Annotated in this window: 93 protein-coding genes, 3 tRNA genes and 1 other RNA gene; 32 read left to right on the forward strand and 65 right to left on the reverse strand. The window is 55.5% G+C overall.

Translation table 11 applies throughout. From position 1 onward, the window contains the following. On the reverse strand, positions 1-685 hold a 685-nt coding region (locus KUC_RS19915), incomplete at its 3' end, for an aminotransferase class I/II-fold pyridoxal phosphate-dependent enzyme (RefSeq protein ID WP_244264734.1). A gap of 216 nt (positions 686-901) precedes the next feature. Between KUC_RS19915 and dksA the strand changes: the two genes are divergently transcribed. From dksA to KUC_RS04015, 11 genes are all read left to right on the forward strand, one after another. Next, positions 902-1339 carry an RNA polymerase-binding protein DksA gene (gene dksA, locus KUC_RS03965; RefSeq protein WP_007111809.1) on the forward strand — a complete coding sequence of 146 codons (438 nt, stop codon included), beginning with the start codon at positions 902-904 and terminating at the stop codon, positions 1337-1339. Between the two features lie 140 nt (positions 1340-1479). Continuing rightward, positions 1480-2391, forward strand: coding sequence for a tRNA glutamyl-Q(34) synthetase GluQRS (gene gluQRS / locus KUC_RS03970; RefSeq protein ID WP_007111810.1), 912 nt, complete (start codon positions 1480-1482; stop codon positions 2389-2391). A 1-nt stretch (position 2392) separates the two neighbouring features. Then, a complete protein-coding gene (locus tag KUC_RS19680) occupies positions 2393-2569 on the forward strand; it encodes a hypothetical protein (RefSeq protein WP_007111811.1) in 177 nt (58 codons plus the stop codon). A 1-nt stretch (position 2570) separates the two neighbouring features. Beyond that, entirely contained in the window at positions 2571-5519 is a 2949-nt protein-coding gene (locus KUC_RS03980; RefSeq protein WP_040480242.1) for an ATP-binding protein, read from the forward strand. After that, entirely contained in the window at positions 5497-6885 is a 1389-nt protein-coding gene (locus KUC_RS03985; RefSeq protein ID WP_007111813.1) for a sigma-54-dependent transcriptional regulator, read from the forward strand. Before KUC_RS03980 ends, KUC_RS03985 begins: the two co-directional genes overlap by 23 nt. Positions 6886-7779: 894 nt before the next feature. Further along, on the forward strand, positions 7780-9162 hold the full coding sequence (pcnB, locus tag KUC_RS03990; protein ID WP_007111815.1) for a polynucleotide adenylyltransferase PcnB: 1383 nt from the start codon (positions 7780-7782) through the stop codon (positions 9160-9162). Beyond that, a complete protein-coding gene (folK, locus tag KUC_RS03995; RefSeq protein ID WP_007111816.1) occupies positions 9162-9656 on the forward strand; it encodes a 2-amino-4-hydroxy-6-hydroxymethyldihydropteridine diphosphokinase in 495 nt (164 codons plus the stop codon). Before pcnB ends, folK begins: the two co-directional genes overlap by 1 nt. 158 nt (positions 9657-9814) lie before the next feature. Beyond that, positions 9815-10606, forward strand: a complete 792-nt coding sequence (gene panB, locus KUC_RS04000; RefSeq protein ID WP_007111817.1) for a 3-methyl-2-oxobutanoate hydroxymethyltransferase — start codon at positions 9815-9817, stop codon at positions 10604-10606. 31 nt (positions 10607-10637) lie between these two features. Then, entirely contained in the window at positions 10638-11510 is an 873-nt protein-coding gene (gene panC / locus KUC_RS04005) for a pantoate--beta-alanine ligase (protein WP_007111818.1), read from the forward strand. A 28-nt stretch (positions 11511-11538) separates the two neighbouring features. Continuing rightward, complete coding sequence (panD, locus tag KUC_RS04010) at positions 11539-11919, forward strand: aspartate 1-decarboxylase (protein ID WP_007111819.1); 381 nt, start codon at positions 11539-11541, stop codon at positions 11917-11919. A gap of 262 nt (positions 11920-12181) precedes the next feature. Continuing rightward, positions 12182-13360 carry an acetyl-CoA C-acetyltransferase gene (locus KUC_RS04015; RefSeq protein ID WP_007111820.1) on the forward strand — a complete coding sequence of 393 codons (1179 nt, stop codon included), beginning with the start codon at positions 12182-12184 and terminating at the stop codon, positions 13358-13360. A gap of 71 nt (positions 13361-13431) precedes the next feature. Here KUC_RS04015 and KUC_RS04020 read toward each other — a convergent pair whose 3' ends face one another. The 16 genes from KUC_RS04020 to rlmE form a co-directional block, all read right to left on the reverse strand. Beyond that, positions 13432-14601: an MFS transporter gene (locus KUC_RS04020; protein WP_007111821.1), complete on the reverse strand. Its 1170-nt coding sequence runs from the start codon at positions 14599-14601 to the stop codon at positions 13432-13434. Between the two features lie 107 nt (positions 14602-14708). After that, a complete protein-coding gene (gene pnp / locus KUC_RS04025; RefSeq protein ID WP_007111822.1) occupies positions 14709-16877 on the reverse strand; it encodes a polyribonucleotide nucleotidyltransferase in 2169 nt (722 codons plus the stop codon). A 178-nt stretch (positions 16878-17055) separates the two neighbouring features. After that, on the reverse strand, positions 17056-17325 hold the full coding sequence (gene rpsO / locus KUC_RS04030; protein WP_007111823.1) for a 30S ribosomal protein S15: 270 nt from the start codon (positions 17323-17325) through the stop codon (positions 17056-17058). Positions 17326-17465: 140 nt separating this feature from the next. Beyond that, a complete protein-coding gene (gene truB, locus KUC_RS04035) occupies positions 17466-18386 on the reverse strand; it encodes a tRNA pseudouridine(55) synthase TruB (RefSeq protein ID WP_007111824.1) in 921 nt (306 codons plus the stop codon). Next, complete coding sequence (rbfA, locus tag KUC_RS04040; protein ID WP_007111825.1) at positions 18386-18850, reverse strand: 30S ribosome-binding factor RbfA; 465 nt, start codon at positions 18848-18850, stop codon at positions 18386-18388. Before rbfA ends, truB begins: the two co-directional genes overlap by 1 nt. 18 nt (positions 18851-18868) lie before the next feature. Then, the gene (gene infB, locus KUC_RS04045; protein WP_040479455.1) at positions 18869-21460 is read right to left on the reverse strand and encodes a translation initiation factor IF-2; all 2592 of its coding nucleotides are present in this window, start codon (positions 21458-21460) and stop codon (positions 18869-18871) included. Between the two features lie 27 nt (positions 21461-21487). Continuing rightward, positions 21488-23002, reverse strand: coding sequence for a transcription termination factor NusA (gene nusA, locus KUC_RS04050; RefSeq protein WP_007111827.1), 1515 nt, complete (start codon positions 23000-23002; stop codon positions 21488-21490). 72 nt (positions 23003-23074) lie between these two features. Then, positions 23075-23536: a ribosome maturation factor RimP gene (gene rimP, locus KUC_RS04055; RefSeq protein WP_007111828.1), complete on the reverse strand. Its 462-nt coding sequence runs from the start codon at positions 23534-23536 to the stop codon at positions 23075-23077. A 337-nt stretch (positions 23537-23873) separates the two neighbouring features. Next, a tRNA-Met gene (locus KUC_RS04060) sits at positions 23874-23950 on the reverse strand. 179 nt (positions 23951-24129) lie between these two features. Beyond that, positions 24130-24216: transfer RNA gene (locus KUC_RS04065), tRNA-Leu, on the reverse strand. A gap of 66 nt (positions 24217-24282) precedes the next feature. Next, the gene (gene secG / locus KUC_RS04070) at positions 24283-24642 is read right to left on the reverse strand and encodes a preprotein translocase subunit SecG (RefSeq protein WP_040479460.1); all 360 of its coding nucleotides are present in this window, start codon (positions 24640-24642) and stop codon (positions 24283-24285) included. 4 nt (positions 24643-24646) lie between these two features. Beyond that, positions 24647-25396, reverse strand: coding sequence for a triose-phosphate isomerase (gene tpiA / locus KUC_RS04075; RefSeq protein WP_007111830.1), 750 nt, complete (start codon positions 25394-25396; stop codon positions 24647-24649). Positions 25397-25543: 147 nt separating this feature from the next. Continuing rightward, on the reverse strand, positions 25544-26893 hold the full coding sequence (gene glmM / locus KUC_RS04080; RefSeq protein WP_040479463.1) for a phosphoglucosamine mutase: 1350 nt from the start codon (positions 26891-26893) through the stop codon (positions 25544-25546). Continuing rightward, positions 26890-27804, reverse strand: a complete 915-nt coding sequence (gene folP, locus KUC_RS04085) for a dihydropteroate synthase (RefSeq protein ID WP_040479466.1) — start codon at positions 27802-27804, stop codon at positions 26890-26892. The genes glmM and folP overlap by 4 nt, the downstream gene beginning before the upstream one ends. 106 nt (positions 27805-27910) lie before the next feature. After that, on the reverse strand, positions 27911-29911 hold the full coding sequence (gene ftsH / locus KUC_RS04090) for an ATP-dependent zinc metalloprotease FtsH (RefSeq protein ID WP_007111833.1): 2001 nt from the start codon (positions 29909-29911) through the stop codon (positions 27911-27913). Between the two features lie 241 nt (positions 29912-30152). Continuing rightward, the gene (gene rlmE, locus KUC_RS04095; protein ID WP_035582941.1) at positions 30153-30800 is read right to left on the reverse strand and encodes a 23S rRNA (uridine(2552)-2'-O)-methyltransferase RlmE; all 648 of its coding nucleotides are present in this window, start codon (positions 30798-30800) and stop codon (positions 30153-30155) included. A 114-nt stretch (positions 30801-30914) separates the two neighbouring features. Here rlmE and yhbY point away from each other — a divergent pair, with 114 nt between their 5' ends. After that, positions 30915-31241, forward strand: a complete 327-nt coding sequence (yhbY, locus tag KUC_RS04100; protein ID WP_007111835.1) for a ribosome assembly RNA-binding protein YhbY — start codon at positions 30915-30917, stop codon at positions 31239-31241. A gap of 95 nt (positions 31242-31336) precedes the next feature. Here the strand turns inward: yhbY and greA are convergent, their stop codons facing one another. The 5 genes from greA to KUC_RS04125 all read right to left on the reverse strand — a co-directional run bounded on the left by greA (position 31337) and on the right by KUC_RS04125 (position 37892). Next, positions 31337-31813, reverse strand: a complete 477-nt coding sequence (gene greA / locus KUC_RS04105) for a transcription elongation factor GreA (protein ID WP_040479471.1) — start codon at positions 31811-31813, stop codon at positions 31337-31339. Then, entirely contained in the window at positions 31810-35040 is a 3231-nt protein-coding gene (gene carB, locus KUC_RS04110) for a carbamoyl-phosphate synthase large subunit (protein WP_007111837.1), read from the reverse strand. Before carB ends, greA begins: the two co-directional genes overlap by 4 nt. A gap of 69 nt (positions 35041-35109) precedes the next feature. Further along, positions 35110-36255 carry a glutamine-hydrolyzing carbamoyl-phosphate synthase small subunit gene (carA, locus tag KUC_RS04115; RefSeq protein ID WP_176459023.1) on the reverse strand — a complete coding sequence of 382 codons (1146 nt, stop codon included), beginning with the start codon at positions 36253-36255 and terminating at the stop codon, positions 35110-35112. Between the two features lie 399 nt (positions 36256-36654). Then, the gene (gene dapB / locus KUC_RS04120) at positions 36655-37461 is read right to left on the reverse strand and encodes a 4-hydroxy-tetrahydrodipicolinate reductase (RefSeq protein ID WP_007111840.1); all 807 of its coding nucleotides are present in this window, start codon (positions 37459-37461) and stop codon (positions 36655-36657) included. 149 nt (positions 37462-37610) lie between these two features. After that, on the reverse strand, positions 37611-37892 hold the full coding sequence (locus tag KUC_RS04125) for a DUF2218 domain-containing protein (RefSeq protein WP_007111841.1): 282 nt from the start codon (positions 37890-37892) through the stop codon (positions 37611-37613). Positions 37893-38156: 264 nt separating this feature from the next. Between KUC_RS04125 and KUC_RS04130 the strand changes: the two genes are divergently transcribed. From KUC_RS04130 to KUC_RS04140, 3 genes are read left to right on the forward strand one after another with little or no spacing between them, the layout of a single operon-like run. Continuing rightward, a complete protein-coding gene (locus tag KUC_RS04130) occupies positions 38157-39290 on the forward strand; it encodes an ABC transporter substrate-binding protein (protein ID WP_040479472.1) in 1134 nt (377 codons plus the stop codon). Then, complete coding sequence (locus KUC_RS04135; protein WP_040479475.1) at positions 39280-40380, forward strand: FecCD family ABC transporter permease; 1101 nt, start codon at positions 39280-39282, stop codon at positions 40378-40380. The genes KUC_RS04130 and KUC_RS04135 overlap by 11 nt, the downstream gene beginning before the upstream one ends. Then, positions 40374-41123, forward strand: a complete 750-nt coding sequence (locus KUC_RS04140) for an ABC transporter ATP-binding protein (protein ID WP_007111844.1) — start codon at positions 40374-40376, stop codon at positions 41121-41123. Before KUC_RS04135 ends, KUC_RS04140 begins: the two co-directional genes overlap by 7 nt. On the opposite strand, the gene KUC_RS04145 is transcribed toward KUC_RS04140, so the two are convergent. From KUC_RS04145 to grpE, 4 genes are all read right to left on the reverse strand, one after another. Then, entirely contained in the window at positions 41101-42012 is a 912-nt protein-coding gene (locus KUC_RS04145) for a DMT family transporter (RefSeq protein WP_040479478.1), read from the reverse strand. The genes KUC_RS04140 and KUC_RS04145 overlap by 23 nt on opposite strands. Before the next feature lie 89 nt (positions 42013-42101). Further along, positions 42102-43247 carry a molecular chaperone DnaJ gene (gene dnaJ / locus KUC_RS04150; RefSeq protein WP_007111846.1) on the reverse strand — a complete coding sequence of 382 codons (1146 nt, stop codon included), beginning with the start codon at positions 43245-43247 and terminating at the stop codon, positions 42102-42104. A gap of 176 nt (positions 43248-43423) precedes the next feature. Next, positions 43424-45358 (reverse strand): molecular chaperone DnaK, encoded by a 1935-nt coding sequence (dnaK, locus tag KUC_RS04155; protein WP_007111847.1) that lies wholly within the window; start codon positions 45356-45358, stop codon positions 43424-43426. A gap of 185 nt (positions 45359-45543) precedes the next feature. Further along, positions 45544-46185 (reverse strand): nucleotide exchange factor GrpE, encoded by a 642-nt coding sequence (gene grpE / locus KUC_RS04160; RefSeq protein WP_007111848.1) that lies wholly within the window; start codon positions 46183-46185, stop codon positions 45544-45546. Between the two features lie 211 nt (positions 46186-46396). Between grpE and recN the strand changes: the two genes are divergently transcribed. After that, a complete protein-coding gene (recN, locus tag KUC_RS04165; protein WP_007111849.1) occupies positions 46397-48070 on the forward strand; it encodes a DNA repair protein RecN in 1674 nt (557 codons plus the stop codon). Positions 48071-48220: 150 nt separating this feature from the next. Here the strand turns inward: recN and fur are convergent, their stop codons facing one another. Next, a complete protein-coding gene (gene fur, locus KUC_RS04170; RefSeq protein WP_007111850.1) occupies positions 48221-48673 on the reverse strand; it encodes a ferric iron uptake transcriptional regulator in 453 nt (150 codons plus the stop codon). Positions 48674-48745: 72 nt separating this feature from the next. Between fur and bamE the strand changes: the two genes are divergently transcribed. Next, entirely contained in the window at positions 48746-49204 is a 459-nt protein-coding gene (bamE, locus tag KUC_RS04175; RefSeq protein WP_007111851.1) for an outer membrane protein assembly factor BamE, read from the forward strand. A 6-nt stretch (positions 49205-49210) separates the two neighbouring features. Here the strand turns inward: bamE and KUC_RS04180 are convergent, their stop codons facing one another. Together KUC_RS04180 and KUC_RS04185 are read right to left on the reverse strand one after the other, a co-directional pair. Further along, a complete protein-coding gene (locus tag KUC_RS04180) occupies positions 49211-49528 on the reverse strand; it encodes an RnfH family protein (protein ID WP_007111852.1) in 318 nt (105 codons plus the stop codon). Continuing rightward, positions 49518-49952, reverse strand: coding sequence for a type II toxin-antitoxin system RatA family toxin (locus tag KUC_RS04185; RefSeq protein WP_040479482.1), 435 nt, complete (start codon positions 49950-49952; stop codon positions 49518-49520). Before KUC_RS04185 ends, KUC_RS04180 begins: the two co-directional genes overlap by 11 nt. A 125-nt stretch (positions 49953-50077) precedes the next feature. Here KUC_RS04185 and smpB point away from each other — a divergent pair, with 125 nt between their 5' ends. Then, positions 50078-50569 (forward strand): SsrA-binding protein SmpB, encoded by a 492-nt coding sequence (gene smpB, locus KUC_RS04190; protein WP_007111854.1) that lies wholly within the window; start codon positions 50078-50080, stop codon positions 50567-50569. 45 nt (positions 50570-50614) lie between these two features. Beyond that, positions 50615-50995: a transfer-messenger RNA gene (gene ssrA / locus KUC_RS19240) on the forward strand. 78 nt (positions 50996-51073) lie between these two features. On the opposite strand, the gene KUC_RS04195 is transcribed toward ssrA, so the two are convergent. The 3 genes from KUC_RS04195 to KUC_RS04205 all read right to left on the reverse strand — a co-directional run bounded on the left by KUC_RS04195 (position 51074) and on the right by KUC_RS04205 (position 52797). Next, a complete protein-coding gene (locus tag KUC_RS04195) occupies positions 51074-51472 on the reverse strand; it encodes a lysozyme inhibitor LprI family protein (protein ID WP_050804807.1) in 399 nt (132 codons plus the stop codon). Between the two features lie 170 nt (positions 51473-51642). Next, complete coding sequence (locus tag KUC_RS04200; protein ID WP_007111856.1) at positions 51643-52326, reverse strand: metal-binding protein ZinT; 684 nt, start codon at positions 52324-52326, stop codon at positions 51643-51645. Positions 52327-52590: 264 nt separating this feature from the next. Then, positions 52591-52797 (reverse strand): cold-shock protein, encoded by a 207-nt coding sequence (locus KUC_RS04205; RefSeq protein ID WP_007111857.1) that lies wholly within the window; start codon positions 52795-52797, stop codon positions 52591-52593. Positions 52798-53166: 369 nt separating this feature from the next. On the opposite strand from KUC_RS04205, the gene KUC_RS04210 reads away from it, so the two are divergent. Together KUC_RS04210 and KUC_RS04215 are read left to right on the forward strand one after the other, a co-directional pair. Further along, positions 53167-54123: a calcium/sodium antiporter gene (locus KUC_RS04210; RefSeq protein WP_007111858.1), complete on the forward strand. Its 957-nt coding sequence runs from the start codon at positions 53167-53169 to the stop codon at positions 54121-54123. Positions 54124-54210: 87 nt separating this feature from the next. Next, positions 54211-54768, forward strand: coding sequence for a transporter substrate-binding domain-containing protein (locus KUC_RS04215; protein WP_040479485.1), 558 nt, complete (start codon positions 54211-54213; stop codon positions 54766-54768). Between the two features lie 9 nt (positions 54769-54777). Here the strand turns inward: KUC_RS04215 and KUC_RS04220 are convergent, their stop codons facing one another. Together KUC_RS04220 and KUC_RS04225 are read right to left on the reverse strand one after the other, a co-directional pair. After that, positions 54778-56577, reverse strand: coding sequence for a TRAP transporter permease (locus KUC_RS04220; RefSeq protein WP_007111860.1), 1800 nt, complete (start codon positions 56575-56577; stop codon positions 54778-54780). Positions 56578-56673: 96 nt separating this feature from the next. Further along, positions 56674-57651 carry a TAXI family TRAP transporter solute-binding subunit gene (locus tag KUC_RS04225; protein ID WP_007111861.1) on the reverse strand — a complete coding sequence of 326 codons (978 nt, stop codon included), beginning with the start codon at positions 57649-57651 and terminating at the stop codon, positions 56674-56676. Between the two features lie 460 nt (positions 57652-58111). Here KUC_RS04225 and nhaD point away from each other — a divergent pair, with 460 nt between their 5' ends. Beyond that, positions 58112-59590, forward strand: a complete 1479-nt coding sequence (gene nhaD, locus KUC_RS04230; RefSeq protein WP_040479488.1) for a sodium:proton antiporter NhaD — start codon at positions 58112-58114, stop codon at positions 59588-59590. A gap of 56 nt (positions 59591-59646) precedes the next feature. Here nhaD and KUC_RS04235 read toward each other — a convergent pair whose 3' ends face one another. The 5 genes from KUC_RS04235 to KUC_RS04255 all read right to left on the reverse strand — a co-directional run bounded on the left by KUC_RS04235 (position 59647) and on the right by KUC_RS04255 (position 63697). Beyond that, entirely contained in the window at positions 59647-61485 is a 1839-nt protein-coding gene (locus KUC_RS04235) for a putative bifunctional diguanylate cyclase/phosphodiesterase (protein ID WP_007111863.1), read from the reverse strand. A gap of 9 nt (positions 61486-61494) precedes the next feature. After that, positions 61495-62166, reverse strand: coding sequence for a glutathione S-transferase (locus KUC_RS04240; RefSeq protein WP_007111864.1), 672 nt, complete (start codon positions 62164-62166; stop codon positions 61495-61497). A 185-nt stretch (positions 62167-62351) separates the two neighbouring features. Beyond that, positions 62352-62927, reverse strand: a complete 576-nt coding sequence (locus KUC_RS04245) for an antibiotic biosynthesis monooxygenase (protein WP_007111865.1) — start codon at positions 62925-62927, stop codon at positions 62352-62354. Between the two features lie 127 nt (positions 62928-63054). After that, positions 63055-63462 (reverse strand): hypothetical protein, encoded by a 408-nt coding sequence (locus tag KUC_RS04250; protein ID WP_007111866.1) that lies wholly within the window; start codon positions 63460-63462, stop codon positions 63055-63057. Between the two features lie 7 nt (positions 63463-63469). Continuing rightward, positions 63470-63697, reverse strand: a complete 228-nt coding sequence (locus tag KUC_RS04255) for a DUF2835 family protein (protein ID WP_007111867.1) — start codon at positions 63695-63697, stop codon at positions 63470-63472. Positions 63698-63795: 98 nt separating this feature from the next. Between KUC_RS04255 and KUC_RS04260 the strand changes: the two genes are divergently transcribed. Then, positions 63796-64437 (forward strand): putative metalloprotease CJM1_0395 family protein, encoded by a 642-nt coding sequence (locus KUC_RS04260; protein ID WP_007111868.1) that lies wholly within the window; start codon positions 63796-63798, stop codon positions 64435-64437. Here the strand turns inward: KUC_RS04260 and KUC_RS04265 are convergent. The 13 genes from KUC_RS04265 to KUC_RS04325 form a co-directional block, all read right to left on the reverse strand. Further along, on the reverse strand, positions 64434-66239 hold the full coding sequence (locus KUC_RS04265; protein ID WP_083825743.1) for a putative bifunctional diguanylate cyclase/phosphodiesterase: 1806 nt from the start codon (positions 66237-66239) through the stop codon (positions 64434-64436). The two genes, KUC_RS04260 and KUC_RS04265, sit on opposite strands and share 4 nt — an antisense overlap. Before the next feature lie 198 nt (positions 66240-66437). Then, positions 66438-68390, reverse strand: coding sequence for a methyl-accepting chemotaxis protein (locus KUC_RS04270; protein WP_007111870.1), 1953 nt, complete (start codon positions 68388-68390; stop codon positions 66438-66440). Positions 68391-68633: 243 nt separating this feature from the next. Then, on the reverse strand, positions 68634-69146 hold the full coding sequence (locus KUC_RS04275; protein WP_007111871.1) for a C40 family peptidase: 513 nt from the start codon (positions 69144-69146) through the stop codon (positions 68634-68636). Between the two features lie 68 nt (positions 69147-69214). Continuing rightward, complete coding sequence (locus tag KUC_RS04280; protein ID WP_007111872.1) at positions 69215-69844, reverse strand: histidine phosphatase family protein; 630 nt, start codon at positions 69842-69844, stop codon at positions 69215-69217. 49 nt (positions 69845-69893) lie between these two features. After that, entirely contained in the window at positions 69894-70709 is an 816-nt protein-coding gene (gene phnE / locus KUC_RS04285; protein WP_040479492.1) for a phosphonate ABC transporter, permease protein PhnE, read from the reverse strand. 16 nt (positions 70710-70725) lie between these two features. After that, positions 70726-71559, reverse strand: coding sequence for a phosphonate ABC transporter, permease protein PhnE (gene phnE, locus KUC_RS04290; protein ID WP_007111874.1), 834 nt, complete (start codon positions 71557-71559; stop codon positions 70726-70728). Then, positions 71556-72404, reverse strand: a complete 849-nt coding sequence (gene phnC / locus KUC_RS04295) for a phosphonate ABC transporter ATP-binding protein (RefSeq protein WP_007111875.1) — start codon at positions 72402-72404, stop codon at positions 71556-71558. The genes phnE (KUC_RS04290) and phnC overlap by 4 nt, the downstream gene beginning before the upstream one ends. 76 nt (positions 72405-72480) lie before the next feature. Further along, on the reverse strand, positions 72481-73446 hold the full coding sequence (gene phnD / locus KUC_RS04300) for a phosphate/phosphite/phosphonate ABC transporter substrate-binding protein (RefSeq protein ID WP_007111876.1): 966 nt from the start codon (positions 73444-73446) through the stop codon (positions 72481-72483). 104 nt (positions 73447-73550) lie between these two features. After that, complete coding sequence (locus KUC_RS04305) at positions 73551-75293, reverse strand: bifunctional diguanylate cyclase/phosphodiesterase (RefSeq protein WP_040479495.1); 1743 nt, start codon at positions 75291-75293, stop codon at positions 73551-73553. Between the two features lie 158 nt (positions 75294-75451). Next, on the reverse strand, positions 75452-77371 hold the full coding sequence (locus KUC_RS04310) for an alkaline phosphatase D family protein (protein WP_007111878.1): 1920 nt from the start codon (positions 77369-77371) through the stop codon (positions 75452-75454). Positions 77372-77403: 32 nt separating this feature from the next. Next, on the reverse strand, positions 77404-78780 hold the full coding sequence (locus KUC_RS04315) for a sensor histidine kinase (protein ID WP_007111879.1): 1377 nt from the start codon (positions 78778-78780) through the stop codon (positions 77404-77406). Continuing rightward, positions 78777-79451: a winged helix-turn-helix domain-containing protein gene (locus tag KUC_RS04320; protein ID WP_007111880.1), complete on the reverse strand. Its 675-nt coding sequence runs from the start codon at positions 79449-79451 to the stop codon at positions 78777-78779. The genes KUC_RS04315 and KUC_RS04320 overlap by 4 nt, the downstream gene beginning before the upstream one ends. A gap of 44 nt (positions 79452-79495) precedes the next feature. Then, a complete protein-coding gene (locus KUC_RS04325; RefSeq protein ID WP_007111881.1) occupies positions 79496-79864 on the reverse strand; it encodes a PepSY domain-containing protein in 369 nt (122 codons plus the stop codon). A gap of 188 nt (positions 79865-80052) precedes the next feature. Here KUC_RS04325 and KUC_RS04330 point away from each other — a divergent pair, with 188 nt between their 5' ends. Both KUC_RS04330 and KUC_RS04335 read left to right on the forward strand, forming a co-directional pair. Beyond that, on the forward strand, positions 80053-80529 hold the full coding sequence (locus KUC_RS04330; protein WP_007111882.1) for a hypothetical protein: 477 nt from the start codon (positions 80053-80055) through the stop codon (positions 80527-80529). 150 nt (positions 80530-80679) lie between these two features. Then, a complete protein-coding gene (locus tag KUC_RS04335; protein ID WP_007111883.1) occupies positions 80680-81711 on the forward strand; it encodes a DUF1853 family protein in 1032 nt (343 codons plus the stop codon). A gap of 38 nt (positions 81712-81749) precedes the next feature. Here the strand turns inward: KUC_RS04335 and proB are convergent, their stop codons facing one another. From proB to rplU, 4 genes are all read right to left on the reverse strand, one after another. Then, on the reverse strand, positions 81750-82889 hold the full coding sequence (gene proB / locus KUC_RS04340) for a glutamate 5-kinase (protein ID WP_007111884.1): 1140 nt from the start codon (positions 82887-82889) through the stop codon (positions 81750-81752). A 104-nt stretch (positions 82890-82993) separates the two neighbouring features. Beyond that, complete coding sequence (gene cgtA, locus KUC_RS04345; RefSeq protein WP_007111885.1) at positions 82994-84181, reverse strand: Obg family GTPase CgtA; 1188 nt, start codon at positions 84179-84181, stop codon at positions 82994-82996. 235 nt (positions 84182-84416) lie between these two features. Next, complete coding sequence (rpmA, locus tag KUC_RS04350; protein ID WP_008957069.1) at positions 84417-84674, reverse strand: 50S ribosomal protein L27; 258 nt, start codon at positions 84672-84674, stop codon at positions 84417-84419. 29 nt (positions 84675-84703) lie between these two features. After that, the gene (gene rplU, locus KUC_RS04355; RefSeq protein WP_007111888.1) at positions 84704-85015 is read right to left on the reverse strand and encodes a 50S ribosomal protein L21; all 312 of its coding nucleotides are present in this window, start codon (positions 85013-85015) and stop codon (positions 84704-84706) included. A 369-nt stretch (positions 85016-85384) separates the two neighbouring features. On the opposite strand from rplU, the gene ispB reads away from it, so the two are divergent. After that, complete coding sequence (gene ispB / locus KUC_RS04360) at positions 85385-86389, forward strand: octaprenyl diphosphate synthase (RefSeq protein WP_007111889.1); 1005 nt, start codon at positions 85385-85387, stop codon at positions 86387-86389. A gap of 100 nt (positions 86390-86489) precedes the next feature. Beyond that, a tRNA-Pro gene (locus KUC_RS04365) sits at positions 86490-86566 on the forward strand. A 903-nt stretch (positions 86567-87469) separates the two neighbouring features. On the opposite strand, the gene KUC_RS04370 is transcribed toward KUC_RS04365, so the two are convergent. The 9 genes from KUC_RS04370 to KUC_RS04410 form a co-directional block, all read right to left on the reverse strand. Continuing rightward, the gene (locus tag KUC_RS04370) at positions 87470-88126 is read right to left on the reverse strand and encodes a hypothetical protein (RefSeq protein ID WP_208854480.1); all 657 of its coding nucleotides are present in this window, start codon (positions 88124-88126) and stop codon (positions 87470-87472) included. A 185-nt stretch (positions 88127-88311) separates the two neighbouring features. Next, the gene (locus KUC_RS04375; RefSeq protein ID WP_007111891.1) at positions 88312-90996 is read right to left on the reverse strand and encodes an autotransporter family protein; all 2685 of its coding nucleotides are present in this window, start codon (positions 90994-90996) and stop codon (positions 88312-88314) included. Positions 90997-91921: 925 nt separating this feature from the next. After that, entirely contained in the window at positions 91922-92704 is a 783-nt protein-coding gene (locus KUC_RS04380; RefSeq protein WP_007111893.1) for a sulfite exporter TauE/SafE family protein, read from the reverse strand. 21 nt (positions 92705-92725) lie between these two features. Next, the gene (locus KUC_RS04385; protein WP_007111894.1) at positions 92726-95050 is read right to left on the reverse strand and encodes an ATP-dependent DNA helicase; all 2325 of its coding nucleotides are present in this window, start codon (positions 95048-95050) and stop codon (positions 92726-92728) included. Then, entirely contained in the window at positions 95047-96738 is a 1692-nt protein-coding gene (locus KUC_RS04390) for a VRR-NUC domain-containing protein (RefSeq protein ID WP_007111895.1), read from the reverse strand. Before KUC_RS04390 ends, KUC_RS04385 begins: the two co-directional genes overlap by 4 nt. Positions 96739-96785: 47 nt before the next feature. Beyond that, complete coding sequence (locus tag KUC_RS04395) at positions 96786-98561, reverse strand: M14 family metallopeptidase (protein ID WP_083825745.1); 1776 nt, start codon at positions 98559-98561, stop codon at positions 96786-96788. Then, complete coding sequence (locus KUC_RS20285) at positions 98491-99252, reverse strand: ATP-binding cassette domain-containing protein (protein WP_244264735.1); 762 nt, start codon at positions 99250-99252, stop codon at positions 98491-98493. Before KUC_RS20285 ends, KUC_RS04395 begins: the two co-directional genes overlap by 71 nt. Before the next feature lie 272 nt (positions 99253-99524). Continuing rightward, positions 99525-99875 carry a hypothetical protein gene (locus tag KUC_RS04405; RefSeq protein ID WP_040479499.1) on the reverse strand — a complete coding sequence of 117 codons (351 nt, stop codon included), beginning with the start codon at positions 99873-99875 and terminating at the stop codon, positions 99525-99527. A 178-nt stretch (positions 99876-100053) separates the two neighbouring features. Further along, positions 100054-100959, reverse strand: coding sequence for a LysR family transcriptional regulator (locus KUC_RS04410; protein ID WP_007111899.1), 906 nt, complete (start codon positions 100957-100959; stop codon positions 100054-100056). A gap of 110 nt (positions 100960-101069) precedes the next feature. Between KUC_RS04410 and KUC_RS04415 the strand changes: the two genes are divergently transcribed. The 5 genes from KUC_RS04415 to KUC_RS19925 all read left to right on the forward strand — a co-directional run. Next, positions 101070-102434 carry an aminotransferase family protein gene (locus KUC_RS04415; protein WP_040479502.1) on the forward strand — a complete coding sequence of 455 codons (1365 nt, stop codon included), beginning with the start codon at positions 101070-101072 and terminating at the stop codon, positions 102432-102434. A 5-nt stretch (positions 102435-102439) separates the two neighbouring features. Beyond that, positions 102440-103141, forward strand: coding sequence for a CoA transferase subunit A (locus KUC_RS04420; protein WP_007111901.1), 702 nt, complete (start codon positions 102440-102442; stop codon positions 103139-103141). Further along, positions 103131-103784: a 3-oxoacid CoA-transferase subunit B gene (locus KUC_RS04425; RefSeq protein WP_007111902.1), complete on the forward strand. Its 654-nt coding sequence runs from the start codon at positions 103131-103133 to the stop codon at positions 103782-103784. The genes KUC_RS04420 and KUC_RS04425 overlap by 11 nt, the downstream gene beginning before the upstream one ends. Then, entirely contained in the window at positions 103784-105067 is a 1284-nt protein-coding gene (locus tag KUC_RS04430; RefSeq protein WP_007111903.1) for an ArgE/DapE family deacylase, read from the forward strand. The genes KUC_RS04425 and KUC_RS04430 overlap by 1 nt, the downstream gene beginning before the upstream one ends. Continuing rightward, a partial coding sequence (locus tag KUC_RS19925; RefSeq protein WP_503660757.1) for a thiolase family protein occupies positions 105064-105595 on the forward strand: 532 nt, incomplete at its 3' end. The genes KUC_RS04430 and KUC_RS19925, both read left to right, overlap by 4 nt.

Genomic DNA, 105595 nt, shown 5'->3' on the forward strand with positions numbered 1-105595 from the left:
TGTTGACCACAAAGGCGTTGGCCGAGAGCGACATCGCCGAAAGCGGTGCATCGTCGTAGTTGAGGCCCTGATAAATTTCATCGACGATGACCTCACCTTCGCGCTCTGCGACCGCAGTCAGAACCGCAGAAAGCTGTCGGGCGCTCAACGTGTGGCCGGTGGGGTTAGAGGGCGACGCCAGCATCGCCAGGCTCGTATCCTCACGCCAATGCTGCGCTACCAGGGCAGCGTCCAACTGCCAACCGCTATCACGCCCCACGGATACCGCATCAATCTCAGCGCCAGCCAGGGCCATAAAGTGACGATTGCAAGGGTAGTTCGGGTCAGCCATCAGCACCCGCGAGCCGCTTTCGACTAATAGCTGGCTCGCCAGCAGCAGTGCCCCCGACGCCCCTGGCGTTACTAAAATACGCGCCGGATTCACCGTGGCGTTAAAGTGCTCGGCATAGTGCCCAGCGATTGCCTCGCGCAGCGCGGGTAGCCCTGCCGCCGGTGTGTATCGGGTATGGCCATTGGCCAGCGCTTGCTGCCCGGCCGCGATAACCGGCGCCGGGGTGGCAAAATCCGGCTCGCCCACTTCTAGATGAATCACATCATGGCCGGCGGCTTCCCGCGCCTGGGCCATTTCCAGCAAATGCATGACCCGAAAAGGGGCAACGTGAGCGACACGCGAATTCCAGGCCATAACGGCTCCTTCGTCTAATCATTTTTTGAAACGGGGCGAATATTGAAAAACTAACTAAAACATGGCGCTAGTCATATTCAAGATCAGACTATCGTCAAAAGCTCACCATTATGCTTGCAACGCCGTCATTTTTCAGCTAAACAAGCATCCCTTTGGCGTGAGATCGTGACAGTTGCTCATGGTCGATCAGTAGTCACATATGTAAGGGGCAGTCCCATGCCAGTAGCAGAAAAGAAACCGGAAGCGTCCAAGTCCTTCACCCCGTATGAGCCAGCGCCGGGTGAAGAGTATATGAACGAGCAGCAGCTAGCGCACTTCCGTCAGCTGCTGCTGGATTGGAAACAGGATCTCATGGAAGAGGTGGATCGTACCGTACGCCACCTGCAGGAAGATGCGAACAACTACGCCGACCCCGCCGACCGTGCTACCCAGGAAGAAGGCTTTAGCTTGGAACTGCGCACCCGGGATCGCGAGCGTAAGCTGCTCAAGAAAATTAACGAGACGCTAGATAACATTGACGATGACGATTACGGCTTCTGCGAGGCCTGCGGCGTTGAAATCGGCATTCGTCGTTTAGAAGCTCGCCCCACCGCCACCCTCTGCGTGGATTGCAAAACCTTGGCGGAACTCAAAGAGAAACAGCTAGGCGGCTGAGCGCTAAAACAACGTTCTACTTGGACGCGGGCACCTTAGGGTGCCCGTTTTTGTTAACGTCTTCTTTTAAATAACTTTTTTGCATGGCTTACTTGAACAACTAATTTCAAAAACCAGGCCCTTTCAGCAACGACACTACTATGAATGAACCTGCTCGCTACCGTGGTCGCTTTGCCCCTACACCCTCAGGCCCGCTGCACTTTGGCTCATTGGTCGCCGCACTCGGTAGCTATTTAGATGCCCGCGCGGCCGATGGGCAGTGGCTGGTGCGCATTGAAGATATCGACCCACCCCGCTGCCCTGAAGGGGCGGCGAGCACGATTTTGCGCCAACTAGAAACCTTCGGCCTGGAGTGGGACGCAGCGGTAATGTGGCAACACACCCGCAATGATGCTTACCAACACGCCTTAGACCAGCTCATCCAGCTCGGCCTTGCCTACCCCTGTAGCTGTTCGCGTAAGCAGTGGCAGGCGTTTGATACCTACCCCGGCTGGTGCCGCGATGGCGTCTGTGATCCTACTAAGCCGGTGGCCTGGCGGCTGCGCAGCGACCGCGGCGAGCGCCCTATTCGCTGGCAAGACCGGCTATTCGGCGAACAGCAGTTTGACCCGGCGGAACAGGGCGATGTGGTATTAAAGCGCAAGGATGGCCTGTGGGCGTATCAGCTCGCCGTTGTCGTCGACGACGCCGAGCAGCAGATTAGCGATGTAGTGCGTGGGCTTGATCTACTCGATAACACTCCTTGGCAGCGCCAGCTACAGAGCGCGCTTGGGCTACCACAGCCGCGCTATCTACACTTGCCGCTCATCGTCACCGCTGAAGGCCAGAAACTTTCAAAGCAGAACCTCGCCCCCGCCCTGGCGGAAGATGACCACGGTGCACGCCAGCAGCTCTTTCAGGCGCTCGAAGCGCTTGATCAAGCGCCGCCCCAAGACCTCGCAGCAGAGCCCCCGTCGACTCAGCTACACTGGGCAGTAGCGAACTGGTCACTGGCACGACTAAGCCCAACACCACACCGACTAATGCCCCTCTTACATCCATCAGGAGATTGATATGTACGTCTATCGCATCATGCTGTTTTTGGTGTTTGGCGGTTACCTGCTCTCTCCGCTGTTGATGAACGGCTGGAGCGACCCAGAGGCTGCCTGGTATCGGCCGTTTGCGATATGGGGCGGCTTGATTGCGCTAACCCTGTGGCTAGAGCAGAAGAGGAAGCTTGATGAGCGTTGAGATGCCCGTTGAGATAGTCAGCGTCCTACTGCTGGGGCTAGGCTACTTGGCGCTACTGTTTGGCTGTGGTTTTGCGGTAGAGCGCGGCTGGGTGTCGGCGCGCATTACCCGCCACCCGATTGTTTACATCCTTGCCCTGGGTGTTTACGCCAGTGCCTGGGCAATTTACGGCAGCATGGAAATGGCCGCCCACGCTGGGTTTGGCTACCTGGCTTACTACCTGGGCGCAGCGGGGGCATTCTTGCTCGCCCCGGTGCTGCTGGTGCCGATCCAGCGCATTACCCGCACCTATCAGTTAACCTCGCTGGCGGATCTATTTGCCTTTCGCTTTCGCTCCCGCTGGGCGGGTACGCTAGTCACCCTGGTTAGTCTACTGGCGGTGCTGCCACTGCTCGGCATTCAAGTCCAAACCCTCAGCGAAGCCATCGACATACTCACCAACAGCCAAGCGGGAGGGAGCGTTGCACTGCTCTTTTGTGCCGTTATTGCCACCTTTGCTGTGATTTTCGGCGCCCGCCACAGTCAGTCTCATGGCCGCCACGACACCCTGCTTAGTGCTATCGCATTTGAATCCATCGTTAAGCTGCTGGCCATGCTGGGGCTGGGTGCGGTGGCACTATGGATGGTGTTTGACGGCCCAGGCGATCTACAGCTGTGGCTGGAAGGCCCCGGCGCTATCCTCCAGCAGCAGACACCCAAGCTTGACCCGGCTCAGTGGCGAACCCTGCTGCTACTGTTTTTTGCTGCGGCCTTTATGATGCCGCACCTCTTCCATATCAGCTTTGCCGAGAGCCTGTCACGGCATACCCTGCTACAAGCCAGTTGGGCACTGCCGCTGTTTCTACTGTTAATGGCGCTGCCCGTGCCGCTGATCTGGTGGGCCGCTCAATCGGTTAATGCCGACATACCCATCGCCGCCTATGCCGCCTATCTGATGACCGAACACTGGTGGGTAGGGGCACTGGCGTTTATCGGCGGACTAGCCGCCGCCAGCGGCACCATGATTATGATTGCTCTGGCGCTTTCCGGCATGGTGCTTAACCATATTGTGCTGGTAGCGAGGCCCCCCGAGGCGCGCAGTGATCTCTACGGCTGGCTGCTGTGGCTGCGCCGTGGTTTAGTGGTCGCTGTGATTATCGGCGGCTGGGTGTTTTACCATTGGGTAGGGCGCCATCATGGTCTCATCGGCTTGGGGTTAGCCGCTTTTGTAGGTATGGCTCAGTGCCTGCCTGGCATGCTGGCGCTGCTTTACTGGCCGGGTGCTAACCGTAAAGGCATGATTATTGGCCTGATCGTAGGCGTCAGCGTGTGGCTATGGGGTCTATGGTTGCCACTCATGTTCTCGCTACCCGTACCGACGCTACCCTTTACACCGTTTACCGATACTGGTGCGCCGGTTTGGTACAACGTCACGCTGCTGTCGTTAGCGGTCAATATCCTGCTGCTGATTGTGATATCGCTGTTTACGCGCATCTCCGAAGGGGAGCAGTCCGCCGCGGAAGCGTGCTCGGTGGATGCGGTGATCCGCTCCAAGCGTTTTCCGCTGGAAGCCGCCACAGCGAGTGATTTTTCTAATCACTTAGCTCAAGCGCTGGGGGACGAAGCCGCCCAGCGCGAAGTCGCCCGTGCCTTGAAGGCGCTCAATTTAACGCCCCAGGAACGGCGCCCCTACGCACTGCGCCGCCTGCGCGACCGTATTCAAGCCAATCTCTCGGGTTTAATGGGGCCTTCGGTAGCGCGGGATATCGTGGATCGCTACCTGCCCTACCGCCACGACGACGCCCCTGAAACCGACGATATTCACTTCGTTGAAAGCCGCTTGGAAGCCTACCGCTCACGGCTAACGGGGTTAGCCCGTGAACTAGATGGTTTACGCCGCCACCACCGCCAAACCCTTGCATATTTACCGGTCGGGCTGTGCGTACTGGGCGATGATGATGAGCTGCTAATGTGGAATCAGGCGCTCTCACAACTTTCGGGAATTAGCGGTGAAAGCGTGATTGGCTCACGCCGTGATAGCCTACCCGCCCCCTGGCCCAGCCTACTGGGCAGCGTGTTAGAGACCACGTCAACACCGCTCTATAAACAGGCGGTCACGCTGCACGGTAAAGATTATTTTTTGACCCTGCACATAGCTATTCTCAGCGGTAATGACAGCCGGGGCGGCAGCGTTATTCTGATTGAAGATCATACCGAAATGAAGTGGCTGGAAGATGAGTTGGTGCATGCTGCGCGCCTCGCCTCTATCGGCCAGTTAGCCGCCGGGGTCGCCCATGAAATTGGCAATCCGATTACCGGCATCTCGTCGCTGGCGCAAAATCTACGCTACGACACCAACGACCCCGCCTTGCTGGAGACCGCCGATCAAATCCAGCAGCTAACCCAACGGGTAACCAAAATCGTTAACTCATTGGTAGGCTTTGCCCATGGCGGGCGCCAATCGTTGCCGCTCCCCGCTTTGCCGGTGGCGCTCGCATCGATTAGCGAAGATGCACTGCACTTGATCCACCTCGCTCGCTCGGGAGAGGATGTCACATTAACCAATGAGACGCCCGACGACTTGGTGGTCCGCGGCGATGCCCAGCGGTTAACTCAAGTGATGGTCAACCTGCTGAGCAATGCCCGAGATGCCTGCGACCAGGGGGGAGAAGTTCACATGACCGCAGGGCGCCACGAACAGCTTGCCTGGTGGCGAATAACCGATAACGGTCAAGGCATTGACCCACGGGTGCGCGGCCACTTATTTGAGCCCTTTACCACCACCAAGCCAGCAGGCGAAGGCACCGGTCTGGGCCTTTCACTGGCTTATCAGATTATCAATGAACACCAGGGTAAGATAGAAGTGGCCTCGCCACCGCCCGGACAGCCTCGCGGCACTGCCATTACGCTATGGCTGCCGCTTTACCAACAGGATGATCAGCCAGCTCATGCCCAGGATTCTGATTGTTGAAGATGAAGCGATAATTCGCAGCGCGTTAAAGCGCCTACTGGAACGCCACCACTATACGGTCAGCGAAGCAGGCAGTGCTGAGGAGGCCTGCCAGCTTGAGCTCAAAGGATTCGATCTCATCATCAGCGACCTGCGCCTGCCGGGCGAGCCGGGCACCACGCTGATTGCGGCGTCAAGCCCCGTGCCGGTGCTGATCATGACCAGCTACGCCAGCATGCGCTCTGCCGTGGAGTCGCTCAAACAGGGCGCCGTAGACTACGTTGCCAAACCCTTCGACCACGCCGAGCTATTGGAAACCGTTGAGCGGATCCTGCACAAGCAGTCGATGCAGCAGAGCCCGCCGCCGGATATCACCAATGCCGGCGGCGGCCGCCAGACCATGATCGGCAACTGCGTTGCCATGCAGCAGGTCTACACCCGTATTAGTAAAACCGCCCCCGCCGATGTCACCGTGCTGGTTCTGGGCGAGTCGGGCACCGGTAAGGAGCTGGTGGCACGCGCGATTCACCAGCAGAGCAAGCGCGCCAAAGCGCCGCTGATCTGCGTCAACTGCGCGGCGATTCCTGAAACGCTGATCGAGTCCGAGCTATTTGGCCATGAGAAAGGCGCTTTTACCGGCGCCAGCGCTGCGCGCACCGGGTTAGTTGAAGCTGCCGACGGCGGTACGCTGTTTTTGGATGAAATTGGCGAACTGCCGCTGGATGCCCAAGCACGGCTGTTACGTGTGCTCCAAGAAGGCGAAATCCGTAAAATTGGCTCGGTGGAAACCCGCCACGTTAACGTCCGGCTGATTGCGGCCACCCATCGCGACCTGCGGGCGCTGTCAAAAACTGGCGAATTCCGTCTTGATCTTTACTACCGCCTGAACGTCATGCAGATCGAGCTGCCGCCACTGCGCGAGCGAGAGGATGACGTGCTCGAGATCGCCGACATTCTGCTCGACAAAGCATGTAAGCGTCATGAACGGCCCGGTCTGCGTTTATCACGTGCTGCCCGCCAGGACTTGCGCGACTACCCCTGGCCAGGCAACGTGCGCGAGCTGGAGAATGCCCTTGAGCGTGGCGTCATTCTTGCCGAGGGGCATCTGATCCACCCGGATGATTTAGGTTTAGCGCCCATTACCGCTCGCCCTCATGCTCCGTCAACGACCACTCCCGGCACCTCTGGCAGTGCAGATAATACCGCCGGAGAAAATGAAGACGACCTCTCGTTAGAGGATTACTTCCAGCATTTTGTGCTTGAGCACCAAGATCAAATGAGTGAAACCGAACTGGCACAAAAACTGGGTATTAGCCGTAAAAATCTTTGGGAACGCCGCCAACGGCTTGGCATACCGCGCAAAAAAACGGCCCGCCGCCCAGGCTAAGCGCCAGGGCGCGCCCAGCTGTCCTGGCCTCAAGGCGATCTCTACGACCATTGTCTAATATACTGATTTAAATAAGAAATATCCCACTCTTTGCCACCCTGACACTGTTACCTTCCCACACAAAACCGCGCACAAACGGACGCAGAAGGGGTAACACTTTTCGCGTCGCTAAGTTCCTCAGCGTTCAAAAAAACGCCAAGCTTCTGAAATTTATAATGTATTAAATAGGTGGCACAGCGTCTGCAGTATTACTAGGTAAGAAAAACAAACTGGGCATAGCGGTAGGTCACCAACAAAAACAACATGACCTCACCCCCACCTGAGCCACAACAAAAACAACAGGGCCAGGTAGAGATAAAGGCACTAATAAGAACAACAGGCTTGAGTCTCATAACTTGCTTGCGCAGGCATCACAGGCGCAGCGAACAACAATAAAAGAAGCAAGTGGCCCGAAAGGACGCGACGTACAACGTGACTTGGCATCCTAACAACAATAATAGCTGTCAGTGTGTACACCCCGGCGCCAATAATAATTCCCCGGGGGGAGAAAAGTTCGCGGTTGGATTATTGTTTTGAATACGAGGCGGTCGGAATGATTGAGATCCTAACGCCTACCGACTGCGGTGCGTATTCAGGGCGATGTGCCATCATGAAGAAAAACAGCAGCAGGGACGCTGATTAATCGCTTAATAGGGGAGGCTCTCTTAGCCTCCCTTTTCCGTGTCTGGCCACTTGAGTTTACTCAAACCGGCGTCAAATGCTTTGCAAGCCTTGGGGGGTCGGATACACTCGGACATTAACGTCTATGTTAGATACGCATTTGACGTGCTTTTTACATAGCCATGTTACGCAATACTTGACTTTTTTATGTACCCTGCGAGTTGAAATCGTCGCATGTTTAAAGGATTTACCCGTTTCCTACACAGCCCGGGGGAGCAATTGAAAACCTTGCTTGATCCCCAAGAGAGCACTACCAGCGCCCTTACTCCGCGCAACATCCCTCGGTCCGAGCACCCTGTTTCTCGCCAGCATATTAGCGATGCCGCGTTAAAAGTGCTCTATCGCCTTAGCGGTGCAGGGTTCGATGCCTATTTAGTCGGCGGCTGCATCCGTGATGCGCTACTTGGCAAGATGCCCAAGGATTTTGATGTGGCCACCAACGCCACTCCCGAGCAGGTGCGCGATCTATTTCGTAACTCGCGCCTGATTGGTCGGCGTTTTCGGATTGTCCATGTACGCTTTGGCCGTGAGGTCATTGAGGTCACCACCTTCCGTGGCAAACCCCAAGACGAGCATGGCGATCACATTGCCCACCAGTCCGATGAAGGATTACTGCTACGCGACAATGTGTGGGGCAATATTGAAGAGGACGCACTACGGCGCGACTTCACCGTTAATGCGCTCTACTACAATATCGCCGACTTCAGCATCACTGATTTTGCCAATGGTGCCGAGGACATTAAAACCCGTACCCTGCGCCTGATTGGCGACCCAGCGACGCGCTACCGCGAAGACCCGGTACGAATGCTGCGGGCGGTGCGCTTTGCGGCTAAGCTCGACTTCACGCTGGACCCCGCCACCGAAGCGCCGATGTACGATCAGGCGCCGCTGCTGCTGCAGATTCCTGCCGCGCGCCTGTTCGATGAAGTGCTCAAGCTATTTATGTCGGGCCACGGCTTGGTCACCTTCCGGCTACTCAGCCACTACGGCCTGTTCGGCATGCTGTTCCCCGAGGCCGAAGAAGCCATGGCCGATGCCGCCTGGGCCGAAGAGTTGATTGAGCAGGCGTTGACCAACACCGACAAACGTATTGCCGAAGAGCGCCCGGTCACCCCGGCCTTCCTGCTGGCAGCGTTTTTATGGGCCCCGGTCAAGCATCGCCAGGAAGCGCTGGAGCAAGAGGGCATGCCGCCCATTCCCGCGCTTCAAGCGGCGGCTCAACAGGTGGTATCCCGGCAGTTAGAGTTCACTTCTATTCCCAAGCGCTTTGGTATCCCCATGCGGGAGATTTGGGAGTTACAGCAGCGCCTACCCCAGCGGCGAGGTAAAAAAGCCTTTCAAACCCGCGAACATTCACGCTTCCGGGCGGGCTATGACCTGCTCCTGCTACGCGAGCAGGCGGGTGAAATACCCAGTGGCTTAGGCGAGTGGTGGACTGCGTTTCAGCGCGGCGATGAGCACGAACAGCGTCGCTTGCTGCAAAAAGTCGGCGGCGACCCTGCCAGCCAGGGTGATCGCCGTCGTAAGCGGCGCCGTAAGCCGAGCGCGCCAGAGTAGTGGGCGCGCCTCCCCAGCTCGCCTATATCGGTTTGGGTAGCAATCTTGAGTCGCCTATTGAGCAGGTTCGCGAGGCCCTCAATGAGCTGGTCATGCTGCCACTAAGTCGACGGGTGGCAGCGTCTTCGCTTTACGCCAGCCGCCCGGTGGGGCCGCAGGATCAGCCAGACTTTATTAACGCCGTGGCAGCGCTGGAGACACACCTCTCACCGCTGGCACTGCTTGACCAGCTTCAGGCGTTAGAGCAGCAGCATCGCCGCCGCCGCCAGCGCCACTGGGGGCCACGCACGCTCGATCTTGACCTGCTGCTCTACGCTAACGACCACATCGATTCGCCGCGTTTACGCGTACCGCACCCGCAAATAACTGCCCGGGCCTTTGTACTGCTTCCCCTCGCAGAGATCGCTCCCTCTCTCGATCTTCTCCAACAGCCGCTATCCGCATGGCTTGAACGTGTTCAGAACCAAGGTCTGGAACGCTTACCTAACGCCTAGTGCGCGGCTAACGCTACCATTTGACACAAATCTCGACACCGACACCCCATTCAGGTAACAATTGCCGGTTACGCCACTTCGCGCATGCAGGGATGCAGCATCAATAATGGTCGGCTGCCTATGTCGCAACGGCCTCACGTAAAACATGAGAGCACGCCATGAAAACCGTCACCCTAAGCACGCTGCAGGCCTATAAGCAGGCTGGCGAGACGTTCAGTTGCCTAACCGCTTATGACGCCTCCTTTGCCCATGCGGCAAGCCAAGCAGGCATTGATGTCCTGCTCGTCGGTGATTCCCTGGGCATGGTGCTACAGGGCCATAACAGCACCCTACCCGTCACTATTGACGACATCGTTTACCACACCCGCTGCGCGGCGCGTGGTAAAGGCCATAGCCTGCTGATGGTCGATCTACCCTTTATGAGCAACGCCACCACCGAGCGCCTGCTGGAAGATGCCGGTGCCGTGATGCGCGCGGGGGCAGAGCTGGTCAAGCTGGAAGGCGAAGCGTGGATGGCCGATGGCATTCGCGAACTCACCCGCCGCGGCGTACCGGTGTGTGCCCACCTGGGCTTAACCCCGCAAACCGTGCATCAGTTAGGTGGCTATAAAGTTCAAGGGCGCGACGCCGCTCAAGCGGAACGCATCATTAATGACGCAAAAGTGCTTGTCGAAGCGGGCGCCTCAGTGATTCTGCTTGAGTGCGTTCCCGCCAGCCTGGGCAAAGCGGTCACCGAAGCGCTGGATGTACCGGTGATCGGCATTGGCGCAGGACCGGATACCGATGGTCAAATTCTGGTGATGCACGATGTGCTCGGCATCACCCATGGCCGCACACCCCGCTTTGTAAAAAACTTTATGGTCGACGCTGATAGTATTCAAGCTGCTTTTCAGCACTACCACGAAGCCGTCAAAACCCGCGCCTTCCCGGCTCAAGAGCACTGTTTTTAAACCCCATTTTTGTTATTGACACGAAACGACTATGCGCACTTTGCGAGATATTGATCAGCTACGCAGCACGCTGCGAGATTACCGCCAACGCGGCCAGCGTATTGCCCTGGTGCCCACCATGGGCAACCTACATGCCGGCCACTTAGCGCTGGTCGCCTGCGCGAGGCAACACGCCGATATCGTGGTCTCAAGCCTGTTTGTCAATCCAATGCAGTTTGGCCCAGGCGAAGATCTCGACGGCTATCCGCGTACCTTTGATTCCGATCAAGCGAAGCTCGTTGAGGCTGGCTGCGACGTGCTGTTTTCCCCGGCAGTGAGCTCGCTCTACCCCAACGGCTTGGACGCTCAGACCCGCGTGCATGTGCCCGTGGTGGGCGAAGGACTCTGCGGTGGCTCGCGCCCCGGTCATTTCGACGGTGTCTCCACCGTTGTTAGCATGCTGTTTAATTTGGTGCAGCCAGATGTCGCCTGCTTTGGGGAGAAGGACTACCAGCAGTTGGCGGTGATTCGCAAGCTAGTGCACGACCTGCATATGCCCATCGACATTATCGGCGTGCCGATAGTGCGCGCAGAAGATGGCCTGGCACTGTCATCACGCAATGGCTATTTAAGTAGCGAGGAGCGTGCAAACGCCCCTGTGCTTTATCGCACGCTGTGTACACTTCGCGATGCGCTAGAGCGCGGTGAACCTATTGAAAAGGTACTACACCAGGGTAACACCGCGCTGTATGATGCGGGATTTACACTGGACTACCTGGAACTGCGCGATGCCACGCTAGGCCCCGTCAACCTAGCTACCCGCCATGCGGTACTGCTGGCCGCCGCCAAGCTGGGCCCGGCGCGATTAATCGACAACCTTACTGTTCAACTTCCGGCCAGCGCTGACACTACGGTCAGAGAATAAACAAACAACGGGTAATATAGGAACTCACATGCATACCATTATGCTCAAAGCCAAGCTGCACATGGCTCGTGTCACTCACGCGGTACTCAACTACGAAGGCTCCTGCGCCATCGACGGAGACCTGCTGGATATGGCGGGCATTCGTGAAAATGAGCAAATCCAGATTTACAACGTCGAGAATGGCGAACGCTTCACCACTTACGCTATCCGCGGCGAGGAAGGCTCCAAGCTTATCTCAATCAACGGCGCAGCGGCACACCTCGCCGCACCTGGCCATCGCATCATTATCTGCAGCTACGCCCACTACTCTGAAGCCGAACTAGAAAACCATCAGCCTGCGCTGGTGTATCTCCAAGAAGGTAACCACGTTAGTCATACCAGTAATATTATTCCGGTGCAGCTAGCCTAATCAAAATTTTCCTAATCATGGCGCCACTACTACTTTCTTCTGACGGGCCATAGGTTGGCCCGCTTCTATTTGCCCATAAAGGTTTATTGCCGCAACACATCACCTTCCCCTATGCTGAAGAGACAGCTGACAGAGCACGACAAAAAGAGCACAGCTGACAGAGTACGGCTGACAGAGTACGGCTGACAGAGTACGGCTGACAGAGCACGCCTGTCGGGCATCTGGTATCAGACTGTCTGTTAATCACTTCAGGAGTCATTTTATGCAAGAAGTAGTCATTGTTGCGGCACGCCGCACCGCTGTAGGCGCTTTCGGCGGTTCGCTCGCGGGTATTCCAGCGAGTGACCTGGGCGCCCTGGTGATCAAAGATATTCTCGCCTCAACCGGTGTTGCTCCGGATCAAGTGGATGAAGTGCTTCTAGGTCAGGTACTCACCGCAGGCGTAGGCCAAAACCCGGCGCGCCAAGCGGCTATTAAGGGTGGCTTGTCAGACTCAGTACCGGCCATGACGATCAACAAAGTATGTGGCTCAGGCCTTAAGGCGCTGCATCTCGCCACTCAAGCCATTCGCTGCGGCGATGCTGAGCTAATTCTGGCCGGCGGCCAGGAGAATATGTCCGCCTCGCCACACGTATTGCCCAACTCCCGCAACGGTCAGCGCATGGGCGATTGGAAAGCAATTGACTCCATGGTGCACGACGGCTTATGGGACGCTTTCAACAACTACCATATGGGCATTACTGCCGAGAACTTAGCCGAAAAGTACAGCATCACCCGCGAAGCGATGGACGAGTTCGCTGCGGCGTCGCAGCAGAAAGCCGCGGCGGCGATTAGAGAAGGCAAATTCAAAAGCCAAATCGTGCCGGTGGAGATTCCCCAGCGCAAAGGCGACCCGGTGGTGTTTGATACTGACGAAAATCCCCGCGAAGTAACCGCCGAGAAACTCGGTGGCATGCGCCCCGCGTTTAAGAAAGACGGTACCGTTACCGCGGGTAACGCCTCGGCCCTCAACGACGGTGCAGCGATCGTCATGCTCTGCTCGGCCGAAAAAGCCAAACAACTGGGCTTGGAACCGCTAGCGCGTATTGCCGCTTACGCCAACGCGGGCGTAGACCCGGCGATTATGGGTATCGGCCCCGCGCCTGCGACCCGCCGCTGCCTTGAAAAAGCCGGCTGGAGCCTGGACGATCTTGATCTGGTGGAAGCCAATGAAGCCTTCGCTGCCCAGGCGCTATCCGTTAACAAAGAGCTGGGGTGGGATGTTAGCAAGGTCAATGTCAACGGCGGCGCGATTGCCCTGGGTCACCCAATCGGCGCTTCCGGCTGCCGCGTACTGATCACACTGCTCCACGAAATGATCGCCCGCGACGCCAAGAAAGGTCTCGCGACACTGTGTATCGGCGGCGGCCAGGGTGTAGCGCTGGCTATCGAGCGTCCTTGATTTATTGTTTGAGGTGAGCGCTTAACCAATGCCCCCGCTGCTCACGGGGGCATTTTTTTGCTCCTATTGGCTCAACGTGTTTTTTGACCAACGACCTTGGCTGGCGTGCTTAGCACTAGCAGCATCCCCAGTAGGAATAATCCCGATGCGGCCCACATGGCAATGGGTAAGCTAGTGCCATCGACGATACGCCCACCCAGCATGGCGCCCAGACCAATCGACATATTGAAGGTAAACGCCATCAAGGCGGTGGCAGCTTCGGTATTTGGCGCAGTACGCAAAATCCAGGTTTGAATACTCACCGATACGCTGCCAAACACCGCTCCCCACACCATGAGCAACATGACGCCGCTGCTCGGTTGACCCCCCAACAGCGGAAACACGGCCACCACGACAAGCAGCAGGCTGGGAATCGCCAATACCGCGCGGTAAGGGTGCCGTCCGGCGAACATACCCGCCGCGATATTGCCCAGGATGCCTGCGGCCCCATAGAGCAGCAGCAGGCTACCCACATGGCGTTGGGAAATACCGCTAATCTCCTGCAGGATAGGGCTAATAAAGGTGTAGGCGGCAAAATGGCCGACGACTACAAAGGCGGTGGTTAGCACCGCGACGCGCACCCCACGATTGCTAAACTGCTGCGCCAGTACCCGCAGCCGCACCGGCTCCCGCGGGGGCAGCGGCGGTAACCAACGCCACAGCGCGATGGCCGTTAACAGACTTAAACCGCCCAGCGCTGCAAAGGCGACCCGCCAGTTGCTGAAATCGCCCAATAGCGTGCCCAGTGGTACGCCCAGCACCGAGGCCGCCGCGACGCCACCAAAAATCATCGTCATCGCTTTAGGCACCTGTGACTCTGGCACTAAGCGCGGGGCAATACTGCCCGCAACCGCCCAAAAACCACCAATACTAAGCCCCACCAACACGCGGGCGGCGAGCAGCAAGGTAAAGCTGCTGGCAAATGCCGAGAAAACACTCCCTGCCACCATCACGACCATCAATACTGTTAGCATGATGCGCCTATCCAAGCGCCCCACCGCGACCGGTAACAGCGGCGCTGAAAAGGCAGCGACTACGCCAGGCACAGTCACCATTAAGCCCGCCATGCCTGGGGTAACGCCCATCGATGAGGCCACCTGGGACAATAAGCCAATCGGCAGTTGTTCTGCGGTCACCAGTAAAAAAATGCCGATCATCACGGCCACCACCGCCCACCAGCGCGGCGCTTGCTCCTGCTCCATCGCAATTACTCCCTGATTCTTTAAACCCCTGACGATCAAACCTTACAAACAACACCGCCCCCGCAGCCAGAGGCGACGGGGGCGGTATCAGAAACCTAGCTAACGTTTTAAATCGTAGCTTCGGCTTCCGCTGCTTCTGCTGAAAAAGCAGTTTTCTCTTCTTCAGTAATCTCTTTCATCGACAGCTTCACGCGGTTGCGGTTGTCGATATCCAGCACCTTAACAATCACGTCATCGCCTTCGTTCAAGAAGTCGCGAACGTTGTTAACGCGCTCGGCAACGATTTGCGAGATATGCACCAGGCCATCGGTTCCCGGCATGATATTAACGAACGCGCCGAAATCAGCAATGCGCACCACTTTACCCATATACAGCTTGCCGATTTCCGCTTCAGCGGTAATCGACAGTACGGTGTCAATGGCGCGCTTGGCGGCGGCTTTATCTTCCGCGTAGATACGCACGGTGCCATCGTCGTCGAGATCGATTGAAGCGCCGGTGTCTTCGCAGATTTTGCGAATCATCGCGCCGCCTTTACCGATCACATCGCGGATCTTGTCCGGATCGATTTTGATCGTTGCCATCGACGGCGCGTTGTCGGAGACATCGCTACGGCTCTGGCTAATCACGACATTCATTTGCTCAAGAATACTCAACCGCGCGGTCAGTGCTTGCTGAAGCGCGAGCTCCATAATCTCTTCGTTGATGCCTTCGATCTTGATATCCATCTGCAGGGCGGTGACACCCTCTTCGGAACCGGCAACTTTAAAGTCCATATCGCCTAAGTGGTCTTCGTCACCCAGGATATCGGTCAATACCGCGAAGCCGTCTGGGTCTTTCACCAGGCCCATAGCGATACCGGCGACCGGCGCTTTTAGCGGCACGCCCGCGTCCATCAACGCCAGCGAAGAGCCACAGACAGAGGCCATCGAGCTTGAGCCATTAGATTCGGTAATTTCAGAAACGACACGAATAGTATAAGGGAAGACATCTTCGGACGGCAGCATAGCCTGCACACCACGACGCGCTAAGCGGCCGTGGCCGATTTCGCGACGCTTCGGCCCGCCAAAAAAGCCCGCTTCGCCTACACAGTAGGGAGGGAAGTTATAGTGAAGCATAAAGCGATCTTTACGCTCGCCTTCCAGCGATTCGATTAGCTGCGAATCACGCAACGTTCCCAAGGTCGCAATAGCAATCGCCTGGGTTTCGCCGCGGGTGAAGATAGCGGAGCCATGGGTTTTGGGCAGAGTACCCACTTCAATGGCCAACGGACGGACGGTTTGATTGTCGCGACCATCGATGCGTGGCTCGCCTTTTACGACGCGCGAGCGAACCACTCGTTTTTCAAGGCTCGCAAATGCACCTTTGACGTCATCCTTGGCGAATTTACCTTCAGGCTCTTCGCCCTCGGCAGCGACCAACAGAGCAACCGCCTCGTCTTTCAATGCCGACAGCGCATCTTGGCGGGCCATTTTATCGGTAATCCGATAGGCTTCACCGACTTTAGCTTCAAAGGCATCGCCCATAGCGGCTTTAAGCGCTTGGTTCTCTTCCGCGGCCTGCCACTCCCAGCGCGGCTTACCGGCTTCAGCCACCAGTTCGTTAATCGCGCTGATGGCGACCTGCATTTCCTGATGGCCGAACAGAACGGCACCGAGCATTTCGTCTTCGAGCAGCTCTTGGGCTTCAGATTCCACCATTAACACGGCTTTATCGGTACCAGCGACCACCATATCCAGTTCTGAGCTCTTTAGCTCTTCGACGGTCGGGTTCAGAAAGTAGCCTTTCTCTTCGTTAAAGCCTACGCGTGCACAGCCTATCGGGCCGTTGAACGGCACACCCGAAATCGACAGCGCCGCAGAGGTGCCCAGCATCGCCGCGACATCTGGGTCGTGATTGCGATCAGTCGATAAAACGGTGCAGATCACCTGCACTTCGTTCATAAAGCCCTTGGGGAACAGCGGACGGATCGGGCGATCAATCAGACGCGAGGTCAGCGTCTCTTTCTCAGTGGGACGACCTTCGCGTTTGAAGAAGCCGCCAGGAATCTTGCCCACTGCGTAAGTTTTCTCTTGGTAGTGTACCGAGAGGGGGAAAAAGGGTTGGCTCGGGTTTGCGTCTTTTCGAGCGACAACGGTACACAGCACAACGGTGTCATCCATGGTAACCATGACAGCGCCGGTAGCTTGGCGAGCAATACGCCCGGTTTCGAGCGTGACGGTGCTACGACCGTACTGGAACGTTTTCTTTACCGGATTCACAGCGACTTCCTTCAGCATTATCAATATCTACTTGTCTATTCGTTTAGGTCGTTTTGACTCGTTACCATTCTAGGCGCTGGAGCGCGATAGGGCTACCTGTTCCTTCTTGCCCCCAGCACTATTGAGATAAACTCGAAACATAAAAAAACGGGCAGCTCACAAGGAGCTGCCCGTTTCGAATCGTTGCCGTTAACGCTTAACGACGCAGACCTAAACGCTGAATCAGAGACTGATAGCGTTCGAAATCTTTACGCTTTAGGTAGTCCAGCAGCTTACGACGCTGGTTAACCATGCGGATCAGACCACGACGAGAGTGGTGATCCTGTTTATTGGTCTTGAAGTGATCCTGCAGGCCATTAATGTTGGCGCTCAGCAGTGCAACTTGCACTTCAGGGGAACCGGTATCGTTATCGCCGCGGCCGTATTCGGTGACGATTTCGGCCTTCTTCTCAGCGGTTAAAGCCATCTGTCTCTCCAGTAAGCAATATGCCTAAAAATGAATGGTTGAGACCACGCATATTTGCAGTCTCAGGCTACTATTTTTTACTAGCTAGTTTCTTTCCACTAACTAGTTTCACGCAGACGGCTGCATCCTTGCAACGCGGTTCACGAGATAGCGACGGTACTTAACAGTCGCTTAGGCGCCACTTCCTGGGCACCTTTCACTACGCCAAGGCCGATAAACGTCTCGGCGTAATAAAGTCTGGCTAACGCATCCGGCGCTAACGTGCCGGTCGTCAGATTGGCAGACTGACCATGGGCCAAACGGCTGTGGGCAGCATCGTCTACCGTCAACGACGGTAAATGATCTACCAACACGTCCGCTGGCATTAGCTCAGCTTCCAGTGCCGCTTGGTCGGCCAATGCCTCCAAGGCCTCTAGCGTCCACATCGCGTCGGCTAAAAAGGGCCCCGTTTTGAGCCTTCTTAGTTGACTGATGTGCGCACCACAGCCAAGCGCTTGACCAATATCTTCGGCTAACGTGCGGATGTAAGTGCCTTTACTGCAGCTTACTTCCAGCTCAAAAGCAGTGCCTTCAAACGATAGCAGGCGCGCATCATACACGCTTACGCGCCGGGCTGCACGCTCTACGTGCTTGCCTTCGCGGGCCAGCTCGTAAAGTTTTTTGCCCTGATGCTTGAGGGCCGAATACATCGGCGGCACTTGGTCAATCTCACCGCGAAAGCGAGTGAGCACAGCTTCCACGTCATCGACGCTTAAGCTGGGAACCTCATGCTGCTCAATAATCGTGCCTTCCGCATCGCCGGTATCGGTGATCACCCCTAGCTCTATCCGGGTGCGATACACCTTGTCGGCTTCCAGCAAGTGCGATGAGAACTTGGTGGCTTCGCCTAGGCAGATCGGCAATAAGCCGGTGGCCATCGGGTCTAGCGTGCCGGTGTGCCCGGCTTTTTGAGCCTGGAACAGTCGGCGAACACGCTGCAGCGCATGGTTGCTGGAAACGCCCTTGGGCTTATCCAGCAGCAGTACACCATTGACCGGCAAACCGCGACGTTGACGCGCCACTAGCGAGTTTCCTCGCTTTGTTCGGCGTCGGAGTCTTGGTCACTGCCTTGGTCACTTTCTTGGCCAGCGTCTTGATAAGCGTCATCGCCATCGTCTTGATAGCGCGCACGATCGGTTGTCACCGCTTCATCTATCAGCGACGAGAGTTGCTGACCGCGCACCACGCTTTCATCGAAATGAAAACGCAGCTCCGGTACGTGACGTAGCTTGATGCGCTTAGCAATCTGGCTTCTTAGAAAACCTGCAGCGCGCTTTAGCACCTGCAGATTCTCTTTAATACGCTCCGGCTCTTGCTCACCCAACAGCGTGACATAGACGTCGGAGTAGCCAAGATCACGGCTAACGGTGACACCGCTGACCGTGACCATGCCCAAACGTGGGTCTTTCACTTCGCGTTGGATCAGCACCGCCAGCTCCTTTTGGAGCTGGTCGGCTACCCGGTCGGTACGCTTAAATTCGCGCATGTTTAGCTCCTCGCAGCCTTACAGGCTACGTTCGACCTTCACTTGGTCGAAGACTTCGATCTTATCGCCGACTTGGACATCGTTGTAGTTCTTCACGCCGATGCCACACTCCATGCCGTTGCGCACTTCCTGCACATCGTCTTTGAAGCGGCGCAGCGATTCGAGCTCGCCTTCGTAGATCACCACGTCATCGCGCAATACGCGGATCTTCTTATTACGATGCACGTTGCCTTCAATGACCATACAGCCGGCGATCGCACCAATCTTCGGCGCACGGAAGACATCACGTACTTCGGCAATACCGACAATCTCTTCTTTCCACTCGGGGGCGAGCATACCGCTCATCGCCTGTTTGACCTCGTCGATCAGCTGGTAAATAACGCTGTAGTAGCGCAGATCCAGACCTTCACGTTCGATAATCTCACGGGCAGCGGCGTCAGCGCGGACGTTAAAGCCGACCACGATGGCTTCAGAAGCAAGCGCCAGGTTGGCATCGGTACCGGTAATACCACCAACACCCGAAGAAACCACAGCCACTTCCACTTCATCGGTGGAGAGCTCTTCCAGAGCGCCTTTGATCGCTTCCAGCGAGCCTTGAACGTCGGCTTTGAGGACGACGTTGACCTTGGCCACTTCGTCTTGGCCCATCTGGCTGAACATATTCTCCAGCTTGGCTTTCTGCTGACGCGCCAGGCGCACTTCACGGTATTTGCCTTGACGGAAGTTAGCTACTTCGCGGGCTTTCTTCTCGTCGGCCACGACCATAAAGTCGTCACCCGCATCCGGCGTACCACCCAAGCCTTGAATCTCTACCGGCATCGCCGGGCCAACCTCATCCACTTGCTGGGCAAGTTCGTTGGTCAGCGCACGCACACGACCGTAGTGCAGGCCGGCCAGAACGATATCGCCCTTTTTCAGCGTACCGTTCTGAACCAGTACGGTAGCGACCGGGCCACGGCCTTTATCAAGGCGTGATTCAACCACCACGCCTTTACCCGGCGCGGAAGGCACGGCTTTCAGCTCAAGCACTTCGGAGGCCAGCTGGATCGCTTCCAGCAGTTCTTCCATACCTTCACCTGTCTTAGCAGACACGTGAACAAACTGTGTATCACCGCCCCACTCTTCAGAGATCACGCCGTGCTGGGAAAGCTCATTCTTGATGCGATCAAGATCAATGCCATCTTTATCGATTTTATTGACCGCCACGACCATGGGCACTTCGGCAGCTTTAGAGTGCTCAATCGCCTCGATGGTTTGCGGCATAACGCCGTCATCCGCCGCGACGACCAGGATGACCACGTCGGTCGCCTTGGCACCGCGGGCACGCATGGCGGTAAACGCCGCGTGGCCAGGGGTATCCAGGAAGGTAACACCACCGTGGTTATCTTCCACGTGGTAGGCGCCGATATGCTGGGTAATACCGCCCGCTTCACCGGTTGCCACCTTCGCTTTACGGATGTAATCGAGTAGCGAGGTTTTACCGTGGTCGACGTGACCCATTACCGTTACAACCGGTGAACGGGTGATCTCTTCGCCTTCGTAGGAGATGCCTTCGAGCATTTCCGTTTCCAGCGCGTCATCTTTAACCAGCTTCGCCGTATGGCCCATCTCTTCCACCACGATCGCAGCCGTATCCTGATCGATGGTTTGGTTGATGGTCACTGCCGCGCCCATGTTAAACATGGCTTTGATCACTTCATTGGCCTTGATCGACATCTTGTCGGCCAATTCCGCCACGCTGATAGATTCAGGGATCGATACTTCACGCACGATCGGCTGCGTCGGCTTCTGGAAAGCGTGCTTGCCGTTGCCGGTCTGGTTGCCACCACGGCGGCCACCGCGACGCTGTTCGGCACGTTTTACCTTCTTACCGCCGCCACGTTTGCGCTCTTCACGATCACCACGATCGTCATCGTCACGACGGCCCTTGGCCTTCGCCGCAGCAGCCTTCTTAGGCGGCGCGGTACGACGGTCAGAGCGGCCTTCTTTGGGCGGCGCTGGCGGCATATCGTCACCCGACGGCGTGTCATCGATTTCAAGATTAGGCACCGCGACATCAGGTGTTGCTGGCGCTTTGGCTGTTCTAGGCCTTGAATCAACCTCTTTTTTACTACGCGCTGCTTCAGCTTCTTTATTACTACGCTCGGTGGCTTCAGCTACCTGTGCAGCACGGGCTTTCTTCGCAGCGGCTTTTTCTTCAGCTTCACGCGCATCCGTTACTTTGCGTTCAGCTTCAGCTTCCGCCATATCGCCGACTAACTGACGTGGGCCAGTGTAACTAGGCTCTGCGGCTTTCGGCTTCTCATCTTCAGCACTTTTAACGTACGTTTTCTTTTTACGTACCTGCACTTCGATGGTTTTGCCACGTTCGCCGGTATTGATACGGCTACGGGTTTTGCGCGTCAGCGTGATGCGATTTTTACCCGCTTCAGGGGCGTCGCTACCGCCATGGCTCTTCTTCAAGAAGCTCAGCAGCTTCTGCTTATCTTCTTCAGACACAGCATCGCTTTCAGAAGCGTGCTTTAAACCTGCTTCTTTCATTTGCTCTAGTAGGCGAGGCACATCACGGCCCACCTTTCCTGCGAAATCTTTAACTGTCATATCTGACATATTGACCCTCCTCAGCCCGTGACCTGTTTACTGTGTGTTCGAATCCGATGCGTCATCGACTTCAAACCAGGGCGCACGGGCAGTCATGATCAGTGCCGCTGCGCGCGCTTCGTCCAACTCCTCGATATCGACCAGATCGTCGACAGACTGCTCGGCGAGATCTTCCATGGTGACAATGCCGCGACTGGCCAGAATGAAGGCCAGGTGGCGCTCCATGCCATCCATCTCCAGCAGATCAACTGCTGGCTGGGCACCGTCTAGCGCTTCTTCCGAGGCAATTGCCATCGTCAGCAGCTCGTCTTTCGCCCGTGCGCGTAGCTGCTCTACTAAATCTTCATCAAACTCTTCGATTTCGAGCATCTCTTCCATCGGCACGTAGGCGACTTCTTCCAGGGTAGTGAACCCCTCTTCCACCAACAGGCGAGCGACATCTTCATCCACTTCAAGGTGCTGGATGAAGGAGTCCACCAAGCTATCAATTTCTTGATCGCGCTTAGACTCCGCTTCCTCTTCGGTCATGACATTAATCCGCCAGCCGGTAAGTTCAGAAGCCAAACGCACGTTCTGACCGCTCCGGCCAATCGCCTGAGCAAGGTTATCTTGCGCCACAGCCACATCCATCGCGTGAGCGTCTTCGTCCACTAGGATAGACCCGACATCGGCGGGCGCCATGGCGTTAATCACCAATTGGGCAGGATTATCGTCCCACAACACGATATCAACGCGTTCGTTTTGCAGTTCCGAAGAGACCGCTTGAACGCGCGAACCGCGCATACCCACACAGGCACCGACGGGATCAATGCGGCGATCATTGGTTTTTACCGCAATTTTGGCCCGAGAGCCGGGGTCGCGAGCAGCACCCTTGATCTCAATCAACTGCTCAGCGATTTCAGGCACTTCGATTTTGAACAGTTCGATGATTAGCTCGGGACACGTCCGCGATAGCTGAAGCTGAGCACCACGTGCTTCTGGATCCACTTTGACCAATAGAGCACGTACCCGCTCGTTCATTCGGTAACGTTCACCGTGAATCATTTCATTGCGCGGCAAAAACGCCTCAGCGTTTTCGCCCAAATCAATGATTAGACCGTCACGTGTGGTCTTTTTAACAATGCCTGCAACCAGTTCGCCTTCGCGGTCGGCATATTGGCGCACCACCTCGGCCCGCTCCGCTTCACGTACTTTCTGCACAATAACCTGCTTAGCGGTTTGTGCTGCAATACGGCCAAACGAAGCATTTTCGATGCTTTTTTCAACCACATCGCCTAATTTTAGCGGCGGTTCACGCTGCTCGGCGATGCTCTCTTTAATTTCGTAATCTGGCGTTTCGAATTCGTCATCTTCCACAACCGTCCAGGTGCGGAAGGTTTCGTATTCGCCAGTGCGACGGTCAATATGCACGCGCACATTGGCTTCTTCTCTATCAAAACGCTTGCGTGACGCGCTCGCAAGAGCGGCTTCTACCGCTTCGAAGATGACATCACGCGGGACGCCCTTCTCATTGGAGATCGCGTCAACGACCATTAATATTTCTTTACTCATGCGTATGCCTCGCCAGAAAACCTATCCTTATGTGCATCACCCCGGCAGCCTGCCGGCAGCGCCGCCACCCGGTCAATCGTCGAACTGCGGTACAATGTGAGCCGAATCAATACTCTCAATTGGAAAGCAGTACTCTTCACCATCCAGTTGTAGGAGTACTTCATCCCCCTCAACACCGACCAAAAGCCCTTGATACTTGCGCCGCCCGTCAAAGGCAGTACGCAGTTTCAGCGCGACGTGATGACCTTGAAAGCGGGTAAACTGATCCAGGGAATACAAGGGACGTGCCATGCCTGGCGAGGAGACTTCCAACCGGTATTCACCGGCAATGGGGTCTTCTACATCCATAACAGCACTGACTTGGCGGCTAATATCTGCGCAGTCTTCCACGCTGACACCACTCTCGCGCTCGATATAGATCACCAGCCGCGAATTTTTGCCCTGGGAAAGATGGTCGATGCCCCATAGCTCAAAGCCCATGGCAGCAACAACAGGTTCGATCAGCGCGTGTAGCGCAGCGTGTTTAGTGGCCACAGACAAAGCTCCTATAGCCGTTGCATCAGGCACCTGGCCAGGAGTTATTAGAAAAGCTAGGTGGCTGATTGGCGTTACTCGGGAATGTGTCTCCGGCTATCCGGACGACATCCGCTATTAAGATATCCGTGCTAACAAAAGCGGTCGCTAAATTAAGCAACAACAAAGCGCACTTGCTAGCCAAAAGCTGCTAACAAAAAGCCCCTTCACTGGAAGGGGCTTTTTGAAATAAACCTTGAGTACCATCTTAGCAACATGTAGCAGGCTGTACCTGGTATAACTGGCTATTTTCTGATTTTTTCTCAAAGAAAACAAACCATCACATGCAACTAGGAAATGGTAGCGGGGACCGGATTTGAACCGATGACCTTCGGGTTATGAGCCCGACGAGCTACCAGACTGCTCCACCCCGCATCAATCTAGGTCGACGATAATAGACACTAAAGCTACTTACGTCAAGAACTACTTGCTCCAAGACTGGCTTACTGAAAAAAGCCACTTACTTAAAGCTGTCTTTTTCGCCTCAGGTGCCAAACTTGGCATTCTGGTAACAAAAAAAACACTCTGGGAAGCTGGCGAGCCAGCAAAACAGATGGTGCCGAAGGCGGGACTTGAACCCGCACGACCATACGGTCACTACCCCCTCAAGATAGCGTGTCTACCAATTCCACCACTTCGGCATCAGGGGAGGCTAAAGAAACTATGTCACTCTAAACAACAAGTTCAGTCTAAACAACGAACGCTACTTACTCGCTGCTTTCCTCTAGCACTGGCGCGGTATTATCCACACCTGCAGGCCTGTCGTCAAGCGTGGGGATACTTTGCTGCTGCTCGATCAGACGCGAATCGGGGATGCCCGCTTCGGGTGCCTGACCTGCCTGGGTAGCAAAGTAAGCTAGCGCCATTGAGGTGGCGAAGAAACCCGCCGCCAAAATAGCCGTTGTGCGCGACAAAAAGTTACCGCTGCCCCGCGAACCAAACACTGTCTGTGATGCACCGCCACCGAAAGCTGCACCGGCTTCAGCACCTTTACCCTGCTGAAGCAGAATGAGTACCACCAGGGCGACCGCAATCACCACATGAATCATAAGAATTGCAACTTGCATGGCGTTATCCTGCTGACTGACAAATGGCAAAAAAATCATCGATCTTAAGTGAGGCTCCGCCCACTAGACCGCCGTCGATATCTGGCTGAGCGAGCAGCTCAGCCGCATTGCTTGCGTTCATACTGCCGCCGTAAAGCAAACGCAGTTGCTCAGCGAGCCCCTTATCGAAACCCGCCTGGTAGGCGCGAATGCCTGCCATAACGTCCTGGGCTTGCTCAGGAGTCGCCGTGCGACCAGTACCAATTGCCCAAACAGGCTCATAGGCAATAACGACCTGCTTGCGCTGATCTGGCTCTAAGCGGGACATTACATACCCCACTTGACGAAGCACCACATCCATCGTGCGGCCTGCGTCACGCTCCTCTAGGGATTCACCCACACAGAAGATTGGCTTGAGTTCGACACTTAAGGCTGCCAAAAGACGCGCGAAAACTTGCTCATCGCTCTCTTTATAGAGTTGACGTCTTTCTGAGTGCCCCACCAGCACATAAGAGACCGCAAACTCTTTTAGCATGCGGCCACTCACCTCACCGGTATGCGCCCCGGAATGAATCGGGTTCAACGATTGCGCACCTAATGATAGCGCGGTACCTTCAAACGCATGGCGGGCCGCATCCAAATAGGGGAACGGCGGAATAATAACGACTTCCACGTTCATTGGCGATACGCCGGCGGAGAAGGCCTGGCCAAATTCATTGATCAACGCCACGGAACCGTTCATTTTCCAGTTGCCGGCAATTAAAGGCGTACGCATCGACTCTCCTCACTCAAGGTGGAGCGAAATGGTATAGGAGCGGCCTTGTCAAGACAACCGCTGTTATAACCACAAGCTGGGTTTACTAAACCAGTTTACTAAACCGGCTTACTGGACCGGCTTGCTGTGCCGGTTAGTTGAGCACGTTTAATTAAGCAGTGCCTGAACCTGACTGGCCAATGTACGCGCCAATTGATCGACATCTAAATGGGCGCGCCCTTCCACCATCACACGAATTAGCGGCTCTGTACCTGACGGACGTAGCAATACTCGACCCTCATCGCCTAACTCATGCTCCAACGCGGCAACCGCCTGCTGAAGTGGCGCTGACGCCATTATCTCTTTTGCGCTGGCATTGGCGGGCAAACGCACATTAACCAGTGCCTGCGGCACTTTCTCCAGCTCTTTTAACAGTGCCGGTAAGCTCCTCTGCTCGCGCACCATCAGTGCCAATACCTGCAGCGCAGAGACGACCCCGTCGCCAGTGGTCTGCACATGACCGCAGACAATATGCCCCGACGACTCGCCACCTAGCTCCCAACCATTGAGAGCCATGCGCTCCATCACAAAGCGATCTCCTACTTTAGCTCGCTCAAAGGGGATTCCCAGCTTATCAAGTGCCATCGACAAGCCAAAATTTGACATCACCGTGCCCACTACGCCGCCATGGAGCAAGCCGCGCTCATGGCGATCGCGAGCTATCAGATAAAGAATATCGTCGCCGTCGACTTCGCGCCCGTCGCCATCTACCAACATCACGCGATCGCCATCGCCATCAAAGGCGATCCCCAAATCAGCGTTTTGCTGAATAACGGCAGCACGCAATGCGGCGGGATGCGTTGAGCCCACTTGGTGGTTAATGTTTAAACCGTCAGGCGCAGAGCCAATGGTGGTAACATCAGCGCCCAACTCGCGAAACACATTGGGCGCGATATGGTATGTGGCACCGTGAGCACAATCTAAGACGATTTTGAGACCGTGCAGGCTAAGCCGATCAGGTAGTGTTGACTTGCAAAACTCGATGTAACGGCCTGCGGCGTCGTCGATACGCGTCGCTTTACCCAGCTGAGCAGCTTCAGCCGTGGCCAGCGGCACTTCTAGCATCGCCTCAATACGATCTTCTGTCTCATCGGGAAGTTTCTTGCCCTCAGCGGAGAAGAACTTGATGCCGTTATCATCAAACGGATTGTGCGACGCCGAAATAACAATCCCCGCATCGGCACGAAAAGTCCGCGTTAAGTAGGCAATGCCCGGCGTGGGCATTGGCCCTAACAGTGATACATCGACACCCGCCGCGGATAGCCCTGCCTCTAAGGCAGATTCGAACATGTAGCCGGAGATCCGCGTATCTTTGCCGATCAGCACACGCGTTCGACCTTTTTCACGGCGCAGCACCTGCCCCGCCGCCCAGCCCAATTTGAGCATAAAATCAGCTGTAATGGGTGATTTACCCACCGTACCGCGAATACCATCCGTCCCAAAATATCGCCTTGTCATGCGTCAAACTCCTTGTTTAGCAGCGGCTCGCAGCCTTCTTGAAGTACCGCCCACGCCATATTGACCGCATCAACCGTTGCAGCCACATCATGTACGCGCAAAATATTAGCCCCACGCTCAACTGCCATGGCAGCGAGCGCTAAGCCACCGGAGAGACGCTCCTCAACCGGGCGGCCCAACACCTTGCCAATCATACTCTTGCGTGACATACCCACCAGCACTGGAAGTTTAAGTGACTGCAGAGTTTCCAAGTATTTGAGTAAGCGTAGATTGTGTTCGACGGTTTTGCCGAAGCCAAAACCTGGATCTATCAATAATCGATTACGGCGCAGACCGGCCGCTTCGCACTCAGCAATCCGGCGGACCAAATAGCCAGCCACCTCTTCCTCTATCGGGTGCTGATAAATGGGAGACTGCTGCATATCCTGCGGCTCACCCTGGCGATGCATCAAGCAAACAGGTAAACCACTACCCACCGCAGCCAGCAGCGCCCCTTCGCGCTCTAGCGCGCGTACATCGTTAATCATACCAGCGCCCAGCTCGCTCGCCTCGCGTATGACTGTCGGGCAACTGGTATCCACTGACACCAACGCATCCAGCTCACGCACCAGGACTTCCACCACCGGCGCCACCCGGTCCAACTCTTCCTGGGGGCTGACAGGGGTAGCGCCTGGACGGGTCGACTCGCCGCCCACATCTATCATCGCCGCCCCTTCGGCCAGCATCCGCTCGGCGTGGCGCAAAGCGTCATCCAATGCCACGTGCTGCCCGCCATCGGAAAAAGAGTCCGGCGTCACATTGAGAATGCCCATCACCCGGGGAAAGGAGAGGTCCAGCAGATGGCGCCCGCAACGCAATTGGAAAGCATTTTCTGCGGTTTGCGTAGAGGACGTGTCCAGAATTGTTTTCATGCTGCAGCCTGATCAAGAAAAGAAACATTGCAGTGGTATGTACACAGCATAACAAAAAAGGCGCCCCCTGACGGGGCGCCTTTTGCTCATACGATAGTGCTAACCGTTATGGGCCTGCAGGGCCGCCTAGCGGGTCTGAGGGACGGCGACGCGGTTCATCGTCATCTTCTTCGCCATCACTTCCAGATCCGTTAGTAGAAACGTCGTCTTCGGCCTTCGTTTGCGGCTTGTCATCGTTGACAGGCGTGCCGCCACCGGATGAGTCACCGTCGTCCCAGCCTTCCGGCGGGCGCGGGTCACGACCTTCCATGATGTCCTTCAACTGAGTGGCATCAATGGTCTCGTACTTCATCAAGGCTTCTGCCATGGCATCAAGCTTATCGCGATTATCGGTAAGGATTTGGCGCGCCTGTTCGTAGCAGTCGTCAATGATTTTGCGGACTTCTTTATCAAGGCGCGTGGTGGTATCACCCGACTTCATCTTGCCGCCACCCTGCCCGGGACCGCCGAGGAACTGATGCGACTCATCCTCGTCGTACATGATCGGACCCATCTCATCCGACAAGCCCCACTTGGCAACCATATTGTGGGCCAACTCAGTAGCACGCTTGATGTCGTTGGAGGCGCCCGTCGTCACACCGTTCGGGCCTAACGTCATCTCTTCGGCAATACGGCCACCAAACAGCGAACAGATTTGCCCCAGAATTTGCTGACGAGACAGACTATAGCGATCCTCTTCCGGCAAGAACATAGTGACACCCAGCGCACGACCACGCGGGATAATCGTCACCTTATAGACCGGATCATGGGAAGGCACGACCAAACCGATAATGGCGTGACCAGATTCATGATAAGCCGTATTGAGCTTTTCTTTGTCGGTCATGACCATCGATTTGCGCTCTGCGCCCATCATGATCTTATCCTTCGCCAGCTCAAGTTCTTCCATGCTTACCAAGCGCTTATTGCGGCGCGCGGCAAACAGTGCGGCTTCATTGACCAAGTTGGCCAAATCCGCGCCGGAGAAACCTGGCGTACCCCGCGCAATCAACTGTGGTTTTACGTCGTCCCCCAGGGGCACTTTACGTAGGTGAACACCCAAAATGTGCTCACGACCACGAATATCTGGCAAGCCGACCGTTACCTGACGGTCAAAGCGGCCTGGACGCATTAACGCGGGATCCAACACATCAGGACGGTTGGTCGCAGCGATAACGATGACGCCTTCATTGGCTTCAAAACCATCCATCTCGACCAGCAGTTGGTTCAACGTCTGCTCGCGCTCGTCGTTACCACCGCCCATACCGGTCCCACGCGAGCGACCCACTGCATCAATTTCATCAATGAAGATAATGCAAGGCGCCTGCTTCTTGGCCTGTTCGAACATATCGCGCACACGGGATGCGCCGACACCGACAAACATTTCAACGAAATCAGAACCTGAAATCGAGAAGAACGGCACTTTAGCTTCGCCTGCAATCGACTTGGCTAACAGCGTTTTACCGGTACCTGGCGGACCCACCATCAAAACGCCGCGGGGGATGGTGCCACCCAAGCGTTGGAATTTGGTCGGATCGCGCAGGAAGTCGACTAACTCTTCTACTTCTTCCTTGGCCTCATCACAGCCCGCCACATCGGCAAACGTCGTTTTGATCTGATCTTGAGAAAGCAGCTTGGCCTTCGATTTACCAAAGCTCATCGGGCCGCCTTTACCACCACCGGCTCCGCCCTGCATTTGGCGCATAAAGAACATGAAGATGCCCAAAATTAGCAGAATCGGGAAGCTGGCAATAAGTAGCCGCGTCCAGATACTTTGCTGCTCTGGCTCTTTACCCACGACCGTCACATTATTGCTCAACAGATCGTCCATCAGTTTCGGATCTTCCGCTGAGGGGCGGATCGTCTGAAACTGAGAGCCATCCGTACGCTCACCACTAATGGTGTAACCATCAATCGTGACGCTACGTACCTGCTGATTTTGCACCTGCTGCACAAACTGAGAATAGTTGGTGTTTTGCGGTGCGCTTTCGGTGCTGAAATTATTGAACACTGTCAGTAGGACGGCCGCGATGACCAACCACAGAATCAGGTTCTTCGCCATATCATTCAAGGGGCTACCCTCATTACAAGAATCTGTCAGTTAAATCCTGATGCTTAATAAATCCTTTTACTAGGACATTACATCAGCATCAAGCGTTCAACCATTGCCAAAGCGTCTTATGCCTCGGGCCATCTGTGTCACGCGCACTCATGGCGACGAATGTGACACACGTTGCGCCTGCCTGTCTGGCAATCGCGCTGATAAATCTTGGCTATGAACCACACGGGCGGTGCCTCATTTTTAAGGACAGTCACCCGCGAAACCCTTCTGCCAGAAAATAAACTTCCCGGGAGCGTGCCCGCGAAGCATCCGGCTTACGAGTCACCACTTTGCTAAAGCTGCCACGCAGCTCTTTCAAATAGGCGTCAAACCCTTCCCCCTGAAATACTTTAGCTAAAAACCGACCACCAGGTGACAACGTTTCGCGCGCGAGTTCTAACGCTAGCTCCACTAAATACATCGCCTGAGGCTGATCAATCGCCGCCATACCACTCATATTGGGGGCCATATCCGACATCACAAGGTCTACACGGCGATTATCTAGACGTTTTAGTATCGCCTCTAGCACCGCTTCTTCAGTGAAATCACCCTGGATAAAGTCTACACCGGCCAGCGCATCCATCTCTAGGATATCAGAGGCAATGACCACACCTTCAGGCCCCACCCTCTCCGCAGCGATTTGACTCCACCCACCAGGCGCTGCCCCGAGATCAATCACCGTCATACCGGGACGCAGCAGTTTATCCTTTTCATCCAGCTCAATCAGCTTATAGCTTGCGCGGGAGCGGTAGCCATCTTGCCAGCTCTGCTTCACGTACTGGTCGTCAAAATGCTCCTTCTTCCAGTTATTACTGGTCTTGCTAACAGAATGTTTTCGGTTTGGGGGCTTTTGCTGCATGTGGGAATCTAACACTGGAATAAGAGATGGGCGCATTCACGCGATCGCTTTCACTCGGTGGCGTTTCACCGTAAGATGGAACGTTAAGCGCTAACCGGGATACCGCAAGATACCATGAGCTTGTCACAGGCACAAAAGAAAGCATTTCGTAGCATTGGCCACCATCTCAACCCAGTGGTCACCGTTTCTGAGAACGGCGTCTCCGAAAATTTGCTCGCAGAACTTAACCGCGCACTCACCGATCACGAACTGATCAAAGTGAAGCTCGCCCTTCCTGAGCGTGACGATCGTGCGGCAATCATCGCCGAACTGACCGCCAACAGCCGTGCCGAACTGGTGCAAACCATTGGTAAAATGGCGCTGCTCTACCGTAGAAACCCGCAGGTGAACCCGAAGCTTTCTAATGTTACCCGCTTCGAGAACCACCACGGTCGGCATTAACCGCTCGATGTAACGCACTTTTTCAACAGCACGCTGCCAAACTAAAACGCCCCTTCAACCGACCTAACTCAGGTTAATTGAAGGGGCGTTTTTTATTACACGTACTCGACGCTACCTATCTCATACTCGACGTCACCACCGGGGGTTTTGACCACCACGACATCACCTTCTTCTTTGCCAATTAAGGCACGGGCAATGGGGGAGGTAACCGAGATTCGCCCGGCTTTGATATCCGCTTCGTCTTCCCCGACGATGCGATACGTCACTTCTGCATCGTTTTCCAGGTTTATCAGCGATACAGTGACGCCAAAAATCACTTTGCCGGTTTTCGGTAACTTAGTGACATCAATCACCTGCGCGACAGAGAGTTTGCCTTCGATCTCCTGAATACGCCCTTCGATAAACCCTTGCTGCTCGCGAGCAGCGTGGTACTCAGCGTTCTCTTTTAGATCACCGTGCTCACGCGCTTCGGCGATGGCCGCGATCACCTGGGGACGCGCTTCGCCTTTGAGATGATTCAGCTCTTCGCGAAGACTTCTTTCTCCCGCAACCGTCATCGGGACCTTATTCATTGACTTGCTCCTGCATGCAGATCCTGAAGGCGCCGCACCGTAATCTCCCTACCGTACTCAAGCGCCATGCAAACAGCATTAGCACCCGCCAAGGTGGTCGCATAGGGCACCTTGCGCGCGAGAGCAGTACGGCGAATGACCGAAGAGTCATTAATAGCCTGACGACCTTCGGTAGTGTTCACAATGTAGGCGATTTCGTCGTTCTTAAGCAGATCGACGATATGGGGACGACCTTCGTAGACTTTATTGACGCGCTCCACGGCAAGCCCAGCAGCTTCCAAAGCAGCCGCTGTACCCTGTGTTGCACATAGCGTAAAACCTAATGCTAACAGAGAACGACCCACTTCGATAATCCCCGCCTTGTCCGGTTCGCGCACGGAAAGGAACGCCTTGCGCTCACCGGTTAGCGCAGGAATCGCCTCTCCAGCGCCCAATTGGGCTTTAAAGAAGGCCTCTGCGAAGGTATCGCCAGACCCCATCACCTCACCGGTCGACTTCATTTCCGGTGAAAGAATCGGGTCAACGCCCTGAAATTTATTGAACGGGAAAACCGCCTCTTTAACACTATAGAAGTGCGGCACGATTTCTTTCTCAAAGCCCTGTTCAGCCAGTGTTTTACCGGCCATGCAACGGGCGGCAACCTGCGCCAGCGAGGTACCAATGCACTTGGACACAAAAGGCACGGTACGCGAGGCGCGGGGGTTAACCTCAATTACGTAGATCTCGCCATCTTGCCAGGCCAGCTGTACGTTCATCAAGCCTTTAACGCCCAGCTCAACGGCCATCTGTTTCACCTGATGACGCATTTCGTCCTGCACATCGGCAGGCAGCGAGTAAGGCGGCAATGCGCAAGCGGAGTCGCCGGAGTGAACACCCGCTTGCTCTACGTGCTGCATGATGCCACCGATCACTACCTGCTGGCCGTCCGATACCGCATCGATATCAACCTCAACCGCCGCACTTAGGAAGTGGTCGAGCAGCACCGGCGAGTCGTTGGAGACTTTCACCGCGTGGGTCATGTAGTTTTCAAGCTCGGAGGCGTCGTAGACGATCTCCATGGCCCGACCACCCAGCACGTAGCTGGGGCGCACTACCAGCGGGTAGCCAATCGCTTCGGCTTTATCAAAGGCTTCGGCAAAGCTGCGTGCGGTGGCATTGGGCGGCTGCTTGAGACCCAGCTTGTCGATCATCACCTGGAAGCGTTCGCGGTCTTCGGCCCGGTCAATGGCATCTGGGGTGGTGCCAATAATCGGCACACCAGCAGCCTCAAGCTCGCGGGCCAATTTCAGCGGCGTTTGGCCACCAAACTGAACGATCACGCCCACCGGCTTCTCTTTGTCGGCAATTTCAAGCACGTCTTCCAACGTTACCGGCTCAAAGTAGAGGCGATCAGAGGTGTCGTAATCGGTGGAGACGGTTTCCGGGTTGCAGTTAACCATAATGGTTTCATAGCCATCGTCGCGCATGGCGAAGGCGGCGTGAACGCAGCAGTAGTCAAACTCGATACCCTGGCCGATTCGGTTCGGGCCACCGCCCAGCACCATAATTTTCTGGCGATCAGAGACATCCGCCTCGCACTCCTCTTCATAGGTGGAGTACATATAGGCAGTATCAGAAGCGAACTCAGCGGCACAGGTATCAACACGCTTATAAACCGGGCGAATACCGGCGGCCTGACGGGTTTCACGAAACTCTTTTTCGCTGACGTTGAGCAACTTGGCCAGGCGCGCATCACCAAAGCCTTTGCGCTTAAGCTGATAGATTTCCTTGACCGAGAAGTCAGCCAGCGAGCGCTTGGCGACGGCATTTTCCGTCAGCACCAGATCTTCCAGCTGGACCAAAAACCAAGGATCGATATTGGTTAGCGTAAATACCTCATCCATACTCATACCCGAACGCATGGCATCAGCGATATATAAAATACGCTCGGCACCGGCAGCCTGCAGCTCACCCTGGATAATCGCCATGTTGTCCGGGGTAAAATCGGTAATGATCGGATCAAGACCGTCGTTACCCGTTTCCAGCCCACGCAGGGCTTTCTGCAGCGACTCCTGGAACGTACGTCCAATGGCCATCACCTCACCCACCGACTTCATCTGGGTCGTCAGACGGTCGTTGGCCTGGGGGAATTTCTCGAAGGTGAAGCGCGGAATTTTGGTCACTACGTAGTCGATGGACGGCTCAAACGACGCCGGGGTGCGCCCGCCGGTAATATCGTTCTGCAGTTCATCCAGGGTATAGCCCACCGCCAGCTTGGCGGCGATCTTGGCAATCGGGAAGCCCGTGGCTTTCGAGGCCAACGCCGAGGAGCGCGAAACCCGTGGGTTCATTTCGATGACCACTAGGCGCCCGGTCTTGGGATCCATACCGAACTGGACATTAGAACCGCCGGTCTCTACACCAATCTCGCGCAGTACCGCGAGGCTGGCGTCACGCATGATCTGATACTCTTTATCGGTCAGCGTTTGCGCCGGGGCCACGGTGATCGAGTCACCGGTGTGCACACCCATGGGATCGAAATTCTCAATCGCGCAGACGATGATGCAGTTGTCGTTTTTGTCGCGGACAACTTCCATCTCGTACTCTTTCCAACCCAGCAGCGACTCGTCGATGAGTAACTCGTGGTTGTTGGAGAGCTCGAAACCGCGGGTACAGATCTCTTCAAACTCTTCCTTGTTGTACGCCACGCCGCCGCCGGAGCCGCCCATGGTGTAGGAAGGGCGAATAATGGTCGGAAAGCCCAGCTCGGCCTGAGTCTCCCAGGCTTCTTCCATGGTGTGCGCGACTTTCGCTTTCGGGCATTCTAACCCAATACGCTTCATAGCCTGATCGAACAGATCGCGGTCTTCGGCCATGTTAATCGCATCGGCGTTGGCACCAATCATCTCCACGCCGTACTTCTCCAGCACGCCATGCTTTTCAAGTTCAAGCGCGCAGTTCAGCGCCGTCTGGCCGCCCATGGTGGGTAGAATCGCATCAGGGCGCTCGGCCTCGATGATCTTCTCTACCGTCTGCCAGGTGATTGGCTCGATGTAGGTGGCATCGGCCATGGCTGGGTCGGTCATGATGGTGGCGGGGTTGGAGTTGACTAACACCACCCGGTAACCCTCTTCGCGCAGCGCTTTACACGCCTGGGCGCCAGAGTAGTCGAATTCGCAGGCCTGGCCGATCACAATCGGGCCAGCGCCAATGATCAAAATAGTGTTGATGTCGGTACGCTTAGGCATAACGGTTCCCGCAAAAAATGGTAACGATGAGCGACAAAAGACGGCGATACAGCGAGGCGATAGGATGCGTTAGCGACGCGCCTGCATCATTGCAACGAAGCGATCAAACAGCGGTGCCACGTCGCGCGGGCCGGGGCTCGCTTCCGGGTGACCTTGAAAGCTGAACGCCGGTCGGTCGGTAAGCTCAATGCCTTGCAAGGTGCCGTCGAACAGCGAACGGTGTGTGGCGCGCACGTTGGCAGGCAAGGTCGCTTCATCCGCCGCAAAGCCGTGGTTCTGACTGGTGATCATCACGGTGCCGCTGTCCAAATCCTGCACCGGGTGGTTGGCACCATGGTGGCCGTGGCTCATTTTGACCGTCTTCGCCCCTGCCGCGAGCGCCAGCAATTGGTGACCCAGGCAGATACCGAACACCGGAATATCGGTTTTCAGCACCTCTTGAATCGCTTTGATAGCGTAGTCACAGGGCTCCGGGTCGCCAGGGCCGTTGGCTAAAAATACACCATCCGGGTTCATCGCCAGCACGTCAGCGGCAGGCGTTTGCGCAGGCACGACTGTCAGGCGGCAGCCACGCGCGGCCAGCATGCGCAGGATGTTGAATTTCACCCCGTAGTCGTATGCCACCACATGGTAGGGGCGCTCGCTTTTAGACGCATCGGCGTAGCCTTCACCCAGCGTCCACTCACCTTCCGACCACTCGTAGGCCTCTTTACACGACACTTCTTTGGCCAGATCCATACCCTTCAAGCCAGGAAATGCCTTGGCAGCTTTCAGCGCCCGTGCCACCGCGTCATCGCCTTCAGCATCATCGCCAGCCAAAATAGCCCCGTTCTGCGCACCTTTATCACGCAAAATGCGCGTTAGGCGGCGGGTATCAATATCGGCAATGCCCAGCACGTTTTGGCTTTTCAGGTAGTCCGACAGCGACTGTTCAGAGCGGAAGCTGCTGGCCATTAGCGGTAAATCGCGAATCACCAAGCCTGCTGCGGCAATAGAAGCTGATTCGATGTCTTCGGCATTAATGCCAGTATTGCCGATATGGGGGTAGGTGAGGGTAACGATTTGGCGGGTATAGGAGGGGTCGGTGAGGATTTCTTGATAACCGGTCATGGCCGTATTGAACACCACCTCACCGCTGGTTAATCCGTCCGCGCCAATGGCAATACCGTGGAACACGCTGCCATCTTCCAGGGCCAATATTGCGGGTTTGCTCAATGCGGGGTTATTCAAAACAAGATCCTCCCATGCTGGTGGGAGCCTGTGGGGCGCAGGCTCAGCAATTTCTTCATTAATCCACGACGCTAGCTATCAAACTATCGCCATTAAAACTGTTGCCATTAAAACTGTTGTCAGTAAAACAAGGGCCGTAAAAAAGCGGGACGAAGCCGATAAAAAGAATCGGTTTCATCCCGCTTGTTGTTCGATGCCCTTCAAAGCCACACACTAAACATCAAAACTGCCAGCGGACTCGGGGGCAGGCTTTGGGCTGGCCAACGCAACAAGCGCGCCGTTTAAGATTTCTAAGCCACCCGGCCAAAATTTTTGAAATGTTACAGGAATTCTTGACCTAAGACTACCCCTTAATGTCAGGGCCGTTCTAGCATGAGTGATTCCTTAATCCAGGCCCAACACATCCTGCATATCGTATCGGCCGTTCTGTTTGCCAGCGACCCAGCGCGCAGCTCGTACCGCCCCTTTGGCAAATGTCATCCGGCTGGAAGCTTTGTGAGTGATTTCGATACGTTCGCCTTCGGTAGCAAACATCACAGTATGTTCGCCGACGATATCCCCCGCGCGCACGGTGGCAAAGCCGATCTCTTTGTCGGTGCGCGGGCCGCACTGCCCTACTCGTTCGAACACGCCGTGCTCTTTCAGGTTGCGGCCCAGGCTATCGGCGATGACTTCGCCCATTTTGATCGCGGTGCCGGAAGGTGCATCGACCTTATGGCGATGGTGAGACTCGATCACTTCAATATCGTAGCCTTCATCGCCCAGTGCCTTGGCAGCGGTTTCGAGCAGCTTCAGGGTTAAATTAACCCCAACGCTCATATTAGGCGCGAACACCATGGCTACCTTATCGCGGTAGCTATCAAGCTCAGCCAGCTCGACATCGCTCATGCCGGTGGTGCCAATCACAATACGCTTACCGTGTTCAGCGCAGAACACCAGGTTAGCCAGCGTGACCTGCGGAGCAGTGAAGTCGATTAACACATCAAAGTCATCGACAATCGACTCCAGGGAATCCACTGCGACAACGCCGCGCTTACCCACCCCGGCAAGTTCGCCAATGTCGGCGCCCGCCAAGGAGCTGCCGGGCTCCACGATCCCACCGGCTAGCGTCGCCTCTGCCTCTTGCTCTACAGCGTTTACCAATGTCCGGCCCATACGGCCAGCCACGCCTACTATGGCAATTCGAGTCATGCGAACTCCTGCGCTCTGCGTTTCAGTTGCGTGCAAAAAAAGCGAGATCAAAATTTGTCGCGATTATAGCAGAGGCGCCGGCGCATTCGGCGTTCGACATACGCGAGCTGAAGCTCCCTCCCACAATGGCTAACCTCGCAAAGAGCAACTCAGTTCTCCCACACTATCGCCAGCTCTTCATCGCCTGCCATTCGCATCAGATGACGCTCGACCACACCTTCAAGCTCATCCAAATGCTCCTCTTCGAGGGTTTCGAGGGCCACTACTAACTTATCGGCCTCAGCCACCATTAAACAGGTGCCGGTGGCAAACGTAATGGTAGCTTGCTGATCACTCTGCTCGACCTCCAACTTGTGCGCCCAGTGTTTGCAGAGTCGATTCATTAAACGTTCGGCGGAAGGCGTGATGATTTCAACACGAGATAAAGGCATAGCGGCCTCTCCATAAATGTAAGTACTTGCTAGCTAAAAAGCGTCAACAACCCATTGCCGTTCAGAGTCCAAGACGTGAAGCCGTCGCCGAAGAATAAATGGCAAGAGCAAAGCGTAGCATGTGAACCATTAAGTGCTGTACCCCAGTGATGCTGTCCAAACGCTAATCAGTTACAATAGCAACTGCATCTCTATGCTATCAAATCGTCATAGCGCATCAGTGATGCCAGCCCTGTTAACCAATATCGACCAACGAGTTAAAAAATGCTCAGTTCTCCGCCTGTAAAAATTCTGCTTGGTACGCTTATCAGCCTTGCTTGCTGCGCCACTGCTGTGGCTGACGATATCACCATCACCGATGTGGCTGGCCGCCAGGTCACCCTAGACGCCCCTGCTGATCGGGTTATTTTAGGCGAAGGGCGGCAAATTTATCTGCTTGGGCTACTCGAACCGGAAGACCCTTTTGCCCATGTGGTCGGTTGGCGCGAAGACTTTTCTCAGGCGGACCCTGATAACTATGCCCGCTATCTAGAGCGCTTCCCAGAGATTGAAGACATCCCTACCTTTGGCGGTTTCAAAGACGGCACCTTCGATGTAGAGCAGGCCGCCGCGCTTAACCCTGACGTAGTGCTGATGAACATTGAGGCAAAAGCTGCCACCGAAGACGCCGCCTACGACGACAAGTTGGCGCAATTGGGCATACCGATCATCTACGTGGATTTTCGTGAAGACCCACTTGAGCACACCATTCCCTCCATGCGCATCATCGGCCAGATCATGGACGATGAAGAGGCCGCAGAAGCGTTTATCGAATTTGCCGAGACTCAACTGGCACGGGTAACCGATGTGATTGCCGAGGCCAACCCTGATCGCCCCAGCGTATTTATCGACCGGGCAGGCGGCTACTCCGACGAGTGCTGCATGAGCTTTGGCCCTGCCAACTTTGGCGATTATGTCACTCTGGCGGGCGGTAGCAATATTGCCGAGGGCATTATTCCTAACAGCTTCGGCAACCTGAACCCTGAACAGATTATTGCCGCCAACCCCGATCACGTCGTTGTCACCGGCGGCAACTGGGATGCCTATGTGCCTGGCGGCGGCTGGGTGGGTGTAGGGCCGGGGTCGGATATGCAAAAAGCGCACGCCAAGCTGGAAGCGCTGACCGAGCGCACCGCGATGACCGGCATTACGGCCGTTGAATCGGGCAACTTCCACGCCATTTGGCACCAGTTTTACAACAGCCCCTACTACTTCGTCGCCGTGCAGCAGCTAGCCAAGTGGCTACACCCCGAGCTGTTTGAAGACCTGGATCCCAACGCTACGATGGAAGAGCTGCACGAACGCTTCCTACCCATCGACTATGAACCCGGCTACTGGATATCGCTGCATGACGACTGATACGCAAGTCTCGGAAACGAAGGTATCGGAAACAGAGGTGTCAGAGCACGTCTCACAGGGACGCGCCTTCTACCATAGCCAGGTTTTCCGCCGCCAAATGATATTGGTAGCACTGGTGTTAGCGCTGTTTTTTAGCCTCTGCGTTGACTTGGCGCTCGGGCCTGCCCGTTATAGCCTGGGCGAAGTGGTCGCAGCGCTATTTACGCCAGACAATGTCAGTCAGCAGGCGCGGGTAATTCTGTGGGAAATCCGCATGCCGGTGGCGCTGATGGCACTGGTGGTCGGCGCCAGCCTGTCGGTGGCCGGGGCGCAGATGCAGACCATTCTAAGCAACCCGCTAGCCAGCCCCTTTACGCTGGGAATTTCCGCCGGGGCCAGTTTTGGCGCCGCTCTGGGCCTGGCATTTGGTGTCGCCATTGTACCCGCAGCAATTGAGTTTGTGGTGCCCATCAACGCCTTCGTGATGGCCATGTTCACCGCCTTCTTAATTCATGCCTTAAGCCTTAAGCGCGGCGTGACGGTAGAGACCATTGTGCTGCTTGGCATCGCCATGGTGTTTATTTTCAACTCGCTAATGGCGCTGATTCAGTTCTTTGCCAGCCAAGAGGCAGTTTCCGCGGTGGTATTCTGGACCATGGGCAGTTTGACCAAAGCCACCTGGCCCAAGTTCTGGATCGCCCTTAGCATTCTTGCCTTGTCGATGCCGCTGCTTGCCCGGCATGGCTGGGCGCTGACCGCCATGCGCCTGGGCGACGCCAAAGCCGAGAGCATGGGCGTCAATCCCCGCGCGCTACGCTTGGAAGTGCTGGTACTGGTATCGCTACTAGCCGCCATCGCGGTGGCGTTCGTGGGCACTATTGGTTTTATCGGCTTGGTGGGGCCGCATATTGCGCGCATTTTACTGGGCGAGGATCAGCGCTTCTTCCTGCCCGGCTCGGCGCTGTGCGGCGCACTGATCCTCTCCGTTGGCTCGGTCATTTCTAAGATCATTATCCCCGGCACCATTATTCCCATTGGCATTATCACCTCGCTGGTGGGCATTCCCTTCTTCCTATTTCTGGTGCTTAACCACAAGAAGGCCTCATGGTAACCCTACAACTAAACCGTGTATCCGCCCGCTATGGGCGGCAGCCTATTCTGGAAGGGATCACCACCCCCTGCTTTCAAGGTGGGCAAATCGTGGCCCTGCTGGGCCCTAATGCGGCGGGTAAATCGACGCTTTTTCGACGCATACTGGGCTTACTGAAAGGCGAAGGCGAGGTGATTATCAGCGGCACCAGCGCCGAGCGCCCCGTGGGCTATATGCCTCAGGACACCGGCGCCAAGGCCGTGCTGACAGTATATGAATCGGTGCTTTTGGCGCGTATGCAGGGGCGCGGATTAAAAGTACAACCTGAGGATTTAGCACAGGTTGATCGCGCGCTTGAGGAGCTCTCTATCGCGGCCCTTGGCGAACGCGATATCGGCGATCTTAGCGGCGGGCAGCGTCAGTTAGTCAGCGCCGCCCAAGCGCTGGTCCAAGAGCCGGAGATTTTGATGCTGGACGAGCCGACTTCGGCGCTCGACCTTAACCGCCAAATCAGCCTGTTAACGGTGCTGCGCCGGTTGGCCGACGAGCGCCAGATGCTGATTCTGGTGGCACTCCACGACCTGGGGCATGCGCTACGCTTCGCCGACGCGGCCATGCTGCTAGAGAATGGCCGCCTGATTGCCTGCGGCCCTACCGCTGAAGTGATCACTCCTTCGCTGCTACGCCAGGTCTACCAGGTAGCAGCGCGTATTGAGCCGTGTTCGAAAGGTCAGCCACAGCTTATCGTCGAAGCAGCCATCTAGCCGTTAACTTAAGCCGCCGCCCTTCCATCGCCGCTAGCGCTACCCCGGATAACATCAGCGGTAGCGCTAGCAGGAAGCCGCTGGAGACCGGTATGCCAAACAGCACCCAATCGGCAAGCACGGGCCACACCAGAGCAATATATTCAAACGGCGCTAAACGCGACGCCTCGGCGTAGCGTAGAGCTAATGTCATCGCGATATGCGCAGCGCCGCCAAACAGGCCCGATAGCACTAAGAGCGCGAACTCAACTCGATTAAGCGCTGCCCAGCCCAATGGAAGCGTGGCCAACCCGGCCAGCGCAGCCACCAAGATAAAATAGAAAGCGATGGAAGCTGCCGTCTCGGTGCGCGAAATACGCCTGACGGTCAGTAGCGCCCCAGCGGTTAACAGCGCACTTAGCGCCCCTAGCGCGTACCCGGTCGCCTGGCCGTTACCGGAACTGGCATTGAGCCCAGGCAAAATCAGCACTGCCACTCCAGCAACCGCCAATATTATGCCGCCAGCGCGGTAGAGCGAGAAGCGCTCCCCCAACAACAGCACACCGCCTATCGCCATAAACACCGGCGTTAGCTGGGCCAGCAGGGTTGCCTCAGCAACGGGCAGAAGCGCCACCGCTGCAAAAGAGGCAAACATCGCCGCCGCTCCCAGCCCAGAACGCAGCGCATGCCCCAGCGGGCGGCGCGTCGCTACCCCGTGGGGAAACTCCCGCCGCAGCAGCAGAAAAATCACGATAGGCAGCAGCGCAAACAGCGAGCGAAAAAACACCGACTGACCCACCGGCACGTCGTCACTGACTGCCTTAATGCACACCAGCATCCCGGTAAACAATAGGCCTGACAGTACCCGCAGCAAAATACCCATGGTGGGCCGTTCTTCAAGGTGATCCATTGTGCTTAACATTCCTTAAACAGCAAAAACCCCCGGGCGAACCGAGGGTTTTTGAACCAAACCACTAACTGATAACCATTATCGCAGAATCACGGCTTCATATCTTCAAAGAAGCTCTTCACACTGTCGAAGAAGCCGGTTTTCTTAGGCGAATGGTTGTGGCTATTGCTGTCGTCGAAGCTCTTTTGCAGCTGGCGCAGTAGGTCGCGCTGCTCGTCGTTAAGCTTGACCGGCGTTTCCACTACCACCTTGCACAGCAGGTCGCCTGGCATGCCGCCACGTACGGGCTTGACGCCTTTACCGCGCAGGCGGAACAGTTTGCCGGTTTGGGTTTCCGGCGGAATTTTCAGCTTCACGCGGCCGTCTAGCGTGGGTACTTCAAGCTCGCCACCTAGCGCTGCGTCGACGAAGTTGATTGGCACATCGCACTGCAGGTGCTTTCCGTCACGCTGGAAGATATGGTGCGGCTTGATCGCCACCTGCACGTACAGATCCCCAGGCGGGCCACCGTTAACGCCACTTTCGCCTTCGCCATTCAAGCGGATACGGTCGCCGGTATCCACGCCGGGCGGAATCTTGACGGACAGCGTGCGAGTCTCGCGTACGCGCCCTTCGCCATTACACTTATGGCACGGCACTTTAATGTGCTGGCCAGAGCCATGGCAGGTGGGGCATGTTTGCTGCACAGCAAAGAAGCCCTGCTGCATGCGCACCTGACCGTGGCCGTGACAGGTCGGGCAGGTCTCTTTCGAGGAGCCTGGCTCGGCGCCGCCACCATCGCAGCGGTCACACTCGATATGTCGCGGAACGCGAATATCGACTGTGGTGCCTGCAACGGCGTTCTCCAGATCCAGCTCTAGGTTATAGCGCAGGTCGGAGCCGCGTGCTGGGGCATTGGGCCCACGGCGACGACCACCGCCTCCGCCAAAAATATCGCCAAATACATCGCCGAAAATGTCGCTGAAATCGCCGGCACCTGCGCCGCCGAAACCACCGCCACCACCTTGGCCATCAACGCCCGCATGGCCGAATTGGTCATAGGCAGCGCGCTTTTCGCCGTCGCTGAGCACTTCATACGCTTCGGACACTTCGCGGAATTTTTCCGCTGAGGTTTTATCGTCCGGGTTTCGATCAGGGTGGAATTTTTGCGCCAGACGGCGATAGGCCTTCTTGATCTCTTTCTGATCGGCCCCTTTTTCGACACCCAGGACTTCGTAATAATCGCGTTTGGACATAGGCCCTACGCCTCCTGGTTAGCTACGCACTCAACTGAATATTTAACGACATAACATTTAGCTGCATATTTAACGACATACTTACCGTCATAATTAGTTACGTGCGTCTTGGCCGCGGAAACAGCAACGCGGGAGTAAGCTCCCGCGTCACCGCTGACCTTGGCAGAAAGAGGATGTTACTGCTTTTTCTGATCGTCGTTGACTTCTTCGTACTCGGCGTCAACCACATCTTCTTCCGGCTTGGTGCCCGCGTTCTCGGCACCTTCACCGCCCTCTTGCTGCGCCGCTTCGGCCTGCTCGGCGTACATCTTCTGGGCTAGCTGGCCAGAGGCTTCGGTCAGTGCATCCAGCTTCTTCTGAATGTTATCGACGTCGTCACCTTTAACCGCTTCTTCCAGCTCGCTGATTGCGGTCTCAATCGCCTGCTTCTCGTCATCAGTGGCTTTATCACCCGCCTCTTCCACCGTTTTGCGCGTAGCGTGAATCATGCCATCGGCTTGGTTACGCAGTTGCACCAGCTCTTCGAACTTCTTGTCCTCTTCGGCGTGAGCTTCGGCATCGCGCACCATCTGCTCAACCTCTTCCTCCGACAAGCCGCTAGACGCCTTGATGACAATCGACTGCTCTTTGCCAGTGGCCTTGTCTTTTGCCGACACGTTCAGGATACCGTTGGCATCCAAGTCGAAGGCGACTTCGATCTGGGGCACGCCGCGCGGTGCAGGCGGAATGTCGGCAAGATCAAAACGACCCAGCGACTTATTCTGCGACACTTGCTTACGCTCACCCTGCACGGCGTGAATGGTCACCGCCGTTTGGTTGTCATCCGCCGTAGAGAAGGTTTGTGTCTTCTTGGTCGGGATGGTGGTGTTCTTGTCGATCAGCGGCGTCATCACGCCACCCAGGGTTTCGATACCCAGGGTAAGCGGGGTAACGTCGAGCAGCAGAACGTCTTTAACGTCACCACCCAGTACGCCGCCCTGAATCGCTGCGCCAACGGCAACCGCTTCGTCCGGGTTAACGTCTTTACGGGCTTCTTTACCGAAGAAGTCAGCGGCTTTCTTCTGCACCATCGGCATACGTGTCTGGCCACCGACCAGGATCACTTCGTCGATTTCAGACGCAGAAAGGCCAGCGTCTTTCAGGGCCATTTTGCACGGCTCGAGCGAGCGCTGAACCAGCTCTTCTACCAGCGATTCCAGCTTGGCGCGTGTCACTTTAACGTTAAGGTGTTTCGGGCCAGTGTTGTCGGCGGTGATGTAAGGCAGATTCACGTCGGTCTGCTGGGCGCTGGAAAGCTCAATTTTGGCTTTCTCGGCGGCTTCTTTCAGACGCTGCATGGCCAGGTTGTCGCCGGACAGATCAATGCCGCTGTCAGACTTGAACTGGTCAACCAGGTAGTTGATCAGCGCCAAGTCAAAGTCTTCGCCGCCCAGGAAGGTGTCACCGTTGGTGGCCAACACTTCAAATTGGGTTTCGCCGTCGACATCGGCAATTTCGATGATTGAGATATCGAAGGTACCGCCACCCAGGTCGTAGACCGCGATGGTTTTGTCGCCGCGCGATTTGTCCATACCGTAGGCCAGTGCGGCAGCGGTCGGCTCGTTGATGATGCGCTTAACGTCTAGACCCGCAATGCGACCGGCGTCTTTGGTCGCCTGACGCTGGCTGTCGTTGAAGTAGGCCGGTACGGTAATGACCGCTTCGGTCACCGCTTCGCCCAGGTAGTCTTCGGCGGTCTTCTTCATTTTCTTCAGCACTTCCGCGCTTACCTGCGGCGGCGCCATTTTTTTGCCTTTTACTTCAACCCAGGCATCACCGTTGTCGGCTTCGGTGATTTTGTACGGCACCATTTTGATGTCTTTTTGAACAACGTCGTCTTTAAAACGACGGCCAATCAGACGCTTGATGGCGTACAGGGTGTTTTCTGGGTTAGTAACGGCCTGACGTTTAGCCGCCTGACCTACCAGCGTTTCACCATCATCGGTATAAGCGATGATAGAAGGCGTCGTACGGCCGCCTTCGGCGTTTTCAATAACTTTAGCGCTGTCACCATCGAGCACGGCCACACAAGAGTTAGTGGTGCCCAGGTCGATACCAATTATACGTCCCATAGCAATACCTCGAATTCGGTTGTTACAAAACTGAAAATTTAGCTTTTAAAGCTTGTCTGCGGGTTTCCCCGCGGGGTTGCCCTTTATTTGGGGGCCGCCGCTGACATTTCAAGGGCTTTTTTTTCACACTGTTATTTCACGCTCTTGTTTCACACTCTTATTTCAGACTCTGTGCCGCCGGTGGCTTAATCGGCCTTTTTACTCACTACGACCATGGCTGGGCGCACCAGGCGTCCATTGAGCAAATAGCCTTTCTGCATCACGTCCATCACGGTGTTCGGATCAAGATCCGGGTTAGGCACCATGGTCATCGCTTCGTGCACCTGCGGGTCGAAGGGCTCACCATGGGGCTCAATGCTTTCAACGCCGAATTTGTTGAGCACATCCAGCTGCATCTTCAAGGTCATTGAGACGCCTTCACGGTGAACGTCTGAGGCACCCTCTTCCATGGTCTCAAGCGCTTTTTCCAGGCTATCCACTACCGGCAGCAGTTCTTTAACGAACTTTTCCAGGGCAAACTTGCGCGCTTTTTCCGCTTCCTGCTCCGCACGTCGGCGCACGTTTTGCGCTTCAGCGGCGGCACGCAGGGCTTGATCCTTAGCCTCAGCCAAGCTCTGCTCTAACTCGCCCACTTGGGCAGCTAGCATTTCCGCTTCGGGGTTGTCGGAGCTGCCTTCTAGCGCCTCTTCGTCATTGATCAACCCTTCAAGTTCGCCCTCCATCAAGCGCTCTTCAGCGACCTTCTCAGCCGCTTGCTCGGCGCCATCGGCTTCTTGCTCGTGGCGGGCTAGCTCATCGTCCATCGGTGTTTGCGGTTCTTTCGCCATGTTGTGCTCCTCAAAAGTAGGGCGCGGCCACGCGGGCAACGCGCAAAGAAGTAAGCCTTTAAGTCACTCGCTTTAACTGATCATGCAAGCTATATGGGGGCCATAAATTCCATCTCAAGAGGTGCATTGAAGTGAGTTATTAACTACTGTATAAATCAACAACTATTGGATAAGTATCCAGCTTCTATGCTGTACCGCCTCAGGAGGCGCCATGCTTACTCAGCTAGCTATTCAAGATTTCGCCATTGTCGATCACTTAGAGCTCGACTTGACCGGCGGTATGACCGCGATTACTGGGGAGACCGGGGCGGGCAAATCGATCCTGTTAGGCGCCCTTGGGCTCTGCCTGGGCGAGCGTGCCGACGCTGGCAGCGTGCGCCACGGCCGTGAGCGTACCGACCTCTCCGCGCGTTTCGATATTCAGCACCTGCCCGCCGCCGTCGAGTGGCTAACGGCTCGGGAGCTCCCAGCAGAAGAGTGCTTACTGCGCCGCGTGGTCACCGCCAACGGCCGTTCCAAAGCATGGATCAACGGCCAACCCGCGACCATATCCGACCTTAAATCTCTCGGCGAGCAGCTGATTCAAATTCATGGCCAGCATGCTCATCACGCTTTAATGCGCGAAGAGACTCACCTTGCCTTGCTAGACGATTACGCAGGCCTAAACGATGCCAGCGCTCAATTAGCCGAAACGTTCCGCGAATGGCGCAATGCACGTCGTCAGCTGAAGAAGCTAAGCGAAGAAGGCAGTGAAGTAGAAGCCAAACGGCAACTGCTGCGCTATCAGGTAGAGGAGCTGGATCAGCTTGCTTTAGCGGAGGGTGAATTAACCACCCTAGAAGAAGAGCAGCACACCCTGGCTCACGCGGAGGAGACCCTGCGCGAAACCCAGTTTGCCGCCGACTGCTGCGCCAGCGATGAAGGCGGTGCGCTGTCTTTACTCAACCAGGCGTTCGCTCACTTAAGCGCGCTACCGGGGAGCGACAAAGGCACCCTGGCCAACACACTGGCCATGTTGAGCGATGCACGCATTCAAGTGGAAGAGGCCTCCAGCGAACTCAACCGCCTCGCCAGCACCACCGAATTAGACCCTGAACGGCTCGCCTGGGTAGAAGAGCGAATGACCGACGTGCATCGGATTGCCCGCAAGCACCACGTTGCCCCTGAAGAGCTATGCGCCCTGCATGCTGACCTAAAGCGGGAAGTTGCGCAGCTTGAAGAAGGCGGCAATGACCTTGAAGCCCTTAGTGCGCGGGTAGTTGAGCTACGCGAAGGCTACCGCCAAGAGGCGAAAAAACTCACCGAGAACCGCCAAAAAGCGGCCCTTCGCTTGGGCAAAGAAGTGCAGCAGCAGCTGGGCTTTCTAGCCATGGGCAAAGCGCGTTTTGAAGTGGAGGTCACCGCCAAAGACGCGCCCTCCCCTGAAGGCCTTGATCGTGTGCAGTTTTTAATTAGCGCCAACCCCGGCCAGCCCGCTCGCCCATTAACCAAAGTAGCTTCCGGCGGCGAGTTGTCGCGGATTAGTCTGGCGATTCAAGTCGTCGCGGCGACGCACTCAACAGTGCCCAGCCTGGTGTTTGACGAAGTGGATGTGGGCATCTCGGGCGCCACCGCAGAGATCGTTGGCCAACTATTGCGCAAACTGGGCGAAAACGGTCAGGTTATGACCGTCACTCACCTCCCCCAGGTGGCGGCACAGGCGCACCAGCACCTACACATTGAGAAACAGGCGAAGCGCGATACAACACTGACTCAAATGGCACTCCTCGACGAACAGGGGCGCATCAGCGAACTGGCACGCATGCTAGGCGGTGTGACGCTTTCTGACCAAACACTCGCTCACGCGCGGGAGATGCTCCACGCCAGCCAGCGTCCACCACACTGATACCAGATACCTGATACGCCAAAGGACTGGACAAACACAAACGCCCCTAACTACTGAGCGAATTCACTTAGCGAATTCGGCCCAGTAGATTAGGGGCGCTGACATTTCGAACAACGACTAACATTTTAGACTAGCGACGACCCAGGAACATTATTTCTTGTTCGTCGGCCCGCTGTCCTGGCGCGTTACGTCCGAACCGCGCGGACGCACATAGAGCACCAGGGCATGATCCACTAGTTCGTAGCCGTGCTCTTCAGCAATTTCTTGCTGACGACGCTCGATGATCTCATCAACAAATTCAATGATTTCACCGCTTTCAAGGCACACCATGTGGTCATGGTGATCCTCTTGGGTCATCTCGAATACCGCATGTCCTCCGTCGAAATTATGACGAATAACCAAGCCCGCTGACTCAAATTGAGTCAATACGCGGTATACGGTTGCCAAGCCAACATCTTCGCCCGCATCGATCAGTGTTTTGTACACTTCTTCCGCGCTAAGGTGGTGCTGACCCGAAACATTTTCGAGAATTTGAAGTATCTTGACGCGCGGCAGGGTCACTTTTAGACCGGCTTTGCGCAATTCATGGTTCTGATCGGCCATGGTCGCTCTTCGCAGTAACTGGTTAGGTCGGGTATGATCAACCGAAACCACGATAGTGAAGAATAGGCCCAAATGCAAAAATTGACTCAAATCATCACGCTCTCCGTTGCCCTTACCGTTATTAGCGGCTGCAGCTACGTAGGCGTGTACAAGCGCGATATTCCCCAAGGCAACCTGATCACTCAGGAAATGGTTAGCCAGCTTCAGCCAGGAATGACCCAAGAGCAGGTTACTTATGTGATGGGAAGACCGTTGCTAGAAGCGCCCTTTGACGCCAGCCAGTGGGATTATGTGTTTCGTTTAGATAAAGCGTATGGCGATGTAGAGCAGCGCCGCGTAACGCTCACCTTCGATCCACAGGGTCGTCTAATAAACATTGAGCAAGAGGGTGATTTATCCAAACCGCTGCCGCTTGAAGGTGAGAGCAGCATGGGCCCGGCAACGGAAGGCGTTGACCCAATGGATGCGCTACCTGAAGAGAGCACCCAGATACGGCCACCAGCGAGCGTACAGCCCACTCAACAGCCTTAAAGCGCTTTACCCGCCCAGGTCGCTCGCTTGGCGCTTAGCACGCTCTAGGCGAGCGACCTTGGGGTCAACAGCCAACGGTCGGTAAACTTCTACACGATCCCCATCGCGTAACAGCTGGGTATCGGGATTGCGTAGCGCCTTACCGAAGATACCCAGCGGTGCCTGAAAAAACGTATCGCCGGGCACATCAGGAAATAGTGCGGGCAAATCAGCCAAAGCAACGGCCTGGCGCGCGGTCGTGCCCTCAGGCACGCGCAGAGCCACTATGCGCTGTCTAGATGGAAGCGCATAGGCTACCTCAATGGCGAGCGTTTCAGCGCCCATACAGCTCATTAGCCCGCTTGGTGAAGGCATCGACTAGTTGGCCGGCGATTTGCTGAAAGAGCTTGCCGAACGCCATACCGAGAAGACGATTGGCGAACTCAAATTCCATCTCAAGGCTCACTTTGCAGGCACCCTCACCCATGGGGATAAATAGCCAGCGACCTTTAAGCCGCTTGAAGGGACCTTTTACCAGCGAAAGCTCTATACGCTCAGGCGCAAAAAGTTCGTTGCGAGTGGTAATGGTTTGCTCGACTCCAGCGCGCCCTAGAGTCATTTCGCCGATCAGATGCACATCATCATGCTCGAGCAAACGCGCCTGACGGCAGCCTGGCAAAAACTCCGGGTAGCGCTCGAAGTCATTAACCAGATCGAACATTTTCTGGGGGGTGTGCCGCACTAAGGCGGAACGATTGACGGTTGGCATTGACCTCTCCGCTGACTTCACAGTGCCCAAAGCGTATCATGGGAAACATTTTTCAGATCCTAAATGGTATCACGCCTCCCCAAATAACGAAGGGGATGCCACTGACAGATTAATTATGAGGTTCCATGGCCACTAAGAAAGGTAACAGTAAAGGTCCCGGTAGCAGCGTTATCGCCCAAAACAAGAAGGCCCGATTTGAATACCATATCGACGAAACCTTCGAGGCAGGTCTATCACTCGCTGGCTGGGAAGTTAAAAGCATGCGGGCCGGTAAAGCTCAGCTCACCGATACCTACATTTTGGTGCGCAACGGCGAGGCGTTTCTGCTGGGTAGTCATGTGATGCCGCTTAACACGGCAAGCACCCACGAGATTGCCGACCCGACGCGCACCCGTAAACTGCTGCTGCATCGTAAAGAGATTGCCAAGATATTTTCAGTCACCCAGGACAAAGGCCATACCTGTGTGCCTCTTAAACTTTATTGGAAACGCAATAAAGTGAAGTGTGAGCTAGCGCTAGTGACTGGTAAACAGCTGCATGACAAGCGCGCCACAGAAAAAGACCGCGACTGGAACCGTCAAAAAGGTCGGATTATGCGGGAACATACCAAGGCTTAACTGGTCAATCAGCTGTGAGCACGTTAGAATGCTTACCTGTATTAAGGGGGCGACATGGTTTCGACGCTGGTGACAACCCTTGCGGTGCATGCCGAGAGCGTGATGTATCTCGTAAATCCCACATCACGAAAAAATAGTCGCAAATGACGAAAACTACGCTCAAGGCGCGCTAGCAGCTTAAACACTGTTAGCTTCTTGTCTGGCCCCAAGGTGATGTGCCTATTCATCACTGCGGGGATACGAGCTAAAGCTGATAGGACCGCGTTTGGTGGTGTCTTCTCGCCAAGCGTTAAACTTTAGAAGGCTCGCGTTGCTGAATCCTGACCGTCGGAGTCAGTCGCGCTAAACTAAATGACGGAATCTAAGCATGTAGAGCCAATAGGCGCGTGCTGGCGGACGCGGGTTCAATTCCCGCCGCCTCCACCACCTTACTATACAAATCAAGCACCTACGGGTGCTTTTTTTGTGTCTGTAGCAGCCTAATTTACCGCAAAAGAACGCCTTTTAGCGCGGGCAGCTCAAATCCCCTTCTTCGCAGCTAGCATGCTCACGCAATCTCTCCGTGCGCTGCTCTGTGAGTACTTTAAGGCACCCATTGCGGACCATAGGCTGTGCGCTACCGCCTTCTACCGCACTACTTTCATACGCACACTCTGCATCACGAAAGCCGATCCAGGCCCGCTGCGCCGCTCTAAGTTTTTCAAGCGAGCCTGGATTACTTGCCAGCTTGCCCACCAGCGCTTGGTAAGCCTCGTTAAGTTTGTCATCGGCCGTTTGGTACGACATTGCCGTGCACTGGTTTAGTTCTGTTTGCGTATTCGCGTTATCACACGCCGCGCTAGCCATGGCATAGCCATTTGTAACCAAAAGCCAGGCGACCAGAAAGAATTTGAACAAGCGCATAGTAAGCGTCCCTCTCACGTTTTTGGTAGCACCACACAGATGTAAGCTTAGGCCTAATTTTCAAACACAACATTTCATTTGTACCCATAAAAAGCAAAGCGCCAGCATTTCTGCCAGCGCTTTGCTTCTCACCCACGTATTAAAAAGAAGCTATTATTCATCGCCACTAATTAGTGAGCCAGCATCTCATCTACGATTTCATCGCCACTTAGCTCCGAGGGGTAATAAGTAGGCCAGTTCGTCACTTCTTCTAGCAGCGCTTCACGATCATCGCCCCAGTAAAGGTGGTAGTGATGCGCATCAGTGGGGTAAATACTGTGGTCGCTAAATTGGATATATTGAGGCAGATCGTCAGATGTTTGTTCAAGCTCATAGATAAACCGCACACCTCGGTTACCTGCTTGGTAAGTTAGAATTTCATAGCCATCGTATTGATACTTGCCTGATCTCTCTTCACCATTTTCGTAGAAGGTGACGCTATTGCCATCGATAACGATCCTATCTACACCCGTTTGATAACCAATATTATAATAGGCTTTGTACTCATCGGCGGTTTTATCGCCACTCTCTGCCTTCTGCGTAAAAACTTCATCCAGCGTGCCATCCTGCAGGTAGGGATAAACGGACTGCCAATCGCCCTCCCAATCAGAAAGCGCACGATCCTCAACCTGCTCATCATCAAAATAGCCTGAATAGATATCGCTATCGTGGTCGTGGTCGTGGTCGTGGTCGTGGTCGTTATGAACATGGTCGTGATCATGCTCATGATCGCTGGCGCTAACGCCTTGAACGCCCGTCAGTATCAATGCACTCAATACAAGTGCGCTGGCGGCTTTAAGTGGCAATGCTGTCATATTCGGTTTTCCTTTGGCTGTTCATAAAACAAGTCACCAAAAAAGATATATTATAACATAACAACAAATCAAGCTCGTTTTTGCATTACGCGAATAAACACCTATGAAACTAAGGAATTGATCGCAGAGCTTTTGCTGATCTAATAACGGGTACAGCTGTTCTTAGGGAAATATTTTTTAGCGGACACAAACGCATCGGGCCCCGCCTAAGCGGGGCCCGATCATCGAATCTAGAAGATTCGAGAACTTAAATGATCGCTAGGATCAAGAAAGAAGCTTAATGTTTGAAGCTTGAAGGCCTTTCTGACCCTGGGTAACGTCAAAAGAAACGTTAGCGCCTTCTGGAAGGGTTTTGAAGCCATCAGACTGAATTTCAGAAAAATGAGCAAAAACGTCATCACTGCCGTCAGAAGGAGCGATAAAGCCAAAGCCTTTAGAATCGTTGAACCACTTAACTGTGCCAGTTGCCATGATATAAAATCCTTTTCGCGAGTCGCGAATTGTAAAAATCCTGGTATTACCCAGATAAATAGTGAGTAGAACAAGGAATACAATTACAGACTACCGAAAGAATTCGAATGCTTCTGGAACCATGCTTGCTTGCTAACTTACTAACTGCACACATCTTGCCATGTAGTTGGCAGCAGGTCAAAGCCTTTGTGCTTTTTAATTTGTTGTTCTGCCTCTTACTAGCCGTTTTAAAACCGCGCAAACTACCAAAATAGCCGTAATCTTGCCAGCAAGTTAGGCACTATTAATCCGACCGCCTAGCGCGCTTGGCTTGCCTTGTGAATCCCGCGTCATTTACGGCCTGGCGAGCACTTTGGAAGAGACTTTAACATGCTATATGGACTTAGTTTGTTGGCGGGTATTGCCCTGTTGACCCTCGGAGGGGAATCGCTTATCCGCGGCGCGGTGGCTGGCGCACTAAGAGTTGGGGTTTCGCCACTGCTAACAGGGCTTGTGGTGGTTGGTTTTGGTACCTCAGCCCCTGAACTTGTGGTTTCGATTGATGCCGCGATTAACCAGCAGCCTGACATTGCAGTTGGCAACATTGTGGGCAGCAACATCGGCAATATCTTATTGATTCTGGGCATGTGCGCGGTTATTTGCCCAATGGTGGTTCAACCTTTAGCGCTGCGCCGGGATGGCCTGGTCGTAGTGCTAGCCAGCCTGCTGTTTATTGGCCTCTCCTTCGGCGGTGCGCTGGGGCGCTTTGATGCCGCAATTTTTATAGCGGGCCTCGCCGGCTATCTTGTTTGGGCCTACTTAAGTGAAAGCCGTCAGCACATTCCCGCAGCAGAAATGCACGCTTCGGAAGCAGAAGAGATGACCAAGCTCCCCACCACAGGCTGGATGATAGCCGTAGCGCTAGTGATTGGTTTGGGCATGCTGATTGGTGGGTCACAGCTACTCTTATTCGGCGCCATTGGGTTGGCCCAGGCCATGGGTATTTCCGAAGCGGTGATTGGTTTAACCATTGTCGCTGTAGGCACCTCGCTGCCAGAAATGGCCGTATCGGTAATTGCTGCTCTACGCCGTCATGCGGATGTTGCCGTCGGCAATATTCTGGGCAGCAATATTTTCAACCTGTTAGGCATTCTGGGTATCTCTGCGTTTTTACAGCCGTTGCCCCTTGCGCCTCGGGTGGCCATGTTTGACCAGTGGGTAATGCTGGGAGCCGCAGGTGTACTGGTGCTGTTTTTGTATACCGGTATGCGCCTGTCGCGCTGGGAAGGGGCAGCACTGCTCGCAGGCTATGCCGCTTATATAACGTTAAGCTTTACGATCTTTTAAGATGATCTAATCGTCAATTGTGCCAGGCCAAAAGCTCCAGCGCTTTTGGCTCGATGACTTGATCATTTAGCGTGGAGAAAAATCACCGTGCACATTGCAACCTTGGGGCCTAGTGGCAATAACCATGAACTGATTGCCAAGCGCTATCTCAAAATGCGCTGCTCTGGCGAAGGCAGCGTGACACTCTTCAGCCAGTTTGAAGAGGCCTTTCAGGCGCTCCTCGCTGGTCAAGTGAACTACGTTCTACAGTGCACCGCTCATGCAACGCATAGCGATTGTGTTGGCCGCTATATGCATCGGGCTTATCCCGTGGACACCTTTATAGCCGGCAGCAAGCCACTGGCGCTGATTGCCCAACGCGCCGCTGTTCGCCCCACCCAGGTAGCGCTACAACCGGCGACACGCTACTACACCGACTTAACGGCCTATACAGAGATCATAGACGCCCCCACCACAGTGGCAGTGGCAGAAGGGCTTCTGGCGGGACGTTTTGAGGCGGGCATTTGCGCCGAAGAGGTGCTTGAGCAGGCGCCCGAGCAACTGCGCTTAGTGCAGTCACTGGGACCTGCGTTGGATATCTGGGTAATGTTTGCCACCACCCCACTACCCACCTCTTCGCCGCTACGGCTAGACGCTGATGTTTAAACAGCCGAGCTAAACTATAAAGATCAGAATAATGCCTCCCACGATCAACGCGACCCGCTGCCACAGCGCTTTTCGCGCAATAACGCCGTAAGAGATCGCACCTAAACCAATCGCCACCTTCAGCGCATCTAACAAAGCGCCGGAAGGATTAAAGGCCAGCTGGATCATCTCTGGGTTAGCCACCATGGCTAAGGGAATGATGTATAGCCCTATCCCTAACGCCATTGCTTTGATTGCGACTTTTAGCCAGTTCTCCCCCACCATGCCCGCAGCGATAAACACACCGCCACACACCGGTGGCGTGATCGTTGAGAGCAGCGCGTACCAGAATACAAACAGATGCGCCAAAAGCGGTTCCAAACCTAGCGAGGTCAGGGCAGGCCCTGCGACAGAGACACAAATCACATAGGCGGCGGTGGTCGGCACCTCCATACCTAAAATCAAGCAGGCGAGCGCCGTTAGTAGCAAAGCTGGCCAGAGCATGTCGTTGGAGAGCGATAAAATGCCTGAGGTGATCTTGACGCCCAACCCCGTCAACGACAGCACACCGACTACCAGCGAGGCACACAGGATAATGGCGCCAATGACGGCAATCTGACGCCCAGCGGTGACCACTGCCTCGGCTAAGCGGCTGGTAAAGCCGGGGAGCGAAAAGCGCAGCGTCACATTAAAGAAAAGCAGCGCTATTCCCGCGAAAATCGCAATGCTAGCGGCATACTGGGGAGTAAAGCCGCCGTTAAAGATGCGTTCTAACAGCAGGACAAAGGGGATGGCGAAAAACAGCGAGGTAATCACTACCTCTTTCACGCTGGGGCGCTCGCTTTCGGCCACGGGCTTTAGATCATGCCGGGTCGCATAGGCATTAATACCTACCCAGACGGTCAGAAAGTACAGCACCGCTGGTAGCAAGGCCGCGGCCATAATCTGGGTATACGGCGTGCCGGTCAGTTCCACCATCACAAACGCACCCGCGCCCATCAGCGGCGGCATAATTTGTCCGCCGGAGGAAGCAACAGCTTCCACCGCGCCAGCCAGCGAACGCGGGTAGCGCAAACGAACCATGGAGGGAATGGTGATTGCCCCAGTGGAAGCGACGTTGGCAGACGCTGAGCCGGATATAGAGCCCATCAGCGCCGAGGAAATCACCGCAACCTTAGCAGCCCCACCGGTGAGCCGCCCTGCCACCGCGCTGGCCAGATTCATAAACCCCTGGCCTGCCTCTCCGGCGTTGAGTACCGCGCCGAAAATCACAAAAATCGCCACCACGCTGACACTCACTCCTGTCAGCGATCCCCATAGCCCACCTTCAGCAATCGTGAGCGTGCCCACCATGCTGGGCAGCGGTAGCCCTGGGTGACCAAAAGCGCCCGGCACATACTGACCAAAAGCGCCATACAGTAAGGCCAACAAGGCCACCAGCGGAAGAGGCCAACCAATGGCTCGGCGGGCAATCTCTAGCGCTAAAGCAATCAAAAACAGACCAATGCCCATCTGTAGATGGGTATCAATAAAGCCGTACTGGTTGGCTAGCGCAGCTTCGTTAAACGCGATATAGCCACATGCAGCAATGCCCAATACCGTCAGTATCCAACCGCTTATTCGCTGCGTCGGCGTGTTGGCCATATAGACCAGCACCCAAGGCAACAGCAGCGCCATATGCAGAGGCCGACTAACGAGCGCAGGCGTTAAACCATAAAAAATCAAGCCAAGATGGAACACCACACTGACCGCACCTAACGCCATCCAGCCCGGCGCTATTGAGCGATCATTAGAAAGGATCGCCGCTGGCGACGAGGTAAAAACACGCATGCCAAATTGCCTATCAATACTGCATCAATACAGTACTGCCACAGCGCAAATACCGTGGCAGCGGGAAGATGGAGGGTGGAGGATGGAAAAAAGTGATTAACGCAGAGCGTCAGGCACCTCTACCCCCGCTTCTTGGTAATAACGCAACGCACCTGGGTGGAGCGTGCCGGTCATGTTTGCCAACATATCGGGGCTAATGCTGCTCCACCACGCAGCCTCTTCCGCCATGGCATCGCGGCGTTCCCAAAACGTCTTGGTTAGCGTATAGGCAGTCTCGTCGTCCATCGACGTTGTAGTGTAAGCGATCACCGGTAGCGACGTGGTTTCGACATCTTTATCTACACCAGGGTAGGTACCGCCGGGGATCGTTTGGCGTGGTGCACCGATCTGTTCGATTTGCTCATCGGTGAGGCTAATTAAGGTCACCGGCATGCTAGCGGCTGTCTCAATCACGTTGGGAGAGGGGAAGGAGCTGGCGGTCACAAAACCATCAATCTGGCCGTTTTTTAGTGCATCGGGGCCACTACCCATCGCCGCATCGGCAATTTTTACACTCTCTTCCAGGCCAAATAACTCAAGGTAACGAGCCGCTTCACGGGCGCCAAAGGTGCCTCGACCAATCAGTAAGTGCTTGCCTTCAAGCGCGGAAATATCAGCCACGCCTTCGTCACCCGCTAACACAAAGTGCATGGTGATAGAGGGAATCGGAAATAAGCCGCGAATTTCTTGAAAGCGGGGATTCTGACGTTCGGCAAAGGCGCCCTCGCCGGCCATGGCCTGCTCAACCAAAGCAGGTGGCGTGGTAAACACATAGTTACCTTGGCGGGCCATCACCTCCATTACGTTTTGTACCGAGCCCTGGCTCTCTTCCAGGGTGAGGATAATAGCGTCATCGGTACCCTGGCGAATCGCCTCAGAGAGCTCTACCCCCATCTGATAATAGGCGGTACCCGCTGAAGCCGATTTATAGGTCACGCGGGTTTCAGCACTGGCAGAGAGAGCAGTACCTGCCAAGGCGAGCGTAGCCACCGACACGCCAAGCGTGCGATATAGGGAGCGAAAGGGATTGCGCATCTTTGTATTCCTTAACGTATTCAGTAGCCGTTTTTAATCGGCCTCGTTTTTATCTTATCCAGTTGTTACATGACCAAGCTAAGAGCGTGGCTCGCCTCAACATATCACGACTGCACTTAGCCGGGCACTCTCCTCCTCCGCCCTGCACACCATCCTGACCGCATTCACGAGGTCTTTTTTGAATCAAAACATTAGCGAAAGCAGATATAGAATCTGAATCTGATCCAACAGTGCTATACGGCGATAGTATAATTTTGAATCGACTATTAATCGTTTTTTAAAACTAATATTGAAATATTTACCATTACCTAAAAGATTAATTTACTAAAAAAAGATGCTATTGCCCTAAGAAGAACTACTTTCGTTCGTTTTAATAAGGTATTGCGGCGCAATATAGACTGATAGAATATGGCTGCTTTTACACTACTCCTGACAACTTAACCATGAGGAAGAGCGTCACATGCCTACGTTGTGCCAACCCTCTTGCCAGCCACGATTATATCGTCGCTGGCTTTTTTTGTTAGCGGCCTTACTATTAGGCGTAAGCCCCAGTGCTTTTGCAGTGACCGGTGAATTAGATCTAACTACCTCTACCGTTGGCTTTTTCGCGGTAGCGATTTTCGTCCTGGCCTATGCGCTCGTCATGGCGGAAGAAAAGATCCATATGCGCAAGTCTAAACCGGTGTTGGTGGCGGCCGGTATCATTTGGAGCCTCATCGGCTGGGTGTATGTCCAAAACGGCATGTCGGACGCGTCCGAGCACGCTTTCCGCGTCACGCTTTTGGAGTTCACCGAGCTGATGCTGTTCTTGCTGGTGGCCATGACCTACATCAACGCGATGGAAGAGCGCCGCGTTTTCGATGCCCTACGCTCTTGGATGCTGCGCAAAGGCTTCAACTACCGGACGCTGTTTTGGCTGACCGGCGGCCTTGCCTTTGTACTCTCGCCAATTGCCGACAACCTCACTACCGCGCTACTGATGTGCGCCGTAGTAACCAAAGTGGCCGAGGGCGACCAGCGCTACATTAACCTCGCTTGTATCAATATCGTTGTTGCCGCCAACGCCGGGGGCGCGTTTAGCCCCTTTGGCGACATTACCACGCTAATGGTATGGCAAGCGGGCATGGTGGAGTTCCAGGAGTTCTTCATTCTGTTCTTCCCCGCGCTGGTCAACTTCCTGATTCCAGCCTGTATCATGAGCCTGTTTATCAAGGATGAAAAACCCTCCAGCGTTTATGAAGATGTGTGGTTGAAGCGTGGCGCCCGGCGCATTGTGCTGCTGTTTTTGTTAACCATTACCACCGCTGTTATGTGCCATGTTTTACTCCACTTGCCTCCGGTACTGGGCATGATGACCGGCTTGGGCTACTTACAGTTTTTCGGCTACTACCTGCGCCGCAGTCTGCCTCGCTCGTTGGAACGCAAGCGCGAACGCTATAGTCGCCGCGGCGACAACAAGAAGCTTGAGCAATTGGGTGGCGTGGTGCCGTTCGATGTCTTTAACCGCGTAGCGCGCGCCGAGTGGGACACGTTGCTGTTTTTCTACGGGGTGGTGATGTGCGTTGGCGGGCTTGGTTTTATGGGCTATCTGGGCTTGTTGTCAGAAGCGCTGTATACCGGCTGGAACGCCACCGCTGCCAATATTGTATTAGGCGTTGTTTCCGCCGTGGTAGACAACATTCCGGTGATGTTTGCGGTGCTGACCATGGAACCCGATATGTCCCACGGTCAGTGGCTGCTGATTACCTTAACCGCGGGTGTCGGGGGCAGTTTGCTATCGATTGGCTCCGCGGCCGGTGTGGCGGTGATGGGCCAGGCCAGGGGTTCCTATACGTTTATGGGCCACTTGCGCTGGTCACCGGTGATTTTACTTGGCTACATCGCCAGTATTTTGGTGCATATGTGGCTTAACGCCGATAGCTTTGCGCTTTTCAGTTAAGCCAGAAAGATAGACGCTAACCTTTACCCCTTTTCAGCGTGCTGAAAAGGGGTTTTTTAATAGCTCTCAAAAAGATACTCAATCGGTGTCGGACGACCAAATAGGTAGCCTTGATAACGGTAGCAGCCGTGGCCTCTTAACCAATCGAGCTGCTCTTTCTTCTCCACCCCTTCCGCGACCACGGTTAAGCCTAAACTCACCGCAAGCAGAATCGTGGTATCGACAATCGCTGCGTCTGTTTTATCGGTAAGCAGCTCGTGAATAAACGATTGATCAATTTTCAACTCATCTAGTGGCAAGCGCTTCAGATAACTAAGCGATGAGTAGCCCGTGCCAAAGTCATCCAATGCAAAACGAATCCCCTTAGCACGCAGTTTCAACATCGTGCTGCGCACCCGGATTGGCTCGCGCATCAACAGGCTCTCGGTCACCTCGAGCACCAACCGACTCGGCGGCGCCTGCGTTTCTGCTAACAGCGCCTCGACATCACGGACAAACTCCGGCTGCTGAAACTGCACTGAACTCACGTTGACGGAAATACTTAACGGGGCATAGGCCGGTTGATGCGACCACTTCGCTAGCTGCTCGCAGGCTGAACGCAGCACCCAGTAACCGATTGGCACAATCAGCCGGTTCTCTTCCGCTAGCGGAATAAACGATGCGGGGGAGACCCAACCACGCAAGGGATGGTACCAGCGCAGTAACGCCTCAACGCCGGTAGTCACGCCCTGATGGTCGACCTGCACTTGATAGTTCAGCGTCAGCTCGTTGCGCTCAAGCGCCTGATGCAAATCGGCTTCTAAACTAGCCCGTTCCAATACGGTGGTCTGCATCTCGGTGTTAAAAAAGCACAGCGTATTGCCTCCCGCACTTTTCGCCTGCTGCAGCGCCATGTCAGCCTGTTGCAGCACGCTATCCATGCTGTGCGTGCCCCCCCCAGTAAACAGCGAAATGCCAATACTGGCACTGATCGGTAACGAGTGGCTGTTTCTTAATTGCGCAATGGTTTCTAACAGTTGGCGCGACACACGCTCGGCTTTTAGCGCGGCGTTCGTCTGTTGCTCGCCCAGATTATTGATCAGCACAACAAACTCATCGCTACTAAAGCGGGCCAGCGTTACCTCTTCTTCAAGCCGATGGCGTAGCTGTTCAGCAACACTAATCAATAACTGATCACCACTCTCATGGCCCTGGATATCGTTCACTAAGCGGAAATTATCCAGATCGATAACCAAGACCGCGCTATAGGACTCGGCCCACTCATCATGCTCAATAGCAGCCGTTAAGGAGTCCATCAGCAACCGCCGGTTGGGCAGCCTTGTTAGCGAGTCATAGAAAGCCAGATAGTGGGTGCGTGACTGCATTTCGAGGTAGTCAGTCAGTTCGGTCGAAATACCGCACAGGGAAGGGGTCGCACCTGGCGACATGGAAAGCGGCATTTTAATCGATAAGAACGTCCTTACCCGGCTTTCGCCTTGCAAGACATTACTCTCCTCTACCGTTACTTTTTTTCCTGAATCCAATACCTGGCGATCAACCTGCTTGATTTCAGCGGCGCTCCCTGCGTCAAAAAACGCCTCATCGCGCTTGCCGATAATTTTGTCGGCGGGTAGACCAAATAGATCGCTAATACGACGATTAACGTATTGGTACTCTAAGGTCGGGGATTTGATATAAATAAACGCATCGACGCTATCCAGGATAGTCGCCAGCATCTCTTTATTGGTCTGTAGTAGCGCCCGGTTATGCTGCATACGCCGCTTAAGCAACAGAATGCCCAGCAGCGCCCAAAGGAGAAAAAGGAGCAGCAAGGCGATACTCCAACGCCCCAAGTAGTCGTCAATGCTGCCCAGCAGCTCCGCCGGGAGAGCTGCAGCTGATGCTAAATAGTACATAGTAGATGTTCACTGACCGGGCATGGTAAGCGGTCCCGCCCGCTCCACCACTCGTTGCCAAGCGGCGTCTTGCTCAATGCGTGATACAAAAGCGGCAATGGCAGGATATTTTTCCAGCGACTGTACGGCGGCTACCGCCTGTAGCGGGAAACTCATTTGAATATCAGCGCCACTGGGCCACGGCCCGGCAAAATTACCCTGCGCCGACAGATGTTGATTAATAAAGCTAAGATGCTGTTTAAGCTGCGGCGCTAAGAAGCGCTTACTTACCGTATCGCTAATCCCTTTAGCCAGTGGCTTAATCAGCCAGGGTGACTGTTTGGGAATTTGGCTAAACACAAGCTGCATCACTAGAAGTGGCATTAATGAGCCTTCGGCATAGTGCAGCCAATAGCGATAATCCACCCATGCACGCATATCATCAGACGAAGGCTGGCAGCGCCCCTGCCCATAGCGCTGCACGAGGTAATCAATGATTGCACCTGACTCAGCCACGGTCAGATCGCCATCGGTAATCACCGGAGACTTACCCAATGGATGGATTTTTTTCAGTGAGTCAGGCGCTTGCTGTGTTTTGCCATCGCGTTGGTAAACCACCAATTCGTAGTCCAGTTCAAGGGCTTCAAGTAGCCACAGTATGCGGTGCGAACGAGACTTTTCCAGATGGTGAACGTGGATCATAAATACTCCATGGGGCTGAGTTGTCCGCCAGCATTGCACTGGAGACACCTTCCTGTTCTATAGGCACATTTAGCTTAATACCATAAAGCCCATCATCATAGGAGCAAAAACCGTAGGTTAGTATCAACGCAACGCCGAACCCCATGGAAGCTCAAACGCAAACAACATTTATTAAGAACGATGCATCATGACCGCTGCGCGTGGCGCCAACGCGCCAGTAAATCCAGCGGTGACCACTTACCTTGCAGCCAGGGCGCTAGTAAACGCATGGAGAGCGGAATAAACACAAACACCATCACTGGTGTCAGCATTAGGGTACTCACCACCACCCGTGGCAGCAGTGCCCAATCGGCCAGTACGCCACCGAATGCAAACTGAAAGATCAACGAGATAGGAAAGAAAGCCAACCAGACGGCCACGGCCTGCTTCCAGCGCGGCGGTGCACTGGTACCGGTTTGAAACCACGCATCCAGCCCGGTAGCCCGGTGCTCATGAGGCGCTTCATACAAGCCCTTACCGCGCGCCAACCACGCATGGCGTGAGGCTGAGTGCTCCCAGGCGGCTAAGGTTTCACTGCTGCTAAAGCGGAATATAATCTGGTATTCATCGTCGTCAGCCGGTGGCGCCAATACGCCGGAGCCAAGGTAGCCAGTAAAATCGGCCGCCAACTCGCGCCCTTCGTTAAGCCAACGATTAAAATCGGCGTAGCGGCCGTGCTCAACGCGACGAGCCACCATCAATGTGACAGGTGAGGCAGACATGGTATATCTCCTAATGTGTCCACAGCCAGCGCCGGGTAGGCAGGCTGTTTGCTTTCAAGGGGGTAACCCTGAAAGTCGAATGGTCACATTATACAAGCAATGTTGATGCCATGTTGTGAATGTTGCGCTATGGCCGATAAAGCGGCGTGGGTTCACGCCCAGGAATAGGATGGGGACGCTCCCCGCGTTGGAAAGCGCATACGTGTATATAGATTTCCACCGCGCTACGAATGGCATCAGCCTCTTGGGGGTCGGGTTCTACTACCGGGCCGGTATACTCGCCTTCGCTGCGTAGCACGGCATCTATCTCGGCCCGGTAACGGCCCAGCAGATGCTCAAGATTCATCCGTATGCGATGAACCTCCAGCCCAAACGCCCGGCGCTGATCGGTGCGTTTCAGGATGTCCAACGGGTTCGAAGCAGCTTCGATCAAATTTTCTAGCGTAGCGAAAACTAACTTTTCAGCGCTGTTTAAATTGGGAATAATGGAATAAATGAGGTCATTTAAGGTGATCGATGTTCCATGGCGGTGCATAGGCAATTCAATGTCCGGTTAAGGGATTAATGCTAATAAATCGGCCCTGCTCAGAAAAACTTAATCGATAGATACCGTGCACGCCGTCACGATTCACCACTCGGCGGATCGCCTCAGCGGGAAATATCACCCAGCGACCATCCACGCTTCGGGTACGCACGTTGGCAATACGCCCTTCGTAATGGGCTAGGCACTCGTCGTAGTTCAGATTAATGACTACATCAATGGTTTGCATAGTGTTTACATCAGGTCGGCATCGTGCAAACTTGCACTCTCGGCATTGCTCGCTAATACTTCATGGTATCCCAACTCGTACTTAGTCGGTAATGACCTATGGCCGTTTCTTCCGTTAGCAACCTTTCCCTCGCTGCCTGGGCGCATCCTGCAGCCAACGCTATATCACCGCGCGTTGAGCAAGCCGCAAAGGGCCGTGCACTTGAAGAAGACACGGCATCTAGCGACGATACCGATGCGACAAGCACTAGCGAAGAGAGCAGCAGCGACACTGCTGGCCCCAAACGGGCTGATGGCACGCCCATGGCGCCGGAAGAGATTCAGTACTTAGATCAACTTAAACAGTCCGACCGCGAAGTACGCCAGCACGAGATGGCTCACCAAATAGCAGGCGGCGCCTATACGGGCGGCGCCAGCTACGAGTATGAAGTTGGCCCCGATGGCAAGCGCTATGCGGTCGCGGGCGAGGTGCCAATTGATTATGGCCCGGTGCCCAATGACCCCCAAGCGACTATCGAAAAAATGCAGACCGTGATCGCCGCCGCCATGGCGCCTGCGGATCCCTCACCAAAAGATTACCAAGTGGCCGCCCAGGCGCGTCAGTACCTATTGGAAGCCAAACTCGAAGCGTCCATGCAGCGCAGTGAAATGGAGCAAGCCCGTAGCGACGGTGCCACGGCGACATCATCCACTAATACGCCCTCCTCGAATGAATCCGCTGCTGATGAGCAAGCCGCTTAATTGCCCGACGCTGCGAGGGAGTTCCAATCTTCACGCCTAGGCCAATTCGCCAACCAAGCAGGTAGCGCCTCGGAGGGCATTGGGCGTGCAATGCCATATCCTTGGGCTAAGTCGCATCCTAGCGCCATCAATGCTTTGGCATGGTCTAAGGTTTCTACACCTTCCGCCAGCATGGGTCGCTGAAAGCGATTAGCCATGTAAATAACGCTCTCCACAATCGCCATATCATCCTGATCACTGAGCATATCGCGAACAAAGCTCTGGTCAATCTTGATCAGGCTGACCGGTAGCTGCCGCAGGTGGGTTAACGACGAAAACCCAGTACCAAAATCATCAATAGCGAAGCTCACTCCTAGTGTCTGGCAATGCGCCATATTTTGCAGTGCGGCCTGTATATCGTGCATCGCCGCACTTTCAAGCACTTCGAGTTTGAGCATCGCTGGCGGCACATTGGGATGGAGTGCCAATAGCTCGCCTAAACGTTGACTAAAATTACTCACTAACAGATGCGTAGGGCTTATATTCACATTAATTGGCAACGCGATGCCTTGAGCATGCCATTCAGTCAACTGACGCAACGCCTGCTCAATGACCCACTCGCCAAGATCTACTTCTAATGGTGTGTTATCGATAATGGGTAAAAACTGCCCAGGCGCAAGCAGGCCCTCTTCAGGGTGCTGCCAGCGAATCAGCGCCTCTAGGCCCACCACATTGCCACTACGCATATCGACCTGGGGTTGATAGTAAAGGCACATTTCGTGGTTATTGAGCGCATCGATAAAACGCTGACGCTGCTCATGGCGCACCTGCAGCAAGCGGTCATGGTTAGGGTCAAAAAAGTGAAAAGTATCGCGGCCACGCTGCTTAGCGCGGTACATCGCCTGATTGGCATGCCGTAACAGCACATCGCCCTGAACGTGATCATTCGGGTAGAGCGTCACCCCCAAGCTTGCCGTCAGATGAACACTCTGCCCGTCAATCATCATCGGCTGGCGAATAGAGGCTAACAGCTTCTCGAAAAAATCGTCGTCGATTCCATGGTGGAGTAGCAGCACAAACTCGTCGCCCCCCACCCGTGCCAGCACATCATCGCCAAACAGCAGATGGCTTATCCGCTGCGAAAAAGAAGACAGCAACGCATCACCTACGGTGGAGCCCAGCCGGTCATTAATATTTTTGAAAAAATCGATATCCAGCGAGCACACCGCCAAGGGGAGCTGCTTAGCGTCTGCATGCTGCATGGACTCTTGAATTAATTGTGTTAGCAGCTGCAGGTTGGGTAGCCCCGTAAGGGCATCAAAGTAAACTTCTCGATTAAGGTGGCGGGCATGGGCCGGAATGGCCGAAAGGTCAGCAAGCACAATCACATGGTGATCAATCTCGCCGTGCTCGTTACGCACGCGATTAATCGACATCATCCCCGGATAAAATTGGCCATCGTGGCTTCGGTAGCTCACCTGGCTTTTGCTACGGTCACGCAGTTGCAGCTCTTCCCGCATCAATCGTGTGGTGCGGCTATCGTCCAGCGGTAAAATACTGAACGCTTCTGGCGTTTTGCCCTGTACATTGTCCTGCGTAATCCCCGTTAACTCACAAAAAGCAGGGTTCACCTCCACCACCCGATTTTCCGCATCGGTAATAATGATCGCTTCATTGGCGTAGCAAAATACCGATTCAGCTGGAGACGCTGTCTGGTCGATGGATGCTGTTGGCATCGCGTTCGCACGGGGCAGTGAAGGTGTTGGCTGGGAGTGCTGTTGAGACAAAGACTGTTCCTTCGATAAATTCAAGGATTCATGCATACGTCTTTGCTCTCCTCGTCGTTGTTATAGAGCCATCGCCATCGAGCCGTCGCTATATAAGAGTCGTTATTATGAAGGTAATAGTATTGCTAGCCATACTAACACCCTATGCCGGCGAAGGTACTTTGCGCTACAAAGTACCTTATCGGCTGACGAGGTAATAAGTTAAAGGGCTTCCGTAATACAATGGCAGGCAAGCTACGCGTGAGAGAGTGCTAAACGGTTGTCGGCCAGACTGCTATCACGCACCTGATAATCGCTCACTTTGCTGGTCATATCATCCGCTTGCTCATCGAGGGAGCGGCTCGCTGCCGCCATTTCTTCAACCAAGGCAGCATTTTGCTGGGTCACGTCTTCCAACTGGGCCATGGCACGGTTAATTTGCTCAATCCCAGCCGACTGTTCATGGGTAGCCGACGCCATTTCATCGACCACGCTGGCCATTTTCTCCACGCCTTGGGCGATCCGCCCTAGAGTATCGTTAGTCGAAGAGACCAAGTTCTCGCCTTCGGAAATTTTAGCTGCATTATTGTCGATCAATTGACGAATCTGACTGGCTTCCTGAGCACTGCGGCTAGCTAATTTACGTACTTCATCGGCGACCACCGCAAAACCACGCCCATGTTCTCCCGCTCTCGCTGCTTCAACCGAGGCGTTAAGCGCCAGTAAATTGGTTTGGAAGGCAATATTATCAATGGTCGCCACAATGCTGTTCACTTGCTCGTTGGCTTGCAGGATAAGCTGCATAGCCTGCTGAGCTTGTGACGCTATTTGGGTGGCTTCTTTCGCTTGGTGAGCCACATCACCGGTCATTTGCTGGGCTTGCTGCGCGTTTTCAGCGCTCTGGCGTACCGTCGCGGTGATTTGCTCCATACTCGACGCGGTTTGGACCAGCGAGGCGGACTGCTCTTCGGTTCGTTGCGCAAGATCTTGATTACCCTGCGCCATCTGATTGCTGGCCACTGCCACCGACTGTGCATTGCGCTTCACATCAGCCACCAGCGCTTCAGTCACCGCCGACGACTCATTGAACGCCAAGTACAGCTGTGACAACTCATCGCTACCAGGTATTGCCAGGCGTTGCGTTAAATCGTTACCTCGGTTCGCGATGCTAGTCAGCGCTTGGTTGAGCGGTTGAGTAATCGCACGCACCATCACCGCGGCAGCGATAATCGCCATCAAACTGGCCGCCAGTGCAATCACCGCATACTGCCAAAGCGCCCATTGCGCCGCCTTGCGCAGCACCAGGGTCTCGCTCACTACAGCATCTACGATACGATCTTCCAAAGCTTTCAGACGGCCAATTTTTACCGTCTGCCACTCGAACCACTGCTCTGAACTCACCCCATAGCCACCCTCTTCGGCTTGGCTAATGGCCAGTTCGCGACGCGCCAGCAGGCGTTCGATTTCTGGCCCGCTTAAAGCTTGCTCGAGTTGCTCGCGCCCCTCATTACCGGCCAAACTGCGGAAGCTATCCAAATATGCCTGCTCTTTGCCGATCAGCGTCAAAAAGCGCTGCAGCATAGCAGGAGCCATGCCGTCGGCTGAAAATGCATTGGCTAGCAGCGCCCGCTCAATTCCCGCCAAATCTTTGGCTTCCAGGAGCTGTTCGTAGGCGTTTAGCTGGCGCGCTATGTCCCCTTCGCTAGTCAGATGCGACAACGTACCGACAAAAGCCATTAGTCGACCATTGATACCAGTGTAGTGACTTAGCGCATCGTCCATAGCAACTTCAAGGTCATCGACTCGCTGGCGCATCTGCGCCTGGCGCTGCCATTGCGTATCAATATCGTTGAGTTGTTGTGTTACAGCGGGGGTCAGCAGCGCTTGATCCAGTTCATCGCGTTGGGCTTGAAAAGCTTCTGCAGCAGCATCTGTGTTGGGTCGCTGTTCACTTAGCCGGTTGCCAAACGCTTCACCTTCGCTGCCCAGAAAGCCAGCGGTCATGCCCCGTTCAAGCTGCATTTGGTGCACGGCATCACCGGCACGTTGGGCCAGTTGAGTCAAGGCGTGAAGACGATCAAACTCCTGCACCGTCGCGCGCCGTTCCATAACGCCTTGAGCGGAAAACCACGCAAGGGCAAGTAGCGGAAGCAGTAATACACAGGCAAATTTAAAGCGCATCGACATGCGGTTAACGATAGTTTTCATAGCTTAGCCTCAAACAAATAGCGTCGTTGGGGTAAGCGGCGTGCCCGAATATTATTGTCCGCATCAACTGACGCGTTTAGCTAAGTCTGACGAACTCTGCCGTGTAGTCAAATACGCTTAATTTTAGTGGATAAAATAATGACAAGCGGCGCGAGTATAGGACGTTTGGGGGGCACCATATTGATTCAGGTCATAAAGCCTGACGGATTTTCAGGCCTAACACCCAACTGAGTTGAGCGCCCCTTAAGGCGCTGGACTGGCAGCACCCAAAAAGCGCGCCTGCCAGTAATCGATCTCTAGCGGCACGCTGACAACTGCACGGCCATTGCCAGGCGCATGTATCATTTGGCCGTTGCCACGATAAATCCCTACATGGGTAGCTTTGCGGCGCTCGCCAAAGAAAAGCAGATCACCGGGGCGTGGAGCCTTCACCTGTGGCAAGGCGCGAAACTGCTCATCGGCGGTACGCGGAACGCGAATACCCGCCGCCCGGTAGGTCATTTCTACTAACCCAGAGCAGTCCAGACCATCGGGCGTATTTCCCCCAAAGCGATACGGTGTGCCAATGGCCTGCTGGGCATGGGAGAGAATCAGCGCACGCTCCATTGAGAGTCCTGCGCGGTTAGGCGGTGCCTCAATAGGGGTAAGATCACGGCTGGCGCAGCCCGCTAACACCAATAGTAACAAGCAGGCAAGCAGCCACCTTCCAAAAGGTGCCAACCCAGTAGGTAGAGACCACAAACGAACCAATAGCATGGGCAGCAGCCGCTCCGATAAACCAACGTGCCTTTATAATGGCCCAAAGCCTACCTAGCCGCCAATGGTTAGCGGCCGATCCACTCGACAAAGCTGGTTTCACCCAGCGCATGACGCTCATGGCGCACCCGGCTCATTGCCGCGTAGGGTAAATCCATTGCCAATACCCGCGAAAGCGGCTGCTCAATCACCTGGCGCAGCAGGCCATTGCAGACAAATAGATGGGCCACTACCAGCACATGCTTGCCCGGCGGATTGCTTAACAACTGCTGCCAGGCCCCGGCCAATCGTGCGTCAAAGGCTTGCAGGGTTTCGCCACCGGGCGGAGACACCGCAGCGGGGTCGTGCCAAAACGCACTCATTCGCCCAGTGCCCTCTTCGGCAAACACCTGGGCATGGGTTCTGCCCTCCCAACGCCCCAGATGCAGCTCGGCAAAATCCTCTTCCACCTGAACCGGCAGATCAAACTCTTCACCCAGCCATAGGGCGAATTCGCGGCAGCGCGTTAATGGCGAAGTGACAATCGCATCGTAGGGTAAATGCCCCTCTACGGTTTGGCGCATCACTGCATCGGTGACCTGCTGCCAGCCGGTTTCACTAAGCGGGTGGTCGGTAGAGCCGCGCAGCATACGCCCGCCCACCGGCTCACCGTGGCGCAATAAATCTATCGTTGTTTGTTCGGCTTCAGGAAAGCGCATAGGGGTAACCTCGCCGATCTAGGCAGTTTGCAGATTAGGAAGCCGATGATTAGATAATCGCGTGGCGCACCCGCGCGGAGATCCACTCCGACACCAGCACAGTGGCAAAAATCATGATAAAAATAACGCTGACCTGATCCCAGGCGAGGCTGTTGATCGAGGCATTCAACTGCAGACCGATACCACCGGCCCCGACCAATCCCAATACCGTGGATTCGCGGATATTAATGTCCCAGCGGTAGACGCTAATGCCGGCAAAGGCGGGCATAACCTGCGGTAACACGCCGTAGTTCATCACCTGCATACGGCTCGCGCCGGTCGCGCTAATCGCCTCAACGGGGGTGGGGTGAATCTCTTCAATCGCTTCGTACAGCAGCTTGCCCACAAAGCCGATGGAGCGCAGGGCGATAGCGATAATCCCCGCCAGTACGCCGGGGCCAAGAATGGTCACCAGCAGCATTGCCCAAATCAGCGAGTTAATCGAGCGCGACGAGACAATCACCATCAGCGCCACGCTTCGAACCAGTGGGTGCGGCGTGGTATTACGAGCAGCCAAAAACGCTACCGGAAATGCCATCATGACGCCGATGACAGTGCCCAGCGTTGCAATGTTAAGCGTGTCCCACATGGGCTTCCACAGCACATTGGCATACTCCCAACGCGGCGGCATCATGCGACTAATTAAGTCACTGCCCTGGCGGCCAGCATCCTCGACGAACACCCACATGGTATTGTCGGAGATTAACTTCCAACACAGTAGAAATAGGCTGACACCCGCTAGCCACGCCAGGTACTGCAACCATTGCGCGCGCGTGGTGCGCCGTCGCCAAACCGGCAGACCCTGTGATGTAAATGAAACAGGCATTTAATGTCTCCAAAAATTACTGGGTCCAGCGACGGACATGGCTTGAGCTGTACTCGCACAGCAGCACGATGGCGATGATGATCAGCAGAATCGCCGCAGAGGTATCGTACTCATAGCGGCTTAGCGAAGTGTTCAGCGTAGCGCCGATACCGCCCGCCCCGACAATGCCAATCACCGCCGACTCGCGGAAATTAATATCCAGCCGATAAACCGAAAGACCGATCAAGCGCGGCATGACCTGTGGCTGAACCGCTTGGTTAATGATTTGCAGCCAGCCTGCGCCGGTTGCGCGTACGGCCTCAACCTGACGCCAATCCAAGTCTTCAATGTCTTCCGCCAGCAGCTTGGCCATAAAGCCAATCGTCGCAAAGGCCAGCGTGATCATGCCCGCCAGCGGCCCAAAGCCGAACATCACCACAAATAAAATCGCGATGATGATCTCTTGAAACGTGCGTGAAACGGCAATAATGGCGCGGCAGATTAAGTAGATCGGTAAGGGTGAAATATTACGCGCTGCGCCCAGGCCAACCGGTATCGCGAGCAGCACACCCACAACCGTAGAGGTGAGCGTCATGGTTAAACTTTCCATCAACCCCGCGACAATATCGTCGTAACGGCTGATAAAATCGGGCTGCATAAAGGCGCCCAAAAAATTCACCGCCCGCGCTGACCCTTCGGCAACCCGCGCCCAGTTAACCTCTACCGAGGCAAGCGCTAAAAAGAGATACACCACCGCGCCGATAGCGAGCCCCCAGCGCAGGCGTGGATTTTCGATCACCGCTAGACGCCGCCACTGGCCACGCCGCGCTGCCTGCTGCCGCCGTTCGGCCAATGTATCCGCTGTGTTCATCGTGCGCCTCCCGTCGCTAAAGCGGGCATTACCTCATGCGACGTCGAACGCACTACGGCGGGTTGCTCTTCTTCGTCTTCTTCCATCGGTTCGGGCGTGGTATCCCAATCTTCTTCACCATAAATCGTGGTGAGTATCTCGCTCGTTAATTCGCTCGGCTGACCGTCAAAGACGATTTCACCCGCCCGCAGGCCGACGATACGATCCGCAAACTGCTTCGCCAACGCTACGTCATGAATATTGATGATCGCCGCCAGGTCTCGCTCTGCGCACAGCTCGCGAATCAGGCGCATAATCTGGCGCGAGGTTTTTGGATCCAGGCTGGCTGTCGGTTCATCTACTAGCAGTAACTTGGGGCTTTGCAACAGCGCGCGAGCAATCCCCACCCGCTGCCGCTGCCCGCCTGATAGCGCATCGGCACGCTTATCAAGCGCATGGGGGAGGCCTACTCTTTCTAGTAACCGGAATGCTTCAACCACGGCTTCCTGCGGGTAGCGACGTAAAAAGCTGCGCCAAAAACCGACATAGCCGAGCTGCCCTGACAGCACGTTTTCCATCACGGTGAGCCGATCGACCAGCGCGTACTCCTGAAAAATCATGCCCATCGAGCGGCGCGCATGACGCAGCTTCTGGCCTGAAAGCTTGGTGAGCTCAATGTCTTCCAGGCGAATGCTGCCCTGGGTAGGTTCAACCAACCGGTTCACACAGCGAATCAGCGTGCTTTTACCCGCGCCCGATGGCCCAATCAGCGCCATGACTTGGCCTTTGGGCAGCGTGAGTTCAATATCCGTCAGCGCTCGATCCCCGGTGGGGTAGCGCTTGCCTACGCCACTTAGTGTCAACATCGTTCCACCTCATATGTATAGCGAAACGGCCAGAAGGTGAGCCCTCCTGGCCGAATAAAACGCGTTGGCTAATCGATTAATCGCAGTCGTACGTCACGCCTGTGGCATCCGCGATGGTACGAATGACCGACCAATTTTCCTCGTAGGAGATCGGAATGAACTGTGACTCACCGGAGTTAGCAAATTCCGCTTCGAGAGGAGTACCTTCCCAGTCATAGCTGAAGAACGCGTCCTGGATGCTCTCGGCAAGCTCAGGCTTCAGGTTGTGGGCCAAACCGTAAGCCGTGGTGGGGAAGGTTTCTGAGGTATAGATAATCTCGTAGTCACCTTCATTAACGACACCACGAGCAATCATCCGAGTGCCAACAGAGTTGGCAATAGCTGCGGCTTCGTAATCTTTGTTCACTACACCGAGAATGGAATTATCGTGAGAGCCTGAGAACGCGGTGCTGTAATCTTTATCGGCTTCTAGCCCATACTCTGAGAGCAATAGTGCAGAAGGCGCGCGGAAACCAGAATTTGAGGTTTCAGCGGTAAAGGCCATCTGACGCCCTGCGAGATCTTCAACCGACGCGATACCGCTACCGGGATAAGTGATGATCTCCATTTCGTAACCAAAGCTACCGTCGTCAGAAGCCATCATGGCAAACGGGCGGAAGCCACCGCAGTTAACGGCCACAGGCGTGCTGCCGGTATTAAACCCGGCGACATGCAAACGACCCGCGCGTAGCGCTTCCAACTGTGCAGCGTTGGACTGAACCGGGAAGAACTGCACCTCTTTGCCAGTGGCTTCGCTAAGATGTTCTAAAAAGTCAGACCAGACACCAGCGTAAACCGCAGGATCTTCAACCGGGGTATAGGCAAACACCAAGGTATCGGGGTCGGCCCACTGAGACTCATCGCTAGGCGCATCGGCGACCATATCGCCATCGTTATCCACATAGCGCGATGAGAGGTCTGCTGAGGCGTTCACCGCGACCAAGGCGAAGGCACTAGTAACGGCGGCGCTAATTAACGTGCGGGAGAGAGATAATGTCTGCATGGGTCACCTGTAGCGTTATTAGAAGATGGAAACATCCTGACGGCTTCAAGTGACAGAAATAGGGCACTTATGTGACCACTTCGTGACGTTTTGACGAAGGGATATTAGGCTTCATGACCGCGGCGCTCCACAAACAGACTGTTGCCAGGGATCTTTTTGGCCTGGTGCTTCAATTCAGAAAGCTCGCCCGCGATATCCAACGATTGACAGCTGGTCGTATCGGGGATGGGTTTCACCGCGATCGAGACGCTAACAAAGGGGAAAAACGTCAGCCTATTCTGGCGGCTTTCAATTTGAATCCCGCCCTGAAGGCGGTCGGCCTCTTCATAGAAGCCCGGCGCCATCACCTCGAATGAGTGCAAAATTTGCTGGCAGACACTCTCCCAATGGCCGAGCGGTAACAGCATCATAAAATCGTCACCGCCAATATGGCCGATAAAGCCTCCGACACTGTCTACCTGCGCTTGAAGTAATCGTGATAGCGAAATGATGATGTGATCGCCGCGGGCGTAGCCGTAGGCATCGTTAAAGGCTTTAAAGTTATCCAGATCAACGTAGGCCGCAGCAAACCCCTGCCCAGTGGACAAATAGGTCGCCAGGGTTTCATTGATCAGAATATTGCCCGGCAGGCCGGTCAGCGGATTGGCATGGCGCGCTTGGCGTACCTGGATGGCGGTAATTTCGCGCAAAAGATCAACGATATTGCCCATCCCCAGGTAGTCACCGTTGGCGTTAACAATGACAAAATCTTCCTGCTCAATATCCCGGCTATCGGTCAGTTGCTGGCTCAAAATCTCCAGCGGCGTATCCGCTTCCGCCACCAGCATACGTGCGTCAGCAACGTCCAGAACGCGGCGCTTGGCATACAGCGAGTGACTATAGGGATTGGTAAACAGGGTTAAAAACGCATTACGACGCACCACCGCCACGGGCTTACCATTTTCTAGCACGGCCACGCAGCGCAAGCTGGGCTGTTGGCGAAACCGTTCGGAGATAGACGGCACCGCGCAATCCGTCGTTATAGCGTCAATCGCCCGTAAAATAGACCGCGCGGTGCGCCCTGCGGGGCTTTTTAGATGCGTGGTGGCGGGCAGCAGCATATTGAGTTCTAACGGCGGCTGCTGGCTGGGCCGGGCGAAGTAGAAGCCTTGCAGCAGCGCCAGCCCGCGATCGAGCTCCCACAGGCAAAGATGCTCAGCGGCGGTCTCCACGCCTTCGGCAATCACCTGGCAGTCCAGACTACGGGCTACATCAAGAATCGAGCGCAGAAATTCTCGCTTGGCCGGCTCCTGGTCGATCCCGGAGATAAAGTGGCGGTCGAGCTTAACGAAATCAGGGCGTAGCTCAGACCAGTGGCGCAGGCTTGAGTGCCCGGCGCCAAGATCATCCAGCGCCACCTGGAAGCCCATGGTGCGGTAGTGATCCACCGCCTGGCGCATTAGCTCGTAGTCATGGATCGGCACATGTTCGGTGAGCTCAATCACCACCCGCTCTGGAGGCAAACCGCTGTCACGAATAAACCCCAGCGTTAAGCCTTCGCGGAAATCGCGCTCGACAATGGTTAGCGGCATCACGTTAAGAAACAGCAGACCGGGCAGATCGAGCTCTGCAAAACGCTGTATTGCCAGGCGCCGGCAAAGCAAATCTAACTCGACTAACTTGCCTGCCTGGGTAGCTACCTCAAACAGCCGTAACGGCGAGTGCAGCGGCGACGTTTTAGGCCCACGTATCAGCGCTTCGTAACCATAAATCGCCCGTTGGCTGGCATCCACAATGGGTTGAAAGAGCACGTGCAGCTCTTCTGCCGCAATAATCTGGTTAAGCCACTGCCCTTCTTGTGCGGTCATTTGCCTGCTGCCCTCTTCTGCCACTCTAGTAACCCTCGGTGGTGCCGATGATGTGTCACCTTCCCTGGAGGTTGTTGATAAGCTGCAAGCGTGCGTCATTTTTATGACGCTATCATGACAATCATCAAGGGCATCAAGCAGTTGGCGCTAAACGGCGATCAAGAGAGAGGTTTTTCGGGGGCTGGAAACACCACTTCGCTGCCGTCGGCGTCAAGCTGACGGATATCGATAGGCCGGCCTTTCTCGTCAAGGGTTACCAAGCCAATACCGCTGGCGTTCCACAGCCGCTCACCGGCGCTGGCGCGATCCGGGTCGCGGGGGTGAACGCTTAGCTTACGGCGCTTGGTAAATATATTGAGAGGCGACCAAGGGGCGTAGAGCCAGCGGTTGAGGCGGTCAAAGGTGTTGAGCAGGTTTTTGGGGAAGGTATTTTTGATCCCGCTCGAGGTAATTTGCCACAGGTGGGGCGCGCGGCGCTGATGGCGAACCACAATGTCGTAAACAAACGAGTAGTGCACATCCCCAGACAAAATCACATAGTTGCCGGGGGTTTTGGAGTGCCGCCAAATCTGCAGCAGCGTATTGGCGGCTCCGCGGTGGGCCATCCAGTTTTCGGCATCCACCACTAGCGGCTTCCCCACCGCGGTAAACAGTTTTTGGATGGCTTCAATCAACTTGACGCCGAACATTGGCGCTGGAGAGACAATCACCGCGCTCTTAGCGCCCATCAGCGCCTGCTGCATCTCCATTAGCGCCTCCCAGTCCATCAAGCCCGAAGGCCGATGCGGGCTGCGTTCACTGCGCCAGCGGCGGGTGCGGGTATCCAGCACAATCAGCGCGGGGGTGCCCGGCACCTGAAACTCCCAGCCCTGAAAACGCAGCAGCCGTTCAATTAGCCCATCCTGCTCAGCGCAGACTAGCGGTTGGTCGCCATCACCCATCAGCGTCGAGGCGTGGTGGACTAACGGATTCATTTTATCCGGGTCATTACCCCAGGCTTGGCAGAGCAGATAGGCCACCAGGGCGTTACCGATAATGCGTTTAGAGAACGGGTGGCCGTAGGCGGCACGCTCCCAATCGGCGGTTAGGTTCCAGTCGTCGGTAACATCGTGGTCGTCAAAAATCATCAGGCTGGGCAGGTGTGCCATCAGTCGCGCGCACTGGGGCAAGCCGTCAACAAAGGTATCGATCACCGCCTGCTCCTGACGATACAGCTCGGCGTCTTTTTCATCCAAGGCAGGCGGCGTTGGCGCAATCACTTGCCAGGGCGTCGGCGACCACACCAGGCAGTACATGGCGAGCATTTCGGCCAGCGTCATCAAATGGTTATGGGCATTCGCCGAGGTAAACACCGGCTTTTTGACACCGCCGAAAAAGCGTTCTCGCAGGGCCGCGTTGCTGGTCACATCAGGCAGCAGCTGTGCACGCCGGTAGTAGCTATCAGGCGACTGATAAAGCGCCTGACTATCATCGACTGTAGCGCCTTCCAGCCACTCATCTACCAGCCCTAGCCGTTCAATCAGCGCATGCACGGCGCGCAGCATTGGCCCGGCCACGTCATCGGCGTAGACCTGGTCACCGGTCATCAACAGCCAGGCGGGCCATTCGGTGGGCGCAGACTGCTGTTCGGCAAGCCAGCTATCGGCGCGCACCAGCCCGTCGGCACTATCGTGATGGGGCTTGCGGCAGGAGCCGTGCATCAGACGGTGATGGCGCGAGGCAATCACAAAAGCGGGATACGCAGCGACGTCATAGCACAGCCACGGCGCCCATTCGGGCAGAGAGCGCCATTCGCCCTGCTGGGATTCCACCTGCAGGTCGTATTCAATGCGTTCGTCACAGGGCAGCGCTGATTCAAGCTCGCAATCGATCAGGTAAATAAATGCGCGTTCACCGATAGCGATGCATTGCTGGTGGTGCGCCAAACCAATCGTTTGGCTATCGATGCGCCCTGGGCGCAGCACCAAGGCCATGTTCAGCGGCCGGGTGGCGACCAGCCAAAGCACCAAACGGGTAGTGCTGATGCGTCTTAACAGGGGGCCGGCGACTATATCGGGCAGTGTATCTGTGCCATTCATTCGATGCGGTCTCCATTATTAATATGAGACGATTATGCGCGACGAGTACGCGCAACGACGGGCAGCTCGATCACCACTTGCAGCCCGCCAGTGCTGGCGCGCCCAAGTTTCATATGGCCGCTATAAAGGGCGACAAGGTCGGTCACAATGGCCAGCCCCAGGCCGCTGCCCGAGCGTTGTTCGTCCAACCGTTTACCGCGCTGTACCGCTTGCTGGCACTCTGCTTCAGACATGCCTGGGCCATCATCGCTAACGGTTAAGGTTAACCGCTGCCCATCACTCTCTACCTGTAGCTGCACATCGCCATGCGCCCAGCGCAGCGCGTTATCCATCAAGTTGCCCACCAGCTCTTGGATATCCTGATCATCCATATGCACCTGAACCTCAGGCGGCCAGGTTTGGCGCAGCGCAATGCCGCGCCGCTGGGCAAGTCTGGCTAGCCCATTGAGCAGCGGTGCCAGGGTGGCGTGTAAATCAATCGGCGCAAAGCGTGCGCCCTCGCCCGCTGCCGAAGCCCGCGCCAGGTGGTGGCGTACTGCGCTATCCACGCGTGCCAGCTCCACTTCCCAGGCGGCACGGTTCGCTTCCGGTAATTGGCGTAGCTGTAGACGCATCACACTTAACGGGGTTTTCAGCGCATGGGCAAGGTTGCCAGCAGTATGGCGGCCACGTTCAATCAAGCGCTGGTCGCGGGCCAATACCGCGTTCATTGAGGCCGCTAGCGTCGCCAGCTCGTCGGGCAAGCGGGTATCCAGCTGTTCGGCGCGCCCCTGCTCTACATCGTGCAGATTGGCATGCATACGCCGAAGCGGCGCTAGCCCCCAGCGTACTTGCAGCGCCAATACACCGAGCAACAGCACGCCCAAACCCACTAAACCGCCCCACAGCAGACGTTGAAATTCACCAATATCGCGGGCTAATACATTGTCCCGAGCCGCCACGCTAATATGCAGCGGCGCCTCTAGCGGCGCCAGGTAGATATCCCGCTCCACCACGCGCAGCGACTGGCCCCGGGGGCCGGGTATCGAGCGGGCGCTAAGGGTGTCATTGTCGATGACCGGCAGGCGCTGATCCCACAGCGAACGCGAAGCCAGGGTATTTTCCTCGCCATCGGTGATTTGCCAGTACCAGCCAGAGTAGACATTCTCAAAACGCGGGTCGCCCAGCGCCCGATCATGGACTAGCTGCTGTTCAATATTGGCGTAGGTGACGCCCGCGATGATGACATTTAGGGTGGCGCCCAGACGCTCGTCAAAGGCCTGCGTGGCCGAAGCACGGTAGTGATGAGATAGCAGCGCGCCCGAGATGGGCAGCGCCAGGCCGACCATCACCAATACGGCCAGCAGTAGCCGCACGCTGATGGAGCGCTTTGCCCAGCGATCTTTCCATGCGGTGGTGGCTTGACTCATTCGCTAGCGGGCTCTTCTGCTAATAGCCGATAGCCCTGGCCACGCAGGGTGGCGATGCGCCAACTGCCCAATTTGCGGCGCAGGCGGCTGACCTGAACATCAATCACGTTGGAATCAGGCTCATGATCGCGGTCATAAACGTGTTCTGAAAGCTCGGTACGGCTGACGACCCGCGGCGCGGCGTGCATCAAATAACCCAGCAGACGGGTTTCCTGGGCGGTCAACCCTACCGGACGCCCGGCGAGAGAAACGTGCTGGGTGTGGGTATCCAAACTGAGCTCACCCACTTTCAGCACCGGGTGGGCATGGCCATGGCTGCGGCGCACCAGAGCGCGCAGGCGAAAGAGCACTTCCGCCGATTCGAACGGCTTGGTGACGTAGTCATCGGCGCCTGCGGTAAATCCTGCGGCTTTATCAGCCCAGCGCTCCCGGGCGGTAAGGATCAGTACCGGCAGGTCGATACCATCTTCCCGCCATGCGGAAAGCCAGCGGGTACCATCGCCATCGGGTAGCCCGACATCCAGAATCAGCGTGTCGTAGGCCTCCGTGCGCACTAGAAAATCGGCGTCCTGGCCTGTCGCTGCATGCTCGACTAGCCAATCTCCGTCACGCAGCGCCTGACTTAGCTCACGCGCCAGCGCCTGGTCATCTTCTACCAACAAACACTTCATTGGCTAACTACCCTTCTTTTTGTATGGCAAATGATGGCAACAGGCTACCGGCGCATATCGTTGATACGTACGCCTTCAATCGACATAAGTTGACCGTTATGGCCATCAAATTCAAACTCGACGATTTGCCCTTGCGGGCCAAGCAGCTTGATTTCGTACTCGACATATCCCCCTTCACGCTCCACCTCAACCTCCAGCACTTCACCTATATAGTGGGCTTCCAGCCAATCCAAAATAGAGTCAAGAGGCACCACTTCACCGCGGCGCACTTCGCCGTGCAACGATTCCCAATGCTGGTCACCCACAGCGCTGCCCACCAGCAGTAGCACTAGGGCTAAACCAGTGGCGTTGCGACGAGTGCCTCGTTGGAAGCTGCGCAGCGGTTGTATAAAGTGGCGGAGTAATTTACGCATGGTACAAGCATGCCAAAAGCAACATGAACGTTAGATGAACAGTTTTGTCAGCTTAAGGAAAGTATCGCGGTGGTATAAATTCCCTGTCGCATTCGCTGAATGCCGTTTATGCACTGTTGTATAAACATTGTTGTATAAACATTGACGTATAGACACTCACGTTTAAATACGTAAAGAAGGAATTTGCTATGAATACCATGAAAAAAATGCTGCTGATCCCGACCTCTGCTCTGCTACTTGCCGCGGCTGCCGGCAGTGCCCAGGCCGATTCGCTGCCGATGGATCGCATCGATGACGTATTGACCCACGCCAATGATTACGGTTTCAGCCACTACGAAGAAGTTAGCATCAAAAGCCGTGGCCGTGTGGAAGTAGAAGGCTGGCTGGATGATGAATGGTACGCCGATGTGGAAATCTCCCTCGACAACGGTGACACGCTAAAAGAGAAACGTGAGCGCCTGATTAGCGGTGCCTGGGGCATGAGCGAAGACGATATTCGCCAAGCGTTAGACGTTGCCAGCCAGGAAGGCATGGTCGAGTTTGAAGACCTCGACATCGATGAAAGCGGCATCATCGATATCGAAGGCCGCGATGAAAATGGCCGCGAACTAGAAATCAGCGTTCGTCAGGGCTCTTCCGAAGTTACCCAAATTGACCGCGATTAATATTTTTAGCTAATTGCTTTGCGGGCTCCCCACGGGGAGCCCGCTGCGTTTATAGTAGGCTGCTGAACTATGCTACTAAAAGTCATGCAATTAAAAGTCATGCAGCTAAATTTATAGTGCCGACCTTATCTAGGTGCTGAGGAGACATCCGTGCTGAACGAAAGCCTTCATGGCGTGCTGGAGGATGAAGCACTCGGCAACACGGAGTCAGTACTCAACATGGAGCCAGTACTAGACACAGTGTCAGCACTGAGAGACTTAGCCTGGCTGGTCGCCACGCCTGACCTGGTGGAGCTGCCGCCGCCGATTCCCTGTGGAGGGCGCCCCACACTTAAAGAGCTAGGCCTAGAGAGTGCCCTACTGCCCTGGCTGCGTCAGCTTGGCCGACCACAGTTAGCCGCCCTAAACGGCAGCCGCGCAACGCGCATGGGCCATTATCACGAACGCCTTTGGCACACGCTGTTAGACCACGCACCCAATACGCGATTACTCGCTCAAAACGTGCGCATCACCCGAAAGCGCAACACGCTGGGCGAGCTGGATATGCTCTATCGCACCCGCGACAATCCGGCGCCGGTGCATTTAGAAGTCGCCATTAAGTTCTACTTGGGGCTGCCTGAAGGGCCTGGGGCAGCCAATAGCCAAAGCCGCTGGATTGGCCCCGGCGGGCTAGACAGCCTGGCGCTTAAGTGCAGCCACCTGCGACGTCACCAGCTCCCCCTTTCCACCACGGCGACCGCGCTAGAAACACTCGCGCATTGGCTAACGCCACGGGATCTTGGTGTTTCTAAAGCAAGTTTAAGCGAGCAGTTAACCCAGCGGCTGGCCATGCCCGGCGTGCTTTATTACCCCTGGCACGCGGAGATGCCAGCCCCGGAGGGGGCAACGGCAGATCACCGCCGAGGCACTTGGTGCTATTTGCGCGATTGGCCTAAGCTGGTCGCCAGCCTTCCCGTTATACCGAAGATGGTATGGCTGGGAAAAACCCACCGGCTAGCAACACCGCCACTCAGCGTTTTTCGCCCTGCGGAGGAGCTACTACCCGCTATTATTGATAGGGTACAAGCGTGGCGCTCCCCCCAGCAGGTGATGCTTTATTGCCCAGAAGAAGAGCACTACGAACGGCTGTTTTTAGTACCCAACGACTGGCCGCATCAGGTACCTCTACCGCCAGCGGCGTGATAGTCGGCATATGGCACTAAGGTTATATGACCACAAGGTTATAAGACCACAAGATTATCGCGGTGAATCAGCTCATGGGCTTCAACGTAGCCGAGGATCGCCTCAATCTGGTGGCTGGGCTGCCCGGCCAACTGGCGCGCTTCATCGGCGCCGTAATTGACCAAACCCTTAGCCACTGATGCGCCCTGTTCATCCACGCATACCACCATATCGCCGCGCTTAAAGCTGCCCTGCACATCGCGCACACCGACCGCCAGCAGGCTAGAGCCTTTATTGCGCAGCACTTTGACTGCCCCGGCATCCAACACCAGCGTACCGCGCACCTGCAGTTGCCCCGCCAGCCAGCGCTTGCGCGCCGCCATGGGTACCTGATCAGGGCGCAGCAACGTGCCCAAAGCCTCGCCCGCCATTATCCGATTAATAGCGTCAGGCTGGCGGCCGCTGGCGATGACCGTGACCGCCCCGGAGCGCGCCGCCAATTGCGCCGCGCGCACCTTGGTGCTCATACCACCGCGACCCAGCGCTCCGCCGCTGCCTGCGACGGCGGCTAAGCGCGGGTCGTCGGCGCGCCCTTCAGCAATCATCTGGGCATTGGGGTTGTGACGCGGGTCAGCGTCAAACAGGCCTTCCTGGTCGGTCAGTAGCAGCAGCGCATCCGCTTCCAGCAGGTTGGCGACCAGCGCCCCAAGCGTGTCGTTATCGCCAAAGCGAATCTCATCGGTGACCACGGTGTCGTTTTCATTGATCACCGGCACTACGCGCATTTCTACCAGGGTGCGTAGCGCTGAAAGGGCATTGAGGTAGCGCTTACGGTTGGAAAGATCGTCGTGGGTAAGCAGGATTTGCGCGGTGAGCATGTCATGGCGAGCAAAGTGATTTTCATAGCACTGGGTCAAGACGTTTTGACCCACCGCAGCGGCCGCCTGCAGCTCATGCACGGCGCTGGGGCGCACCTGCCAGCCGAGACGCACCATGCCTGCCGCCACGGCGCCGGAAGAGACCAGCACCACCTCAATGCCTTGCTGGTGCAAGGCGGCGATTTGATCCACCCAGCCGCCAATAGCGGCTTCGTCCAGGCCGCGGCCATCGTTAGTGAGTAGCGCACTGCCAATCTTCACCACTACCCGCCGTGCACGGCTAAGCGCGCTGCGCCCGAGGATTTGCTCGTTACTTTCCATGCCACCCCACCTCAATCAGACACCTACAAAAGGGGCCGCGCGAACGCAGCCCCTTTTTAGCTTATCACCTTAAGCTTACGCCCGGATGCGCCCGCTCAATACCACTAAGGCGCGTACTCGACTTCAACATCGTAATCATCGTCGTCGAAATCTTCGTCATCTTCATCGTCGCGCTTACGCCGACGACCCAAACGATCTTCGGTACGCGCAACCGACTCTTCTTCCATACGGCGGCGCATCTCTTCTTCACGCGCCAGCGCTTCTTCATCTTCGTTCTCAAGGCGACGCTGCTCGGTCAACCAGCGGTAGGCCGCTTGCACCAGCTTATCGGTGCCGTCGCTGCTGATCGCTGAAATGCGGAATACCGGGCCTTCCCAATTGAGCGCCTGGATAATCTGCTGGGCGCGCTCTTCACGCTCATCTTCCGGCAGCAGGTCAAACTTGTTCAGCACCAGCCAGCGCGGGCGCTCGGAAAGCGCAGGCGAGAACTGCCCCAACTCGTGGACAATCGCCTTGGCCGCTTCCACCGGGTCAGACTCATCAAACGGCGCGACGTCGACCACGTGAAACAGCAGCCGCGTGCGGGTCAGGTGCTTCAAAAAGCGCAGGCCCAAACCGGCGCCTTCAGAGGCTCCTTCGATCAAGCCCGGTACGTCGGCCATGACGAAGTGCTCGTGCATCCCCAGTTTTACCACGCCCAAGTTGGGCACTAAGGTAGTAAACGGGTAGTTGGCGACCTTGGGCTTGGCAGCGGACACCGAGCGAATCAGCGTCGATTTACCCGCGTTGGGCATGCCCAGCAGGCCCACATCGGCCATCACCTTCATTTCCAGGCGCAAATTGCGACGGTCGCCATCGGTACCTGGCGTGGTGCGACGCGGCGCGCGATTGGTCGACGACTTAAAGTGGATGTTACCCAGCCCACGTCGTCCACCTTCACCCACCAGCACCACCTGGCCAATTTCGGTGACATCGGCGATGACTTCCAGGGTGTCTTCATCAATCACCGTGGTGCCTACCGGCACTTTAACGTGCAGGTCTTCACCGGCCTTGCCGCTCATTTGTCGGCCCATGCCGCCCTGACCGTTCTGGGCTTTATAGAAGCGCTGGAATTTAAAATCGATCAGGGTGTTAAGCGCGTCGTCACCAATGAGGTAAACGCTACCACCGTGACCGCCATCGCCCCCATCGGGGCCGCCCCTGGGCACATATTTTTCGCGGCGAAAGCTCAGACAGCCATTGCCGCCTTTGCCCGCCTCAACAATAATCGAGGCTTCATCGACGAACTGCATTGGATTCTCCCGGCCGCTTCCGCCGCCCTAATATGCACTACTGTTTTCCCAAACCTTTTCCCAACTCTTTTCCCAACCCTTTATTGCCACCAGCGTACTGATAAAGACATGGTGTTAAAAAAATCGTGGTAAAAACATCGTGGAAAAACGGATTGGAAAAGAGATTTAACCGACAAAAAAGCCCCGCCATAGCGGGGCCTTTTTTTCTCGCAACCGCGAGCATAGCACTAGCCGTTTAGGCAGAAACGATGCTAACGAACTTGCGGTTTTTCGGGCCTTTGGTCTCAAACTTCACAAAACCGTCGCTCAAAGCGAACAGTGTGTGGTCGCGACCTAGGCCAACGCCTGTGCCCGCGTGAAAACGCGTGCCGCGCTGACGTACGATGATGTTACCCGCAGTCGCCGCTTGGCCACCGAAGAGTTTCACACCTAAGCGTTTGGACTCGGAATCGCGACCGTTACGCGTGGAGCCGGCTGCCTTTTTATGTGCCATTGCAAAATCCTCCTAAGGGAATTGACCGCTTACGCAGAAATTCCGGTAATTTTGACTTCAGTGAACCACTGGCGGTGGCCCTGACGCTTCATGTGGTGCTTACGACGACGGAACTTGATGATGGTGACTTTATCGCCACGGCCGTGGGAAACCACTTCGGCAGAGACTTTAGCACCACTGATCATCGGCGCACCGATGTTGAAGTCATCGCCGTCAGCGACCATCAGCACTTCTTCAAACTCAATCGTTTCGCCGGTAGCGACTTCGATTTTTTCAAGCTTGAGGGTTTGACCTTCTTGAACACGGTACTGCTTGCCACCGCTTTTAATAATTGCGTACATGTCGCTCTCCGGACTTGTCGTTAATGCCGGTTACGCCCAGCGTAACCAACGCTCATCGCCTTCCGCTCTTATCGACCTGCTGCGAGTGGCGCCCCTTTTGGAGCCATCTGACAGGGAGCATGATGAGTGGGTCGCGGATTATAACGACTATCTTCTCTTACCACAAGACCGCAGGCCTTTGTCAATTGACACTACCATCTCCTTATAGCGGCGTATCATAACGTGACCACAGCGCGTATCTTGACGCCTAACAGACAGCCCCATAGCATGACCCCAACATATGATCACGACTACACATTATCAAAACTATACATGATCAAAACTATGGGCGGGACTTACCGCCTCAATCTGCCGCGATGAACGTATCCCATGACCGCTAACGTCTCTTCAGCCCAGCCTGACAGCCCAACGCCTTCACCGCTGCACGCCGTGGTGGCCGATGATTTCGCAGCCGTCAACCGGACGATTGTCGAGCAGCTTAACTCCAAGGTGCCGCTGGTCGAAACCATCGGTCAGTACATTACTGAAAGCGGCGGCAAGCGTTTGCGCCCTTTATTGGCGCTACTGGCCGCGCGCTCCCTCAACTACACTGGCGACAAGCATATACCGCTGGCCACGTTGATTGAGTTTATGCACACCTCCACGCTGCTGCACGATGACGTGGTCGATGAGTCGCATATGCGCCGTGGTAAGAAAACCGCCAACGACGCCTGGGGCAATGCGCCGTCGGTATTGGTCGGTGATTTCCTCTACGCCCGCTCGTTTCAGATGATGGTCGATGTGGGTTCGATGCGCATTATGGCGATCCTTTCTGGCGCTACCTGTATCATCGCGGAAGGGGAAGTGCTGCAGTTGACCAACATCGGCAACCCCAGCATCTCTGAAGAGGATTACTTCGAGACTATTTTGGGCAAAACCGCCATGTTGTTTGAAGCGGCCTCCCACAGCGGTGCCGTGCTGGCAGAAGCAACGCCGGAACAGGAGCAAGCACTTCAGTATTACGGCCGCTATCTGGGTCTCGCGTTTCAGTTGATTGATGACCTGCTGGATTACCAGGGCGACGCCGATGCCATGGGCAAAAACGTTGGCGACGACCTGGCCGAAGGCAAGCCGACGCTGCCGCTGATCCACGCCATGGAGCAAGGCACGCCGGAACAGGCCAAGCTGATTCGCCAGGTGATTCGCGATGGCGGGCTTGAGCAGCTCGACGCTGTGCTGGAAATTATTCACGCCACTGGTGCACTCGACTATACCCGCCAGCGGGCAGAAGAGATGGCTGATGAAGCCCTAAAGCAACTGGACGCCCTGCCGCCCAGCGTCTACCGCGACAGCATGGCCCAGTTGGCCCGCTTAGCGGTTGATCGCCAAGCATAAAAATTGGTGCATCGCGCCGCCGAGGACTTGAAAAAACACGTCTGGCTAAGTATGATCCACCTCCGTTGTTAAGCACAGATAAGCACTGCTCGGCAACATTCGGAATATAGCTCAGCTTGGTAGAGCGCTGCCTTCGGGAGGCAGAGGTCGTAGGTTCGAATCCTGCTATTCCGACCAAGAACACTATTAAAAACGGCTACTTAGCTAATACAGCAAGTGGCCGTTTTTTTGGTTAAGAGGTTCTAGGTAGCAAAATATAAGCAGTGTGGGAGTTCGTTAATGACAAAGCCCGCGCAAAAGCCAAAGCGCTTCACCTGTCCCAACTTCCCCCGTCCAGCTCCGTCAACTAATTGCTCCCCTGATGCTGCAAGTCGAGCAACAGGGCCAGGGCCTACAAGAATTTGATCAAAACTAGAAGGCGCTGCGTTACAGATGAGTAGCGCCATCAGCTCGGTCAGTGCAATGTGCTGCAGGTTAGCCTGCTGGAAGAGGTGGTCGATGTTGACATTCCTGCCATCAAAGTCGAACCGGAATCACTGGTCAACCCCGAATTACTGCCCGCCCGGCAGTCTAAGTGCACGAGCAGCCACATGTCGAGATTCGGCTTGATCCTAAGAGCGAGCACATCCCTTGCGGTTCAACTTCTGCGAAGAAGCCAATGAGAATCTGGATAAACGCCTGGGGTGTTTACCGCCGAAAGCCATATCTGGGGCAATTGGAACTGCGATGACTGCGAGACGTTGCACCATATACCAATGCCAACCTAGATGATCGAAAAGGGTATCCCACCGCCGAGATTGACCCAGGCAACGAGGATCACATATGCCGTAAATCTACCGCTCTATCGATAGATGCGGTTATTTGCCTGGAGAATCCCTGCTCCACTTTGGTGGAATGGGCTGGTATATGCGGGATTCGCTGAACGATGCCATACAAGATGTACTGGCCCGGCAGCAAGCGCGATTTCAAGTGGAAAGATTGCTTCATCAAGGTAGATCATAGCCACCTCAATCGGGAAGGGTGTTGAACATTAGCCTTTTTACTCGCCTTTTCATCAGTTCCCTAAGCTGCGGGTCCCGATCACAAGCACACTATAGGACGCGCTTGCCATTGCCTCCAAGCGCGTTCCCAGCCTTCAGTATGGCTGGCCTCGTCAATCACCACAATTTGAAAGCAGACGCTATCGAATTGTTCGTAGTATGTTTGCAGCAAGGAAGTGGGAACAACCCGATCCTCTTTTCCTGATAGATGACGTTGGGGCAGCCGAGCGAGCCTATCTTTGAACCCTATGGGCTCCAGTGCATTATCGAGTGAGCGCAGGCCGTGATGTTCAATCCAGTTCGCGGGGCTAAGATTCCCGGCGATGGTTTGAACTTGCTCTATATCGTCTCGCTGAGCGGCGAGTAGTAGCGCGAGAGCAGCGCCACCGGAGTACCCCACAAGGTCAAAGTCATGATTGCCATGGCGAGCCTTGATCAACGTTAGAGCGTTATCTAGGCTTCTGAGCACTTCGGGGGAGAAACGCCGATCCGTCCATAGCTCGGGGCTGCAGCTTGGAGCGGAAATAAATTGACACGGGCGTGCCAAGTAGACGTTGGGGGTAGGGTCATTAAAGGCAAGCTTAGCCACAAGTAACTGGCGTGGACTGGGGTCGAGGCTGGGCTGTGTGGCCGTGGCCCAGGCGTAGCCATCACCTTCAACATATACGCGCAGACGGCTCGTGATTGGTGGTTGCAAGGGAGCACTATAAGCGAGCGGGTAGGGCGAACTTTGCAACACAGTGACGTGTCTGCCATGGGTTGACGAGAGTGCTTCAAGGGCTTGTTGAGAGGACTGACAGCCGCTCAGCAGAACACAAAACAAGCCAGTGCCGAGCAGTTTGAGTCCGGCCCGCCTGAACGGGCCGTCCTTAGATTCACTCACTAGAAGTCGTAGCGAAGCTTGGCCACGACACTATCGGCATTGAAGTCGCTCTTGCTAACGAAGTCGTAGCTGACACCCATCGAGAAAGCGCCCAGCAAGTAGTCCACCCCGACGCCGGCTTCGTAGGTGGTATTGGCCGGGTCGGCTCCCTGGGTCACGAATGACGCGCCGCCACGCACGAACGATGCTGTGCTGGTTGCCCGGTCATCGGCAAAGTCGCGGTAACCCATTAACATCGCTTGCGGTTCTAGTATGCCCTTCCCCGCGCTGAAACGCCCAGCCAGGCGTAGGCCTGCACCTAGCTCTGCGATTTCCTGACGCTGCTCATCAACACGAAGTGCCGCAGAAGAACCGCTTTCCTGGTAGCTATCGGTTTCCACGCGGCTGTAGCGAGCTGCAAAACGCGGTTCAAGTAGCAGGCCATTTTGCAAATCATAGCCGTAGCCGCCGACGAGGTTGATCCCCAACAGGTCGCTATCGTAATCGGCCTGTGCAGAGGTGCCAGCAATATGGCGCTCGCTCTCATTGTTGTTGAGACCATAGGTAAGGCTGGCGTCCAGGAAGTAGTGCCCCAGTTCATAACCGCTGTACAGCGTGAAAGCATGACCTTCGACATCAGTCTGGTTGCCGGTTGCGCTGTTCACGTCGGTATCGAGGTAGCTGTAGGCCACGCCCACCATAGCTTGCGAGTTCAGCTTGCCGTCGGCGCCGATCGCGATCCCACGGCTATAGGCATCATAGCCGGGAACGCCTTGGCGAAGATCTTGATGCGCGTCACTGTAAAGCGCGTGCACCCAAACGCCGGATTCATCGAACGAATCACCTGAGTTCATACCCTGACGTGCACTGCTGGTGCGGCTACGAGTCGTATTGCTGACCAGCGTTTGGCCCGACACGGCCGCCGACGTAGAGCCGCCATTGGATTCGGGAGACAACTGCACGGCCAAGCGAGCTACCTCGGATTCATTAGCATTTGCAAAGGCACGAAATACCGGATCATTTTCACCTAGGCTGCCCATCAGCGGGGCGAAGCTGCGAATGGCAGCCTGGGCGTTGCGCGAACCGCCGCTTCTTCTGACGCTGTCAGCGACTTCGTCTGCGCCTTTGGCGGAGACGGTCGAGATGACCTGCGTATTGCTGACGCGGGTTTCGACATCAAGGAACGGAGAGGCCAGGGCGACATCGAGGTTGCCATTATCATCGCCATTATCGATCAGGTTCGCTTGTACCAGTGTGTAGGTACGGCCTTCAGCGGTGAAGTTGGCTGCGACCGGAGTAAGCCGAATCTCGGCGCCTTCGGCAAACTGCACGTTTCCGTCGACCATCAGAATAGGAGCAGCGTTGCTTTCGCCAATGAACATGCCAAGAGAAGCGCCACTATCGACCTGGACGAGCCGCGCTTGGATACGGCTACCATCGAAGGTGACATCACCACTTACTCGCACGGTGCTCTGGCCTATGCCGCTATTTCCATTTTCACCGTTGAGCAGAAGATTGCCCTCAATCTTGCCACCGCTCCATAGCAGGTTGACGTCGCCATTATAAGAAAAGATCGCGGCCTTACCACCGCTGATCAAGCCGTCGCGGTGTTCGATGATTAAAGGCTTTCCGCTTCCTATGTCAGCGAAATCTTCTAATTCGATACCGTAATGTTCAGCTTTGATAGTGCCGGTGTTGATTAAGCGTGGGTCGGATGACTCGAAAGAGCCCAGAAATCCAACCGTGTTGGCGCCCTTTGCCTCGATGATGCCGTTATTAACCACGTGACGAACGTGAGCTGGGCCATTGAGTGACGTGATATCGACCCCAGAGGCGTACCGCCCATTCGCCCTAATCACGCCATTGTTGACGAAATCACCGCGGAGCCGGGTGCCCTCCAACAGCACCCCTTGGGCAAGCTCACCATCCGCTTCGATCAGCCCTCCGCGTTCGTTGTGAAGATTCCCTAGGAATACATTGGCAAGATTGATACCGACCGCTGCGCTATTTACGCGGTTGTTCTCGTCATCCCAAACAGGCTCACCTTGCTCATCAAATTCAAGCCTTGAAACGTTATCGGTCGCGCGAATGGTGCCGGAGTTGATGAGGTCTCCTTGAATGACAGTGTCGCCTTCGGAATCATAAGACATCCATATCCCAATGGCCCGCTCGCCTTCGGCCGTAATAGTGCCTTTGTTATGCACGTTACCATTGACCTGGGTCACCGAAAGGTCCAGGCCGCGGGTACCTTCTTCAAAAAAGGATCCTGAAATCAAACCACCTTTCGCTGAAAGATTACCTTCATTAATCAGGTCGCCATCAATCACGGCAGGGTCGAGTAGCATGGCAGCAGATCCAGCGCCTTCGACGCTGATGTTGCCTCGATTGATCAAGCTGCCGCGAATGGTAGTCGGGGTACGGGTTTGATCGTTGGCGTGGGCTAGGTCCAGCCCACTGACAAAATCACCCGTGGCATTGATGGATGTGTCGAGAATCAGGTCCTGCTCAAAGATGACTCCCCCGAACTCGATAGCGCCGTCGTTTCCCGTATAGGAGCCGGTGACGGTGACCGATTCGCTGTAGACGGTGGGGGCGCTTTCGCTGATACCCGCGTTGGTCAGCGTCAAGGTAGCCGAATACGTCGGCATGCTGACGCCTGCGATGGCCAAGCCGAGAAGAGTCTTGCGGAAATGAACGGAGTGCATTTGGTTCCCTTGTATTACATGAGACAGCTAGGTGCCTTTCGATATTCAATTAAGATGGCAGGCGCAGGCCAATATCAAATCGCCTCGACCAGCTTTGAATATCGGCAATTGCTCATTACACTTGAGAAAAAAATTGGCACGTTTCGTCCCATTTTTTGAAAGTAAGCTATGCGGTTTGGCTGCGTTGCCTTTGAAAACTACCATCGGGAATCGACTGGGCACTGCCAGACTGACAAGACATCAGTTCGGCATTTTTGATAGTTCACTGTGCGATACCCACGCAAAAGACGCAGCGGCTACCAGCTCGGCCAAGAGCAAGTCAGTAATTTCCCCTCGCAACAGCGACATATGTATGCACCGGGCACTGCTCCTGCATAGCTTGTCCTCCCAGAGCCATCCTGGCTTCGCGCAGAGCCTAGTCACTCTCAAGATCAATGGCGAGAGAGTCTTTAGTTACGAATCTAAGCCCTATCTGTTTGTTCAGTTTTCCACTCGGCTCTCCAACAGCTCGCGAACAACTGATCCGATATGTGGTAGTGGAGTGAAATGATCCTTAGCCGCTTTACTCAAAGCCTGCCTTTTTTCGGAGGTGGCTTTTTTGGTATTAGCTGCATAGTGTCCTCTCCGACTCTACCCGTTTTGCTAGTGCTTCGGGCCGTTCGACGTAAAAGCGCGCGACATAGGTATCTACCGCTCCGCGGTCTCGGCCGTGCTTGGCGTGGATAGTCTCAACGGGGGCGGCAAGCTGTGCGTATGCGGAGTTTATTTTATCTACACTGGGCTGGTGGCGTATTTAGTTTTGATAGCAAGGCAGAGGTCGTAGGTTCGAATCCTGCTATTCCGACCAAAAATCCTATGAAAAACGTCCACTTAGCCAATACAGCAAGTGGCCGTTTTTTGCTTGTAGCGAGGCTAGGTTCCAAATTTACCCCGGCGGGTGAATCAATCCCACCACGCTGACCAAAATCAGCACCGCCCCCAGCACACGGAAGAACAGCCCAGTGTCCGCTTTTAGCATATAGCGGTGGGCTTTCTCACCCACCAAATGACCAATAAATGCACAGGGCAGTAGCCACAGCTGGTGGATTAACTGCAGATCCACCCCCGCGATCAAGAACGAGACCATCTTGATCACCACCAGGATAAACCACAGCACAAACATGGTATCCCGCAACTGCTCTTTGACCACATGAGTGGCAAACACCGCCACAATCAACGGAGCGCCAATCAGCGAGGTACCGCTGACATAACCGCCAAGCGCCAGCAGCACGTAGTCCACGTACTTGTTCTTACTCTTGAACGGCTTGTTCAGCACATAGCCAATGGCATAGACGAACACAATACCAAAAATGATACTGGTCATGACCTGTGCGGGTAGCGTTAATAGCCCCACCACCCCGATCAACTTGGGGATAATCATGATTTTCAAGGCTTTGGTTAAATAAGCCCAATCGATATTGCTCTCTGGGGACGTGGTGCCCACGCCCGCCGCCTGCAATTGGCGGTGCCCACTCCAGGCGATCCAACTGGAGAAAATCAGCAGGTGAATGGCAATAATCGGCAAGAACACCAGAGGCTCGTTAACCACCAAAAGCAGGAAAGGCAGCGCCAGCACGGCGCCGCCAAAGCCCAGGCTGGTGCGCACAAAACCGCTCCAGGCAAAAATTAGCCCGATCAGCGCATACTGGTACCAGAGTAGATCTGTCATAGCTCGCGTTAGGGTCCTAAATTAGGGGGTGGAGTTGCCCAGCGACCACCAGCTTGGCAATAGCGCACGCACGTTGGCCTGGGCAAAACGATCATCCATTAATACCACAACCCCTTGATCTTCTGGACTGCGAATAACGCGACCTGCGGCCTGAACCACTTTGATCATGCCGGGAATACGGTAAGTGTAATCGTCGCCTTGCCCAAAGCGCGCGGTTAAGCGTGCTTTAAGTGCTTCGTTAAAGTCGTTAAACGGCGGCAGGCCTAGGGTGGCAATAAAAGCACCGATCAACCGGTCGCCGGGTAGGTCGATGCCTTCGGCGAAGGCACCGCCCAACACCGCGAAGCCGATGCCTTTTCCGCCGGGTATAAAGCGAGCCAAAAACGCCTCGCGCTGCGCTTCGGGCATCCCACGGGTTTGGCTGAAGACGGGCACCTCCGGGTGCGACTCGCGAAACCGCACCAGCACTGCCTCCAGGTAGGCAAAGCTGCTAAAGAACGCCAGATAGTGCCCTGGCTTGCCCTGATAATGCTGCGCCATAATCGCCACTATTGGCCCGATTGACGCATCTCGGTCCCGAAAACGGGTGGAAATATCCGTGCGAATGCGCACCTCAAGCTGACGTGCGGCAAAAGGGGACGCCACCTTCCGCCATACCGTGTTTTCCGGCAAGCCTAGGAGATCCCGATAATAGTGGGCTGGTGTTAGCGTTGCCGAAAACAGCACCACCGTGTGCGCTGCGTTAAACCGTCCTGTCAGAAAATCGGCGGGTATCAGGTTGCGTAACCCTAACACCGCCCGCCCACGCCCGTAGTGGGTAAGATCACACAGCGAGTGCTCGCCAAAGTGCTCTGCCAAGCGGCAAAACACCAGCGCTTCAAATAGTAGCTCTTGGAGCTCTAGACTAGCGTCTTCAGGGTGCTCACCCAGGTGATCGGTAATGGCTGCGCCCACCTGCTGGGCGGCCATTACCAGCTTGTCGGGCAGCGCCGTTAGCAGGCGGTAAATCGGCTTTCTCGGCTCGCCCTCTGTTTCCATCCCCGCGTCTTTAAACGACATGTCTTTAAACAATGCCTGCCACTGGCGGGCCAAACGACCCAAGGGCCGGGAGAGCGCTTTGGGCGCAGCGCGGCGCACCCGGTTGAAGCGCTGCTGATCGAGCTCGGCGCTGTACATGCCGCGGGCGCGCTCAACTAGATTGTGCGCTTCGTCGATCAGCACGCCCGTTCGCCAATCATTGGCCTGGGCCAAACCGTGCAGCAGCGCGTGGCTATCGAACCAGTGGTTAACGTCGCCGACGATTACATCCGCCCAGCGCGCCAGCTCCTGACCTAGATAATACGGGCAGACGTCGTGGGCCAAGGCCACCTCCCGCAGCGTCTGGCGATCCAGCCACGCCTTTTCTACTGCCGCTTGGCGGGCGGCAGGCAGGCGGTCGTAAAAACCTGCGGCTAGCGGGCACGATTCGCCGTGGCAGGCGCGGTCGGGGTATTCGCAGGCTTTCTCCCTAGCGACCAGTTCCAGCACACGCAAAGGTAGCACTTCATCTTCAAGGCTAGCGCGTAGTGTGGTCAGGGCATCCAACGCCAAACGGCGACCGGGGGTTTTCATGGTCAGAAACGCTATCCGATCAAGCTGCTGGCGCGGCATGGCCGAAAGCATGGGGAACAGCGTCGCCACCGTTTTACCAATCCCGGTGGGCGCTTGGGCGAGCAGGCAGCGCCCAGTACAGGCGGCTTTATAAACGTCCTCCGCGAGTTCACGCTGGCCGGGGCGAAACGCAGCATGGGGGAAACGCAGAGTTTGCAGGACGCTATCGCGGCGCTGTCGGTGGGCTGCTTCCTGTTTCGCCCAGGCAAGAAAGCGTTGGCACTGGTCTGTAAAGAACGCCTCGAGCTCGTTAGCGGACGCCTCTTGGCTGAGCAAGGTCTCTTTGCCGCTAGCAATCTCCAGGTAAACCAACGTCAAGGTAATGTGTTCCAGGCCACGCTCGGCACATAGTAGTGCCCCGTATACTTTCACCTGCGCCCAATGCAGCGCGCGCTGGTTATCCGCCATGCGCTCCAGGCTACCACGATGGGTCTTGACCTCTTCCAGGCGGTTAGCCGTGGGGTCGAAACCGTCGGCGCGGCCGGAGACCGTTAGCCCGCCAAAAGAGCCCTCTTCATACTTGCCCGACATCGGCAGTTCGGCGATATAGTCTGCCCCGCGTCGGCTAGCTACAAGCGTATGCCCTTCGATACCTTCCCGCGCGCTGGGCGCGGGGGTAAAGCGGTGATCAAGATCCCCCTCACGGGCAGTGAAATCACATAGCGCCCGCACCGCCACGCGATAAGTCGCACTCATACCCCAAGCTCGTCGCTGGCGGTCCAACGCACATAGCAGACTGCGACGGGCATCGCATGGCGGTGAAAGAACGTAAGCCAGCGGCGCTGGTTATCCTGCAAGCGATCACCGGGGCCTTTGACTTCAATCATCCGATAGCGCGGTTCACCAACGGGCGCATCGGGCATAAATTGAATCAAGTCGGGCAGTCCGGCCCGGTTGGCTTTCAAATCACCTAGCAGTCGCTCAAAACAGAGTCTTAAGTGCTCAGTTGGAATGCATACCAACGCCAGCTCAACCAGTGGCTTATCGACGATCGCCCAGTGCACAAAGGGGGAAGCCAGGCCGTGTTTTTCCCGCCAGGTCGCCTGAATCACCTCGCGGTAGCTGCCGTCTTCCAAGCACGCCAAGCACGCATCGAAGGCGTCACGCCGACGCTCGACGAAATCGTCGCGGTACAAATCCGCCGGGCCATTGTGGAAGGGGTGGAAGAAAGCCCCCGGCAGCGGGTCGAAAATCGCCGGCCAGCAGAGCAGACCAAACAGCCCAGTGAATAGACTGTTTTCCACATAGTAGACCGGCGCCAGGGGCTCGCTAAGATACTCCACCACAGCGCGTTCGACCCACTGCGGCCCGGTCAATTGCAAGTCCCAGCGTACATGAGTGGGTTCCAAATCGTTCTTCACCGCAGGCAGTTTAAGCCGCCGCTGCAAGCGTGGCAGAATCCTCGCCAGCGCCTGGTGCTCGGTTTCGTTGGGGCTGCTATTAAGCGCTTGGGTGGCCAGCTCAAAGGCCGCCTGGTGTTCCCCCCGCCGCTCTAACACCCGCAATTGTCGGATACGCGCTTCGCTGCTGCCAGAATCGCGATAAAGCGTCAGCGCTAGCGCCGAGTCACCGCTTCGCTCTTCCTCTCGGCCCAACTGCAGCAGTAACCGTGCACGCCGCGTAGCTAGCCAGCGGTTATCCGAGGGCGGCGGCACCTCAAGATGTAGATCGGCAGGCTGTTCCCCTGCATCGAGACGTTGACGCAGGTGATGGAGAGCCAAGTAGGTGTCCACTTCCTGGCGCGACTGGAAAGCGCGGGACTGTGGCGTAAAAGGTACAACCTCAAAACGCTGCAACCCTAACTCGGTCAACACGAACTCAGCCCAGTCCTGGCGTAGGTTGCCAAAGAACATTAGTCGCAGGCGGTCGCAAATATTCATCACGTTAAGGCGCACCACACGGTCAGGCGCATTGGCCCACCAGGTCTGCAGCGTGTCGGCATGTGTGAGTCGGCTTGCCAGCGTGTCGTAGAGGACTGTTTTGGCGCTAGAGGTGCTAACCCCAGCGGCGTGTATCTCATCTGCAAACATCTGGCGCAGCTCCGCAAGGCGTAACTGGTTAAACAGCTCCTCAATGCTAAGCGCCGGATCACTATCGACCCAGCCTAGCGCGATCAATGGTGACATAGCTTCAGCACTGTCACCCACTTCGGCATAAGTTAGCTTGCTGAGCCGAAACAACTCGCCTTTGCGCATCACCATGCGTACCAACAACGCTTGAGAGGCCTGCGGTAAGCTTTTGAACTGTCCAAGGAAAGCGAGCTCATCTGCTGCGAGCAGATCAGCGTGGCGCTCCCCCGCCCAGTCCAAAACGAAGCGAAAGTTCGTCAGGTAATAGAAGGGGTCATCGAGGGAGGCGGTAGGTGTAGCGAAAGCACTGTTCATTTATCCATTGTATCAGTGCTACGGTTTCGCCGTCATTGAGATTAATCTTACAATGAGAGCGTTTGAAAGGCGTTATAGGCCGCCACTACCGTTGCCCTTTGCGCGGTATGCGCCTGCACAAAGGGCTCGCCGGTTAGGGTCTCATCGGGGTATTCAGTAATCAGCATCAGCGGCGTTAACTGATCACCGTCTTCCGAGATTAGATAGGGAAAACCATTCAGCATCGGGAAGGTTAACGCCCCTGCATGGGTTTCAAATAACGCAATTTGCGTGGCATTAAATTCGACCAAACCAGGCACTTTTGCAAGCTGCCGGGTAACGGCTACCACCAACTGCTCCGCCGCTGATTCATAGCCTGGTTGATGGCGCAGAATCAAAAAGAAGCCTTTGGGGATCGTCCACATATCAAAGCCACGGGGGATGTAACCACTTAACGGCCGTGTCCATTCATGGGCCGGGTAGCCGTGCAGATTGATATGCAGCCCGGCATTACTGAAATCGAATGCCTGCTCACGAATAGCATGTTCAAATGGCTGCCCAAGCGGCTGGCTCTGTAGGTCATTACCAAAGGCGGTGTAGCGCGCCGCGTGGTGCATATGGCGTGGCTGGGTGGCGATGAGCCGGCCTTGCAACGCGTATCCATCAGGGTTTTCTAGCGGTGAGATGACAAAGTGGGCCTCTGGCTCACCGTTAAGCTGCTGAGCGGCACGCAATGCCCCCACCACGCCAGATGTTTCGTTGGCATGCTGCCCCGCACTGATCATCACGGCGCGTTCACTACCGATGATATAACGCGCCTCTACCGCCCTCCCCGCTCGTGTCTTGGCGTGTAACGCCTGACCACCCAATTGCGCCAATAACTGCTCTATTTGCTCAACGCCGATGGCCAGCTGGGCGGTGTCCAGCAACACCTCATCACGTGGCGGCTGGGAGGCATACAAAGGCCGCAGGCTTACTTGCAAATAGGCATTTTCCCCCTGAGTGGATACTTCCGGCACAATCTGCCCCGGCTGAATTGACCGATCCCCCAGCGCTAAGCCCGCGTAGCGCTGAAAATACTCCAGCGCAGAAAAATAGAGCTCCTCATGGAGCGCCTCGGCAAGGCTGATATGCTCGTCGTCCCACGCTAAGCGGCGGTCGCTGCTGGGCAAATGCACCGCGAAGTTAAGTTCTTCGAAGTAAGGCGGCTCAGCCTGCCACTGAGTTGAGGATAACGTCGCCATTGCCGCTTGAAACAGCGCTTCGTAATCGGTCTCAATAATCGACTCGCTCACTTCACCCTGGGGAGAAGTGAGCCGTAGCCAACCACAGGGCGAGCACTGTGCTTGGTTAACATGATCTAGATGTTGGCAATTAGGCGCTTCAACCCAATACGTTTCCAGCTCCCCAGTGCTACGCTCCACACGAACGCGATAATGAAGAGCTGTAGGGGTAGGTGTGGAGATAGGCGTGGATTCAACATCCTCCCAACGAAGCGATACGCCTTGCGGAAGTAGTGCCGCCAGCGGGTAGGCTTCTAGCAGAAAGCGGCGCGGCGCATGCGCTAACACTGGGTACTCAATCACCAATGATTGCAGTGACGCCCACGAGAACTCCTCTAAAAAGAAGTGCACCAGGGGCTTATAAGCACTGCGTAGGCGTGCACTAATACCGGCGGCCTTAAATGCCGTTTCTGTGGCTTGGCGTTCGGCCTCATCATCGAAGACCCACGCCTCAAACTGATAACCTTGATAGGCAGGCGTGGCGTACTCATCAAGCAAGGCTTTTGTGGTGCGCGGAAACGAGCGCTCTAACAAGATCTCGATCTGGGGGCTGTTGGTCATAAGGAGGTACGTCCAGTGGGATCCAGGGCATCGCGATCATATCCAGAAACCCGCCATAGTAGCCGGACACCAAGCCCATAATGATGCCGATTACCACCGCACCAAGGGCTGAGTAGACCCCGACTTTTAGCGAGATTTCACCACCGATAATCACCCGCGCGAGCACGTCCCTGCCTAAAGGATCCGTGCCTAGGGGAAAGCCAGGCTCCACCAGCGGCGGTGTTAAGCGGTAAGTGAGGCAAACGGGTCTTGAAAAGTGTAGCAGGCGCATCTTGTCTGCCCGCGACATGTCGGCCACTGCCTTGCCGCCAAAACGTATCGTGCCACTGGTGCTTTCCTGCAACTGCTGAATGGTGCGCCCGATGGTCGACTTGCCGGAACCAGACTCCCCTACCAGCGCCAGCGTCTCTCCAGGAAAAATGGAGAAGCTGACATTTTCCACCGCGTGGACACGATGGCTAATACCCCCAAAGAACCCTTTACGTATATCGAAACGGGTGACTAAATTATCTACCTCCACCACCGGGGCTGCATCGGTTCTAGCCGTATCCTGCTGACGGCTTTCACCAAGGGTACGCGCGACACTTCTATCCAGCACCACTAATGGATCCATGCGAGGAAGGGCTTCGCCCTGCATGCTCCCAAGTTTAGGAACCGCCGCTAACAGTGTTTGGGTATATAGGACACTCAATACCGATTGCTTTTGAAATCGCCTGTAAACCCAACGCTTTTTAAAATATTAATCGTGCATACCGACCACCTCAAACTACTCATATTATTAATATTTTGTCAACAAATCATTAAGTACCCACTAATTTACCTGCTGGTAAAAATTCTACTACCCGCGGAGAAATTCCTTCGCGCACAAAAAAAGCCCCTCAAAGGGAGCTTTTGGTACCGATTACTGTAGGTTGGAACTTATTTTAAAAGTGATTATATCTGGCTTGCCTTTCACTATCTGGTTTACCCCACTCGGTGCTGCTTAAGCACAGCGAGGCTCCGCTCTTCTTCACTTAACGTTTCTTCGCTTTGCGGCTGGGAAGGCGCTTGGCGTGTACCGACCAGAACGTACCACTCTGCCTCGGAAAGGTAAGTTTGGCACCAGCGGCCCAGCGCGGTGGCGCTCTCTTCGCGGCTAGACTCACCGCGACGGTAGTCGTGAGCGAGATGGAGTAGATCTTGACGTGCGGTACGTGCACGAGCATCGCCACCGTGCACTTTGGAAAGTGGACAGCGTCGGTCATAGGCGGCGTTGGTCAAGGCATTAAGCCAACGCTCCAGTTCGTGTGCCTGAATACCGCCGTAAACTGCCACTGTGAACTCCATGTTAAACGGTTAGTAATTATTAAATAAGCATCGCCCATAAAGGGCCAACTGAAAAGATTTAGAATGACCTATTTTGGTGCAACTGTCACTTTCCGGCCTCCAAAACTGCTTCAGAAAACCCTCAATCAATACTACACCTGTTACTTGTTTGAAGTGACTTTATACATTAGTAATTCATTAATAGCTCTTTGGCTTTTTGTTTAAGCGAAGCCAGCACTTTAGATTCATGCCACTCAGGACGGTAAACGATACCAAAACCATACGACAAAACTGGCATGAAAGGGAGCAGCTTGACACGATCATGACGCGAAAGCTGATCCTTTGCAGTAATAGGATTAATCACCGTTACACCCACTCCGTTTGCTACCAAAGCCGTTATAGTGCCAATGTTTGCCTCCGTCTTACCGGAAATTTTTATTCCGTGCTCGGCGACCATTTCTAACAGTGGATTGGTGCTGATACTTGGTTGGTTACTAATGATCAAATGCTGATGAAGCAAGTCACTAATTTCAATCACATCGTACTTGGCTAGCGCAAGTTTTTCTGGTACCAGAGCAACCGCTTCTGTAACGAGCAACGTTTCTGTAAATAGCTGGGGTGACGTGGCTGGTAATGTAATAAAGCCAATGTCAGCGTGGCTTGACTCAACTGCACTCTGTACATCGTAGCTTGACATCATATCAAGACTAATACTTACCCGACTGTTTTCAGTCAACAATGCTGCGACCACCTGGGGCACAAAGCCAAAACATAGCCCGGGAATAGCCGCTATTCTCAATCGCGACGTACCGAACTCCTTTAGTGCCAACACGCTATGGCGTAGCTCTTCAATATTTCCCATTAACCTAAGAATTTCATCATAAAGCTCTTGTGCTTCGGGAGTCGCTAGCAAACGGTTTTTTTCACGTAGAAAAAGTTGAAGACCCAGGTTCTCTTCAAGCTGCGCCAAAGATCGACTAACGCCCGATTGAGTCATGTCGAGAAGGCGTGCAGTACCTGAGGCGCTACCCACTTCATACAACGTCTTGAAAATTACCAGTGCTTTCAGCGAGTTAATCGTAACTTCAGGCATGACTTTTACTCATTGATATTCGAAAAACGATCATATATTGAAATATATTAACTAACCTACCTAGACTGCAAGGGAGATTTTTCACCAGACCATAAAAAACGGAAAACGTGATGACCGACTCTCCGCTGTTCTACCAGGCAGGCCCTGCCCTGCCGGAAGTCAGCCACGCTGATGGCGTCATGCTCTGGGATACACAGGGCAAGGATTATCTGGATGGCTGCTCCGGAGCCATCTCTTGCAACCTTGGCCATGGCCGCCAGGACATTCGTGACGCCATGCTCGCCCAGATGGACAAGGTGGCCTTCACCTATCGAACCCAGTTTGAAAGCGCCCCCGCCATTGCGCTTGGCCATCGACTGGTCGAGCTATTTGACGCTCAACTCGGCAAGGTATTTTTCATCTCCAGCGGTTCCGAGGCGGTGGAGTCTGCGATCAAGCTGGCGCGGCAATACTATTTCGCCTTAGGCCAGCCCCAGCGCCAGCGGTTTGTGTCACTGCGTCCTTCTTATCACGGCAGCACCATGGGGGCGCTGGGCATGACCGGCTATCAGCCGTTGGAAGCCCCTTTCACCAGCATGACCCACGCCTCCATCAAGGTGCCGGGGCCGGATTTCTATCGCCATCAGGATAATAATGACGACACCCACGTCGACCGCATCCTGGCAGATACCCGCGCCGCAATGGAAGCCGCAGGGCCTGAGTCTCTGATTGGTTTTGTAATTGAGCCAATAGGCGGTGCCAGCACAGGTGCGCGGCTGTTAGGTAAGCGCTATCTGCAAGGTATCCGTGCCCTATGCGATGAATTCGGCTGCCTGCTGATTGCCGATGAAGTCCTCACCGGCGTTGGCCGAACAGGCACTTGGTTTGCCTGCCAGCATTACGATGTGGTGCCAGACATTCTAGTCACTGCTAAGGGATTGGGCGCTGGCTATTACCCGATTGGCGCGATGCTCGTCCGCAGCGCTATCGTCGAGACGGTCATGGCCAGCGGAGGCTTCCAACACGGCCACACCTATGCCGGCAACCCGTTGGCCTGTGCCACCGGCCTGGCAGTGCTTGAGGCCATTGTGCGCGAAGATTTGCTGGAAAATACCCGCCAGCGCGGCGCGCAGCTGGAAGCCGGGCTGCGCAAGCTTGCCGAGCGCTACGACTGGGTCGGCCATGTGCGCGGCGCTGGCCTTTTATGGGGCGTCGAACTGGTCGCCGATGGCGCTTCGTGCCAGCCCTTCCCTGCCGAGCAAAACCGTTTCGCCCAAATCACGGCATTGGCCAAACAGGAAGGCCTGCTGATCTATCCCCGCCGCACCCTGGATGGTATTGCCGGTGACCATTTCCTGGTCTGCCCGCCGCTGACCATTCAAGCCCAAGAAGTCGACACCCTGCTGGAACGCTTAGCGATCGCCATGACGCGTTTTGATCAAGCACTTGCCACGCCGCCTTCTGCACTGCACGCACAGCCCATTAGGGAGAGCTAAACGCCATGAAGCTGCTGAACCAGAAAGTTTGTGACATTGACGCGGCCGTGGCCGACATCCCCGAGGGCGCCACCATTATGGTCGGCGGCTTTGGCTCGCCGGGCACGCCCTTTGCGTTGCTCGACGCCCTGCTCGCCAGTGGCCAGCGCAACCTGACGCTGATTAAAAACGATGCCAATGAGCCAGGGATTGGCATCGGCAAGCTGATTGAGGCGGGCCGCGTGAAACGCCTGATCACCTCTCATCTAGGCCTGAACCGAACGGCCATTGAAGCCATGAATGCTGGTGAGATGCAGGTCACTTTTCATCCCCAGGGGCTGTTAGCCGAAAAAATTCGCTGTGCCGGGGTTGGCCACGGCGGCTTTCTCACCGATATCGGGCTAGGTACTGAAATTGCTGAAGGACGTCATGAAATCGATATAAAGGGTTGTACATGGGCCATCGAACCTGCACTACAGGCTGATGTTGCCCTGGTTCACGCCGAGCGTGCAGACCGCTATGGCAACCTGATCTATCGCGCTACGGCAAGTAACTTCAACCCCTTGATGGCCATGGCCGCAGAGCGGGTCATTGCGCAAACCTACCGCATCGACGAACCCGGCGACCTGCCTATCGACACCATTCACACCCCCTGCGCCTTTATCAGCCACGTGGTGCAGGTCGACCGCGCATCCAGCCAGCAAGGAGTTCGCCCCCATGATCTCTGATCAGCAGCGTATGTTGACCCGCGCCGCCCGTGAAGTCATCGACGGACAGATCGTCAACCTGGGGATAGGGCTGCCAACACGCTTATTCCACTACCTGCCCGATGACATGAATGTCTTGGTGCATTCCGAAAACGGCGTGCTGGGCTGTCGCCCCCGGCAAGCAGGTGAAGCGCCAGATATCGACATGATCGACTCCGGCGGCACTTATATCACCACCCGCCCGGGGGCCAGCGTATTCGATAGCGCCACTTCCTTTGCGATGATCCGCCGCAGTCGTGTCGATGTCACCTTTATGGGCGCCTTTGAGGTGGATCAGGAGGGCAATCTGGCCAACTGGAAAATTCCTGGCAAGTTCTCGCCGGGGATTGGCGGCGCCATGGAGTTGGCCCAGAAGGTGGCGCGGCTGGTGGTGCTGTGTTCGCACAATGACAAGCACGGCAACCCCAAAATTCTCACCCGCTGCCAGCTTCCCTTAACCGCCAGTCGCTGCGTGTCGCGAATTATCACCGAAAAAGCTGTGATGGACGTGACCCCAGAAGGGCTTGAGGTAGTGGAAATCGCCGAAGGGCTGAGCGTTGAGGCGCTGCGCGAGACCACCGACGCCCCCCTGCTGATCGATGAATCACGCTTGGGGAGATTCTAATGCTCGATGCCACTGAACAACGCATTATTGCCTGCTGCAATGCCTTGATGGACGACACCCTGGAGCTGACCAGTGACCTGGTGCGTGGCTATAGCGTACTCGGCCAGGAGCAAGGGGCGCTGGACACCATGGAGCGGCACCTTGAGCGTCTGGGCCTACCGGCGACCCGAGTGCCATTGGATGCCCCAGGTTTTGATGAGCACCCCCATCGCGCCCCCACCGAGTGGCCCAGCGCGGGCCGCTACAATGTCATTTCAGACCTTAACCCAGGCGCGCCAGGGCCGCATTTGGTGTTCAACGGCCATCTCGATGTGGTGCCCGCCGAACCCATCGATATGTGGACACGCCCGCCTTGGGAGCCCTGGCAAAAAGATGGCTGGCTATATGGCCGTGGGGCTGGCGATATGAAAGCCGGTATTGCCGCCATGGTGATGGCGGTTGAGGCCGTGCGCCAGGCAGGAGTCGAGATCAATTTCCCGCTCACCCTACAAACCGTTATTGAAGAAGAGTGCACCGGCAACGGCTCGCTGGCCTGCCTGCATCAAGGCTTTCGCGGCGATTTCGTACTGATACCTGAACCGTTCGGCGCTCAGATCTACGCCGGACAGGTAGGTGTTTTGTGGTTCCGTATGCGCCTGGATGGCGTGCCCGCCCATGTGCTTGACCCTAGTGTCGGGCGCAATGCAATTGAATCCCTGCAGGAATATATGCCAGCGCTGAAAGCGCTGGAAGCAGAAATGAACGACCTACCCCGACCTGCGCTTTACGTCGACCACCCTCACCCGTTCAACCTTAGCGTTGGCCGTGTGGATGCGGGCAACTGGGCCTCCAGTGTACCTGCCCATGCCATTCTTGAAGGACGTGTTGGCTTCCCGCCCGGAATGTCACCGGATGATGCCATGCAGCGGGTCCGCGATACCCTGATAGCACGCCACGCCGAGCTTGACGACGCCACGCCTCCACCCAAGGTGAGCTTCCACGGCTTTCGTTCTGAAGGGCATGTGGTCGATCTCGACACCCTAGGCATCCGGCTCCTCTCGGAGTGCCACGAAGCATTGATGGGCGAACCACCTGCCCATTATCTGTCTACCTGCACCACCGACCTGCGGGCCTTTCACGTTTCCGGTGAGATCAATGGCACCTGCTACGGCCCGATTGCCCAGCGCATTCACGGCGTGGACGAGTGTGTCGACATCGACTCGATCCGCCACGTGCTGACCACTTACGCCTTGTTCATCCATCGCTGGGCGCGCATGGCAGAAAACCAGGAGACCCACTCATGAGAGACGTTTATCTCGTCGACTATGCGCGTAGCGCCTTCAGCCGCGCACACCCCCGCAAACCCGAGATCGATTCTTGGGCCGACACTCGCAGCGATGTCCTCCTGGCCAGCGTGCTCGACGGCTTATTAGCGCGTAGCGGCGTTGACGGCGCGACGGTGGATGATTTGAGCATTGGCTGCGCCCTGCCGGTGAAAGAGCAGTGGAGCTTTGGCGGTCGTTACCCACTCTGGCTTGCCGAACGCTTAGGCCCTCATGGCCGGGCATGCGCCACTCGCCAGATTGATCAGCAGTGTGGCTCTGGCCTTGCCGCGCTGCGCAACACCGCACGGGAAATTCAGGCAGGTGCCGTCGAGGTTGGTATGGCGGGTGGCGTGGAGAACATGACCCGCGTACCCATGGGCCCAGCGCTGTTCAAGGAAGGCGTGCTGACCAGTCCACCGGCCCTGCAAAAAGCTGACTGGCTGGCACTGGATGTGGTGCTCAACATGGGGCTGACCGCCGAGCGGCTGGCCAAGGCAGCCGGGATTT

This window comes from Vreelandella boliviensis LC1 (assembly GCF_000236035.1).
Classification (GTDB): domain Bacteria; phylum Pseudomonadota; class Gammaproteobacteria; order Pseudomonadales; family Halomonadaceae; genus Vreelandella; species Vreelandella boliviensis.

Excerpts from the sequence above, each read along its gene's own strand:
- dksA (WP_007111809.1), top strand. The coding sequence starts at position 902 with ATGCCAGTAGCAGAAAAGAAACCGGAAGCGTCCAAGTCCTTCACCCCG.
- gluQRS (WP_007111810.1), top strand. The coding sequence starts at position 1,480 with ATGAATGAACCTGCTCGCTACCGTGGTCGCTTTGCCCCTACACCCTCA.
- KUC_RS19680 (WP_007111811.1), top strand. The coding sequence starts at position 2,393 with ATGTACGTCTATCGCATCATGCTGTTTTTGGTGTTTGGCGGTTACCTG.
- KUC_RS03980 (WP_040480242.1), top strand. The coding sequence starts at position 2,571 with ATGCCCGTTGAGATAGTCAGCGTCCTACTGCTGGGGCTAGGCTACTTG.
- KUC_RS03985 (WP_007111813.1), top strand. The coding sequence starts at position 5,497 with ATGCCCAGGATTCTGATTGTTGAAGATGAAGCGATAATTCGCAGCGCG.
- pcnB (WP_007111815.1), top strand. The coding sequence starts at position 7,780 with ATGTTTAAAGGATTTACCCGTTTCCTACACAGCCCGGGGGAGCAATTG.
- panB (WP_007111817.1), top strand. The coding sequence starts at position 9,815 with ATGAAAACCGTCACCCTAAGCACGCTGCAGGCCTATAAGCAGGCTGGC.
- panC (WP_007111818.1), top strand. The coding sequence starts at position 10,638 with ATGCGCACTTTGCGAGATATTGATCAGCTACGCAGCACGCTGCGAGAT.
- panD (WP_007111819.1), top strand. The coding sequence starts at position 11,539 with ATGCATACCATTATGCTCAAAGCCAAGCTGCACATGGCTCGTGTCACT.
- KUC_RS04015 (WP_007111820.1), top strand. The coding sequence starts at position 12,182 with ATGCAAGAAGTAGTCATTGTTGCGGCACGCCGCACCGCTGTAGGCGCT.
- KUC_RS04020 (WP_007111821.1), bottom strand. The coding sequence starts at position 14,601 with ATGGAGCAGGAGCAAGCGCCGCGCTGGTGGGCGGTGGTGGCCGTGATG.
- pnp (WP_007111822.1), bottom strand. The coding sequence starts at position 16,877 with ATGCTGAAGGAAGTCGCTGTGAATCCGGTAAAGAAAACGTTCCAGTAC.
- rpsO (WP_007111823.1), bottom strand. The coding sequence starts at position 17,325 with ATGGCTTTAACCGCTGAGAAGAAGGCCGAAATCGTCACCGAATACGGC.
- rbfA (WP_007111825.1), bottom strand. The coding sequence starts at position 18,850 with ATGCGCGAATTTAAGCGTACCGACCGGGTAGCCGACCAGCTCCAAAAG.
- infB (WP_040479455.1), bottom strand. The coding sequence starts at position 21,460 with ATGTCAGATATGACAGTTAAAGATTTCGCAGGAAAGGTGGGCCGTGAT.
- nusA (WP_007111827.1), bottom strand. The coding sequence starts at position 23,002 with ATGAGTAAAGAAATATTAATGGTCGTTGACGCGATCTCCAATGAGAAG.
- secG (WP_040479460.1), bottom strand. The coding sequence starts at position 24,642 with ATGCAAGTTGCAATTCTTATGATTCATGTGGTGATTGCGGTCGCCCTG.
- tpiA (WP_007111830.1), bottom strand. The coding sequence starts at position 25,396 with ATGCGTACGCCTTTAATTGCCGGCAACTGGAAAATGAACGGTTCCGTG.
- glmM (WP_040479463.1), bottom strand. The coding sequence starts at position 26,893 with ATGACAAGGCGATATTTTGGGACGGATGGTATTCGCGGTACGGTGGGT.
- folP (WP_040479466.1), bottom strand. The coding sequence starts at position 27,804 with ATGAAAACAATTCTGGACACGTCCTCTACGCAAACCGCAGAAAATGCT.
- rlmE (WP_035582941.1), bottom strand. The coding sequence starts at position 30,800 with ATGCAGCAAAAGCCCCCAAACCGAAAACATTCTGTTAGCAAGACCAGT.
- yhbY (WP_007111835.1), top strand. The coding sequence starts at position 30,915 with ATGAGCTTGTCACAGGCACAAAAGAAAGCATTTCGTAGCATTGGCCAC.
- greA (WP_040479471.1), bottom strand. The coding sequence starts at position 31,813 with ATGAATAAGGTCCCGATGACGGTTGCGGGAGAAAGAAGTCTTCGCGAA.
- carB (WP_007111837.1), bottom strand. The coding sequence starts at position 35,040 with ATGCCTAAGCGTACCGACATCAACACTATTTTGATCATTGGCGCTGGC.
- dapB (WP_007111840.1), bottom strand. The coding sequence starts at position 37,461 with ATGACTCGAATTGCCATAGTAGGCGTGGCTGGCCGTATGGGCCGGACA.
- KUC_RS04125 (WP_007111841.1), bottom strand. The coding sequence starts at position 37,892 with ATGCCTTTATCTCGTGTTGAAATCATCACGCCTTCCGCCGAACGTTTA.
- KUC_RS04130 (WP_040479472.1), top strand. The coding sequence starts at position 38,157 with ATGCTCAGTTCTCCGCCTGTAAAAATTCTGCTTGGTACGCTTATCAGC.
- KUC_RS04135 (WP_040479475.1), top strand. The coding sequence starts at position 39,280 with ATGACGACTGATACGCAAGTCTCGGAAACGAAGGTATCGGAAACAGAG.
- KUC_RS04140 (WP_007111844.1), top strand. The coding sequence starts at position 40,374 with ATGGTAACCCTACAACTAAACCGTGTATCCGCCCGCTATGGGCGGCAG.
- KUC_RS04145 (WP_040479478.1), bottom strand. The coding sequence starts at position 42,012 with ATGGATCACCTTGAAGAACGGCCCACCATGGGTATTTTGCTGCGGGTA.
- dnaJ (WP_007111846.1), bottom strand. The coding sequence starts at position 43,247 with ATGTCCAAACGCGATTATTACGAAGTCCTGGGTGTCGAAAAAGGGGCC.
- dnaK (WP_007111847.1), bottom strand. The coding sequence starts at position 45,358 with ATGGGACGTATAATTGGTATCGACCTGGGCACCACTAACTCTTGTGTG.
- grpE (WP_007111848.1), bottom strand. The coding sequence starts at position 46,185 with ATGGCGAAAGAACCGCAAACACCGATGGACGATGAGCTAGCCCGCCAC.
- recN (WP_007111849.1), top strand. The coding sequence starts at position 46,397 with ATGCTTACTCAGCTAGCTATTCAAGATTTCGCCATTGTCGATCACTTA.
- fur (WP_007111850.1), bottom strand. The coding sequence starts at position 48,673 with ATGGCCGATCAGAACCATGAATTGCGCAAAGCCGGTCTAAAAGTGACC.
- bamE (WP_007111851.1), top strand. The coding sequence starts at position 48,746 with ATGCAAAAATTGACTCAAATCATCACGCTCTCCGTTGCCCTTACCGTT.
- KUC_RS04180 (WP_007111852.1), bottom strand. The coding sequence starts at position 49,528 with ATGGGCGCTGAAACGCTCGCCATTGAGGTAGCCTATGCGCTTCCATCT.
- KUC_RS04185 (WP_040479482.1), bottom strand. The coding sequence starts at position 49,952 with ATGCCAACCGTCAATCGTTCCGCCTTAGTGCGGCACACCCCCCAGAAA.
- smpB (WP_007111854.1), top strand. The coding sequence starts at position 50,078 with ATGGCCACTAAGAAAGGTAACAGTAAAGGTCCCGGTAGCAGCGTTATC.
- KUC_RS04195 (WP_050804807.1), bottom strand. The coding sequence starts at position 51,472 with ATGCGCTTGTTCAAATTCTTTCTGGTCGCCTGGCTTTTGGTTACAAAT.
- KUC_RS04200 (WP_007111856.1), bottom strand. The coding sequence starts at position 52,326 with ATGACAGCATTGCCACTTAAAGCCGCCAGCGCACTTGTATTGAGTGCA.
- KUC_RS04205 (WP_007111857.1), bottom strand. The coding sequence starts at position 52,797 with ATGGCAACTGGCACAGTTAAGTGGTTCAACGATTCTAAAGGCTTTGGC.
- KUC_RS04210 (WP_007111858.1), top strand. The coding sequence starts at position 53,167 with ATGCTATATGGACTTAGTTTGTTGGCGGGTATTGCCCTGTTGACCCTC.
- KUC_RS04220 (WP_007111860.1), bottom strand. The coding sequence starts at position 56,577 with ATGCGTGTTTTTACCTCGTCGCCAGCGGCGATCCTTTCTAATGATCGC.
- KUC_RS04225 (WP_007111861.1), bottom strand. The coding sequence starts at position 57,651 with ATGCGCAATCCCTTTCGCTCCCTATATCGCACGCTTGGCGTGTCGGTG.
- nhaD (WP_040479488.1), top strand. The coding sequence starts at position 58,112 with ATGCCTACGTTGTGCCAACCCTCTTGCCAGCCACGATTATATCGTCGC.
- KUC_RS04235 (WP_007111863.1), bottom strand. The coding sequence starts at position 61,485 with ATGTACTATTTAGCATCAGCTGCAGCTCTCCCGGCGGAGCTGCTGGGC.
- KUC_RS04240 (WP_007111864.1), bottom strand. The coding sequence starts at position 62,166 with ATGATCCACGTTCACCATCTGGAAAAGTCTCGTTCGCACCGCATACTG.
- KUC_RS04245 (WP_007111865.1), bottom strand. The coding sequence starts at position 62,927 with ATGTCTGCCTCACCTGTCACATTGATGGTGGCTCGTCGCGTTGAGCAC.
- KUC_RS04250 (WP_007111866.1), bottom strand. The coding sequence starts at position 63,462 with ATGCACCGCCATGGAACATCGATCACCTTAAATGACCTCATTTATTCC.
- KUC_RS04255 (WP_007111867.1), bottom strand. The coding sequence starts at position 63,697 with ATGCAAACCATTGATGTAGTCATTAATCTGAACTACGACGAGTGCCTA.
- KUC_RS04260 (WP_007111868.1), top strand. The coding sequence starts at position 63,796 with ATGGCCGTTTCTTCCGTTAGCAACCTTTCCCTCGCTGCCTGGGCGCAT.
- KUC_RS04265 (WP_083825743.1), bottom strand. The coding sequence starts at position 66,239 with ATGCATGAATCCTTGAATTTATCGAAGGAACAGTCTTTGTCTCAACAG.
- KUC_RS04270 (WP_007111870.1), bottom strand. The coding sequence starts at position 68,390 with ATGAAAACTATCGTTAACCGCATGTCGATGCGCTTTAAATTTGCCTGT.
- KUC_RS04275 (WP_007111871.1), bottom strand. The coding sequence starts at position 69,146 with ATGCTATTGGTTCGTTTGTGGTCTCTACCTACTGGGTTGGCACCTTTT.
- KUC_RS04280 (WP_007111872.1), bottom strand. The coding sequence starts at position 69,844 with ATGCGCTTTCCTGAAGCCGAACAAACAACGATAGATTTATTGCGCCAC.
- phnE (WP_040479492.1), bottom strand. The coding sequence starts at position 70,709 with ATGCCTGTTTCATTTACATCACAGGGTCTGCCGGTTTGGCGACGGCGC.
- phnE (WP_007111874.1), bottom strand. The coding sequence starts at position 71,559 with ATGAACACAGCGGATACATTGGCCGAACGGCGGCAGCAGGCAGCGCGG.
- phnC (WP_007111875.1), bottom strand. The coding sequence starts at position 72,404 with ATGTTGACACTAAGTGGCGTAGGCAAGCGCTACCCCACCGGGGATCGA.
- phnD (WP_007111876.1), bottom strand. The coding sequence starts at position 73,446 with ATGCAGACATTATCTCTCTCCCGCACGTTAATTAGCGCCGCCGTTACT.
- KUC_RS04305 (WP_040479495.1), bottom strand. The coding sequence starts at position 75,293 with ATGACCGCACAAGAAGGGCAGTGGCTTAACCAGATTATTGCGGCAGAA.
- KUC_RS04310 (WP_007111878.1), bottom strand. The coding sequence starts at position 77,371 with ATGAATGGCACAGATACACTGCCCGATATAGTCGCCGGCCCCCTGTTA.
- KUC_RS04315 (WP_007111879.1), bottom strand. The coding sequence starts at position 78,780 with ATGAGTCAAGCCACCACCGCATGGAAAGATCGCTGGGCAAAGCGCTCC.
- KUC_RS04320 (WP_007111880.1), bottom strand. The coding sequence starts at position 79,451 with ATGAAGTGTTTGTTGGTAGAAGATGACCAGGCGCTGGCGCGTGAGCTA.
- KUC_RS04325 (WP_007111881.1), bottom strand. The coding sequence starts at position 79,864 with ATGCGTAAATTACTCCGCCACTTTATACAACCGCTGCGCAGCTTCCAA.
- KUC_RS04330 (WP_007111882.1), top strand. The coding sequence starts at position 80,053 with ATGAATACCATGAAAAAAATGCTGCTGATCCCGACCTCTGCTCTGCTA.
- proB (WP_007111884.1), bottom strand. The coding sequence starts at position 82,889 with ATGGAAAGTAACGAGCAAATCCTCGGGCGCAGCGCGCTTAGCCGTGCA.
- cgtA (WP_007111885.1), bottom strand. The coding sequence starts at position 84,181 with ATGCAGTTCGTCGATGAAGCCTCGATTATTGTTGAGGCGGGCAAAGGC.
- rpmA (WP_008957069.1), bottom strand. The coding sequence starts at position 84,674 with ATGGCACATAAAAAGGCAGCCGGCTCCACGCGTAACGGTCGCGATTCC.
- rplU (WP_007111888.1), bottom strand. The coding sequence starts at position 85,015 with ATGTACGCAATTATTAAAAGCGGTGGCAAGCAGTACCGTGTTCAAGAA.
- ispB (WP_007111889.1), top strand. The coding sequence starts at position 85,385 with ATGACCGCTAACGTCTCTTCAGCCCAGCCTGACAGCCCAACGCCTTCA.
- KUC_RS04375 (WP_007111891.1), bottom strand. The coding sequence starts at position 90,996 with ATGCACTCCGTTCATTTCCGCAAGACTCTTCTCGGCTTGGCCATCGCA.
- KUC_RS04380 (WP_007111893.1), bottom strand. The coding sequence starts at position 92,704 with ATGACAGATCTACTCTGGTACCAGTATGCGCTGATCGGGCTAATTTTT.
- KUC_RS04385 (WP_007111894.1), bottom strand. The coding sequence starts at position 95,050 with ATGAGTGCGACTTATCGCGTGGCGGTGCGGGCGCTATGTGATTTCACT.
- KUC_RS04390 (WP_007111895.1), bottom strand. The coding sequence starts at position 96,738 with ATGAACAGTGCTTTCGCTACACCTACCGCCTCCCTCGATGACCCCTTC.
- KUC_RS04395 (WP_083825745.1), bottom strand. The coding sequence starts at position 98,561 with ATGACCAACAGCCCCCAGATCGAGATCTTGTTAGAGCGCTCGTTTCCG.
- KUC_RS04410 (WP_007111899.1), bottom strand. The coding sequence starts at position 100,959 with ATGCCTGAAGTTACGATTAACTCGCTGAAAGCACTGGTAATTTTCAAG.
- KUC_RS04415 (WP_040479502.1), top strand. The coding sequence starts at position 101,070 with ATGACCGACTCTCCGCTGTTCTACCAGGCAGGCCCTGCCCTGCCGGAA.
- KUC_RS04420 (WP_007111901.1), top strand. The coding sequence starts at position 102,440 with ATGAAGCTGCTGAACCAGAAAGTTTGTGACATTGACGCGGCCGTGGCC.
- KUC_RS04425 (WP_007111902.1), top strand. The coding sequence starts at position 103,131 with ATGATCTCTGATCAGCAGCGTATGTTGACCCGCGCCGCCCGTGAAGTC.
- KUC_RS04430 (WP_007111903.1), top strand. The coding sequence starts at position 103,784 with ATGCTCGATGCCACTGAACAACGCATTATTGCCTGCTGCAATGCCTTG.